Below are 92781 nucleotides of genomic sequence, written 5' to 3' on the forward strand. Positions count from 1 at the left end.
ATGTCTGAGAACACCCAGCAGCAGCCGGCAGGTACGGCCGCGGCCGAGAACGACGACATGACCATCGGCGACTGGCTGAGCCGGCAACAGGACTTCGACGCCGGCATGTTCGGCACGGAGGACGCCGGCGACGCGACGGGCCCGGACGGTCAGCCGTGGGACCACCAGCGGTACATGTCCACCCTGCACAAGGTGCAGCAGGAGGCCAAGACCGCGAAGGCCGAGCGTCAGACCGTGGTCGACGCGCTCGTGCAGGCGGGCATCATGCCGAAGCCCGCCGACAACACGCCGCCGACGGCGGCGCAGCTGCGGGACTACGCAGCGAAGGCGACGGCGCAGGCCCGCGAGGCGCAGGTCCAGCTCGCCGTCTTCACGAACGCCGGTTCCCACGGCGCGGACCCGGCGAAGGTCCTCGGCTGGGCGCCGTTCCTCGAGTCGGTCAAGGGTCTCGACCCCGCGGCCGCGGACTTCAAGGCCCAGGTGGCCGCGAAGATCGGCGAGCACACGACCGCTTCCCCCTGGCTGCGCGCCGACGGCGCGCCGGCCACGCAGGCGCCGGCCCCGGCGTCCGTGACGACCCCGGCACCAGGTGTGTCCGGCGGGCAGTTCACGGCTGGGCACAACCCGGCGCCGATCACCGAAGCCGAACTCGCGCGCATGTCCCAGGCCGAGGTCGCGAAGGCGTTCCACGAGGGGCGCCTGACCCACCTCATGGGTTAGTGGGCGGGCCGCCGCGGGGGCGGTCTGTCCAGGGGCGTGCGTGCCACCTGAACCCTAAGGCAGGCATTCATGGCTATCACTCGTTTCCGGCCGGAGATCTGGTCGGCGCTGCTCCTCGAGTCCTACAAGAAATCCCTCGTGTTCTCGAACCTGTGCAACCGCGACTACGAGGGCGAGGTCCAGGCCGCCGGCGACACCGTCCGGATCACCTCGATCTCCCGGCCGACGATCAACTCGTACGGCCGCAACCAGGACATCACCTACGAGGAGCTCACGGACGCGCAGCGCGTCCTGGTCGTCGACCAGGAGAAGTACTGGGCGTTCTCGATCGACGACGTCGACGCGTTCCAGGCCCGCGGCAACGTGGTCCCGCAGGCGATGGCCGAGGCCGCGTACGGCCTGGCCGACGTCGTCGACCAGTACGTCGCGTCGCTGTACACGCAGGTCAACGCCGCGAACGCCCTCGGCACCACGGCGATCACGAACGGCGACCTCGCCTACACCATGATCCGCAAGCTCAAGCTCAAGCTCGACGAGGCGAACGTGCCGACCACCGGCCGGTGGATCGTCCTCCCGAACTGGGTGCACTCGCTCCTGCTGGAGAACCCGAAGTTCGTCGACCTGACCGGCAACACGCAGAGCGACGCGCTGCTGAACGGGCTCGTCGGCCGGGTGCTGGGCTTCACGGTCTACACCAGCAACAACGCGCCGCTCGTCACGGGCGACGACTACGCGGTCATGGCCGGCACGAACGCCGCGATCACCATGGCCGAGCAGCTCACGAAGACCGAGGCGATGCGGTCGGAGCGCCGGTTCGGCGACCTCGTCCGCGGCCTGCTGATCTACGGGGCGAAGGTCATCCGCCCCGAGGGTCTCGCGACCTGCATCGCCTCGCAGTCCTGACCCGGTTCGGGTCGCTCGAGCAGCACCACTGACGCCACCCCACGGGGTGGCTTTTTTCATGCCCGCAGGCCGGACCGCCACCCACCTGCGGGTGCGCGGCCGGCCTGTCCGGGCCCGAACCGGACAGGAAAGGGGGCACGAGCATGGCTCGTACTCCGATCACCGTGCAGGCGATGCCCGTCAACTCGGCCATCGCCTCCCCGGCGGGCACCACCATCGACCCGACCAACCAGCACGTCATCGCGGCCGCGAAGCCGGAGAAGCTGCTGCTTCGGGTCACGAACACCAACGGCACCCAGCGGACGATCACGCTCAAGGCGGGCGCGTACCCGCCGGCGTGGGCCGCCGGGCAGGGCGACCTGGCCTGCGTCGTCGCCGCGACCACCGGCGTCGCGGTCCTCGGCCCGTTCGAGTCGGGCCGGTTCCTGCAGAAGGACGGCTCGCTCCTGATCGACTGCGAGGCGTCCATGGCGGGCGTCATCCAGGCGTTCGAACTCGCGCGGGGCTGACGTGGGTACCGCGCAGACGCCGCAGACGATGTGGCTGCGCGGTGAGAACGGCCTGGTGCTCGAGCACGCGCTCCCGCTGTCGGAGCCGCTCGCGGAACGGTTGCTCAAGGGCTACCTGACCCGCGTTGCGGACGCTGACGGGAGTCCGTACGTCGAGCCTGCCCCCGAGGCTGCGGTCTCGGGGGCGGCCGATCCCACCGCCCCGCCGGCGGACATCGCCGGAACATCGCCGGAAACCCCGGAAACCCCGGAAATCGCTGGAACGCCCGCGGACGCCGCGGACGGTTCTGGAATTTCTGGGAACGTCACGGAACGGCCGACAGCGCCGGCCCGGCCGACCCGCCGCGACCGCAAGGCCGTCTGGGTCGGGTACGTCGTCCGGCACGTCACCAAGGTCGACGGCACCGCCTGGCCGGCTGAGGAGGCCGACGGGATGTCGATCCCGGCCCTCGAAGCCGAGCTCGACCGCTGGGCGGCCGCGACCGGCGTCGAGTTCGTGGCGGCCGGCTGATGGCCGGTGTCGCCGTCCAGGTGGCGGTGACCGAAACCCCGGTGAAGACCCTCAGCACGGCTGCCGGGACCCGCCGGAACGTCGCGGTGCGGGTCCTCGGGGCCACGGACAAGAACGTGTACATCTCCAGCGCCGCGAACGTGTCCGCGACCAGCGGGTTCGCGATCAAGGCCGGTGATGCGCCGCTGGTGATCAGCCTCGGCGAGAACGAGTCGCTGTACGGCATCTGCGCGACGGGCGAGACCGCCACGGTCTGCGTCCTGCCGCTCTAGACCCCAGCCGGGTGCGGGCGCGAGGTGGGACGCCCCGCGCCCGGCTGGCCACCCACCCGTGTTTTCGAGGAGACGCGTTGCCCAGCCCTCAGACCACATCCGACGCTGCCGCGATGGCCGCGGTCGTCGACGACTACATCGCCGGCCTCTACGCCGAGGTGAGCACCACGGCGCCCGCCCCTCGGGAGCCGCTGACATTCGCCGCGCTCGTGCGGGTCGCCAGGGACGTGATCGACGCCCAGGAGGTCGCCGGAGGCGCCTCGAGGGAGTGGATCAGCCTCGGGCTGTGGCTCACCGCGGACGAGACCGAGCTGCTCCGGGGTGCGTGCACGCACCCGGCCGAGGCCTCGCCCGGCCACCCCGGCCAGCACGCTGACCGGCTGTTCGGCGTCGACATCCACCCGGCGGGCTGCGACGCCTGCAGCACGATCACGCCCGCGTTCCTGCTGCCCGGCTGCAGCTGCACCGACGACTGCAGGTCGCCGCGGTGCGGCGCGCCGGCGCGGGCGGCCGAGACCGAACGTGTCTGGCGGGCGATGCGGATGCAGCTGCGGTCGCAGTACGCCGGGCCCGCCTTCTGGGCGCTGCCGCCCAGCGAACCGCGTGACGCGTTTCGCGTCACGCACACCGGGGCCTGACCGGCTCCGCATAGACCACCGGCCCGGGTGGGCGAGCACCCGGGCCGGTCACACCCTGCTGTTCTGTGAGGAGCCGCCATGACGGTCCGCCTGCCCTCGAACGTCCGCTCCGCCGCCGCGGACGCGGTGCTGAACCTGATCAACGCCGGGTCCGGGCCGGGGACGATCGAGCTGCGGACCGGTGCCCAGCCGGCGGCCGCCGCCGACGCCGCCACCGGGACGCTGCTGGCGACGTTCACCCTGAACGACCCAGCGTTCGGCGCCGCGGCGGCCGGGGTCGGGACGCTGTCGACGTCGCCGGCGGTGTCGACGACCGGGGTCGCGGCCGGGACCGCCGGCTGGTTCCGGGTCAAGGACTCCAACGGCGCCACGGTCCTCGACGGGTCGGTGTCGGCGTCCGGCGGCGGCGGCGACCTGGTCCTCAACACCACGACGATCAGCGTCGGGCTGACCGTGAACGCCATTGGCGGCACCATCACGATGCCTGGCTGACCCGGGTGACGACGTACTGGACCGACGCCGATTTCGCCGGCGCCGGGGAGTTCCTCGAGCCGCAGGTGTCGGTGTGCACGGAGTACGACCTGGCGTCGGGCACGATCAGCCGGGGCCGGTGGCCGTTCCCGGTCGTCGCGCCGTCGGTCACGCCGCAGTTCCGGCTCTACGACGCCTCGGGGGCGCAGATCGCCGCCCGCGGCTTCGACACGTCCACGCTGGACGTCTACAACTGGGCGACCCTGACCGCGCCGGTCGCGGTGTCGGGGCTGGTCCGGGCGACGGTGACGACGACCCGGTACCCGGCGGTCCTCGGGTTCTTCGGCGGCGGCGCGGTCACCCGCGGCGGGATCAAGGCGGTCCGGGGGCTGTTCACCAGCGGCGATGCGCTGCCGACGACGCCGTCGACGGCCGGGTTCCTCGTCGACATCGACTACACCCCGGACGCCGCCGCCCCGCCCGTCGAGGCGACGATCGCGGCCGCGCTGCCCGGCCTCGCCGCGGCCCTCGCGGCGCAGGCGGTCGTCGGGGTAACGGCGGCCGGGGTGCTGCCGCTGCTGACCGCCGCCCTGAACGGGTCGGGCGCCGCGGCGGCGCAACTCGACGCGATGCTGCCCGGCCTGGCCGGGGCGCTGTCGACGGAGGCGATCGCCGGCGGGCTCCTCGCCGCGACCCTGCCGGGCCTGACCGGCTCGGTGGCGGCGGCCGCGGCCGCCGCCGCGGTGTTCGGCGGCACGCTGCCCCAGCTCGGCGCGGCGGTGTCCGCGGACGCGGCCGCGGCCGCGGTCCTGGCGGCGCAGTTCCCGCGGCTCGCGGCCGCGCTCACGAACGTAGCCCGCGTGTATCCGCTGCCGGCGGTGGCGCTCGTGGCGTCGCTGGCCGGGGTGTCGACGCTGACCGCGGCCGCGGTTCCGGCGTCGACGCTGACCGCGTCCACCACCCAGACGAGGGGAGCCTGACCGTGCCCGAGGTCGGTGAATTCACCATCCCGCGGCTGCTCGTGACCCCGTTCGACGGGACGACAGCCGCGACGCTGCAGGTGTTCGACGGCGCCGACGTGGCCACCCCGTGGCCGGTGACGAAGGTCGGCGAGTCGGCGGCCGGGCAGGAGTGGCTCGGCGACGACCCGCTCGAGTTCACCGCCGGCGGGCTGTGGCACCTGCGGTGGCAGGTGACCGGGACCGGCATGGGCCGGCAGACGTCGAAGGTCGCGGTGGCCCCCGATCCGCTGATGGCCCGGCCGGCGTGGGCGACCACGACCGACCTCGCCGACTGGACCGGGGCGGCGCCACCTTTGGATGCGCGGCGGATGCTGCAGCACGCCACCCGCAAGATCCGGTCGGTGGTCATGACGGCGTTCTACGACGTCGACGAGCTCGGCGAGCCGACCGACGCGAAGGTCAAGGCGACGCTGCGGGACGCGGTCTGTGACCTGGTCCAGTGGTACGTGAAGGCCGGCGACGAGCACGGCGCCCGGTCGCTGTACACGTCGGTGTCGATCGGCGGGGTGAGCCTCTCGAGGGGCGCCCGCCCGAACGGCTCCACGGACGTCCCGCCGGTGCCGGCCTCGACGTACGACGTGCTGCGGGTCGGTGGGCTCCTCGACGACCAGCCGGTGTCGTGGTGACCGCCGAGACGCCGCCGGCGCCGGGCCCGCACCGGGTCAGGTCGTACCTCGGCTCCCCCGGGCTGCTGCTGCTCAACCACGTGTCGGTGATGCTCCGCGAGGCGTACGACGTGGTGCCGTACCTGGTCGGGTCGTCGACGCTCACCCGCGCCTGGCGCGACGTCGACGTGCGGATCATGGTCCCCGACCTGCGGTTCGAGCAGATGTTCCCCGGTCTCCGCGACCCGCTGCACAGGAATCCGCTGTGGTCGCTGCACTGCGGGTCGGTGTCGCTGTGGATGCGCGACGCCACCGGCCTGCCGGTCGACTTCCAGGTGCAGCCGGTCAGCTACGCGAATGCGCTCTTCGGCAGCAAGCCCCGGATTCCGCTCGGCATCTACCCCATCGAGCAGCCCCGGGAGGGCTCATGAGGACATACGAACGCCGCGACGGGCAGGGGAAGCTCCTGGAGCGGTCCGCGAACCTGACCCCCGGCCACCCGTACGACGAGCAGCTGTACGCGCTCGTGGCCGCGCGGGAGGACGCCGGGGAGATCGCCGGGTGGTGGCTCGCCGCCGACGACGGCGATGACGGCCTCGGCGGCGCCGAGCAGTTCGTCACGCTCGAGGATCTGCTGTCCGGCCGCGCCCAGCTCCCGGCTCTGCCGGGCGACGAGGAGCGCGTCGACGCCCCCGACGCCGGCGGCGACCAGGTCGCGGCGGCCGCGGAGGAGAAGCCCAAGGCCCGTGCCCACCGGGCGAAGTCCACCAGCACGCCGGCGGCGACGCCGGCGGGACAGGAGTAAGCCGATGGCACGCTCAACGCGCACCGCGCTGCAGGCGTCGTGGCTCGACGCCGTCGAGATCGACGCCGCCTCCGGCAGCGTGCCGGGCACCGGCGCCGGGAACGGCATCGACTGGGTCAACTCCGGTCGTGAGGTCGCGATCGTGGTCAACACGAGCGGCGCGCCGATCACGGTCACGGAGGTGATCGGGACGACGGTTGCCGGGGCGGTCCCCGCGGCGCCGACGAAGTCGGTCGCGGCCACCACCGGCATCAGCGTGCTCGGCCCGTACCCGCCCGGCCAGTACAACGACGCGAACGGCAAGATGGCGCTCGACTTCTCGGCCAGCGCGAGCGTCAAGGTCGTGCTCGTCGACGTGCCCCGGGTCGCCTGACGTGGCGTTCCCGTTCGAGCTGGTCCTCGAGGCGCTCGGCGGTTCCCACACGGTGGCGATCGCCGAGCTCGCCGGCCGGGGCCCGCGCGGGAATGTGTTCGCGGCGCCGGTCGACGCCGTCGGGGTCATGGTCGACAAGCGGCAGCTGGTCCGGGGCCCCAACAACGAGAAGATCACCTCGACGCGGTCGTTCTACGGCCCGCCGGGCACGCCCGGGAAGGTCGGCGCGGAGGTCACCTACGCCGGCGTGACGTCGACGGTGGTCGGGCGCACGGACCATGACGGCGGCGGCGCCGAGACCCCGGATCATGTGGAGCTCAACCTCGCCTGAGGTGATGTGAGCCGCCCCCCGGCGACGTCGTCGGGCCCGTACCTGGTCCGAGTGGGCGCCCACCTGTCGCAGGTTGCGGCGCGGGTTGACTCCCCGCCCTGACGTGTTGCCGGCCGGGCGGGAAGGCAGCTACTGCACCCCGTGATTGCCCGGTTTGCCCGATGCTCTCGGGGTTGTCATCCCCCTACCCTCCCGGTCTGCCTCCCACGGTAGCCGTTCCGCTCCCTCGAGCCCCGCCCGGACCAGGGCGGGGCTCTTTTGCTGCCCGGAGGCGCCTGTGGCCACCGATTACAAGCTCACCTGGCATGAGGGCCGGGCCTACGCGATGGTCGACGAGGCCGGCGAGGCGGGGCTGCGGGACGCGCTCGAGTACCTGCTGAAGGTTTCCCGGCCGCTGGTGCCGCTCGACACCCGCCCCGGCCGTGACCAGGTCGTGCTGATGAACACCGGCCGGGTCGTCATCGACCCGGAGCACGGCGTCGGTGGGGTCGTGTACGGCGACGAGTCCACAAAGGACTACGCGAAGCGGCAGCACGAGGACCTGACGTTCCGGCATGCGCCGGGCCGGCAGGCGAAGTTCCTCGAGGCGCCGTTCGAGGCGAACAAGACGCTGATGCTGGCCATCATCGCGGCGCACTACCGGCGGCGGTTCCGGTGACGCTGACGGAGGAGTTCTGCCGGCTCCTCGACGCGGTCGGGCTGGGCCGGTACGCCGAGCACGACGCCGACACCAGCGGCGACATCTACCCCATGGTGCTGCCGGCGACGCCGGACGAGTGCCTCGCGGTCACGTTCTCGGCCGGCCGGGAGTCCGATTCGGTCCTGCCGTTCGACGAGCCGCGGCTGCAGGTCCGGGTGCGCGGCCCGCGCAACGACGTGTACGCGCCCGAGGACCGGGCCGCGGCCATCTACAGCCGGCTCCACGGGCTGGGCGGGATTCGGCTGCCCGGCGGGACCCGGCTGGTCGGGCTGTACGGCTCCCAGGGCGGCGGGTTCCCGATGGGCCAGGACGCCGACGGCCGCATGGAGTTCGTGATCAATTTCCGCGCGGACGTCCGCCGCGCGACCTTCCATCGCATGTGAGAGGCGGCGTCTGCCCATGAGCCAGACCACGGTTCCGGCGCGCGAAATGATCTTCCAGGTGCAGGCCGGCGACGCCGTCACCTGGTTGTCGCTGACCGGCATGAACAACTTCAACCTCAGCCCCGGCGAGAACGAGGAGGTGGAGGACACCACCACCTTCGACTCCGACGGCGCGTACGAGGAGGTCGTCATGCAGCGCGGCGCCAGCGTCGCCTGCCAGGGCTTCAAGATGGAGGACGACACCACCGGTGTCCAGGACGTCGGGCAGGCCCGCATCGAGGAGCTCGCGTCGAAGACCGGGGGCGCGTCGCGGGGCAAGGTCCGGTTCCGGCACATCCGCCACTCGCAGTGGAAGGTGTGGACGGCGACGTTCCGCCTCGGCGACCAGGGCGGCGGGAACAACAACAACAACACCTGGTCGTGCACGGTCCGCCGGGTCGGCAAGACCCAGCTGGTGGCGGCCCCGTAATGAGCAACCGATCCCACCGCCGCGCCGCCGCGCGCCAAGCTGCCCGCACCGCCGCCGGCGGCGCAACGTCCACTGCCGTCGACGAGCGGCCGGACCCGCTCACCCTCGGCGAGCGTGACTCCCGCGACCGCGCCCGTGAACAGATGGCCGAGCTGCTGACCTCGCCCGGGTTCGTCGACAGCGACGAGGACCCGGACGGGGTCACGTTCGACTTCGACAAGCACTGGGAGGCGAAGCGCAAGGAGCAGAAACGGCGCCGGGTCCGGATCTACGGCAAGGTGTACGACCTGCCGAAGTCCCTGCCCGCCAAGGTGATGTTCTTGTCGCAGCGCAAAGAGTTCCGGGACAAGCGCCGGAAGATCACCGCCGAGGAAGGGTTCGGCACGATCCGGGAAATGCTCGACCTGTCGCTGCGCCCGGGCGCGGTCGACCAGATGCTCGAGGACGGCATCGAGATGGACGAGCTGCCCGACGTCCTCGCGTTCGTGATGGGGCACTTCGACAACCTCGGCCGGCAGCTGACCGGTGAGGCGCCCGGCGGCGGCGGTGCTGACCCGGGGGAAGCGCGAGGCGGGCACAGGCCCGCCAGCTCTGGGAGCTGATCCTCCGCCACTACACGCTGCTCAACACCGACTGGCTGCAGGCGTACGGGGTCGAGCTCGACGACGAGCTCGCCGACGGGATCCCGCTGTGGCAGTTCCTCGAGCGCCTCGACGGGCTGCACCCGGACCACTCGGTGTGGCGGCTCGCGTGTGAGCAGACCCGCAAGGCGCCGAAGGTGGCGACCGGCGACGCGGCGATGGCCGCGATCGACCTGATGTGACGGCAAGCCGCCCCCCGCTGGTCGAGGGGGCGGCCGCCGCACGCTGCCCAGCCGGCGCCTCGCTGTGCGCGTACACCAGCGCGCTGTCGAAGGTCGCCATGACGTGGCCCGTGCTGATCCCCGTGGATCACACCGGCCGGGCGTGGCCACTGTATCCGCCCCCTGGGAGGCCGCCGAGATGATGACCGTCGGCGAGCTGCTCGCCTATCTCAAGCTGGACGACAACCCGTTCAAGCGGGCCCTGGCCACGGCCCGGGCACGGTTCAACGCGTGGGGTGCCGCGACGGCGCAGGACGCCGACCGGCACGGCCAGAACGCCGGGAAGATCTACGGCCGCGGGTTCTTCTTCGCCTCCGACGGCAGCCTCCGGAACAAGAAGGGGCAGTTCGTCGGCGCCGAGGAAGCCGCCCGGATCGCTGGTGAGCGGGCCGGGCGCGGGTTCGGCCGGCGGATGCTCGACCTGCTCGGCGACGGGCTGCGCGGCATCGGGTCGCTGTTCTCGATGGCGTTCTCCAAGGCCTCCGGCGCGCTCGACGGGATGAGCTTCGACGCGGCCGGCCTCGCGTCGTTCCTGATGAAGGCGGTCGCGTTCGCGACGCTGCTCGGCCCGGCCCTGTACCTGGCCGGTGGCCTGGCGGGGTCGCTGCCGGCGCTGCTGTCCGGGGCCGGGTTCGCGTTCGGCGCGGTGATGCTCGGCATGAAGGGCGTCACTGACGCCTTCAAGAAAAACTCGGGCGCCGGGGCCAAGGTCGCGGACACCGCCCACCAGATCGCGATGGCGCAACGGCAGGTCACCAGGGCCAACAAGGACCTGCAGGCCGCGACGGAGGGCATCAACCAGGCCCGCCGGGACGAGATCAAGCACATCCGGGACCTGAACCTCCAGCTGCAGCGGTCGGCGCTCAACGAGGAGGACGCGGCGTCGTCCGTCGCGGAGGCCCGCGACGAGCTGGCCCGGGCCCGGCTGGGCGGCGACCCGAACGAGATCGCCCGCGCGGACCGGAACCTGCGGTCGGCGCAGCTCACGCTCGAGGAGACGAAAAACGCTCACTCCGACCTCAAGGAGGAGAAGGAGGAGAGCGACCGCGTCGGCGTCGAAGGCTCCGACCGGGTCCGGGAGGCGATCGACCGGCAGGCGCAGGCGGTCGACGCCCTGGCCGACGCGCAGTACGCCCTGGCGCAGGCGCAGCAGGCCGGATCGGGTGGCGGCGCCGCCGGCGAGGTGACGAAGCTCGCGAAGTCCGCGCAGGACTTCGTCGACAAGGTCAAGTCGCTGGGCAAGGCGTGGGGCGACCTGCGGCTCGACGTGCAGCAGCACCTGTTCGAGGGCATCGGCGACGCCGTCGTGAAGCTCGCGGACGCCTGGGAGGGCCCGGCCCGTAAGCAGCTGACGTCGATGGCGGACACGATCAACGGGATCGTGAAGACGTTCACGAACACGGCGTCGAAACCGAAGTTCATCGACGACATGAACGTCGGTCTGGACGCGACCCGCGGGTTCATCGACAAGATCGGAAACGCGCTCGCCGGGCCGTTCATGAACATGTGGGCGCGGCTGTCGAAAGCGGCGAAGCCGTTCATCGACATGCTCGGCGACAAACTTTCCGGCTGGATCGAGGATTTCGCCGGGTGGATCGACTCCGTTGCCGAGAACGGGAAACTCGACGCGTTCTTTCAGGAGGCGACGGACTCCGTCTCGGCGCTGTTCGACATCGTCGAGATCCTGATCAAGATTTTCGGGGACCTGTTCGACATCATTTTCGGCGGGCAGCTGGAGAAGCGGAACAAGGACGAGGACCCGCTCGTCGCGGTCCGCCGGAACCTGGAGAAGCTCGAGGAGTGGCTGTCCGACCCGAAGAACCAGGAATCACTCAAAGCGTTCTTCGACGGGCTGCGGGCTTTCCTGCAATGGCTGTTCACCGACGGCGTGCAGAAGATCCAGGGCTTTTTCGGGATCATGCAGTGGCTGGTCGACAAGTTCACCGGCTGGAAAAACGACCTGTCGGACTTCAAGAACGACGTGAAAAGCAAACTCGACCAGGTCGGTGGGTTCTTCGAAGGTCTCCGTGCCCGGCTCAGCGCGACGCAGAACCTGTTCTCGTGGCTGCCGGGCACGTTCAAGGACGCGTTGAACCAGGTCATCGGCCTGTGGAACCGGCTGTCGTTCAACCTGCCGGCGGTCGACTTCATGGGCGCGCACTTCGGTGGCGGGTCGGTCGGCATGCCGAAGCTGCCGATGCTCGCCGCCGGCGCGATGGTCGGCCGGCGCAACGGCGGCACCCTCGCCGTCATCGGTGAGGGCCGCGAAGACGAGATGGTCGCCCCGGTGTCGACGGCGCAGGGCATGATCCGCCAGGCCGTCCGCGACGAGCTCGCCGCGGCCGACTTCGGCGGCGGCGGCGACGTCGTGTTCGCCGTCGACGGCGAGGTGATCGAGCGGCGGGCGCTGCGGGCGCTGCGCCGCAACGCCGCGAAGGTCGCCGCGGCCGCGAAGGCCGGCGACCGGAACCGCCGGTTCGCCGGCGGCGCCGCGGCCGCGCTCGCCTAACCAATCCCCTGCTCGGAGGTGGGCCCGTGGCCACGATGTATCTCGGGCGCCCCGGCGCGCTCAAGGCGATGCTGTCGCCGCGGCGCGGTGTCGCCGCGGTGATCGCCCGGCAGGGGAAGGTGCGGGAGACCCTCGCCGGCGGCCGCGCCGCGGACTACAGCCCGACGCTGCTGCGCTCGTGGGACCTGACGTGGCGGGCGCTGTCCCACGACGACCAGGCAACCCTGATCGCGTTCTACGGCGGGCACAACGGGTTCGGGCCGTGGGCGTTCATCGACGGCGCCGAGCGGAATCTCCTGACCCGCAACCAGTCCGCGGCGACCAGCGTGTTCAACGACACGAGCGGGTTCACGATCGCCGCCGGGGCCGGGGAGACCCTGACGAGCTCGGCCGGGACGCTCGAGCGGGGACCGCGGGCGCTGCAGTGGACGCTGCCGGCGTCGGTCACGTCGGGGGTGCTGTCCCTCGACGGGCCGAACAGCGACTGGGCCGGGATCCCGTGCGTGCCCGGCCGGACGTACCGGCTGCAGGCGCGGGTGCGGGGCGGCGGCACCGACGGGGTCGCCGACGTCGCCGCGCAGCTGCGGTGGCTGTCCGCGGCCGGGACGCAGGTGCAGCTCGACGCCGGCACCGCGGTGACGACGTCGACGAGCGGACACACCGACGTGGTGATGCCGGCGACGACGTGCCCGGCCGGCGGGGTGTACCTGCAGCCGCGGTTCGCGGTGTCCGCCGGCACCGTCTCCGGCGCCTGCACGTTGTGGCTGGAGCAGTTCCAGGTGTCGATGCCGACCGTGCTCGACGCGGGCACGGTGTGGGTGCCGGGGCTGGGCGTGCCGCGGGTGTCGATGCCGTCCATGGACCACGAGCTGCCGTGGGTCAACTACCACAACACCGGGCTTGGCCTCGTGGAGGTGTGATGCGGTCCGTACCTGCTGACCTGGCCGCCGCGATCGAAGCCAGGGAGCGGTACGTCCGCCCCCTCGTGACGGTCGACTGGGACAACGACGGCGGCAACCTGATCGACTCGTCCGACACCTTCGACGGGCGCACCGTCAGCAGCAGCTGGGGGACGTCGTCGACCGGGTTCCCGTGGACGTCGAGCGGGATCGGGACGGTCGCCGCGTCGGATTTCGCGGTCGCGGCCGGCGCCGGGACGCACTCGGTGGCCCTGGCCAGCGAGTTCCGGTACTCGAGGATCCTGCTAACCGACCTGCTCATGGCCGACCAGGACATCACCGCCGAGTGGTCGTGCCCGGCCGCGGTCGGCGGCGACCTGGAGCCCGCCGGGCTGCTGCTGCGGCAGCAGGACGCGTCGAACTACGTGAACATGCGGACCGTCGTCAGTGTCGACGGCCGGGTCTACGTGTACGCGTCGCGGCTGCTGGCGGGTGTCGAGACGCCGCTGGTGGCCACGGGACTGCCGGTGCCCGGCGGGACGTACAACGCCGGCGTGCACTGGCTGTCGCAGGCCCAGGCGCTCGGGCCGGTGTTCCGGATGCGGGTGTGGCGGTCCGACCAGCCGCGGCCGGCGGTGTGGCACCTGCAGGTCGTCGACCGGACGTGGGCGTCGGGGGCGTGGGGGGTGCGGTCCGGCCGGTCGGCCGGGAACACGAACACGAGCCCGGTGCTGTTCACGTATCACCGGATTGACGTGGCGACGAGCCGCTACGACGACGTGTCGGACAAGGTCGCTGAGGCCCGGGTCGAGCGGTCGGTGACCGGGCAGCTGCCGGACGAGTGCATGGTCGTCGAGGGGATCTCCGCGGCGACCGCGACGATCGACCTGGTCCGCGGCGCCACCGACGATGAGGAGCTCGACAACGTCGGGTACTTCTCGCGGTTCAACCCGGGTTCGCCGCTGGCCGGGAAAGAGCGTGCTGGGCGGCTCGTCGACATCAGCCTCGGGTTCCTGACCGACAGCGGCTGGCAGTACGTGCCGCGGGTGACGGACGGGGTGATGCAGAGCCTGCCCGTCGACGTCGCGGACCGCACGGCGAAGGCGACCATCGTCGACGGCCGGGACCGGCTGCGGACGCTGGTGAAGCTTCCCGGCGTGGTCGTGAACCGCACCGACTGGACGAGCTCGATGAAGGGCGGCCTGGAGGCGTCCTGGGTGGCCGCGTACGCCGCGTTCCAGTGCGGCCTGTACCTGGCGCCACCCCCGCAGACGGAGCTCGGGCAGGTGCGGTACTACGCGCCGCAGTACGGGTCGTCGACGGCGTTCGTCGGCCGCGCGTACCAGCTCGCCGCGATGGCGCAGCTGAACCAGCGGGAGATCTGCACCTACACCCGCGACGCGCCGTTCTTCATGGCCGCGGACCCGACGACCGAGACCGACGGGCTGTGGTCGTCGATCGGGTACCTGGCCGAGCCGGCGCCGGGGATGGCCGGGTGGAACTCCGACGGCCGGGCGAAGGTCCGCACCCACCTGTGGGTGAAGATCACCGGGTCGGAGCCCGGCGGGGAAGCGCTGAACGTGCGGGTCGGGAACGGCACCGGCGTCTGCGAGATCATCTTTCAGGTCCTGACGACCGGGCAGCTCGTCGTGAACGTCGCGAACCACCAGTTCGGCGGCGGTGCGATGCGCACCGTGAACGGCCCGACGATCTCCACCGGCGTGTGGACGCTGGTCGGGGTCCACGTCGACGACGCAGCCGGCCGGGCCGCGTTCCAGATCGGCGGGACGACCAGCGTGGTGACGTTCACGGCGACGCCGGCGATCGCCACGACGACCGCGGAGCGGGCCGCGCAGGTCGCCGTGTCGTCGTACGCGAAGTTCGCCGAGCTCGTTGTCCACTCCGGGGTCCCCGAGGGGGCGCCGTGGCCGGCGACGACGTTCACCGCCGACTATGAGCTCGACCGGCTCGGGAACCGGGACCTGGCCGGGATCTACCCGCCGGACAAGCCGCAGCAGGCGTGGGACCTGCTGCAGGACCTCGCCGGCGCCGAACGCGGCCTGGTCTGGATCGACTACGACGGCAAGCTGCGGATCTGGTCACGGGCCCGGCTGAACGCCGCCTCGTCGCTGACGGTGCAGCGGACCCTGACGACGCACGACCACCTGTGGGCGCTGGGCTACGACGACTCGCGGGCCATGGTCCGCAACGTGATCACGGTCCCGTACACGCAGCTGGAGCAGTCGACGGGGTTGTGGTCGCTGACCGGCGGCGCGTTCCGGGTCGACCCCGGCTCGACCACGACGTGGCAGCTGGCGTTCGAGGAGCCGGCCGCGGACGCGCTGATCTTCCTGGCCGGGTCGTGGGCGCAGAACACCGACGGGTCGGGGGCGTCGGGGTTTTTCGACTCCCGCAGCCCGGACCCGGTGCAGGAGATCTACGCGACCCTGACGATGACGTCGGCGACGTCGGCGACGGTGGTCGTCAAGGCCGGGCAGGTCGGGTTCCCGGTGTACCTCGTCGACACCGCCGGCGTTCCGGACTGCCGGGTCGTCGGCCTGTCGGTGAAACAGGCGGACAGCCGGCTGGAGTACGAGGCCCGCTCCCCCGACTCGATCGCCGCCTACAACGGCGAGCTGCCGCTGCAGGTCGGCGACAACCCGTGGTCGCAGACCCTGAACTGGGCGAAGGGCGTCGGGCACCAGCTGCTGGCGCTGCTGTCGACACCGCAGGTGGTGTTCACGGCGATTTCCGCGCCGCTCGACCCGCGCCTCGAGCCGTACGACCGGGTCAAGGTCAAGGACAAGGCGGGGTTGCGGCTGGAGGCGGAGCTGCTCCTCGAGGGCCTGGGCGACGTCCTGGTGCCGGGGGCGGCGGACATGGACGTCGTCGGCCGGCAGGCCCGGCAGCAGTGGAAGCTCGGCGCCTCCGGGGCCGGGACCACGGTCGGGAACACGATCCTGGGGGGTGCGCCGGAATGAAGCCGTACACGGCGCCGACCCTGTCGGACACGTCGCCGGTGAAGAAGGCGGACATCGAGCCGGGGATGCGGGTCCTTGAGCAGCACGACGCCGGCGCCCGGGTGAAGCTGTACCGGGTCTCGCAGACCTCGGACCTGACGACGTCGACGACGCCGACGCTCCTCGGCGGGATGGCCCTGGACCTGGTCACCAGGGGCAAGAACGCGCTGCTGTGGGTGTCGGCGGTTGTCGACTTCAACGGCGCGCCGTCGGGGTCGAACTTTTTCAACGCCCGGGCGCAGCTGCGGGTCGACGGCAGCCAGTTCGGCGCCGAGTGCCTGTTCCAGTTCTCGAAGTCGGACCGGTCGACGGTGCAGCGGACGTGGCTGGTGCCGCTCACGTTCTCCCCGACCCAGGTCACGCTTGAGCTCTGGGCGTACCGGGACAACGCGTCGGGGGCGTTCGCGGCGGTCCAGGCGCAGAACACCGGCATGACCGTGCTCGCTGTGGACATGCCATGAGCGGGCCGTTCATCGCGCCGTACCTCGTCGACGGCGACCCGGTCTCCGCCGAGGTGGTCCAGGAGTTCCTCGCCGGCGTGGCCGCGCTCGACGCCGCCGCCCGGATGACGGTGCTGACGTCGGCCGGGACCGGGTCGCCGGCGGTGACCTCGAGCTCGGTGGTGGTGACGAACACGCCGATCACCTTCACCACGGTCGGTGGGAACGCGTTCGCGCTGGTCATCTCCGTGTTCGACCTGACCAACTCGGTGGCCGCGTCCACGGACTTTGTCGGGTCGGTGTTCGTCGACGGGATCGAGCAGACATTCGCGCGGGCGGTCAAGAACTGCAACGTCGCGGACCACTGCAACCTGTGCCAGGTGTACCCGGTGGTCCTCGGCGCCGGCGCGCACACGGTCGACCTGCGGGTGATGAAGACGTCGGGCAACGGCACGCTGTCCATCGCGGCCGCGAACTGCACGCTGACGATGCTGGTGGTGGACCTGCCATGAGCACTCCATACACGGCGCCGTCGCCAGCGTTGCGGACCGGCATCGACTACCTGCCGGCGGCGTTGCTGCAGCCGGCCCTTGACGCGCTGGCGTGGCGGGACAACAAGAACGTGCTGCGGGTGCTGCAGCAGCACGGCACGTCGAATTTGACGGTGACGACGTCGGCGCAGGACCTGCCCGGCGCGACGCTGACGTTCACGCCGGCCCGGTCGGGTGCGATCGCGCTGGTCGTCACCGTGTTCGCGTTCAGCCCGTCCGCGGCCGTGTCGCTCGACGCGTCCGGGTTCCTGGTCGTCGACGGCGTCGCCCAGGCCCGGGCCGCGGTGCGGGGCATGAACGCGGTGCAGAACCAGCCGGCGACGCAGGCACACCGGGTGGTGCTCTCCGCGGCCTCGCACACGCTGAAGCTGCAGGCGTCGCGGTCGGCGGCGACCGGGACGGTGACCTTGACCGCGGCCGATTCGTACCTGGCCGTGTTCCTGATCGACAACAACTAACGGGGGACAGCCATGGCATGGAGGGCTGCACGGTCTCTGCTGGTGCTGCAGCAGCAGCTGCAGGCGGGGGCGCCCAGGGCGCGGCCGCCGGGGACCGGCGCCGACGAGTGGGGGCTGATCGGCGACGCGGCGCACGACCCGACGTCGGACCACACGCCGCACGACTTCTCGGGGCTGGGCAAGGCGGTGGTGACCGCCGCGGACTTCCCGAACCGGCCCGACCTCGGCCTCGACGCGCACCTGGTGCTCGACGACATCCGCCGGGCCCGGGACCCGCGCGCGAAGTACGGCATCAGCAACGGGGAGATCTTCTCCAACCACGCGGTGACCGAGGGCGGGAAGACGTACCCGGCGTGGACGTGGCGGCCGTACCGGCCGAAGAACGGCGACCGGCATTTCACCCACGGGCACCTGTCCGTCGTCGGCGACGCGCGCGCTGACGGCACCCAGGCATGGCCCACGATCGGCGCGCCCGGGGGCGTTGCCGCGGACACGGAAGAGGACGACGACATGGGCGCTTCGTTCGGACCGATCGACATCCAGCCCGAGGGCATCATCACCTCGCTGACGATCCCGCCGGTGCAGGCCGGGGCGGCCGACCCGCGGCGGGCGTGGCTGAACTTCTGCAACGACACCGGGAAGGCGTACGGGCTGCGGGTCTGGTACACGACCGGGGACGAGCATTTCGCGGCGTTCCCCGGCTGCGACGGCGGGCAGCTGGTGCTGCGGTCGGGGCAGCGGTGGTCGCAGGAGATCCCGGCCGGCGCGTCCGGGCTGTCGATCCTGCGGCAGGCGGTCGACGAGCACGGCAAGGCGGTGGCGACGTCGGCGGAGCTCCACGCGTACGCGGGGCACCTCACGTTCGCGATCGAGCGGGGTCCGGTCGGGCGCTGAGGCGTGCGCGTGCAGGCGCATCGGATAGTGCCGGTGCGCCTGCACGCGCTGCTAATCAGCGTGCTAATCAACGGTTCGTCACTGGCAGTCGACAGTGTGTCGGTGCTGGTCGCGGCCGCCGGCGGTGGTGGTGGCGGTGCTGGTGGCGGGTGGCCGGGTGGCCGGCGGAGCCGCTCGAGGGAGTGGACACCGGTCCCGGCCTGCCAACTTCCTTAACAGTTCCTGAAGTTCGTTGGTGATCGTCGCCCGGCAGTGTGTGATGATCGGCGGGCGCGTGATCCACAAACGGGAATGTTTGCGTCGCGACAAAAGTGCGACGGAGCGTCACACGGGCGCTTTCGCGGTATCCATGGGCGAGAATGCGCAGCTCACGCCGGGGGTATGACGGAAAGTACGATACCCACCTATCGGCGGTACCACGTCGGTAAATCGGCCGGTGTCTCGCGCCTCCCCTTGCGGACTACTGTCCGCGCCAACATCGTTTTGTGAGGCGGTTTCTTTCGGACGCCAACGAATCGATGTTTGAGACTTTTTCCCGCGTACGTCGCTGCCCGCCGCCGGGGGCCGCGAGTGCGCGGACCGTCACCGAAGGGGGTACGCCGTCTGCGACGACGGCGGTGTGGGTAGCGCGGGGCAAACGCACATCACTCCACACCAGCCGGCGCCGACGGCGACCGCAGCGACCCGCGCGAACGGGCAGGCTGCGATCGGGGGGGCCAGGCGCCCGCGTCGCGAAACGCGGGCGCCTGGTTGACGGGCCCTCGACAGACCCGATGATCAGGTGGCACAGGGCGCCGGCGCTGCTCGGCGCACCCCATTGCGCAGGACCAGGCGGCGGACGCCGCTGGTTTGCCGGGTACCATACCGGCCCCTCTCAGGCGGGGCGATACCGCGGTGTGCCAACCTTCCTCAGCTCCCGCCGGCGGCGTTGACGGGCGTTGACCAGGCCCGATGTCCACGCCCGGAAATGGTGCTGGTCAGCGGCATTTCTCCGGCCCATTCCGCGCACATGTCGTGCACGTTTCCTGCATGCGCCCGTAATCCTCTCGTAATACACGGCACGCCCCCGGACGGTCACCCTTTCAGGGTCGGCCGTCCGGGGGCGTTTTCCGGCATTTCCGGGCCGTGCTAGCCGCGACCTGCGGCGTTGCTCAGACCGCGTATTCGTTCTCGCCGCCGTTGCCGACCTCCAGCCACAGCGGGCCGTGGCCGGCGTCGACGGCGTCCGGGTCGACGTGGACGAACAGCCCGTCGGCGCGGCGGCGGATCGTCACGGTGATGCCGTGGACGGTGACCGAGACCTGCTCGCTGCGGTCGTCGGTGCCGGGCTCCGGCGGCAGCACCAGCAGGTGCAGGGCGGCGAGGAGCTGCACCGCGGCGCCGGCGGCGATGCCGGTCGCGCCGGCGGCGGCCGCGGCCGCGAACCGTGCGTGCAGCGGGCCGATGACCGGCTCGTCGACGGGCTCGGCGGCCGGGGTCACTGCGGCTCCTCGAATCCGCAGATCTGGCAGCCGAGGACCGGGATCGGCTCGACGGCGACCAGGGCGCGGTACAGCACCGACCGCTGCCAGGCCTTGGTCGTGTCCCACGCCTCGGTGGTGGCCATGAACTCGGCGCGGACCCGCTCGTACTCGGCGTTCCACTCGTCCCACGTCTGGGTGCGGGCGGCGATCTCGGCCGGGGCGGGGTGGGCGGGGCAGGTGTCGGGCGTCGGCCTGGCCGGCGCGTCCGGTGGGGTGGTCGGCACGGGGTCGGGCTCGCGCCGCGCCTGCGCGTACTCCTCGACGGTGAAGGGGCGCCCGAGGGCGTCGCGGCGGGCGCGGATCTGATGGGCGATCGCGGCGGCGGCGTCGAACAGCTGGTCGGCGTTGGGCATGGGAGCCTCCATGTGGATGCCGCGCCGCCCCGGGAGTTGGCACCAGGGCGGCGCGGCGGCTTGAGGGGTCAGCGGCGGGTCGTGACGGCCGTGTAGGTGCGGATGAGCGCGAGGAGGTCCTCCATCGTGTACAGCTGCTCGACGCCGCGGCTGGTGGTGGGCCGGTCGGTGAGGTCGTCGGTGTTGAACGCGATCTCGGTGTAGCTGAGCGGGCCGTAGCCGCCGTCGGTGCCGTCGAGGCGGTACCAGTCGCCGCCCTCGGGCGCGCGGCCGACGCGGTCGGCGCGCTGGTAGACGGCGTCGCCGATGACGACGTACGCGCCGTCGGCGGGCGGCTCGCCCCACATCGGGGCGGTGGCCTCGGCGCGCAGGAAGCCGACCAGGTCGCTGACGATGACGGCGAGCTCGGCGGGGATGTCGGCGGGGACGGGCGCGGCGGCGGCGTGGGCGGTGATCGCGAGCTGCATGGGTGGTGCCCTTCTGGCGAGGTGAGAGGCAGGAGGGGGCCGGACCGGCCGCGAGGGAAGACGCGGCCGGTCCCGGCGGGGTGGGTTGACCTGCTAGAACGGGATCTCGATCTCGGCGCCGTTGACGGCGGCGACGAGGTCCCACGCGTCGACGCGAGCCGCGAGCGGGCGGCGCGGCTGGGTGCGCTGGCCGGGGGCGACGTTCCGGCGAGCGCACTCCGCGCGGTACTCGGCCCAGCCCTCGGGCCGGACGGTGGCGCTCACGATCTCCCGCGCGACCTTGACCCCGGCGCCCCACACGGGCTCGACCCACTTCCGCTCGGCGCGGGCCATGCCGAGGATCGTCGTCACGCTGGCGTCGGTGCGGCGGGTGACCGTGCCGGTCGCGCTGTTCGCGGCCGCGTGGAGGGCCTTGAACATCGCGTTGTTCATCGCGTAGCGCATTGATGTGCCTTTCGGAGGAGGAGTGCCGGCCGGGCTCCAACCCCCGACCAACACGATCACTCTATCGCGATCGCCTCTACCGTGCAACAAATTCGCTCATGGAATCTGAGAATCTGTTGCTGTACAGCATTTATAGAGCTGTTACATGCAAGATCCAGAGAAGTTGTTGCATGGTAGTCGCGACTCGGATAGTGTGTTCCATGTCAGGGCGGCACGGGCGGGGGTTGGAGCTCGCACGGGCCGCCGGAACCCTCCGAAAGGACCCTGGAATGCAGATGACCAAGGCCGAACGCGACGAGCGTCACGCGCTGCGCGTCGAGGCCGTGGATGCCGCACGCGGGTACCGCTACCCGAAAGACGTCCTCCGGGCGTACGTGTGGGCCATCCAGAAGAACCAGATCGACGACGCCGCCACCACGGCGGAGGAGTGGGCGTCGATCGCCGGTCACTACGTCGGCGAGCTGGGCATCCTCCACATCGCCGACAAGCAGATGATCCAGCGACTGGCGCTGGTGATCATCAAGGGCACCACCGACCCCGACGGCGTCACCCGCAACTGGGCGTGGCCCGGACCGGTGGTGTCGTTCCTGCCGCAGGACATCGACGTCGAGACGGTGTTCCGCCTCGCCGACATGCTCCGCCGCATCGGGGTGCCGAGCGCCGAACTGCTGCTGCGCCACCTGCACCGCTAGGCGTTACACCGCAAGACGGCCGGTCGGCCGGGGTGGGATGGAGCACCCCGGCCGACCGGCCCTTTCGTCGTTCCAGGGGCGGGCAACGCGGGCAATGCGTGGCCCGCGTTCCACATCGGACAGTCGGCGCGCGCCGGCGGCCGCGCAGCGCGCCGGCCCGGCACCGGCCCCGCCCCCTCGGAGCCGAGAACTTGATGCACCATGAGCGCTCATGTTGCATGGTAGTCGTGATTGGTCTAGAGTGATCGTTGTAGGGCGAACGCCACCGCCCCACTTCCTAAAGGAGCACCTTCGTGACCAACCTGCGGAACGTTTCGCCGATCATGCGGACGGCGCTGCTGCACGCGAACCCCCTGGGCGGCAAGCTCGATCCCGGCACCAACGGCTCGACCGCCTCGGCGCTCGTCCGCCTCGGCCTCGCCCACCGGATCGGCAGCGGCGACTACGACCTCTCCTCGGAGGGGTTCGTGGTCCGGGCGCGGCTCGTCGCGATCCTCGTCGGTGACGCGTTCGCCGAGAACATCCGCCGCTCAGCCCCCGGCACGGTCGACATCCACGGGAACCGCATCCGGCCCGACGCCGAGGGGTTCCTCTTCGTCGTCAACCGCAGCGGCCTCCCGACGAGGATCACGACCTGCTGCTACGCCACGATCACGCCCAAGCCCGAAGGCTTGGCCTGCCGGGCCTGCTTCAACGACGTTGCCGAGGCTCTCGGCGACGCTCCCGTGGTTGGCAGCTTCGACGGGGTGTTCGAGGCGCACCAGGACGCTGACAACGGCCCCGTGTACGCGTGGCGGCACGCCGCCTGCGGCATCACCTCCACCGAGCTGTACGGCGATTTCTGCCACCTGCAGGACCTCGCCGCCGACGAGCACGCCGAGCACGTGAAGACCTGCACCGCCGCCGTGCGGCCCACCGAGGGCTCCTGCAGCATCTGCAGGGCGGACGGGCAGGTCGTGGCCGAGGACGGCACCGTCCCGTCCGGCGACCAGCACATGCTCGCCGTGACGGTCGGCGCGAACGGGCTGGTGCTCATGTGCGCGTCGGGCCACGGCTGCGCGCAGGACGGCGGGCACCCCACGTACACGGGCGTCGTCACGCTCCTGCAGCAGCACGCCCGGATGGTGTTCCTGCACGTCTCCGCCTACAACCAGCGCGACAACGTGTTCGTGATCGTCACCATCCCGAACCGGCAGTCGCTCGCGGCGATCTGGGCTCCGGGGTTCGGCGGGTTCGGCGAGCAGCCCACCGACGGCTGGTCGGTGTGGTGCGGCGAGGAGCCGGACGCCGACACCGCGCCGGTGCACCTGCCCGCCGACGCGAAACCCGCCGACATCGTCGCGGCCGCCCTCGCGAAGCTCGACGCGTTGGGGCCCGCGTTCCACTGACCGGTGATCACGGCCCGCCCCGTGCGGGCGGGCCGTGATCCGCCGCGTTCATCACGGACCCGGGCTCTGACCTGGGGATCCACTTCTCCGGCGGCGCATTTCCGCAGGTCGGATCCTCGCGACACGCCGAAAAAATACAAACGCGCCACGTTGTTGCACGGCCATTGCAACCGCAATAAGGTGAGCCGGACCTCGATCCGCCCGGGAGGGGACAGAATGAGCACTTCGCTAGTGGAGGAAAGGCCCATGGCCCGCGCGCCTGGCGACGAGCCGAGCGAGCAGAAACCGAGCAAGCCGATCATGTCGCTCGAGGAGTTCTTCGGCGACGACACGGCGGTCAGCCTGGTGGAAGCCGCGAAAATCACCGACCGGTACGGCCAGCCGATGTGGTCGTACGCCGGCGTGCGCCGGTTCAACTTCCGGGGCGAGGCGTACCGGGCGAAACGCGCGGCCGCGCTCGCCGCCGGCAAGACGCCGCCGGCCAAGACGCACATGGACGGCCCGGACCCGATCGAGCCGCACCCGAACGTTTTCGTCATAACCGTCGGCATGTGGCGGAAGTGGGCCCTCGAGACGGAGCGGCTGACCGCCGACGGCAAGAAGCAGCAGCACCCGAACACGGGCGGGGCCAAGCTCGGCGACAGCCGCGCGCACCGCAAGAACGCGGTGGCGATGCAGGCGAGCCTGCCGAAGTTCGCGGGGTTCTACCTCGGGCAGCTCGCCCTGGGCCAGTCTCCGGGCGACGCCGTCCGGGCCGCGGCCGAGCACATGGGCATCAGCGAGCCGTCCGGGAACCGGTGGCGGCGCGCGGCACGCCAGCAGGGTCTGATCCCGATGGACTCGGACCAGGAAGGAAGCACCGAAACGTAGGCAAAAAGAAGCCGCCTACCAGATTCCCGGCCGGGGGAGGATTTTGGAGTCGCCCCGGGCCGACAGGTAGACGGCTGTTTCCTCCGAAAGGACAACAGGGAATGCAAGCACACCCCATGCCTCTCGCTGGGGAGAGTAGCAGCAGTTCCCCGCCTCCAGCCAGCGCAACGTGGCCGAAACCGCGTTGGGCTCGCGAAATCCTGCCCGCGAACGTGGTCCACACGGACCGGGCGCGGTGGGTCGCGGAGCGGCGCAAGGGCATCGGCGCGTCCGATGTCGCTGCGGTGCTCGGGCTGACGAGGTGGGAGTCGGAGTTCGGGTTGTGGTTGACGAAGACCGGCCGCCGGCCGGACATGGTCGACACGTACCCGATGGAGCGGGGCCGGCGCCTGGAGGCGGCGGTCGCGCAATGGTTCGCCGACGAGACGGGCCTGGCGCTGTGCGCCACCGGCACGTGGGCCCTCGAGGACGCACCGCACCTGCGGTGCAACCCTGACCGGTTCACGTCCGACGGCGGCGGCCTGGAGGTCAAAACCGCAGGTGAGGACTGGTCCGGTCAGTGGGACGGAGGGTTCCCGGCGTTGCACGCGCAGGCGCAGGCCCTCTACTCGCTCGCTATCACCGGGCTGCCGCACTGGTACGTCGCGGCCCTGACCGACGAGGCGTTCCGCTGGTGGAAGCTCAGCGCGACCGGCCAGCTGGCCGACCCGCGGTGGTGCCAGCTCGTGCCCGGCGGGGACGCGGTTGACGTCATGACCTGGATCATCCAGAACGTCGACGCCTGGTGGCACGACTGTGTCCTCGGCGACCAGGTCCCGGACGTCGACGGGTCCGACGCGACCCGTACCGCGCTGCACGAGGCGTACCCGGACGTGCTGCGGCCGAGCGTGGTCGTGCCGGGCGCGGCGAAGCTGCAGGCGATCCGGCTGCAGCTCAAGTCCGTGATGAAACGCGCCGAAAAGCACCTGCTGTTCGTCGAGAACGTCCTCAAGGCCGGCCTCGAGGACGCCGACACCGCGGTCGACGAGGTCGACGGCGAGTTGCGCAGCATCATCCGCCGGCCGGTCTACCAGGCAGGTACCCCCCAGCAGTTCCGCCGATTTGTCGAGGTGAAAGCCTGATGAGCACCGCTACCGTCGCCCAGCCTGCCGCCCAGAACGACGACCCGTGGGCGGGGATGGAGACCGCCGAGCCGCCCGCCGATCAGGCGCGCCGCCGCCCGGCCGTGCCGGCGCAGCGCCGCGAGGAGCGGCCCAAGTTCCAGCTGCGGCTCGTCCAGCCGACCGGGCTCGTGTCGTGGCCGCTGCTGGCCGTCTCCGGCGACGAGTACTCCGGCAAGAGCACCCAGGCGGCGAAGCTGTCGGCGTCGCCGCTCATCGGCCACACCTACTGGCTGCCGATCGGCGACGACCCGCACCCGCACGCCGCGGTGCCGGGCGCCCGCTACCAGATCGCCGCGCACGACGGCACCTGGCCGGACATCATGAACACCGCCCAGGCGCTCGCCGACCTCGCCGACCGGCACCACGCCGCCGGGCACCTGCCCACGCTGATCGTGGTCGACTCGGGGTCGGAGGAGTGGAAGATGCTCTCCGAGTGGGCCGACAAGCGGGCCCGCAACTCTGTGGCCAACCGCGACAGGCTGCAGCGTGACCCCGACGCCGAGGTCGAGATCGGCCGGATGTACTGGAACGACGCCAACAAGCGGCACCGGCGGCTGATGCGGATCCTCAAGCAGTCCAGGGCGATCGTGGTCGTGACGACCCGCGGGAAGTGGGTCTCGGACACCAACCCGGCAACCGGCCAGCCGAAGGCCGGCGCGCCGCGGGTGTGGACGCACGAGGGGCAGAAGGACCTCGGGTTCGAGTCGCAGGCGTACGTGCGCCTCGAGCGGGCCGGGTACCCGACGATTCTCGGGGTGCGGCTGCCGGTCGGCGGGATCGTGCCCGGCGCTTCCGGTGAGGAGGGGCAGCCGTTCATCTTCGACGGCCGCAAGCGGGGCAAGCGGCCCGCGCTGCCGGCCGAGGCGTTCTCCCTGGAGTGGCTGATCTTCAAGCTGATGCGGTTCGACCACACCAAGGCTCAGGTGCTGCGCACGTACGACCCGGTCCTCGACACCGACGACCAGGACCACGAAGACGTCGACGGACCGGCTACGGTAGCGGTCCCGGATGGTGCGAGCGAAGCGCCGGGCCGGGTCCCCCCGAGCGTGGTTCAGCCGACGGAAGGGGCGGCAGCGTGAGCGTGAGAACTGAAGACCCGGACCAGCTCGCCGACATGGCTCGGAAGCTCGTCACCGCGGCCGCCGCCCTGAGCGAGGCCCGCGAAGCCATGTCCGAGGCCGGTTTCGCGGTCGATGGGCACCCCGACGAGGTGCTCGCGGAGACGGCTTCGGCGTTGCGGGGCGCGGCGATGCGCGCCGCCATGGCGATCCCGGGTTCTCGCGCCACCGAGCTGCTGAACGAGTTCACGCCGCGCCGTGACGGCGTCTGGCGTGAGCTCACGTCCACGGACACCACTCGCCCGCGACAAGAGCCCTGACGTCGTGCGCGTCCGCCTGGGTGCCGCCGCTGCTGCCGACCGGTTCGTCCGGTCGGCGGGTGGCGTGCGCCCGGGCGGCCGCGCCGCCATCGACGGCTCGCCGCGCGGGCTTACGATCATGATCCTCTTGCTCGAGCCGAAGCCTGGAAACACTTCGGCCCCTCACCAAACCGCCGGGAAAGGTGAGGGGCCGACTGTGCGCCAGTGTGTGTTCGAGCGTGCGTTTGGGGTTGGAGGTGAAGTCCCCTTCACGGGCCTGGCCTGGTACGACGGGCCCGCTACTTGATCATTTTCGCCAGCAGTGACAACCGATCCACTTCACCCAACCCCCGCATCTCGTACTAGCGCGGGGCAACAGACAGCATAGCCGATGCGGTGGGGCGCCGCACCGGTAGAAAGTGCTGCCTGCCTGCCTTTTTACGCGTGAAATACGGGCATGCCGGGGTGGAATAGGACTCCATATGACAAACGCGGCAGGGAATGTCGCGTGTGTCACAGGCCGTCGTTTCCGCGTGCCTGTGCACCTGCTCCTGTCCCCCCACCACTCCGACCTCGACATCGCGCTCTGGGCCCTCATCGACGTGCTCGGCTCGAGGGAGCGGACCGGCGTGGCCGGCGCGCCCGTCACGATGCGCTGCAAGCGCATGGCGGCCCGGCTCGACGTGTCCCTCGCCGGGATCAGCAAGAGCCTCGGCCGGCTCACCCGGCCGCACACCAGCGACAAGATGACCGTCCCTGACGCGCCGGCCTGGGTCACCTCGAGGGCGCGCGGCGCGAAGCGCAGCGGTCTGCGCTGGGCCGTCCACGGCGTCCCGTACGTCGAGGTGCCGGAGGCGTCCCTCGGCAGCGACGAGGCGGGCCCGCTCGTCTCCCACGGCGCGTGGCGGCTCTACGCCCTGTACCTGCACAAGCGGCACGCCGCGTACGGCACCGTGAAGCTCTCCGGCGCCGAACTCGGCCAGCTGCTCGGCGTCCGCCCAGCCACCATCACCAAGCGCCGCAACGAGCTCGTCGCCGCCGGCCTGGTCGCCGTCGCCGAACGCGCCGGGCACGCACCCGTCGTCTCGCCCGTCGTCGCGGTCACCGCAGCCGGGCTCGACGACGCCGTTCGCACGCTGACCGTCGCCTGTGGACAGACTGTGGACAGATCTGTGGACAGTCGCCTGTGGACACTGAAGACACTCGATGGCACCTGTGCTCTTGCGGACATGTCACCCCCTGCTCCTGAGGGCATGTCAGGGTCTGCTCCTGCGGGCATGTCCATAGGGGATCCGCCCTATCAGGATCCGAACGATAAGACCCCTCCGCGTGCGCGTGCTTTCGCGCCTCCGGCGCACGCACACGCGGCAAACCAGGCGCCGCCGCCGCCTGCCCGCGACTCCGACGGCCGCCTGCTGACCGTGACTCCGCTGGGCATCCTCCCGGAGTGGTGCGGCCGCTGCAGCGACTCCCGCAAGCGCCTGGCCTGGGACGACACCACCGGCCGCATCCTCGATGCGCCCTGCCCGGCGTGCAACCCCGGCCGGCCCCGCGTCTGGCTCGGCAACGCGCTGGGCTACGCCTACGACGCGCCGCGGTGGGCGTCATGAGCGCCGTACACGGAACCGTGGACGGCCACCCCCGGCCGGCCCGCGGCGACGCCGAGGCGGCCGCCGCCCGGATCATCGCCCGCCGCCGGCGCATGCGCGACCCGCACCTCGAGCGGCTCCCCGAAGACCTCCTCGGCGTGCTCGAGCACGTCTGCCGGTACCGGCACCTGGATCCGTGGATCCCGCCGGGAACCACCCCTGAGCAGGTCCGGAGCATGGTCCGCGAGGCCCTCGCCGACGACTTCCGCGACGCGTGGGCGATCGCCGACTACCTCGACGCCGCCGTCGACAGCGCCCGCCTGGCCCTGCTCGACATGATCACCGACGCCGGGAACCTCCGCCTCGCCGAGATCGCCCCGGTCGTCGGCGTCACCACCAAACAGGGCGTCTCCGAGCTGCGATTCCGGCTCCAAGCCGCCGTCGACGGGCTGCCCCGCGACCGGCACTCGGCCAGCGTGGCCAGGCAGGCCGTCAGCGACCACGCCGCAGGCCTGCGCAACCGCGCCGACCTGCTCGCCGCGTTCGCCCGCGAGCTGCTGCAGCACCGCACCACGCTCCTCAAGGCCGTCGCCGGCGGGCCCGACAGCGACGTCGACGGGCTGCGGTACGACCTCGACAACCTCGCCGACCAGGTCGCCCGCATCCGCGCCGGCCGCCCCGCCCCCGAGTCCCTGCCGATCGTGCTGCGGCTCGCCCTCGAGGCGCTCGACGACCTCGCGCCCGGCTGGGCCGACACCGACCCGGGCCTCGCGGCCGCCGTCGACGTCACCCGCCCGTACCTCGCTGGCGGCGGTACCCGATGACGGATCCCCGGATCCCGCGCCAGCGGGCCCGCCGCGGCGGCCCCATCCACCGGTGCCTGACCTGCTACGACCGGCGCGCCGTCGTCTTCCTGCCGCAGCTGGGCACCGAGAAGCGGCTGAAATTCGACGCCACCCCACGCCAGCCCAAGACCGTCCCGGCCGGCCGCGCGTACGTCCTCGTCATGCAGCCGGGCCGGACCGCGCACGCCGACCAGCTCGGCGACCGCGAGCTCGCCGCGGGCGAACTGGTGCTGCAGCTGCACGAGTGCCCGAGGGACGGCCGCTGATGGGCGTCCTGTCCCCGCCGCTGCACTGCCCCGACTGCCGCACCCTGGTGCAGCACGCCGACACCGGCGGCCGGCCGATCGTCGTCGAGCCCGGCCAGGATCCGCACGGCGACGTCGTCATCGGCCGGCAGAACGGCCGGCTCCGTGCCCGCCATGTCCAGCCCGGCGAGACGATCCCCCGCACACAGGCCCGGCTCGTTGAGCACCGCTGCGAGGACGCGGCCCGGGCGGCCCCGCCGCCGCGGCGCCTCGAGGCCGTCGCGCCGCAGCCGGAGCGGACGCTTCACGGCACCAAGCCGACCCAGGCAATGGTGAAGACGCTCGCGGGGATGCTCGATCAGGGCTTCCAGCTGGAGCCCCCGGCCGTGCTGGCGATCGCCGCGCTCGTCGAGCGTGGGCTCACCGTCGAGGCGCTCGGCACCGAATCCACCTGCCACGGCGGGTGCGGACGCACCGTCACACACCCTCCGAATACCCGACCGTTCTGCGACGAGTGCGGAGCGAGCCCGGCCGGTCGGCGGAGCGCACGCCGACGAGCGGCGTGATTGGGTCGGCCAGAACGATCATCGGAAAGGGGCAACCGTGACGATCGCCAGCACCTTGTACGACCCGTCCGTGCGCAGCGTTCCGCGACGGCCGTTCGCCGCCGGCGCCGGTCCCGTCCATCTCGACGGCCCGACCCGCGTCATGGCTACGGCCGCGGTGTTCGGCCGGAGGAGACCCCCGGCACCAGGCGTACCGGCGAAGCCGCTCGAGGGAGTGGAGCGGGTCGCCCGCGCGCTCGCCGGCGCCGGCGAGACGCTCTCGGACCGGGTACGGTCGACGGCCCGGCGCCGGTTCGCCGTCCGGGAGGCGCTGCGCCGCCGGGCGATCGCCGCGTACGCCGCCGGGTTCGTCCTCCTCGGCCTCGGGCTCCTCGCCCTGGCCGACGTCCTCGGCCTCGACGACGCCGCTGGCGGCTACGGCGACACCATGCTGCTGCTGGCGTCCCTGCCGGCGTTCGCCGCCGGCCGCCGGTTCCAGCGGCTGCCCGACCGGCCCGCCCAGCACGCTGCCGACACGCCCTCGAGCGTGTAACGACCCGCTACCGTGAGGCGGCCGGGCGCCGGCCCGCGCCCGCCTCACCCCTGGAGGAGCTCGCCATGGTCCGCCGCGGCTTCCAGCTCGTCACCGTTGCCGGGGTCGCCGGCGTCGGCGCGCTCGTGCTGGGCCCGGTCGGCGCGGTGGCGCTCCTTCCCGTCGGTGTCGCCGTCGTCGCCGCTCTCGGCCCCTGGTCGTGGATCGGCTGCGACTCCCCCGGCTGCGGCCGGGTGTTCTCCTCCGTCGGCCCGGTCCGGGTGACCCGCCGGTACGCGCTCGAGCGCGGCTGGACCAGCACCGGCCGCGGCGACGACCGGTGCACCACCCATTCACCCCGCGGGGCGATTGCGGGGTGACCGTGGCGTGGTGTCGGCTCTATCCCGGGCCGGCGTCACAGCCTTGTCCGTTATGTCCATTCCTGCATGCAAGCATGCATGCAGAAACAGACACATAGGCGCGACACGCCCGCCACGTCGTTGTGTGCGCAGGCCAAGCCGCGTACTGTGACGCCCTGTCACACCCTTGCGCGGTTGGAGGCGCTCGGGCGTGCATCCTCCTCCGAAAGGCCGACTGTGGACCGCACAGCGGAACAACCTGCCACCCTGCCCACCATCTACCGAGCCGCCGGGCTTCTCAGCGCCGCAGCAGACCTGATCGCCGCACGCGGTGCACACACGCCGTGCATCACGATCGGCAGCCGCGGACAATGCCCACCCGCACGCGGGCCACTCTGCGTGCGATGCGCCGTGCTCGCTGCCCGCCTCGCCGACACGGCGACCTGCAGCCACCTCGGCCTGCCCGGCGTCCCCGAAGCCGACATGTCCGCAGCCATGACCGCAGCCTGGCACCTCGCCGAGCACGCCGGTGCGCTCGACCACGAGCAGCACGGCCAGCCCGCCGCCGAGGAAGCCGCCGAGCTGCTACGCCTGGCCGCACGCGCCGCGTACTGCGTGGCGTTACGCCCGCTCATCACCCAGCTGCAGCAGCAGCCGGACAGAGCGGCGTCCTGAGTTCCCTATGTCCACCCGACCCGACGACCAAGAAAGGAGCAGCCCTCCGTGGCATATCGCCTGCTACCCGCCAACAACAAAGGCGGCGTAGGTCGAACGACGACCGCCGTAGGCATCACCTGGGCAGTCGCAGAGACCGGTCGCAGGGTCCTGTACGTCGAAATGGACCCACAAGGCGACGGTGACCGCCGCCTGGGCGTCACCGCCGAAACGAAAGCCCAGCTCCTCGCCGCAGGGAACCCCGGCATCGCCGGGGTCCTCGACCCGCAGAACAAGGGCGACAACGCCGTCGGCCTCGCGGACATCATCGTGCCCTGCGGCTGGGACGACCCGACAGCCCAGTTCATCGACATCGTCCCGTCACTGACACAGCAGGACCTGGAACTCCGCGGCATGGAATCACACGTGCCCGGCGCGGTGACCCGCCTCAAACGGGCCCTGCGCAGGTTCGACGACTCCAAGTACCACATGGTGATCATCAACACGGGCTCGTCCGGCGGTCACCTCTACCAGATGGCGCTCACCGCCACAGACTGGGTTGTCCTGGTGGTCATCCCCGACGTCGACGGCATCAAGGGCGCGATGCGCGTCGTCAGCTACATCGCCGGCGACGCCAACGAGGAACTGCCCGAACGCGCAGACCCGGTGAAGTTCGTCGGCTGGACCGTCAACAACTCCGACGGCTCCGGCGACCACCGCGCCTACGGCAACGAGAACGACGACGAGCCGCTGACCAGCTTCATCGACCCCTTCACCCGGCAACCCATACCCCAGTGGCTCACCATGCGGCACCGGCCGGCGTGGGGCTCCGCGATGTCGGCCGCGCTCCCGCCGTCGCAGATCGTCCACGCCCAGACCCGGGCCACCGTGATGAAGATCTACCGGGCGCATGCGGCCGAGCTCGTGAAGGCGGGGATCTGATGCCACCGATCAAGCGCAGGCCCGTCGTCGACGACGAGATGATCAAGGCGCCGCCGCCGCCGCCGAACACGCCCCAGCGGCGCGACGACGACGACGAACCCAGCACCGCGGCCGAACCGGCCCCGGCCTCGGCGCCGGCCCCGCCCGCCCCGCCAGTGGTGCAGCAGCCATCCGTGGAAGCTGCTGCCCCACCGGTCCGGGCCACCATCGCACGCCGGTCGCCGACCATCCGCCAACCCGACGAGGACGACGGCCGGCGAATGATCGAAGACCCGCTCGCCACGATGCTGGGCGGCGGGATCGACCCGGAGCTCGACCTCGGCAACCTCTCCACCAGGGTGCCCCGCTACGTCCTCGACGCGCTCGACGCGTTCGTCCGGATCAACCGGCGGACCCGGCAGCAGAACGTCGTCAGCGACGCCCTGCGCGGCATCCTCCCCCCGGCGCTGCTCGACCGCGCCTACCTCGAGCGATACGGCCGTGAACGGCCCCGACCCTCAGGAGACAGTTCGCGATGATCTCCAGCCCGGCCAGCGCAATCGGCGGCATCACCGAACTCGACGCCGACCTGCAGAAGACCGTGAAGCGCACCTCGTACATGCGGCAGCTGTTCTACTTCGTCGTGCTGCTCGTTGCGCTGGCCGGGCAGGTGTCCGGCGCCATCGAAGCGCTCGGCATCCCCTTGATCTGGGCAATCCCCGCCGTCGGCGCGCTCGAGCTGGGCGGCATCGTCGTGCTCGCCAACGCCGACGTCCGCCGGCGGCTCGGCGAGAAAGCGACCGCCTCCCGCATCCTGTCCGCCGCGATCGCCGCGTTCGCCGTGGCGTTCAACTGGATGGCGCACGACAACAAGCTCCTCGCCGGGTTCTTCGCCGGCATGTCCGCGCTCGGCTACCTCGTGTGGCTGATGCACACCGAGAACCAGCGCCGCGACCGGCTCCGCGCCAAAGGCGACCTGCCCCCGACCACCCCCGCGTATGAGATGGTCGGGCACTGGGCCCGGCACCCGTGGCTGACGCTCCGCGCGAAGAACCTCGCGAAGATGGACGAGGCGCTCGGCCTGTACGGCTCGATTGCCGCCGCCCGCGCCGAGAAACGCAAGGAGCAACGGACCGCCGCGATCGCGAAGGTCCTGCACCGCAAGATCCGTTCCGCCGTCGACCCGGCCACCGCCGACATCGCCGTAGCCGTCTACGACCTCGACGAGGTCGCGGTCCGCCTCGCCGACGGAGCCGACTACGACGGCCTCACCGGCCTGATCGCCGCGGACCTCGCCCCGGCCCGCCTCGCCGGGGCGGCCGCCGACCGCCCCACGGTGAACGCCGAGGCGACCGTAGGCCGCCCCACCCCGCCGGCTGAGGCGAACCCGGATCGCCCCACCCCGGCGATTGAGGCGATCGCGGGTCGCCCCACCCCAGCGGTTGAGGCGAACCCGGATCGCCCCGCCCCGGTGGAGCGGCACTGGTCGCGGCCGGCCGAGGGCGTTTCCCAGGGACGGCAGGCCGTCGGCCCGCCACCACCGGTACCGCCGAACCCGCCGGCCCAGCTCTGGTACGAGACGCCGCCGCCTCCGCTGCCGGAGAACCCGCCGACCCCGCCGTGGCACGAGCCGCCCCACAATCCGCAGGTCAGCAGCGAGGCGACGGCGCCCAACGAGCCGATCGTCCGGCCCTTCGACGACCGGGACGCTGCCGCGTTCCGAGCGCGGGTCGGCCGGATCACGCACCCGCGCCGGCACCTCGAGGTCGTCCACGACCACGGCGACCCGTTCAGTGAGGCGACCCCCGTTCGCCCCACCCAGCAGGTTGAGGCGACCGAGGATCGCCCCAGCGTGGACCCTGAGGCGACCGAGGATCGCCTCTCCGTCCCCGAACCGGCCGTCGACGACCTGCCGCCGGAGCCCCAGCCGGACGTTGAGCCCGACGTTGAGCCGGACGTTGAGCCGGACGTTGAGCCGGACCTGGACACGCCGCTGCACGCCGCGATCCGGGCCTGGCAGGTGGAGAACAGCGGCGCCGTCACCCCGTACCGGGTCAAGACGCTGATGCAGATCCTCGGCCAGCCGGTGAACACGCGCCGCGCTGAGGCGATCGCCGCGAGCTACCGCCGTCCGGGCGACACCGCCGAATGGCCGCTCGTGCAGCAGAACCCGCCGCCGCCGAAATCCCCGCGGCGCCACGACGACGACGAAGACGAAGAAAGCGCCCGCCGGGGCGCCTGACCTGCACAAACAACTGCATAAGCCGCCAGGGGGCGGCCCGTTGGCCTGAGAAACCTGTTCCGCCCCCTGGCTTCTCCCTCCCGAAGGAAGGAACACCCATCATGGCTGATGGCCGCGCCGACCCACGGGTCGACCCGGTTTCGCCTCAGGTGACCGCCCGCGTGCAGCGTCACGCGTCACTGGCCACCGTCCTGCGCTGGCGCGCCGGCCAAGCCCTCGACGCCGCCGTGCAGCTCGCCGTGTGGCTGCTGGGCCCCGTCACCCTGTGGCGGGCGTTCTGCGCCGTGCTGCGAGGCTTCGGCGAGATGGTGGCCAGCCTCTGGCGGTACGGCCGGGGCGACGACCTCGCGCACCTCCGCGACCAGCACCCGCTCGTCTACGAGGCCCGCCGCCGCGGCCGCCGCGTCAAGGTCTGGCTGTCGCTGATCATCATCTGCGGCCTGTTCATCCTGCTGCAGCTGAAGTGGCCGTGGCTGCGCTGGGCGGTGCCCGCCGGCCTCGGCGTCGTGCTGTTCGGGGTCGGGGCACGGGAGCGGCAGATCCTCGGCGACCCGCCCCGGGTGGCCGCGACCATCACCACCTCGGAGGCCGGCGTCCTCGAGGCGGTGGCCACCGCGCTGAAGGTCCGCGACGTCGACGACCTGGAGCTGCGCACGCCCGTGCAGCGCGACGGTGACGGCTGGGTGTGCCGCATCCTGCTCCCCGCCGGGCTCTCCGCCCAGCAGCTCATCGCGCCGGCGGCCCGCCGCGCGCTCGCCTCAGCCCTCGGCGTCTCCTACGGCCAGGTGTGGCCGGCCGGTGTCGACGCCAACGAGCGGCTCGCTGACCTGCGGGTTCTCGACAAGCCGCTGTACACCGGCGGGCCCGTCCGGCACCCGCTCGGCGCCCGCCCGCGTGCGGCGTCGGCGTGGGCGCCGATCGCGCTCGGCCAGGACCCGCACGGCCGCGGCGTCGAGCTCGTCGGCCGCGCGACCGCGGTGTTCCTCGGCGGGCTGCAGCAGGTCGGGAAGTCCACGGCGATCGCCGGGTTCGTGCTGCCGCACCTGCTCGACGTGACCGCGAAGGTCGTCGTGATCGACGGGAAGGGCCCCCGCGGGCTCAACTCCCAGGCGTACCAGCACCTGTGTGAGCGCGTCGGGTACCGCGCTGACCTGCAGACCATCCACAGCGCGTTGCAGTGGGTCCTCGACGAGTGCGAGCGGCGGATGGTCCGCCTCGGCGAACTCGGCGTCGACCGCGTCGACGAGGACCTGGCCGCCGTCCACCCGGACCTCGGCGCGGTCCTGCTCGTCATCGACGAGCTGCGGCTGGTGTACCGGGACCTGCCCGAGGCGATGCGCCGCGACGTCGAGCGGCTCCTGTCCGGCATCCTCGCGCTCGCCCCGACCGCCGGGGTGCTCCTCGTCGGGGCGACCCACTACCCGGACGCCGACGTCCTGCCGAACAGCCTCAAGGCCCTGTTCCCGGTGCGGATGGCGCTGCGGTGCGCGGACATGTACCACTCCGAGGCGGTCCTCGGGGCGGGCGCGCGCGGGCGTGGGGCGAGAGCCGAGGAGCTCCCGGCGGACATGCCCGGCGCCGCGGTCATGGTCGGTGCCGGCGACGGCCCGATCAGCTTCCGGTTCCACCAGGTCGACCGGGCCGACCTCGAGCGCGCGGCCGCGCTCGCCGTGCAGCTGCGGGCTGAGGCGGGCACCCTGCCCCGGCGAGGCGACCGGGTCGCCTCAGCCCCGCCCCTGCTGGCCGAGGCCCTCGCGGCGTTCGCCGGCGCGGACGCGCTGCGGACGCAGGACCTCCTCGCCGCGCTGCAGGTCGCGGACCCGGGCCGGGCCGGGTGGGACGCGACGAGGCTGTCGGCCGAGCTGCGTCCGTACGGCATCCGGCCGGTGCAGCTGGGCCGGGCACACGCCGGCGAGGGCGAGAGCAACCCCCGGGGGTACCGGCGGGCCGCGGTCGAGGCGGCGCTACAGACGCTGCTACAGCCCCGCTAGAGCCCCGCCCGGGGCCGCTTGGTGGCAGCACCCGCCCCCGCTACTGCAGCGGGGCGTAGCGGGCTGCTGAGCGGGTTCTGAGCTGCGGTGCAGCGGTTGCAGCGGGGTTCGGTGCGGGTGTGGGCGGAGCCGCCTCGAGGCCGTGGAAACGCGGTCTGCGGGAGGCCTTCGCCGGGGGTGCCCGCTACGAGATCAACGATCACCAGCGCGGATGTTCCGGCCGGGGCCGGACGGCCGAAATGGAGCCGAGATGCAAGATCCACACGACACGCAAGATCACCATCCCCAAGATCGGCCGGTCGCGCGCGCGGACGGCCTCGAGCGGCGCAGCCGGCCGCCGGCGGCGGCGACCCGCCGCGCGGCCGCCACGTGCGGGGCGGGCCGCGGTCGCCTCACCCTCCCCCGGCGGGGCGAACTCGTCCGTGCGCGCGGGAGCGGGGCGATGGGGGAGCGCCTCATCCCCCGAAAGTCGATCTTGAAAGGCGGGGCCCGGCCCAAAACGATCGTGAGCGGGGCGACCGAGTCTCGCCCCACTCCGCCCCACGGGGCGACCCCGGCTCGCCCCACCCCGCCCCGTGAGGCGACGCCGTGATCGCCTCACTCGTCCACGTCGCCACCCTGGCCCTGTACGCCGTCATCGGCCTGGCCGTCATCGCCGCCCTCGGCATCGCCGCCCGCCTCGCCGCCCCGGTCGTCGTGCACGCCCTGGTCCCGCTCCTGCGGGCGGTCGTCTGGCCGTGGATCGTCCGCCCCGTCCTGCTCCTCACGGTCCTGCTCGCCGTGCGCTACGCCGCCGGCGCGACCTTCTGGCCGTGGGACCGGCTGAGCTGGACCGCGTTCACCACCGCCCCGGCGCGGCCGCGGCGCACCCGCCGCGGCCTCGTGCGCTGGCGTGACTGGGCCGGGTGGGAGCGCGCGACCGTCCGCCTCGCCGCCCCGGCTGCCGCGGCCGCAGCGACGCGCTGGCCTGTCGACGCCGCTGGGCTCGCCGCGGCCGCCGGCGTCCTGCTGATCGCGTGGGCGGTCCGGCAGCGGTACATCGCGCGGCAGCCGCTGCCGGCGGACATGCCGCCCCGCGTGGTGCCGTCCAGGGCCGGCCCGCCACGGCGGCCGCGGACCGGGCCGCCGCTGCACCTCACCGCCGGGGCCGCGCCCGTCGTCGACGCCGAGCTCGTCGACGAACCGTCGAGGGTGGCCCGGTGAGCGCGCGCGTGTGTCCGTTCCTGCATGCAAGCGTGCATGCAGAATCAGACACCAGGGCACGAATCGTCGCTATGCTCCCGGCATGTCAGAAGATGTCCAGAAAGCGAAATGTGCACATGCGGTGTGACTACCCACAGAACGCCCTATGGATCAATTCGACTAGCGGACGCAACAACGTGCACCGCCATGCGACGCTTTTCGACCGAACGGTCAAGATTGTTGATCGGCGGCAATCAAACGGTTGCATCGCGAAACATTCTCTCGCAATGTATTTGGCACGCGGATCTGCTCCACGGGGAGACGAGTTCGCAGGTGGGGGCGCCTGCGGACAAGTCGGGCATACGCCGCAACCACAGGGAATGACCACCACAACCGCCGTGACCACCACCAGCACCACCACCAGCACCCCCGCGTGCCCGGGAACGCCATGACGGCGCCCGACGACCACACCGGGGGATTTTGCCGTGCCCGCGCCGTCGACGTGACCACCACCCCGCGACCCCGGCACCGCACGGTCGTATTCCGGCACTCCGCACCCGGCGACCGCGTCACCCGCGCCGCGCTCCGCGCCGCGGCGATCGCCGAGCTCCAGCGCCGCAACCGCGGCGGGACCTGGCTTGTCCACGACCTGGACTGGCTCGAGGACCCCCACACCACCAACCCGGCAGATCAGTGAGGAACCCGCGCATGAGCACCACCACCAACCCGCCTGCGCCCGTCCCGGCGCCGACACCCCCGCCCGTACCCACAGCGCCGCGCTCAGCCCGGCACGCCGCGATCGCGTCACGGGCAGCCCTAGCCGGTGTCGCGATCGTCGTCGTCCTCGCCGGATACGGCGTCGGCCCCTACACCGGAACCGTCCTGCTCACCATCGCCGTCGCGCTCGCCGCCGCCCTCACCTACAGCGGCCGCCGACCACGCCGCCCCCACGGCGCACACCGAGCACCCAGCCGGCACAGGGGCTGACCCCGAGCACACGGAAAGGAGCGGATCCCTTTGAGCGAGCGCGAACGCCACCGCGCGAAGCATCGGGCCCTGCACCAGGACGACCCGGGCGACGCCACCCAGGAAATGCGCCGCCCGGCCGAGATCGTGGAGTTCCTCGCGGTCGAGACCCAGAAACGCGGCTGGAACCACCGCGCCCTCGCCAGGGGCATGAAGGTGTCCATCGACACCATCCGGGCCTGGTTCAACGGCCGCCGGCAACCCGGCATCGACAAGGTCGAGAAGCTCTTCGAGCTGACCGGGATCACCTTCGCGGACTACGTCGACAAACACCGCCGGCCCACCACCCAGGAAGAGACCACACAGCAGTGAGGCCACCCCGCATGACCACCACACCCATCCCGCACGCGGAGCGCTGCAGCACCGGCCGCGCCCGCAACGAGATCGTCCCCGGCGCCGACATCCGCGACCTGTCCCTGCCCAGGGGCCGCCGCGTCCTCGTCACCTTCGACGACCAGGTCGGCGGCCGCGTCGTCGTCTCCGAGACGGTCGCGATCGGCGCCACCCTCGACAGCCCCGGCGCGCCGACCCTCGCCCTCACCACCACCGGCGACGTCAAGGAGACCGCCCGGGCCCTGCTGTGCCGGGCCATGGCCGCCGAGCTCGTCGACGCCCTGCAGCGCTGGCTCGCCGACCCCGTCCCGCCGGCGCAGGCCTGCGACGCGTCCCGCGACAACAGCGGCCACCTGCACCTGCAGCTCGCCGCGACGCTCCGCGCGATCGCCGAGCACGACCACGCCTACGACGAGCGGTACCCGCTCGTCTGGCGCGCCCTGGCCCTCGCGGCCGCCATCGGCATGCCCTGCGGCGTCTCCTACGACCCCGACCAGCCCGAATGCCCGGTCGTCATGATCGAGCTACCGACCGGGCAGGTCGGATGGCACGTGCCGCAGCACGGGACCGCGTACGACGGGCACACCACCGGCCAGAAGTTCGCCCGCCTCGACCAGTACCACGCCGCCGTCAGCACCGGCCGGTACGGCAACCTCGTCCCCGCCCGGGCCGACGCCCCGCTGTTACCCGCGGCGGCCTGATGCGTCTCCTCGAGCTGTTCCGCAAGCCCACGCCGGCCGAGCCGCCGGCGTGGGCGGACCCCCCGGCCACGATCCTCGCCGCCGTCACCAGCGGCCTGACCGCCACCGCCGACGCCGACCCGGCGCTGCACCTCGCCCCGGGGGAGCGCGCCGCCCTCACCGTCATGATCCGCGCCGCACTCGCCACCTCGTGGCGCGTCGACGACCTCACGAGCATGCTGTCCGGCTGGGCGAACGTCCCCGGCCGGACCGTCTTCGAGCAGCTGCAGCACCAGCTGCACACCATCGCGCCCGGCGTCGTCATGACCTGCCCGCGCGTCCTCACGCACACCTGGCGCGCCACCGCCGGCGCCGCCCCGGGCCCATGCCCGCACTGCGACGGAGGTTCGCTGTGACCACCCCGACGTTCGACCCGGCCACCGGCCGGCGCCACCTCACCGCCACCGAAACCGCGATCGCCGCGGCCGCCGCCGTCGTCACCTTCCTGATGATCATCCCGACCGGGCTACCGGCGCCGGCCCGGCTTGTCGGCGCCGTGCTCGCCGCGGCGTTCTGGCTCGGCTTCACCGCCCGCATCACCGGCGCCGAGATCATCGTCAAGCTGCCGAAGCCCGACACAGGCGCCCGCCTGCTCACCGACGCCGGCGTCCTGCACCCCGTGCGGCTCGTGTGCGCGACGCCCTGGTGCGCGATGCCGTTCGTCCTCGACCTCACCGACCAGCACGTCGGCGCCGTCTGCTGCGAGCACATGGCGCAGTACGTCGGCTCCCGCGCCGAGATCAGCTCCCTGACCCGCGACGCCGGCGACGAGACGGCCACGCTCGTCCTGCAGTGGCCCGGCAGACCGAACGGCCGGACCAAGATGTCGGCCGTCTACCGGGCCAGCCTCACCGACATCGAAGCCCCGACGGCGGCGGCGTGACCGCGCCCGTCGCGATCCCGCGCCCGGTCGACGTCGCCGACGTCGACCGGGCCGCGCGCCTGGTGGTGGTGCCGCTCGAGCGGTTCCCGCACAACGTGCTCCCGCAGGACTGGTGCACCGTCGTCGCCGGCGACACCGCGGCCCGCGCGCGCGTGCAAGGCGTCGACAAGACCCGCAAGCTCGTCTACCTGCAGATCGACCCGGCGGGTCTTCAGCCGGTCGCCGCCGCCGCCGCGGCCGCGGCCGCCTCGCGGGCCCGGGCCGACGCGTAGTCCTGCAGCCAGCCGACGAACTGCCAGTGCAGGGCGCCGGCCGGCTGGCGGGGCAGATCCCGGCACGCCTGCTCGAGCAGCTGCAGCAGCGCCATGTACAGCGACTCGAGCGCCTCGTCGTACTGGGCCAGCAGCCGGCCCTGCGCGGGCCGGCACGGCCACGGCTGGGAGCACCAGAAACAGACCCAGGTGCGGTCGGGCGCCGGCGGATGGTGCGCGTTCGGGTCGTTGACCTGCGGGACGGACGGCGCGGGCCGGGCGTGCCGGCCGCCGTGCCTGATCTCGTTCCTGCCCCGCTGGTTGTGGGTGCTCGTCGCCGTCACCGCATCGCCGCTCTTATGAAGGCGATGGTGCGGTCCCGGTCGGCTTTCCGCCGCGTGATCGCGGCGGCCTGCTTGGCGAGCGCCCCGCGCAGCGCCTTCTCGGTGGCGCCGAACACTTTCGGGACCGTGACCCCGAAGATCGTTTTCCGGAACTCGGCGTAGAACCCGACCCGCGTGCGGCTGCCCGACCAGTACCAGGCGTCCGACCAGACGATCGACCAGTCGGGGAAGTCCCGCTCGACCCGCTCGCATATCGCGAGCATGCCCCGCGGCCAGTCGAGCCGGTCGGACAGGATCTGCCGGTTCTTCCATGCCAGCTCAAGGCCCTGCGGCGGCGCACTGCGAGGCTGCGGGCTGGACGAGACGAGCGTGAGGTGCGGGTTCCGGCGGTTTGCGCTGCTCATCGGGCTGTGGCCTTCCGCGTGATCAACTCGGGCGGAAAAGGGGTTGGCGGGGCGGTCCGGGCCGCCCAGGCAGCTCGTTCCGCCCCGCCGCGCCGGCCCCCGGTGGTGGAGGCGTGTGACTCGGTCCGGGGGCCGTTAGGCGGCGCACGCCAGGAGAGGCCGTATCCATAGGGCGTGCGCCTGCTTTGGGCCCGGCCGGCCCCGCGTGGCGCTTACGGGACCGGCCGGTCGGCACGGAGCGCGCTCCGTGCCGTCTAGCTGCCGCCGCCGGGATTCCGGCGTTGCCCGTAGGCGGCCGTCAGGTATTGGGTCTGCCACGCGATGAGGTCGAAACCGAGCCGGCCGTCAGGGGAGGGGGGAGCCTCCCACCGCGGCACGCCCCGGGGCCGTACGACGTCCTCGTGCGGCCACCAGCCGTCGGTGTCCTCTTCTTCGGCTCGGGCGAAAGCAGGAACCTCGGCGGGGCGGTGAGGACTGCGCCGCCACCACCAGTGCTTATCGGCCATGTTCCACCTCCGACAGGACACGACTGGAACCTGTACGGCAGCGGCATAATCGCCGCTCAACGCCGGTCGCTCATCCCACAAGCGATCGACCGACATCGCTGCTGTCTCTTGCTGACCCAGAGACAGCCGCCGTTGGGTGCCAGCATCGCCTACCCTACGTACATCACGCAATGTCGAGAGCGGGATTCTCGAAAAATTCCTTCTCTGTCTCGCCGTCTCGCCAAACTGCGGTAACAAATGAGACCGTTATACGGTTCACGCTGAGACGGTGGGAGGGTACAAACGTGGTCGTAGGAGCGGGCGAGACGAACGGCGGGTCAACGGTGCTGCGTCGACAACTCGGCCGGCACCTCGCGAGAGAACGCGACCGGGCCGGGATGAGCCTCGAGCAGGCCGGAAAGCTCCTGGAGATGTCCCGGGCCAAGCTCAGCCGCGTGGAACGCGGCGAGGTCCAGCTGCGCACATTCGAGGTCACGGCGATGTGCCAGATCTACGGCACCTCGCCCGAGCTCACGGCGGAACTCGCCGGCCTCGCGCCGCTCACCAGGGCGCGCGGCTGGTGGCACCCCAACCGCAAGGCAGTACCCCCGCTGTTCGACCTGTACCTCGGCATGGAAGCGGCGGCCGCCACCCTGCGGAACTTCGAGGCGGGCTTCGTTCCCGGCCTGCTGCAGACCCGCGCCTACGCCGAGGCGGTCATTCGCAGCGGCGCGCCGCTCCTCGACGACGAGCAGGTCGGCCAGCGCGTCGACCTGCGCATCGAGCGCCAGCGCATCCTCGGCCGCGCCAACCCGCCCCGCCTCGACGTCATCATCGACGAGGCCGTGCTGCGGCGGCCGGTTCCCGACCCCGCCGGCATGGCCGAGCAGCTCGACCAGCTCCTCGAAGGCGCCCGCCCGGCCGCCGCCGTCGTCCGTGTTCTGCCGTTCACCGCCGCGCCGACCATGGCGTCGATGACGACGGCGTTCGTGATCGTCGGCTTTCCCGACGCGGGCCCTCGCGAGCCCGAGCCGGCCACCGTCTACAGCGAGCAGCTCACCGGCGCGCTGTACCTCGAGGAGGAAAAGGAGGTCGCTGCCCATGAGGAGGCCTGGAAGGAACTGGAGGCCAAGGCCATGAACCCACAAGATTCATCCGCGCTGATAGAAAAGATCGCTCAGGAGTACCGACATGCAACCTAACCAGCCCAAACCCCGGTGGCAGGTGAGTACCCGGACCGGCGCGAACGGCAACTGTGTTGAAGCGGCCCTGAACCTGCCCAGCGTCGTCCTGGTCCGGGACAGCAAGAACCGCACCGGGCCGCACATCACATTCGACCGCACCGCCTGGTCCGCGTTCATCGGGGCCGTTCACGACGGCACGTTCGACCAGTAGACCGACACGACGAAGCCCCCGGCGCCTCGTACTCGCCGGGGGCTTCCCCGTGCCTGACCCTCCCCGCCGGGGCCCGCATACCGCAACGGGCGGCCTGTCTTCGCGGACAGCCGCCCGTGCGTGCGTATCGCTACGCGGCGCCGGCACCGCCTCCGGGATACTCCCCATCCCTCGAACGCGGCCAGCTACGCCAGACGATACCCCTGCCCGCCACCAGGCGAAACCCTGGATTCGATCACACGTTCGAGTGGCTTCCCGCGGCGGCCGCGGCCGCGGTCTCCGCCGGCCGGCACCGCCCGCACTTCCCGGCCGTGACCGCCTGGTCGTCGCCGGCGACCGCGACCCGCACCCGGAAACCCGCCGGCGCACCCAGCTCCGCCGCCAGGGCGGCCGCGAGCGGCCGCCTCGACGTCACCAGGAACACGTGCCCGCACCAGCGGTTGTACACCGCGTACCGGGCCGGGCCGTGCGTCTCCCCGGCCTCGGGGACGTCGAACGGCTTCCCGCCCCACAGCCGCAGTTTCACGCCGGCGCCGCGGCGAGCAGCTCGGTACCGGCGGTCTGCTCCTCGCTGGCGACGATCAGGCGGCCCTCCCGGGCGTCGAGCCAGTCCTCCAGCACCTGCGTGACCGCCTCGCGGCCCTGCGGCGACGACACCGCGACCGGCGACGCGAGGACCACTGCCGACCGGTCGGGCAGCACGACCTGCACCCGCCAGGATCGGTCGATGTCGACCACCCTGACCACCTGCACGACGTCCATGTTCACCCACTCGTGCCCGGCCTTGTCGATCGGCTGCAGCGCGCCCGGCCGCATGCTCGTCTTGTTGTCCAGGAACGGATCCGGCTGATCGCTCATGTGTGCCCCCGTGGCTGACGATGGCCGGGTTCGCACCGGCCGATGATCGTCAATCATGCCCGCGGCCGCCTGCCGGCGCGGACCCCGGAAACGCCGGCGGGGCGAGGTATGCCGCCCCTCGCCCCGCCCTTGAGCTCGCAGCCGCAACCACCACCGTTCACCGCGGGGGATCGACATTGCCCCCGCGGATCCCGGTCGCACCGCCCCGGGCTTGTCGAAGGCCCTCGTTGGTGCAGGTGTTGCGTCGTGGCGGCCTGTACCCCGGGCCTGGGCACCGGACAGGTACAGCGCTGCCGACTTGCAGGTTTCGGTTCGCGAACCACCGCCCCCCGTGCTGCAGCTGGGGGACTCTGCCGACCACCCTGCCCGGCCCGCCCGGCCGGGCGCCAGCACCCGTCACCCGATCGGGTGACACCCGGGTTCCACTCCCTCGAGGGAGCGGAACGCTCAGCCGTCCAGCGGCTCGACGGACGCGACCCGGCCCGGCTGCTGCTGGGTGTACGCGGCGCACGGCCGGCACATCCGGGACCTGGCCGTCGCCGTCACCGCCTCGGCGAACACGACCACGACCTCAGGCACCCGCCGGCACTGCACCTGGGCGCCGGACCCGGGCCGGCCGTGGGTCATCACGCACACGTCCTCACAGCCACCGCTCACCGCCTGACCGTACGCCCGCCCGGGCGCCTACACGACGGTGATCGCGTCCAGGCCCTCACGCCGGTACGGGCCGGGGTCGGTCGTTACCACGTAGCGGGCCACGCCGTACGCCGCGGCGACCGCCGCGACCGCCCGCCCCGCCGACCCGAACAGCGCGATCGCCGGCGCGGTCTCCCGCCAGTCGTCGGCGCCGAACGACGACACCCGCCCGGATCGGTGGCTGACCAGCACGTCGAGGAGCCGCAGCCCGTCCGGGGTCGCCCGCCGCAGCCGTTCCGCCGGCGGCGGCGTCAGCTCCGCGGCCGCCTCGAGCAGCACCAGGTTCGGGATGAGGAATTGCGCCTGCTCGTCGACGAGCTCCACGATCAGGGCGCCGACGTTGACGCTGCCGGCCGCGTAGGCCAGGACCGCCCCGGTGTCGAGGACGACCCGGAACGTCACGCGGCGCGCAGCCGCTCGAGGAACGCGTCGCCGGCCTGCCGCACCTGGGCGGGGGTCCGCTCCGCGTCGAGCTGGTCGAGCTGGACCCGGATACGCGCCCGGGCGGCCGCGGTGACCGTGACGCCCCGCTCGTCGACGACGTCGGGGGTGGTGGGCCAGTGAGGCTCTGCCATGCCGGAAGGATACGCCCGCCCTGGCCTGCCCGCATACGCCCGGACGGCCCCCGAGCATGCCTACTCGGGGGCCGTCCATGACTCGTGCACGCGGCGCAACGGTTCCCCGGGCTCTACCCGCCCGGGATGGCCAGACCCTACCGGCCGCCAGCGGCGGCCGCGACGGGTGTCACCCGGCCGGGGTCGCGTACGCGCACAGCGCCCGCTCGAGCGGCAGGCTCGTCCACCGCCCGGTGTAGTCGGTGAGCGGCGGGTTCTCGTCGTACCCGGCCGGCGGCTCCCACACCGCCGGCGCGGCCGCCCCGTCCGTGCGCGGGAACTCCCGCAGCACCGCGGCCGCGACGTCGTGCGGCAGCGCCATGAGGCAGAGGCCGTCGAGGTCGTGGGCGCCGTCGATGACCCGGCCCGGGCCCTCGTACGCCGCCCAGTACCAGCCCCGGTCTTCCCGCCACATGACCACCACATAGACGCCGTCCTGCTCGGTGTCGTCGCCGAGCTGGACCTGCAGGCCGCGCGGCTCGTCGCCGTCCTCCCGGACGTTGCACACCGTCCAGCCCGCCGACGTGATCGCCGCGGCGACCGCCCGCGCGTACAGCCGCGGCGCGGTGTGGAACCGCACCCCGGCCGCCTGGTGGAGCGCGGCCGCGGCGTCCTCGTTCCGGCCGCGCTCGTCTCTGGTCAGCCAGGCCGTGAACACCTCGTCCATCTGTTCGCCGGGCCCGGCCGGGCGGTCCGGCCACATGCGGTCGACGGTCCAGCCCCAGTAGCCGACCTCATCCGCGACGAGCCGCTGGAACGCCGGCCAGTCCTGGGCCTGGGTGACGTCCCGCCGCCGCGGCGGGTTGCGGCGTGGGAACTCGTCGTCGTCGGGGAGCTCGAACACCCACTCCCGGCCGTGCCGGGACCACGTCATCGTCGCGATCGCCCGCCGGGGCGGCTCCTGCACCGCGTCGCCAGCCGCGGCCCGTGCCGCGCGCATCTCCCGCAGCACCTCGGTGTACGGGCGGCCGGTCTGCCCGGCCACGATGCGGGCGTCGAGCTTCTCGCGGGCGTTGTGCTTCACCATGTCGGCTCCTGCCGTGAGGCTGCCACGCCCAGCCCCACGATGGTCGACACGCGCGTGTGGGGAGGGTGCGTGCACGCGAGTCGGTGACCCTTGTCCTCGAGCGCCCGGCGGCGGGCGGCGTGGTCGCGCTGGCCGGGCTCGGAGGCGGGCAGACGTGCTCTGCCGGGGCTCATCGTAGGCCCCACCAGCCACAACAAAACAGGTTGCACATCTTAAAGGGGTTTGCTAAGCTGAACCTGTTCCTGAGAGGGGACGAACCCCCACAAGAGGGGAGGTGATTTGACAAATGAACATAGCCGAGGCGATGGAAGCGATCGCCCAGGAAGCTGAGCAGCAAGGTTTCCTGGTCCGGCAGCTCAAGAGCGGAACGTGGCACTTCCGGCTCGGGCACGACAACTACATCGTGACCCCCCGCAAGGCCAACGACCTGCTCACGGTCCTGTCGATCCTGACCGCTTCCGGTCTCGACTGGAGCAAGTACGAGGAACCCGGAGCGCACTACCGGCGCGACGACGGGAACCCCGCCGACTAGCCCCAGTCGCCGGACCCCGCAGCCAGCGGGGTCCGGCCCTCGGCCGAATCGCCACCCCCAACGCCCCAACCGACAGGAGGACAACCCGTGCAGCACCAGAAGGACTGGCACGTCCGGGTGGACTACCGGGGCACCCCGGCACCCGACCAGCTGTTCGCACTCGCCGCCCACCCCGACCGCGTGTTCTCCGTGAACTCCACCGACGGCATCGTCAGGATCACCTACCACGTCCGCGCCGCCGAGAGCGCGATCCACGCAATGATGATCTTCACGAACACCATCGGCAGCGGCATCCTCGGCGACCTGATCGGCGACGGCGTCCTCGACCCCGCGCACCGCATCCTCATCGTCGACCCCGACGACGACCACCAGCCCGACCCCGGCGCGCTGATCGGCGCCGCCGAGTTCGCGCGACGCCTCAACCTCACCGTGACCCGCCTCAACGCGCTACGCGACGAGGAGTTCCATTTCCCCAGGTCGATCCAGGTCCCCGGCCTCGGCGCCGCCTACCGCGCCGGGGACGTCACCGAGTACATCGCCACGCGGCTGCCCGGCAACCCTGGCGGCCGCCCCCGCGCCAACGACGAGCAGCGCCTGCGGGACGCGATCGCCGCCGTCGTCGAGCACGGCGACCCCGCCGCACGGTGGGCCGACCAGTTCGACGATGCGCTCGACACCCCCGGCCGCCTGCGCGGCAAGGCCTACCTGCTGCACCTGATGACCCCCGCCGAGCGGGACCGCGTCGCGGCCGCCCTCGACGCGTCCGCCGCCGAGGACTTCCGCGGCACCCTCGACCGCGCCGCCGAGATGCTCGGCGCCGACGAACCCGGCAGGCTCCGCGTCGGCGACCGCGTCCGGATCATCGGTACCCAAACCGATGGCCGCATCGTCCAGCTCGATCCGGGCGCTTCCATCGCCAAGGTGCAGTGGCTTGGCGTCGACGAGCCGACCAACGCGCCCGTCATTTCCCTGCGCCGCGTCCCCTGACACCCGCTACGCTGCACCGCGAGGCCCCGGGAGGTATTGCTGCTCTCCCGGGGCTTCGCCACGTCTCAGCCCCCGGCGACCGCCCGCTGCTGCAGCCGGTACTCCGCCTGCACCGCGTCGCCGGCCAGGCCGTCGACGAGCTGCTCCCGCGTCGGCACCCACAGGCCATGCGTTCGCGCCCACGCCGCGACCCCGTCCGCCGGCGTGGCGCCGTCGAGCAGGTCCCCGAGCTCCGTCAGGCCGGCCGCCGCCAGCGCCTGCGGCCCCCACGCGTCGCAGATCCCGTCGGCGACCTTCTCCAGGTCGGCGAACATCGTCGCCCAGGCGCCGTCCACGCCGCCCCGGTGGCCATTGGCGAGGTACCACAGCACCTCGCAGACCAGCCGCTGCAGCGGCTGCAGCCCGTCGAGGATCTGGTAGTCGCGGACCATGCCGGCGCGTTCGGTGCGCCACCACCGTGCGCACGGCCCGCACATCAGCCCCGGCGTCGGCGGCTCGCCCGCGACGATCGTGTACATCGGCAGGTGCAGGCACACGACGGGTGCCGGGGCGAGCGGCTCACCGAACGACACGACGTCGACGGTCGCGCCGCGGTGCCGCTTGTGCGGGCAGGTGCAGATCATGGGCCAACGCTCCGATGCGTGGTGGGGGAGTGGCGCGAGCTCCGCTCGAGCGCCACGGGCGAGCCGAACGGTACCGCTGATGCGGCGGCGCCGCGCCCCCCACGCCACGGGAGTAAACGACGTCGTTATTGACAGGGTAAACGACGTCGTTTATTCTAGGTAAGCGACATCGTTTACCAGAGGAGCTGAGATGAGCAAGCCGTCCCCCGCCACCATCGCCGCCCACCAGGCCGCGATCGCCGACCTCACCGCCGCCGCCACCACCACCGACCTCGCCGCGCAGATCGCCACCTGGTACGACCTGCGCGACCCCAACCACCCCGGCGTCGCCCCCGGCGTCAGCGCCGACGCCCCCGACGGGAAGTACTTCAACGGCTTCCACTTCTTCACCAAGGCCGGCGCCGAGCTCGCCGCCAGCGAGATCCGCCAGCTGCCCATGGCCACGATCGAGCTGTGGACCGAGCTCGACGTCGAGCGCCGCGTCGACGCCGACCGGCGCCGTCTCCTCGCCGACGACGACGCGGACCGCCGCGGGGGCCGGCCCGCCGTCGGCCGCCCCGTCGCCGTCCGCCTCCCCAACTGGTACATCGACGCGCTCGACCGCGAGGCCGAGGACGAGGGCACGACCCGACCGGAGTACATGCGGACCCTGATCACCGAGGCCCGCGCCGCCCGTGCCGCCCGCAACGCCAGGAGGACCCAGTGACCGCGATGATCCCGTTCGTCAAGGCGTACCTCGCCGCCGCCACCCAGCTGCGCACCCACCCGATCGCGGGCCGCTGGGCCCGCCTCGCCCAGACCATCCCCACCCTGACCCCGCAGGAAGCCGCCGACTGGGCCGCCCTCGGCTTCCTGCCCGAGGAGGCCGAGGCGCAGATCCGCTCCGGCATCACCGCGGCCGCGTACGCCGAACTCGAGGACCACGCCGAGCAGCAGGCCGGCGGCCCCGAAGCGCTCGCCGCCCTGCGGATCGCGGAGTTCCTCGCCGCCGTCGGCGTCCTCGGCCCCGACGACGTCGTCACCATCACGGACCCGATCGACCCCGGCAACGAGATCGTCATCCTCGGCGACGCCGGCGACGACCCCCGCTAGACAGGCCACCCGGAAGGGCACCCCATGGAAGAGGTCATCGCGTACCTCGTGATCAACGTGAACGCGCCGAAACCGCCGGTCTACCTCGGCCCCGACCTCGGGCTCGCCAGCAGCGAGCTTGCCTCCGTCGAGCGTGAGGAGCGCGGCGAGACGTTCCGGCTCCTGGAGATCACCAAGGTCCGCACCGGCAGCGACGGCCGCACCGTCATCCGGTCGCGGGTCATCACCGTCGCCGGCGACGATTCCCGCTAGCCTCGGCCCGCGCGCGGAGCTCCGCCGCCGTCACCCGCGGCGCCGGCACCGGCCGCCCGCGCAGCGGATCGTTCGCCTCCACCAGCTCGCGCACCACGTCCGCGACAAACACCTGATCAGCCACGCGCCACACCTTTCCGTGGGGACACTGCAGGAGCGCCCCACGGCTTGGACGCACGGTCAAGCTACCAGCGGCCCGCGCCGCTCACACCAGGTCCCGCTCACGAGCGGGCAGCAGCGCCATCCACGCCGCGCACCGGTCGATCGCCGCCGGCTCGCCGTCGACGGCCGCCAGGTGCTCGCCCGCGACAGCGTGCCCGGCCGCCGCCCGCCAGCACGCGGCCGCGGCCGCGACATCGCCGGCGGCCCACTTCCGATGCCCCAGCTGGTGGTACAGCAACCCGTCCGCCACCCGCCGCAGCTCCGCGGCCGCCGCGACGTCGCACTCGCCGAGCCCGGCCAGCAGCGACCGCCGCCCGGCCGGCACCGCCCGCACCGCCGCCCAGTCGACCCGCTCCCACACCAGCAGCCCGAGCACGTCACCGCGCCGGTACAGCGGCACCGTTCCGGCACCCCGCCGCCTCGACTGCATCGGGTTGTCGACCATCCGCGCCGGGCGCAGCCACCGCAGCTGCACCAGCTGCTCGACGTCCGAGCGGCGCACGCCCAGCACCGACACCACCTCGTCGGTCGTGTGCAGCTGCCCGCTCACCGCCGCCTGCGCGAGCGCCTCGAGGTCAGCGAACCGCGCCAGCGCCCACCCGGCGTACAGCCGGTTGCCCTTGTAGCTGCCGCCACGCGGCAGGTACCCCAGCCGCGACAGCTCGAGGACCGTGTGCGCGTCGACGTCGACGCCCAGCCGCGCGGCGAGCTCGTCGGCCGACCGGGACGCGCCGAGCGCCCCCATGTCCACGTCCCGGCCCAGCGCATCGCGCCGCGCGGCCAGGTCCCGGACCGCGGCTGGTGACCAGCGCGGCCCGAGCGCCGCCGGCCGCGTCACGTCCGGGCCCGGCACCAGCTGTAGCCGGCGAGCGTCGTCGAACCGGTCCGGGGCCCAGCCCAGCGCTGCGGCGACCTGCGCGGCGGTGCACGCGGTCCGGGGAAGTCGAAGTCGGGTCAGCGTGCCCATGCCGGGCAAGGTATCAGCGGCGGCGCCACCGGGGCGGGACGAGCTCGCGGCGCGCCCAGGCGGCCACCGCGGCCGGCGGCCAGTACGGCGCGTCGGCGAACGCGTGGAACACCGCTCGGTGGATGTGCCAGAACGCGCGGAGCCACCGGACGATGTTCGCGACCGACTCGGCCAAGATCAGCCGTACCAAGATCAACACCCCTTCACGTCGATGCCTACGGAGAGGGTGCCCGACGGGCCGGAATGGAGTAGATCCACATCGCTGCAGGTCATCTGCGCGGGGACCTGTCTTGATAAGGTGGCTTATGCCGACGGGTCCTCAGGGCCACGATCAAGAGCGGATGAGCGCGCCGAGACGAGAGGGGTCGCCATGATCAACAGCGCTGAGGGGGGATCGGCCGACCCGCGCGACCTCACCGCGCCGCTCGCCGACGTACGGCCGGCGCTCCTGCGCCCGCCCGGCGAGGTGGAGCACGCTTACACGGACGCCGCCGGCGCCGCCGCGGTGCTCGCCGTACAGCGGTGGGTGGAGACGAACCGCCGGACGCTCGAGCGCATCGCGCCGGCCGACCGCGACGCGCTGCTCGTCCGCGCCGCCGTGGCGTACGTGATCGGCACCCGCGCCGTCGAGCCCGTCCTGCCGAACGACACCCTCGGCGACTCGCTCGAGATGCCCGACCCGTACGCCCACGACCTGCAGCGCGCCCTGCGCGCCGCGATGGAGCGCCGGTACCCGCCGAACGGGCCGCTCGAGCTGCTCACGCGAGACTGAGGAGACACCATGATCGACACCGACGATGCCGCGGGCGTCGACCTCAACCTGCACCGGCCGCACGAGTGGATCGGTGGCCCGTGGAACGGCCGACGGACCTACGAACCGCGGGCGTTCGTGATCGGGCACCAGTGCATGCCCGGCGGCGACGGGCAGGGCCCCACCGTGTGGGCCCGCGCCGACGCCTGGGCCGGCCGGGAGCGGTACGCCCCGCGTCTGCCCGGCTGCTGCGACGACCTGGTCGTGATGGAGTGGCGCAACGCCACCGAAGCCGAGGTGCAACACGCCATCGCAGACCGCGACGCGTGGTACGCCGACAAGTGGGACGCCTGAGTGCCCCGGCACCACTACGGGCGCCGCGGCGACGACGACGTCGTCGACGGCGAGCTCGTCGACGAGCACGCCGGCAAGGCGCTGACGCTGTCGGACCGGCTCGCCGTCCTGGCCGTGCCCGGCGCCGAGCCCGTCGACCCCGACGACTTGGTCTCCGCCGACACCGACGACATGCTCCGCGAGGGCGTGCCGCAGAACACCATCGACGCGTACAACCGGCAGTGGAAGCGGTTCGTGCTGTGGTGCGGCCGCGACGACGTCAACCGCAAGCACATGCCGGCCACGTCGGCGACGGTGCGGGAGTACATCAACGCGCACTGGACGTGGACCCGCAGCGACGGTGTCACCCTGGCCGGCCGGTACGGCAGGCCGTACGCGCCGAGCACGCTCGAGCAGGCCTTGGCCGTGATCAGCATGGTCCACCAGTGGCACGGGCTGGCGTCGCCGACCCGGCACCGGTCGGTGTCCAAGCAACTGCGGGCCTACCGGAAACGGTGGAAGCGCGCCGGGTACATGCCGGACAAGGCGGCCGCGCTCACCATCGACGAGCTGGCCGCGATGGTCCGCTCCGAGGACGTGCGCACCCTCGCCGGGCTGCGCAACGCCGTGATGATGCGGGTGCACATCGACATCGGCTGCCGTGGCGCCGAGCTGTGCGACCTGCTGCTCGAGCACGTAACGTTCCTGACCCAGGAGCGGGTGATCCTGCACATCGCCATGTCGAAGGCGGACCAGGACGCCGAGGGCCGAGACGTGCCGCTCGAGGCCGACGACGAGTTCGCGCCGGACATCTGCCCGGTCAAGCTGCTCCGCGCGTGGATCGGCGAGCTCCGCGCGCACGGGATGACCCGCGGGCCGCTGTTCCGGCAGGTGTACGCCGCGGCGACCGCCCGCAAGGACTGGGACACCGCGCACGTCCGTGCCGGCACGATGCGGAAGCTGAAGATGACCCGGGGCGCCTACGAGAAGGTGTTCCTCCGCGCGGCCGCGGCCGCCGGCGTGATGGCCGACCCGGAGACGGGCAAGCCGCGCCGGGTCACGACGCACACGCCGCGGGCGTCGTTCATCACGAACGCCGTCGACGCCGACATGCAGATCGCGGAGATCGCGGCGATCACCGGGCACAGCCTCGCGTCGCCGGTCATCCACGGCTACTACCGGTCCGGCAGGAAGTTCGGCGACCGGAACCCCGCCGTGCGGATCCGCAGAGCACACCGGCGTACACCGGCTGGTGCTGCTGCGTGATGACCGCACTCGTGCCCTCCCCTGCTGGCGTTCCCGGCAACGCGTGCGCAGAGGCCCCGGCCGCCTGGCGGGGCGGACGGTGCACGACGGGTCGAGCGTGCGGCGGGCCGGTACCAGCGGCGGGCCACGAATTTGTCACTGCGCGCCGATCATCGTACGCGCGTACGAGCGGATCTTGCCAAGAGCCGCACGAATAAAGATCCAGACACGCACAACTCCCGATCCCCGGACCTGAAAGGGACGCACGTGACAGAGGCAGATACGACCAGGGTGCGTGACCTGGTCGACCAGGCAATCCGGGCGGCGGTACCGCCCGACCAGGCGGCCGATCGGTGGTCCAAGCTGGCGCCGGCGGCCGGGCTCGCCGGCGCGCTCGCCGTGGTGGAGGCGGCCCAGCGGCAGGCGTATCAGTACGTGCTCAAGCTCCGCGGCGAGGGAACGTCGTGGGAGCAGGCCGCAGACCTGCTCGGGATCGGATGGTCCGACGACTACGTCCGGCGTGAACGGGCCTATGAACTGGTCCTCGGGCCCGACCCGGACGGCGACCGCCCGCGCTACAACCGCAACGTGTACTGGCACTGCGGCGGCCCGGTCGGCTGCGGCAAATACATCACGGACCACGGCCCCTACGACGGCAACCCGGCGGACACCGAGGCCGGCCACGCCCACGGGTGCGGCCGGCACGCGAACGAGGTCGCGGCGTACCACCGTGCCAGCGAGCTGCGGGAGGAACAGGACCGGGTCGCGGACGAGGCGATGGAGCGGCTCAAGCTCGAGGAGGACCGGTTCGGTGTGGAGACCGCCGCGCGGGCCCGGTGGGTCGTCAGCCACGGCGGGCAGTACCAGGGCTGGTCGACGTCGGAGACCCTCGCCGTCGCGCTCGTCCTCGCCGACGACAAGCAGCTCGCCGTGCAGGGCTGGAGCCGGGAGGAAGCGACCCGGCGGGTCTTCCAGGGGACGCGCCCGCCGGCGGACGGTCCCGCATCGTGGCTGGCGAGAGTCCGCGCCGCAGCGACTGGGGAGATGACCGCGTGAACCCCGGCCCGTCGACCCTGATCAACCCTGCCGCGACCGCCGCCGTCCTGGCCGAGGTCGCCGCCGAACGCGCCGCCCAGGACGCCCGTTGGGGCCAGCAGGACCACGTGCTCGGCATCGGCCCGGACCGGCAGACCGCCGAGCGCACGTTCGCCGAGCTCGCCGCGACCTGGAAGCGGCGGTGCCAGCTGGTGGCCCGGGACGGGGCGCCGGAGTGGGCGTTCATCGCGCTCGAGGAGGTCGGCGAGTTCCTGGAGTGCACCGACCCGGCCCGGGCCCGCGCCGAAGCGCTGCAGGCGGCCGCGGTGTTCACCGCGATCGTCGAGGCGATCGACCGGCAGGTCGCCGGCGGCGTGCTCGTCGCCCAGGCCGACGAGCGGCTGTACCTTGACGATCGCACGTAGCGTCTGCCCACCTCTGAAAGGCGCCGCCGCATGACCACCGACATCCGGCATTGGGTCGTCGTCTACACCGACGGCACCCGTAGCCACGGTCGCGGTGCGATCGGCGTCGAGGACCACCAGGGGCGGCGGCGGCTGCGGATGGTCAACGTCCGCCCGGGCAGCGGCCGCATCGACCAGTGGGTGACGACCTGCTACCTCGACCACGTCCGTGACTGGGGTGTCGTGGCCGGGCCCGAGACCGTGGAGGTCCTCCGCGACGAGCTCGGCCACCGCCTGCACATCGTCGGCGTCGACGACGAGCCGCGGCCGCCGGCGGAGCCGCTCGAGGGAGCGGAACCGTCGCCGGCGGAACCGGCCCCGGCCGGGGTCGCCCTTCTCGGGCCGCCGAGCTCGGGCGAGCAGTTCATCCGGGCGTTCGTGGCCCGCACCAACCAGGTGAGACGGCGGATGGAGCCGGGCGGGATCCCGGACGACGGCACCGGCGGTGACGCCCGGGTATGGGCGCGGGAGATGGCCGACCGGGACCTCGCCGGCGCGGTCAGCGCCCGTCAGGCGACGTGGGCGCAGCACGTCGACGCGGCCGCGGCCCGGGTCCTCGCCGCGACCGACGCCGACGAGCTGTACGACGCGCAGGTCGACATGGCCGCGCTGATGCTGTTGTGGGCCGGCGTGGTGCGACGCCCCCGGTCGGCCGGGGGTGGTGTCGATGCCGATCGTGCTGCGTGAGTTCCGGATCCGGTGCTGCAGCGGCGATGCGGCGCTGCAGCTGGCCGCGTCCCTGCAGGCTGAGGGGGTGCAGGCCGTCGACGTCGCCGGCGACGTCGTGTCGGTGCCCATGCTTGACCCGGTCGCCGTGATCGCGATCGCGGAGCGGGCGTTCCAGTCGGGGTGGGCGCACGACCCTGACGCGGCCGCGGCGATCGCGCTGCTCGACGACCGGACCAACCACGTGCTCATCGAGGAGGCCACCGTGCCCGAGACACGAACGCTGCTGCAGCTGCCGCCGCCCGACCCGTACACCGGGCCGGGCGGGTGCCCGGCCTGCGGCGGGGCCAGGATCACCGGTGCCATCGCCCGGATCGACCTGCCGCCGGTGCAAGGTACCAGGGAGCCGGACCCGCCGTCGGTCCTCGCCGTCGACGAGTGGTGCCCGGCCTGCGGCGGCTGCGGCCGCGACGCCGACCATGCCGGCTGCACCCCGCAGGACCACGCGGACTGGGCACCCGACGACGACGAGGACGACGAGGCGCCGCAGGTGTGCATGTCGTGCCACGGCCGGCAATGGTTCACCATCCAGGCGTGGCCGGAGGGCGGCGACGAGGTTGCGCTGCTGCGGGTGCCGTGCGGCTGCGCGAACAACCTGCTGCAGAAGGTCGAGCACACCGGGGTGTGACGCAACGTCCCACTGTGCCGGAGCGTCACATCCGCCTACGGTGATGATCGCCAGGCCACCGGTTCAGCACATTCCCCCCGCACGAACTGGTGGCCAGGCACCGACGCGAAAGTCGAGCCGATCGGCTGATCATCCGGTGCGGTTCACCACCCCACCGGGGTTCGTACACTCGTACGTACGGGGGAACCGCGGGGGGACGAGCGGCCGCCCACCCGACGCGCCACGGACGCGCCGGGCGGGAGGCCGCTCGTAGCACAAACGGCGCTGGTACCGCCGCCTCGAGGAGACAGCCCCGCCAGACCACACAGCGCGGGGGCGCCTCATGAAGCACGCAATGATCTACAGGGTGACCGGCGACGTTGTCGCACCGCTCGTCACGCGCGAGCTCGACGGGTTCGCCAAGATTGCGACCGTCGTCGACGACCACAAGGCGCTGCACGTCGCCGCCGCCCGGACCGACGGCAGCCGCCGCGACATCACCGTCGCGCCCGGCTTCTGGACCGCGGTCGACGTGTGGGACCAGCAGGCCGCCGACCACGCCGTGGTGCCGATCTCGGCGCTCGACGACGCGCTCGCCGCACTTGAGGCCGCCGCCGCCGACCCGCGGGAGCCGGACCGGTACCGCGCCGCCTACACCGCGTCGATCGCGAAGATCCGCGCCGCCATCGACAACGCTCGGCCGTCGCAGACCCAGGACAAGCCGGCCGGGGACGCCGAGTCGGTGCCGGCGTGACCGCGGCCGCGGACCACCGCGAGCAGGCCGACCCGCTCTGGTACCGGTACCTGCGGGAGTCGCGGCACGACGACAGCATCGACGCGCTCAGGTACGCGCTCAGCGCCCTGAGCCGGCCGCCCCGGCCCGCGCCGGCGCCGGTGCCGGTACCGCGGTGGCGGACGGCGCTGCAGGCGCTGGTCGGCGGGCCGCGCCGGGCCCGCGCGGTGCTGCAGCTGCTCGTCGCCACGTGGTGGCAGGCCCTGGCCGTGGCCATGGCGGTGCTGACGTTCGGGCAGGCCGCGGGCATGCTCACCGGCGGCGACGCGTTCTACCGCTCGCCGGCGTACCACCTGCTGCGGATGGTGCCCGGCGGGATGCGCACCTACGGCGCGCTGCTGCTCGCCCTCGCCGTCGCCGCGGCGATCGGCTACGGGCAGACCCGGGCCGGGTCCGGGCGGCTGCTGCGGGTGACCCTGTCCCTGATCGCCGGCTGGTACGTGCTGTGGCTGCTCGCCCTGGCCGGCACGTGGGCCGTCGACCTCGTCGTCTACTCCTGGAACGGGCTGCTCCTCAACGGCCTGGCGGCGTTCGTGGCGGTGCTCGTCGCGGCCGCCGTGCCACCGGACCGGGGGTAAGCGTGGCGCCGGTCCTGGGTCAGGAGCCGGCCGCGCCCACGGTGCCGATGTGGTGGCAGATCGCCGGCCCCGTCGTGATCGCCGTCGTGTCGCTGCTCGGCGCCGTGTACGCCGCCCGGATGACGTGGCGGGCCGCGACGGACGCGAACCGGTCGGCGAACGTCCGGGTCGAGCACGAGCGTGACGCGGCGCTCGACGCCCGCGTCGACGCCGCGGTGATGGCCGCCTGGGCGCGGATCGACGTGCTCACCGTGGCCGTGCACCGCTGGGAGAGCGACTACGCCGCGCTGCAGGAGCGGCACCTGCGGCTGCGGCTGGCCGTGCTTGAGCACGGCCTGGACCCCGACGAGCTGGTGCCGCCAGCGAACGGACCTCCGCCGCCGCGGTGACGCGTACGGCGCCGGCTCGCCCCGGCGCCTCGAGGCCGCCCCTGCACACCCATCCCACCTGCTGAGGAGCCCACCATGAAGAAGCTGACCAGCCGCCGTTTCGCCGCGGGCCTGCTCGCCGGCGCCACCGCCGCCGCGATCGCCGCCGTCCTGGGCGTGCTCACCGCGTGCGGGACGACGCCGACGAAGACCGACGCCCCGGAGCCGAGCCCGAGCAACATCCTTGACGGCACCAACACCCAGGTCATCCGGCTGCCCGACGGTTTCCGGAACATCGCGTTCACCTGCTACGGCTCCAACGGCGTGTACGTCACGTCCCGGGGCGTGTTCGAGATCGGGTCCGAGAACGCCATCCCGCTCGCGTCCGGGGTGTTCGTGGTGCCGGGCGACGTGCACTGCCCCGCCGCTCCTGCGCGGTAGAATGGATCTTGCGTGTCACCCGGCGTCTCGCCGCGAGCGGGTGCCCTCACCTCCCGTGAAAGGGGCACCGCATGTCCACTGTGGACCCGACCAATCCGCCCTCCGGCCAGGAGATGCCGTTCCTGCGCGCCGCGATCGTCACCGTGGCGGGCGACCTGATCGCCAGCGGCGGTGTGTTCGGCCTGCCGCTCACCGCCGACCGGACCAACGCCCTGCTGACGCTGGTCAACTCGGTGTCGGCGCTGGTCTTCCTGGTGCTGACCGTCCGCGCGCACCGGCGGGTCACGCCGCTGTCGAACCCGCAGACCGTGATCGACGGGGTCGCGGTGCCGCTCGTGCCCGCGTTCCTGCCGGGCTCGCCGACGGGCCCGATCGACGGCGCGGGGGCGTCCTCGGTCGGCTGACCTCGAGTAGCACAGCAAACGCCCCGCAGGCGGTCGCCTGCGGGGCGTTTCAGCTGTTGAGGGGCTAGCAACAAAACCGGGCCCCCGTGCAGTTGAAGATCAACCATAGCGGGGTGGTGGCCGGTGCGGCTCGGCCCCCCGGATCCTGCCGGGGGGCCGTTCGCCTCGTGTCGGGTCAGCCGATCGCCGCCGCGTACGCCGCCTCCACGGCGTGGGCGTACATCTCGGCCGCCTCCAGCGACGGCGCCCGGAAGGTCACCGACCGCTTGCCCTCGGTCTGTCGCATGTAGACGCCCTCGGGGATCGTGATCCCGTCGATCGTGATCTGCTCGGCGACCACGTACACCGTGACCGCGAGCCCCCAGTCGGCGTCGCCGCCCGCCGTGTGGTCGCGGCCGGAGGTCTGCAGCACCTCGGCCTGCTCGTCGGTGAGCGGCTCGTGCCGCAGGTTGTACTTGATCTCGTCGAGGCGGGTCCGCTCGTCCGCCGACGCCGCCCACTCGGTCTGCACCTTGTGCTGCTCGCGGCGGCTGACCTCGATGCGGGCCTTGGCCATCGTCATGCCGCCCTCGTGCAGGTCGACGATCTCGTCCCACATCCGCTCGGCGTTGGCCATGCCGGGGACGAGTCCGGCGCGGCGCATCTCGACCGTGCGGGCGGGGCCGCGCAGGCGGGCGATGCGGGTCGGGTCGGTGGGCTGCGTCATCTCGGTGCCTCCGGTGGTCGTTCGTTCGGTGTGCCCCCACACTATCAGGATCACGATTACCGTGCAACAGTACCGCTCAGTTGATTTGGGTGACTGGTCGCGGCACGGCACCGACCGCACCCCGGACACCGGTGAACAACCCGCCCACCAGCACAAACCGGCCGCCCGGGCCGGAACGGTCAAGGCCTCGCCGCCGCGGCGTTCTCTGACCAGAACGCTGACCATCCGACCGTTCCGCTCACGGCTGTCACAGACGGAGCGGCCCGCACCCACGAGGGGTACGGGCCGCTCCTACGCCTGTCGCCTGTCACACCGTTCGCGGGCGCCACCTTCCACCGGCTGACTGTTGCTGACCCGCCGACGGTACCGCCCCCGAGACGGCCCCGGCGGCCGCCGAGCAGCCGATGCGCCCCTGCGGGCACGTCACGCCGCGCGGGCCACACCCCCGGCCGTCCCGGCGAGCTGGGCACGGCCGCGGTCGTTCGGCGTGTAGTGCCGCACCACCGGCTTGTCCGTGCGCTCCTGCAGCGCCTCAACGTCGACGAGCCCGGCACCCTCCCACACCGTCAGGATCTGCCGCACCCTCGCCGCCGCCACCCCGCACCGCGCCGCGATCGCGCCGACCGTCGCCTGCTCCCCCGGCCGCAGCCGGCACAACGCGGCCGCGACCCGCGCCTCCGTTGCGGTGAGCCCATCCTGGCCATCCATCGCATTCGACACGCTGATCGTCCTCCCGTATGCGGCCGCCCCGTTGTGGATCTCGGCGCTACCCTGGACGCCACTAGTGGTGCGCGGGGCAGCAAACCACGACCGATGACTCAAGGGTGCGCGGACGCTCGACTGACCGCACACCCTCGTTTGCCGCGTCCCCGCGTCCGAACATATGTACGGGGACGGGGTCGAGTGATGACGGTCGAACTGGTGCTCGAGCGGCGCACCCCCCACCGGAACCTGTTGCCGCGACGGCACCCCAGGATCGATCCGCAGCTCAAGTGGCTGATGGTCCGGTTCCCGTCCACAGTGGAGTGGACCCGACTCGGCGCCGACCGGTGGCAGGGACTCGACCACGACCGCACCCTCTACCGGTGGGTGCGGTTCGACCCCGGCACCGGCCGCATCGCCCACACGCACGGCGACCGGGAACTCCTCGACGGGCTGCCGCCGTCGCCGGCGTCCCCGGCCGTGTTCGCGATGTTCCGCCTCGGCCGCGAGCTCGACGCCGCGGCCGCCGCCGACACGCCCGCCGACGCCGCCGCCCAGGCCCTCACCACCGAGGTCGCCGGGTACACGTGCGACCCCGCCCGGGGCCGCACATGAGGTACACCGATGACGACGCGCCGGACCCCGCCGACCTGGTCCTCGACGCGACCCTCGCCCTCCACCGCCTCGAGCTGCTCTGGCCGCAGCTCGCCGCCGCGACCGTCCCGAACCGGGAACGCCGCCGCGGCGCCGGCCCGCGCTCGACGCTGCAACGCGCGTCCGCGCTGCGCGAGTTCATCCGCGACCGCCGCGCGGCGTTCCTGGCAACCCAGGCCCGCCGCTCCCCCGGCGGCCCGAAACCCGCGGCCGCGAACGTCACCGCCGTGTCCGTGCGCCGCGACGTCGCCGACGCCCTGGCCCGCCTCGCCGACCGGATGTGGACCGCCACCGCCGGCCGCGACCACGAGTGGCCCGTCTTCGACACCACCCAGGTCCGCCTCGCCGACCTGTGCCGCGCCTGCGACGGCACCGGCTACCGCGCCCGCCCGCCCGGCTGGTGGCCGGCGACGCGGGAGTGGCCGCCGCGGCCGCGCGACCTCATCGGCCCGGTGCAGCTGCCCGCCTGCCGGCGCTGCCACGACGGCGTCATCACCTGGACCGCGACGATCTCCGCCAGCGACCAGCTGGTGTACGCGTCGATCTCCGCGATCCGGATGTTCCTGCCCGAGTGCACCACCCTCGACCAGGTCCGGCCCGTCCTGCGCGTGCTCGAGCGGGCCGAGACCGCCGTCCGCGCCGCGACCGGCGCCGGCGACGACCGCCGCATCCTGCCCGCCCCGTGCCCCGTCTGCGACAGCCGCGGCACCCTGTACGCCGACGTCACCGCCGTCGACCGGCGCGCGTGGGTGATCCGCTGCTCCGCGCCCGGCTGCGAGTGCACCGGCCGCGGCTGCCCGTGCGGCCGCCCGAACCGGCTCCCCGGCCGCCGGCACCTGTGGCCGGCCGCCGAGTGGCACCGCCCCGGCGGCCTTGCCGAGCTCCTCGGCGTCGACCTGCCCGACGTCGTCGACGCCGACGGCCTGCCCGTTCCCCCCGTCGTCGCCGGGCCCCTCTGCCCCGGCGACGACGACGGCCTGTGCGAGCACGACACGTGCTCGTACCTCCACCGCCAGGGCGTGATGTACGCCCCGGCCCCACCCCCCGAGGAGACCCACGATGCGCACCACCCAGACGGACGCCCGGACGGACGCCGAGACGGTCACCCACAAGAAACTGTTCGTGTCCCAGCAGGAGTTCGCGCTGCTGGAGCGCGGTGAACTGTCGTTCCTGTTCCGGCCGAACCACGAATGGATCCAGCCCGGCGACCTGCTGGAGATCCGGCAGCTGGGCTCGACCCTGTTCAACGACCCGCCCGGGCGGGCCCTCTACCGCGTCGCCGGGACGATCGTGTCCGGGCAGCTGACCGCCCCGTCGCTGTTCGCGGTGTTCCGTTCGAAGGTCGTCACCGTCGACCTCGGGGACCGCGCGGCCGTGTCGCTGAAGCCGGCGCCCGGCCACAACTACCCGGGCATGGACGCCCCCGACAACATCGCCGAGCCGATCCGGACCACCCAGGCCCCGGCCACGGCCCCGGCCGACGACGACGAGACGGGCAGCGAGACGACCGCCGACCTCGGCAAACTCGCGGCCACCGACACCGACACCGACACCGACGACGCCGGCGCCGGCGAGCGGGTGCTGGAGCCCGCCGCGGCGTGACCGGCGTGATCGTCGCCGGCCTCGAGGAGAGCCCCGGCGGCCCCGCAGCGCGGGTGCAGATCGAGGCCAGCCTGCCGCACCACCAGGTCCTCGTGTTCTACGGCTGCGCGTACGTGTTCTCGAGGTGGGACGGCGCCCTGCCCGTCTACACCTACACCGACGAGCCCCCGGCGGACCAGCAGCCGTACGTGGTGCCCGTCAACGACAACCCCGACAACCCCGACGACGAGTACGAGGGCGACGAGGAGCCCGACCGGCCGGTCGAGCTCGCCACCGTCAACCCGCAATACCTGTAACCCCCCATATTGGACAGTCCACACAGGAAAGGGGCATTTCCACGTGGACGAGACACAAACCGCCGACCACCCTCCGACCTCCCAGGCGCCCGCCGGGGGTGCCCGTGCCTGAGTTCGCGCTGATCGGCGCCCAGGCCGCCGACCCGACGACCGTCTACACCACCGTCACCGCATGCCCGACGTGCAAGGCCAGGCCCGGCGCCCTGTGCACCGTCGACGGCCAGGTCCGCCCAGCCGGCGGCCTCGACCTGCGGTACGCCGTCCACCTCGAACGGCCCCCGGTCTACGTCCCGATCCTCGACACCGACCGGGGCGTCCCCACCCTCGACGGCCGCAGCCCGGCCGCCGTGGCGCTCGCCCTGCAGCACCGCGTCCGGCACGGCGGCCTCGGCTGCATCGTGCCGGGATGCATCGGTGACGCCCTGATCGCGGTTGCCGTCGAAGCGCCCGCCCGGCTGGCCCGGGTCGACCGCCTGCCGGGTGACGTCATCGACCTGTGCACCAGCCACGCCGGGGACCTGTACGGCGCCGCCGCCGACCCGACCGGCGACATCGCCGTGTGGCTCCTCACCGACCAGCTCGACGCCGGCGCCCCGATCGACTGGGCCGCCGTCCTCGGCTCGAACGTCGACCAGGCCGGAACCGTCGACGTGGGAGCGGGCGCATGACCAGCGACATCGCGTCGATCGTCCTGTCCGACGTGACCGCCATCCTCGACAGCGAACCGCCGCGGCGAGCCACGCTCACCATCACCCGCGACGTCGTCGCCGAGCCGGCCGCCCGGACCGTCGTCGACCCGCGCTGGGTGTACGTCGACCAGGCCGGGCACTTCCACGCGGCGGCCGCCGACGGTACCGTCCCGACCCTGGTGTGGCACGAGACCCGCACCTACGACCGGTTCGCGTACCTCCTCGACACGCCACACACCTACCCGCTCGAGTTCGTGGTCACGGGCGGGCACTGGCGGTGCGCGGTCTGCGCCGAGCAGATCAGCCCCGAGACCGCCGCGCACACCGACACCGCCGGGTGGCGGGCCTGGTCGGTGCTCCTGCAGGGCGTCAACCTCGCCGACGGCGGCCGCCACACGGTCAGAGTCACCACCCCGTCCGGCCAGGAAGTGTTCGGCGTCGCCCGGGCCGTCCCGACCGGCCAGCACCGCGGCACGGTGCCGATGGCGATGCTCGTCGGTGAGGGCGTCCTCGCCGCCCGGCCCGCTCCCGCCCGGCAGCTGCAGCCGGCCGGCCGATGGTGACCCGCCGGCTGCGGCGCTGGGTGGCCACCGGGCTGTGGGTGGTCGCGGCCGCCGCGCTCGTCGCCGGCGCCGCCCTGCCGCGCATGGGACTCATCGCCGCCGGGGACCTCCTCGTCGTCGTCGCCGCCCTGTGCGAGCCCGGCGGCACGAACCCGCCCCGGGACGCGTCGTGACGGCCGGGCCCGGCGCACCGCCGTACGACGACGACAGCGGCATGGCGCAGCTGGGCCTGGCGCTCGTCGGGGAAGTCGTCGACCTCGGCGGGAACCTGCGCCGCGAACGCGTCTCCGCCGAGCTCGACGGCGGCGCGTGGGAGGTGTGGGTCTACAAGATGCGCCGCGGCGGCATCCCGACCCTGCACCCGGCCCGGTTCGCGGTCATCGCCGTGCCCGCCGCCGAGGTCGACACCCTCGACGGTGAGGCCCTGGCCGCGTACGACCGGTCGATGCGGGCCATCGTGCTGCTCGAGCTGGAGTTCTACGACCTGCAGCACGGCCTGCAGGAGTCCGCATGATCGTCTACGTCGAGCTGGGCCGTGACCCGCTCCGCCCGCGCGGCCTGGTCGCCGAGCACGTCACCAGCGCCAGCCTCGGCGTGCTGCGCCGCATCCGCGCGACCCAGCCCGACGCGCTCGTCACGTTCACCCACGCCCGGCCGCACCTGGTCGCCGTGCCGCTGGGCCGGTGCCAGGTCCGCGCCGGCGACATCCGCAACGTCCGGCCCGCCATGACCGGCTGAACAGCACCACCCAGCACCACCCAGCACCACCAGCACGAGCACGGGGGGAACACCATGCACCGTCTTTACCGCCCAGCCCATCGGACCGGCCTCGCGGCGGTGGTCGCCGTCGTGGCGATCGCCGCCGCGGCGGCCGCGTTCGTCGTCCCGCCGCCCACGCTGCCGTGGCCCGCCTCCTGGCCGGCCCGCGAGACCGCCCCGGCCCGGGCCGGTACCCCATGAACGCCGGCGCCGCGATCGCGGTGCAGGACGCACCACCGGACGTCGACCCGCTGTACGTCGCCGACGTCGTCGACGAGCACGGCACCACCCGCCGCGTCGAGTACATGACCGCCGTGCAGGTCGCGGGGCGGCTGCCCGACGTCACCGCCGCCCGGCTGCGGACCTGGTGCGACCCGCGCCGGCCCGCCGGGCAGCTGCTCCGCGCCGTCACCGTCGCCGAGCTCGCCGCGGAGGTCTTCGGCCTCGAGGTCGCCGGCGACGAACCCGCCCGGGTCGCCGGCCCCAACGGGCCCGCGAACCTGTACCGGTACCACGAGGTCACCGCCGCCGAGATCGCCACCCGCCGGGCCGGCCGCGGCCGCCGCCGCACCGGCCAGTACGCCGCCGGCGTCATCGACCTGGTCCCCGCCGTCCGCCGCCGGCCCGCCCTCGGCGAACGCGTCCTCGCCGTCGCCGGCGGCGGCCCCGTCGACACCGGCGGCGTGTGCTCAAGATCCGACAGAACGTGCGACGCCCCGTACCAAGATCCGCAATACTCGATGTTCCGATGCCAGCTCCCAGCGCACGCGCCGGGCACCCCGCACGAGGCCAGGTACGACACCCGCCTGGTCCTGTGGGCCGACGCATGATGAGCGACCACCAGCTGTACCCGCTGATGCTCGCCTTCGCCGCGCTGCTGCTGCTCATCGGCTGCTGCCGGGACGACGACGACTGGGAGCCCCGCCCGTGACCCTGCTCGCCCTGCTCGGGATGGCGTCGCACGTCCTCATCGGATGGGACGTGCGACGCCTGGCCCGCCTGAAAGCCGCCGGCGTCCCCACCATGGGCCGCCCCGGCGGAACCGTGTTCATCGCCGTCTGCGCCGCGCTCTGCACCGGCCTGGTCGCGCTCATCCTGTACCAGGACGCCACCTGGGCCGAACAGGAAGCGGCACCGACCGGGTACGGGCTGTTCGGGACCCTCGCCCCGCTCGACCTGCAGAACCACGTCCAGCTGCAGCGCCTCTACGCCGGGATCGACGCCGACGACCCGCCGTCCAGCGAGGAACAGGCGACCCGCTGCCTCCGGCAGGTCGTCGACTACAACCTCCTCGCCGACCTGCAGGGCCCGCCCGCCGGCTACCCGCTCCACGTCGGCGACACCCCCACCACCGACTGCGTCTGACCCTCCGGCGTACGCGACCACGCCCCCGCTACGCTGAGACGGCCTGGGATGCGGCCTCCACCCCGTGCGCTCTCCAAGGCGCGCGGCAGCACGACGAAGCTCACGTGTCACGAGGGCCCGCGCCCCGGAGATCCCGGGGGCGGGCCCTCAACGCGTCGTCAGCCCGCCGCCGCGGCCCGTTCCGCTCCCTCGAGCGCCATCTGCCGCTGCGCCCAGCCGCGCGCTGCCGCCCGCACCTCAGCCGGCACCTGCTGCAGCGGCTCCTGCAGGCACGTGTCGGCCGGGTCGACCGGCGCATGCACGTACTCGTACCGCTCGACCGCCGCGACCAGGCCGAGGACCCAATCGGGTTGATCCGTGCCCAGCATGGTCCCCGCTACCTGCCCGTGCCCACGTGCCGGTACACCCACGCGATGTGCTCCTCGTCCTCGGTCACGTCGAGCCGCGGGTGCGGCCCACGCTCGTAGATGTGCCACCGGTGCGGCGGCCCGTCGACGATCACCTCCCTAGCTGGGAGGACCACCGGCTCGCCGAGCTCGTCGCCGACCGTCACCGCGTCGGTCGGCGCCCACCAGTACGGCCGGTTCACGAACGGGTCGGTGTGCACCCAGATCCGCTGTGCCGGGACGGCCCCGCCCGTGACCGGCTCGTCGCGGGCCTGCCCGTCCAGCGGGCCGCCGGCGAACACGACCGGGGCGGTGCCGTCCGCCCCGGACGCCAGCACCAGGCACGTGTACGCCCGCACCGCCCGGGCGAGCCGGTCCTCCAGGTCCACCCGGACGAACTCGAGCGGGTCCGCGACGTCGTCGACGACCTGGGCCAGGCTGAGCCCGGTCCGCCGGTCGGTGACGGTCACCTGCAGCAGCATCTGCCCGGGCAGGCGGCGGCGGGTCGCGGTCCAGACGAAGTCGTCCGGGGTCACTCGCGGCCGCCGGCCGGCTGCAGCTCGAACATCGGCCGGCGGGCGGCCGGGTCGATCCGGATCGGCATCCCCATGAGCGTGCTCGTCCCGCCCAAGCCCAGCGCGTTGACCATCACGTTCCGGGCGGCGCCGGCGTCGTCCAGCACCTGCGCGTCGGTGGTGTAGTCGACAGCGCTGACGACGGGCATCGGCACCCACCGCTGGTCGGCGTACCGGGCGGCGAGCGCGTCGTGGGACTCCCGGCACATCACCCACCCGACGCCGATCCACCCGTGCAGGTGCGCCTGAGCGAGGCGCCGGTAATCGGCGACCAGGTCCTCGAGCGCGGGCACGTAGTAGTCGGTGGCGGGCGCCCACCCGCCGGACACCAGGTGCCGGGCCAGCTCTCCACCTGCGTCGCGGGTCATGCCGTAGTGGGCGGCGGACCGGCGCAGCGCCGCCTCGAGCGACCGGCCCGTCCCGCGCCGCCAACCTGAGTCGGGGCTGGCGTCGACCTCGTTTACATTGGACACCGGGCTCACCCGACCTCGGCGAACGCCGCAGCGACCCGCTCGTCGCGGTCCGGGGCGAACACGTCGTACACCGTGACGCCGGCGCCGAACGTCGTCTCGGCGAGGTTGTCGGGGGTGAGCTGCGCCCACGGCCGCTGCGCGCGCAGCCCGGCCATGCCCTGCGCCCACTGCTCCGCGTCCGGGAGCAGGTACCAGCCGTCGCGGGTTTCCTCCTCGTACCACTGGAGCCGCTCGTCGCGGTCCGGGTGCGTCCGCAGCCAGTCGTCGCGGTCGGGTGCGTCGAGCCACGGCGGTGCCCAGCCGTCGGGCATCGGCGACGGCGACCAGGCGGCCATCTCCGCGTTCGGGAACCGGCCGGTGACGGTGTACGAGGTGACGACCGGCTCGTCGTCCCGCGCGCGGAGCAGCTGCAGGACGTCGCCCCAGCCGAGGTCGACGTCCTCGACCGGCCCGTGGCCACGGGGCTGGATCCGCAGGCTGCGGCGGTAGATGCCCGCGGTGAGGGCGTCGTCGATGATGCCGGCGAGCCATGCTCGGTCGGGCCCGTCGACCCACGCGTGCTGCTCACCCCATCCGCCGAGCTTCGCGGCGAGCCGCAGCGGGTCCGGGCCGGTGACGAGCGCCGTGTTCAGTTCGAGGTTCGCGGTCTTCAGCCAGTGCCCGGCGATCTGCAGGGTGAGGCCGTGGACGCGCAGGACGAGCGCGAGGCTGGACACGAGCCGGCGGCGGGCGGTGTCCGTGCCGTGTTCGCCGGCGGCCGCCTCGAGGTCGCGGAACACATAGCCGGTGCCGCCGTTCGCCTCGGGCGGGGCCAGGGCCAGCAGCGCCCTTGCCCGCTGCACTGCGGTGCCGGTGCGGTCAAGTCCCCACGCGTCGGTGCCGGGCTGCTCGCCGACGTCCCGCAGGTGGTGGAACTCGGCGCCGGCGAGGGCCGCCTGTCCGGTCGGGGTGTGGAACAGCAGCTGGCTCATGCGGCGGCCGCCGGCGTGCAGAGGCGGATGTCCCACCAGGCGTTGCCGTACTGGCGGGCGGTGAGGGTCCGTGCGGGCGGCAGCGGCGCTGTCCACGGCACGATCGGCGTCTGGGTGTACACGGTGGCCGGCGGGACCTCCTGCTCGATCATCTCCAGGAACGGCAGGTCCCACCACGTCTCGGTGGTGAGCCAGTCGACGTCGGGCAGCTCCATGTGGTGCTTGGCGGCGAACGCGCGGTCGGCGTCGGTCCAGCCCCGGTCCTGCAGGAGCCGGTCCCGGTGGAGGCCGTAGCGGGTGCCGCCGGGCCAGTCCCCGACCGGGGGCAGGGTGCCGTGGGCGGTCATGCGCCGGCCGAGGCCGTGGCGGACGTACGTCACGGTCATGGGGTTAGAACGCCCCGTCGGCGACCTGCAGCACGGTGAGACCGCGCTGCCGCCACATCTTGACGACCTTGTCGCGGTCGTCGAGGACCCACCGCACGTGGGCCTTCGGCTCGACGTGCTGCAGGTAGAGCTCGCCCTTGACGAGCTCGTCGGGGCGGAAGTCGCCGTGGGTGCGCATGTACAGCTCGTCGCCGTAGGCCCAGTCGGCGCCGGCGAACAGGTGCAGCCACCCGGCGGTCGCCTCGCGGCAGGCGTCGCTGCGGCCGGACATCCAGGTGACGTAGTCGACGGCGCCGCGTAGCCGCTGCACGACGTCGATGATCGGGTCGATGGGTGCGTCTTCGCCGACGCGGTGCCAGTCGAACGGGGCGCGGCGGCCGGGTTCGCCCTTGTGCATGTTGGCGACGGTGCCGTCGACGTCGACGAGCATGGTGGTCAGCCCTGGTTCTGCCATCGTCTGGTGCCCTCCCCGTGGTGGTGGACGATCGCCGCGAAACGTGTGCATCATGGGTTTCGGACGCCGTCTACAGCGCCACAAGTCTGCCTCGGGCTTGCGGCGTTTTTTTGTGCCTGGGGGCCGGGTTGGGCCAACCCACAAGACGCGCCAACTTTCCGGACACCGCCGTGTGGCCGGAAACCACCGGCAGCATCGATTGACGCCAATGCGAGGGGTGTTGTGGGGAAACGCTACGTCGAGTACATGCGGCTCCCGTCCATCCGGCCGGCGGAGACGAACCCGAAGGAACACCACGGTGACGGCATCCGCGCGTCGCTGGTCGAGCACGGCCTGGCCGAGTCGCCGCTCCTCGACGAGCGCACCGGCCGGCTGATTGCTGGGCACGGCCGGATCGACCAGCTCCGCGACCTCGCGGCCGCCGGCGGTACCCCACCCGACGACGTCCACGTCGACGTCGACGGGGTGTGGCTGGTGCCGGTGCAGCGCGGGTGGGCGTCGAAGTCCGCCGCGCACGCCAAGGCGTACCTGGCCGCGTCGAATCAGCTCACCATCGCCGGCGGCTGGGACCTCGACGCCCTGGGCGTGATGCTCCTCGACGTCGACGAGGCGGGGCTGCTCGACGCGTCCGGGTTCGACCGGTCCGAGCTCGACGCGATCCTCCACGTCGACGACGAGCCCGGCGACGGCCTCGGCGACGGCGACGGCCCGGATGAGGGTGCGGCCGCGTTCGGGGTGATCGTCGTCGTCGGGTCCGAGCCAGCGCAGGACGCCCTGCTGCGCAAGCTGCAGGGCCAGGGCCACCACGCGCGGACGCTCGCCGCGGCCCGCGTCAAGTACGACCGCGACGACGGCTGAACGCCGGGTGTTCACCCACGACGACCGTCACCAGCCGATCCCCCGGTGCGGGTCGACCCGGCTGGTGTTCCTCGAGCCCGACCAGGAGACCCCGTTGACCTGCCTGCACAAGAACTTCCACGTCGACGCCGCGATGGCCCGGATCACCGAGGCGCCCGGCGACGACACCGCGAACGCGTTCAACATCGACGTGCGGGTGAACTGCGCGGACTGCGGGGAGCCGTTCCGGTGGATCGGCCTGCCCTGCGGGTACTCGCCGGCGCAGCCGATGGTGTCCGTCAACGGCCTGGAGCTCCGCGCGCCGATGGCGCCGCAGTCCGCGCCGGACGGCTTCGGCCAGGGCGGGCCCGGGTTCCGCGTCGACGTGCTGGTGCCCGACCCGGCATGAGCAAGGGATACCGCGACCTCGGCTCCTGGTTCGACGAGATCCTCGCGGCCGCCGAGTACGACGAGCGGCGGATCACCATCAACGGGCCCGGCTGGGGCTGGCCCGGCGAGCCCGAGGTCCTCGACTTCGTTGAGGACGGCGACGAGCGGTGGGTGTGGTCGTGGCCGCGGGGCAACGGCAAGACCGCCGCCGGCGAGCGTGCCCGGGCCGCGTGCGCCCGCAAGGCGGTGTCGCTCGAGGACGTGGAACAGGGCCGCGCCCGGATCGTCACGACGGCTGGGGACAACCCGAACCTGCTGTGGGGCGACGGGCACGTGCCGACCGTCCGGTTCCGCCGGCGGCCACTGTGGTGACCCCCGAGGAGCAGGCGGTCCTCGACGCGTGCGCCGCGGTGTTCGCTCCGGAGGACGGGGCGTGGTTCGGGGCGAAGGTGACCGCCGAACGCCAGTCCCCGCTGATGATGCGGGCTGTCGCCGGCGCGCTGCGCGACGACCCGCACAACCTTCCGCGCGCGGCGTGCGGCGTCCTGGCCGACGCCATCGACGCGCTCGCCGCCGTCCGTGAACAGGAGAAACGGTGACCGCACACGCGCACACGCAGCCTGACTACTACCGCCGGCGGGTCGACGTCTACGCGTACCGGCGCCTCACGATCGACGGTGAGAGCGTGCTGGAGGTGCCGCAGCCGCCCGCAGACGTGATCTGGGAGCGGCGGCCCGAGGCGTCCCTCGTCGCGGCGGACGTGCGGCCGCTGCTGTCCCTCGACGACGACATGGCCCGGGCGGTCCTCGACGCGCTCGCCGGGCACTTCGGCGGGGTGCAGGGGGTGCGGAACCTCCGCGCCGACTACGACGCCGAGCGGAAGCGCGTCGACCAGCTCATCGAGCACCTGGGCGTGGCCGCCGTGGCCGGCCGGCTCCGGTGAGGCCCGGCAAGCTGCTGCCCGAGCCGCTGCGGATGGCGCGGCCCGACCCGCCGCAGCCGCGGATGCCCCGCCTCAAGGCGGGTCCGTCCAGCTGGGGCGAGGCGGCCGAGGACGCGACGTCGGGCGAGCTGATCCGGCGGGCGTTGTGGGCGGCGGCGCAGGAAGAGGTGCGGCTGCTGCAGGCCGCGTACGACTTGGCGGTCGCGGACGGCGTTGACGTCGGTGACCTTGTCATCGTGATGCCGTTGCGTGGGCCGCGCTATCTGGCGCTGCGCAGCGACCCGATGACCCCGCTGGTGAGCGGCTGACGCAGCCGGCGGGTTTGTGAGGGTGCGGGTACCGGGCGGGGACGTTGATTGGCCGCCGTGGGTGTGCCGTGGGAAGCGGGAGATCCGCCTGGTGCTCGCACCCCGAGACGAGCGAAGCCCCCGGCGGTTGCCGGGGGCTTCGTGGTCATTGCTCGGGCCAGTTGTCGAGGGGGAGGCCTTTCTCGACGGCCGCGGCCCGGACCTCGGTGATGAGCGTGTGCCGGGTGGCCCGGACGTGGGTGCCGGGTGGGGCGTTGTGGCTGCGGTGGATGAGCTGCCCGGTGCCGTCTTCGTGGTCGAGGACGATCCAGCTGCCGGTGAGGTCGGGGAAGAGCACGATCTCCCGCATCTTGGTGCTCCCTGTGGAGTTGTGGGGTGTTCCGCTCCACACACTCTATCACGAATACCGTGCAACACAAGCGCTCATAAGATAGTGCACGGGCAGGGCAAACCGGACATCTTCGACACCGGCGGATGGCCCGAAATCTTCGTACACTTGTGCGAACCGGTGCATCGTGCCGGTCGCGTCTCGCCGCGCGTGGTATCCGCCGCGCCCGGGAGGCCGCCCGTGCACGACCTTGTCCACACCACCCAGACCACCCAGACCCTGCCCACCACCGGATCGATCTGCACCGGCTACGGGGGCCTGGACCTCGCCGCCGAACGCGTTCTCGGCCCGGCCCGCCACCTGTGGCTCGCCGAGGTCGACCCGCACGTCTCCGAGCTCCTCACCGAGCGGTTCCCCGGCGTCCCGAACCTCGGCGACATCCGCACCGTCGACTGGCACCAGGTGCCCACCGTCGACCGGCTCACCGCCGGGTTCCCGTGCCAGGCCGTCTCCGCCGCCGGCAAGCAGCTGGTGGAGGACGACCCGCGCTGGCTCTGGCCCGCCGTGCTCCGCGCCATCCTGGTGCTGATGCCGGCCACGATCGTGCTGGAGAACGTCGCGAACATCGTGTCCATCCGCCGCGGCGACGTCCTGGCCCACATCCTCGACGGCCTCCGCGCGGCCGGGTACGACGCCCGCTGGACCGTCCTCGGCGCCTGCGCGGTCGGCTCCTGCCACCACCGGCACCGCTGGTTCCTCGTCGCGCGCCGCGCCCTCGAGGGCCCGCCCGGCCCGGCCCGCCGGGTCGGCGCGAAAGCGCTGTGCGGCGCCCCGCGCGGCGGCGGCCGCTGGCTGCTGCCGACCCCGGTCGCCCGCGACTGGAAGACCGGCGACAACATCACCCGCGACTACCCCGACGGCCGCCCACGGTCGGAGCGGACGTGGACGCTGCCGCACGTCGCCGAGAACCTGCCTGTGCCGGTCGAGCTCGCGCCGGCGCGGATCATCGACCCGGCACCGGTCGTGCGCCGGGTGCGGATCGGCCAGGCCGCGCACGCCGCGCCGGTCCAGCTCGGTGGCGCCGCGGCCGCGCCGGCGCCGGTCGAGCCGCCGGCGAAGGTGCTCCCGACCCCGACGGCGATGGACGCGCACGGCGCCACGGTCCGGGACCGCACCGACGGGTTCGTGCAGCTGCGGGACGTGGTCACGCTGCTGCCGACGCCGACGGTCGCGGACTCCCGCAACAGCCGGAACGCGACCTGCGGCCGCAGGGACCCTGCGGGCGCGCACGCCGGGGAGACGCTCTGCGACGTCGTCCACGCCGGGAAGATCACCGAGCCGCCGGCACGGTTGCTGCCGACGCCGGCGGCGTCGATGCCGAACGACGGCGAGGACCTGGCGAGCTGGACGGCGCGGACCGAGCAGGTTGCGGAGTACTCGCGGCCGGTGTCGCCGCCGCTGGGCATCGCGGTACGGATGCTGCCGACGCCGCTCGCTGCGGACGCCGGGCAGGGTGAGCGGGGGTCGACGGCCGGGTTCGGGCTGCGGGACGTGTCCCGCGACCTGGCGCGGATGCTGCCGACGCCGACCGCGACGGACGGCAACAGCGGCGCGATCGTGGTCGACGGTGTCGCCCAGGCGCTGCGGGACGCGGTGCGGATGCTGCCGACGCCGCGCGCGTCGGACGGCCGGAACGGGTCGCCGTACCAGGCGGGCTCCGGCGGGGACCTGATGCTGCCCTCGGCGGTCGTGCACCTGCAGGACGCCTATGCCGGGCAGTGGGGGCCGTACGCGGACGCGGTCGCGTTGTGGGCGGTGCTGTCGGGGGTGGCTCCGCCGTCGCCGGTCGCGCCGAACAAGGTCGGGAACCTGCGGCTGTCGCCGGCGTTGCCGGAGTGGATGCACGGCCTGGCCGCCGGGTGGGTCACGGACCTGCTGACCCGGGTCCCGGCGCTGCGGGCGCTGGGTAACGGGGTGGCGCCGCCGCAGGGTGCGGCGGGGATCGCGTTGTGCCTGTCTGATTTCTGAGTGTCCGGGCCGGTCACGGCCCTGCTGGTGCGCGAGCGGTGCACGCTGCCGATGTCGGCGGTGGCGTGATTCCCCGCTGCTCTGCGCCTGGTGGGGCCGGGCCGGTTCCGGCGCGGCTGCTGTCCCTGCCCCGGGACGGCGCCGCACCCCTGGAGTCCCTTGGAGCCGCACGGAGAAAACGCGACCGTTGCCGCAGGTCGGGGCGGGTTCGCACGGCACCACCCGGTTGGGGGTGGATGAGTAGCGGGTTCGACTCCCGCCAAGGGAACATGTGATGAGCGCCACTGTTGCACGGACGTCGAGAGCGTATGCGTGGCCGTTGACCTGCTGTTTCAGGGGTTGCGGTCACGTTGCGCTGTCGCTGCCGTTACTTATGAGCGCTAGTGTTGCACGGTAGTCGTGATAGAGTTTGGGCATGGACATCGAGCTCACCCCCGCCGTCACGAACGCCCTCCTCACCGAGGCCGACCGCGTGTTCGGCGCCCTCGCCCCCTTCGCCGACCAGCACGGCCCCAGCAGCCACCAGTACAGCGACGCCATCGACGCGTACGCCGAGCTGATGCACGCGCTGCTCGGCAAGCCGCGCCCCGCCGTCCTCGGCTGGGCGCTGTCGCAGGTCGCCTCCGGCAACGTCCCCGACGACGCCGAGTCCCCCACCGCCTGGATCCTCAACGCCGTGCGCGACCACCGCGCCGCCCGCCCGAACCGCCCCGACGAGTGCTGCTGCGCGGGCCAGACGTGGCACCCGCGCGGCGCCACGAACTGCTACCGCAAGGCGGGAAGCTGACGAGCGGCCCGGCACAGCGAAGGCCCGCCCCCGGAAACGGGTGCGGGCCTTCGCGTGTCTGCCGCTCTCTACCGGTCTCTACCGCCGCAGCCGTGCGTGGACCGGGGTGATCCCGTGGACGCGGGCGGCCGCCTCCAGAGCGCGCGGCGCGGGCCGCAGCCGGGGCGAGCCTGCCGGGATCGGCCACGGAATCGGCGGGGTGAACGGCACCGGGTCGCTGACCTGCCAGTGCCACCAGACGCTGCCGGACGGCGAGACGCCCCCGGCGGCCCACTGCGACCCGGAGACGGTCACGGCGCCGCGCCAGCGGACCGCGCCGGCCAGGCGCTGCCCGTCGCCGACGAGGAGCCATTCGAGGTGTTCGGTCCGCGGCCGCCACGAGTGGGAGTCGACGTCGCGGCCGCCGGCGACGAGCTCGGCGGCGAGCGCCGGCGGGACGGTCCACAGCCACAGCCACGAGTCGCCGGCGCCCTGGGCGCGGGCGGGCTCCTCGAACAGCGCGGGCTGCAGGAGCGGCCGTGCCGGGGCGTGCAGGCGGCGTGAGCGCATACCCACTGTGTAGCGCAGAAACGCCGCCGCCTCGACCCCGTTGTGGGGGCCGAGGCGGCGGCGTGCTGGGCGGGTCAGATCAGGTCGGTGTCCCGGCCGGGGCAGCCGTTGTGCGCGGCGTGCGGGAGCGTGTCGGTGCAGCCGGTCTCGTCGCTGATGGTGGTGAACACGATCCCGAAGCAGTCCGCGAGGCGGGCCATGAGCTCGGGGGTCCACGCGGGGCCGGGGGTGCCCTCCCAGCGGTCGGCGTTGCCGTACTCCAGGACGTTGAACGCGGCGTCCGCCACGGCGGCCTTCTGGGTGGTGGTGAACTGGTTCCAGAGGCTCTGCGCGTTGGTGTCCATGGGGTTCCTCCAGGTCGGGGGGCTGGCGTCTCGCTCTGAAGGGAACTCTATCAGAGTCACGACAACTATGCAACACAAAGATGCACGGTTGTCGTGACCTGCCTAGATGAGTTTCTGCGCGGCGCCGGCGATCCCGCGCTCGGTCTTCACGATCGCGCGCAGCCACGTGGGACTGCCCCACAGCTCGGCGTGGTCGAGCCTGCCGTCGGTACGCCGCCACCGCTTCACGGTGACGCAGCCGATCTGCTGGTCGGGCTCGTCCTTGATCAGGCCCGTCTTATCCAGGGGCTGCGGCACGGCTACTCGCCACCCTGGGGCCCGGCCTCGGCGCACGGCCACGGCATGCCGTCCTCGGCGCACACCGCGCCGTCCGCCGACGTCGAGCGGGTGTGCCGGGGCGGGGTGCAGCCGTCGTGGCGGGAGCCGTCGTCGCCGGTCTCGCAGTCCGGGTCGCCGACGGGGCACGGGTCGGGGTCGATGCCGGGGCACTTGCCGTGCTCGGCGTGCGGCTCGTCGTCGCCGCAGAGGTCGTCGGGGCTGGTGAAGACGAGGGGGAAGCAGTCCGAGAGGCGTTCGGCGGTGTCGGAGCTCCACGGGGCGCCGGGGCTGCCTTCGTAGCGGTCGGGCCAGCCGTACTCCAGGACGTTGAACGCGGCGTCCGCGATCGCGATCTTCACCTCGTCGGTGACGAGGTCCCACTGCTGCTGCGCTTTGGAAACCAACGGGGTTCCTTCCCTGGTCAGGGGGCTGACTTGCGTGTCGTTCGGACCCGAACATTACCGGAGTCACGACAGCTATGCAACAGCATAGCTCAAGGCTGTCATGATTGGGTGTGGAGCGCGTAGGTAGCCGCAGGCCAGGCGCCTCGCGGCGCGCGTCGGCCACCGCACGACGGCCAGGCGCCGGCCGTGTCGAGCGAAAGACCGGTCGCCGATGTCCGCATCGCGTGAGCAGCGCACCAGCACCGCCGAACGCCGCGCCAAGGCCCTGAAACTCCGCACCGCCGGCGTCCCCCTCGACGAGATCGCGACCCGCCTCGGCTACTCCAGCCCGGCGGCCGTCTCCAAAGACCTGACCCGCGCCATGAAATACGCGGTCACGGAGGCCAACGGCGCCGCGAAAGAGCGCCTCGCGCAGGAGCTGCGCCGCCTCGACCTGCTCCAGGCCGGGCACTGGCCCGCCGCCCTCGGCGGGTCCACGAAGTCCGCCGCGATCGTCCTCGGCGTCATCGACCGACGCATCAAGCTCCTGCAGCTCGACCGCATCCAGGCCGACAGCGCCAACGCCCGGTCCGTCCTCGGCGAGCTCGCCCGCGGCCTGGCCCTCGCCGCGTCGCTGCTGCCCGAGACCGGCGACGACGCGAACCGCCCCGACCTGCAGGACTGGGACGACGGCACCGGCGACGACGAGGACGACGACGCCGGCGGCACCGATGGGCCTTGACCTCGACCGGGTGTGCAAAACCCTGTCCCCGATCCAGATCCGCTCGATCGTCCACTCCACCCGGCGGATCAACATCTGGACCGGCGCCATCCGCAGCGGCAAGACCGTGGCGTCCCTGCTGCGCTGGCTGATCTTCCTGGCCTCCGACGAGTGCCCCAAGGGCCGCATCGTCATGGTCGGCCAGACCCGCGACACCGTCGCCCGCAACGTCTTCTCCGTGCTGCAGGACCCCGAGATCTTCGGGGCGATCGCCGACGAGGTCCACTACACGCCGGGCGCCGCCACCGCGAAGATCCTCGGCCGGACCATCGACATCATCGGCGCCGCGGACATCCGCGCGGAGCGGCGGCTGCGTGGTCTCACCGCGGCGGCCGCGTACGTCGACGAGGCGACCCTGCTCGGCCAGGAGTTCTGGACGCAGCTGCTCGGCCGCATGTCGAAGCGCGGCGCGAAGCTGTTCGCGACGACGAACCCCGACGCGCCCGGGCACTGGCTGCGGAAGGACTTCCTGCTCCGCGCCGGCGAGCTGGACCTGGCGTTCTGGCACTTCACCCTCGACGACAACCCGTCGCTGACCCGCGAGTACAAGGACTCGATTAAGGCCGAGTTCGTCGGGTTGTGGTTCCGCCGGTGGATTCTCGGTCACTGGGTGGCGGCCGAGGGCGCGATCTTCGACATGTTCGACGAGCGCCGGCACGTCATCCCGGACGAGAAGATCCCGCCGATCTCCCGGTGGTTGTGCGCGGGCATCGACTACGGCACCACGAACCCGTTCGTGGGGCTGCTGCTCGGGCTGGGCAACGACAACAAGCTGTACGTGACGTCGGAGTACTCCTACGACGCGCGGCAGGCGCACCGGTCGAAGTCCGACGCCGACTACCTCGCCGACGTGCACACGTGGCTGCAGAACGCCCCGCACCCCGGCACCTACCCGCTACCGGGCGCCGCCGGCGGCGACGTGGACGCGCGCCGCGGCGTGCACCCCGAGTACATCGTCATCGACCCGTCCGCCGCGTCCTTCGTGACGTCGGTGATGTCCGACAGCCCGTACACGCCGATGCCGGCCCGTAACGCCGTGCTGCCCGGCATCCGCGCCGTCGCGACCCTGCTGGGCCGGCGGAAGCTCAAGATCGCCCGCTCGTGCAAGCGGCTGATCGAGGAGCTCCCCGGCTACTCGTGGGACGACGAGGCCGCCCTCCTGGGCGAGGACAAGCCGATCAAGACCGACGACCACGCCTGTGACGCGCTGCGCTACGCGGTGCTCACCACCGAATCGCTGTGGCGTCAGCACATCCGCATCGAGCTGCCCAAGGCGAAGGCCGGGCGCACCTAAGGGGAGGCGTCCGTGACGCTGCCGGTGGGCAAGACCGTGGACGCAGCCGCCCTCGCGACGCCGGAGCCGGCGCCGTCGACCGGGCCGGCCGCGTCGCGGGGCACCTACAACCGGGGGTTGCCGCCCGGCGGGAACACGCCGTGGCCACCACCCGAACGCAAACACGCGATGGAGCGGTTCCTGATCTGGCGGGCCTGGTACCGCGGCGACCCGGAGGAGATCGCCGCGACCTACGGCGGCGGCGGGTCCGCGCAGCTGTCCGAGCGCCGGTTCACGCTGCCCGGCAACCACCCGGCGCAGTACCGCGGCGGTGTCGTCGGCGCGGTCGCCCGGGCCTGGTGGGGCAAGCCGATCCCGCAGTCGGACTACCCCAGCAAGATGCACATCCCGGCGCCCGAGGACCTGGCGGTCGTCTCGTCGCAGCTGCTGTTCTCCGAGCCCCCGCAGATCAAGTGGGAGGACGAGAAGACCGCGAAACGCATGTCCGAGGTCCTGAACCGGTCGAAGTTCCACGCGAAGCTGCTGCAGGGCGGCGAGGTCCAGGCCGCGTACGGCGGCGTCTACATGGTGATCACGTGGGACGACGAGCTCGCCGGCCACCCGTGGATCCGGCCCGTGCTCGCCGACGCGGCGGTGCCGGAGTTCGCGTGGGACATCCTCACCGCGGTGACGTTCGCCGACTGTGTGCAGGAGGAGGACGCCGGGCAGACCGTGTGGCGGCACCTCGAACGGCACGAACGCGGCCGGATCCTCCACGGCCTGTACAAGGGGTCGAAAGAGACCCTCGGGCAGCAGCTGCCCCTGACCGCGCACCCGAAGACGGCCCGACTGCAGCCGCAGATCGAGACGGTCAAGGACCGGCTGACGGTCGCGTACATCCCGAATCTGCTCCCGAACCGCCTCGACCCCGGCTCGGTGGAGGGCCGCTCCGACTTCTCCCCGGGCATGATCACGCTGTTCGACGCGCTCGACCAGACGTACACGTCGCTGATGAACGACCTGGAGCTCGGCGAGGCGAAGCTGGTCGTGCCCCGCTCGTACCTGAAGTCGAACGGGCCCGGGCAGGGCATGCGGTACGACCACTCGCAGCGGATTTTCCTGCTGCTGGACATGCTCGACTCCCCGGAACGGCCGGCGACGATCGAGCAGGTCCAGTTCACGATCCGGGTGGCCGAGCACCTGCAGCTGGCCGGGGACATCCACGACCAGATCGTCCGGGCCGCCGGCTACGCCAAGCAGGGCGTGATGGGCGACGAGTCGAACACGCAGGCGACCGCGACCGAGGTCAACGTCCGCAACACCAAGTCGGACTCGACCCGCGACGCGAAAGCCCTGTACTGGGCCGAGATGGCGACGCTACTGGAAACCCTGGCGTTGCTCGACGGGAAGCTGTTCGGGTCGGGGATCACCGCTGAGCGGCCGGACGTGACGTTCAACGAGGAGCAGCAGACCGACCCGCTCGTCCTGGGCCAGGTCGTGCAGGCGCTGTACGCGTCGGAGTCGGCGTCGATCGAGACCCGGGTCCGGATGGCGCACCCGTCGTGGCCGAAAGACCAGATCGACGCCGAAGTCGAGAAGGTCACGAAAGAGTTCGGCACGACCATGGACAAGCAGAAGCCGCCGCCGGGCATGGGCCCGATCGGCGCGCCGGCCGGGAACCCGGGCACGAACCCGATGGGCACCCCGCGGCCGCGACCCAACCCGCAGCCAGGCACCCCCGGCGGGCGGCCGCCTGGACAGCGGCCACCAGCCCCGGGGGGAAGCAAGTGACGACGATCGTCGGAGCCGCTCGAGGCGGCATCGTGCACATGGCCGCGGACTCCTGCACCAACGTGTACGACGTGCCGCTGCCGGGCGCCGCCACGAAGATCATCCGCCGGCACCTCGGCGACCGGGAGGAGATGCTGCTCGGCGTCACGGGCAGCGCCGGCCTGGCGCAGGTCCTCGCCGACCCGGTCCTGTTCCGCACGTACCGCGTCGACGAGCTCACCGTCGACGACGAGCTCGACTCGGTCGACCGGGTCGCGTTCACGATCGCGCGGAAGGTTACCGCCGCGGCGGTCGACGCGAAGCTCCTCGAGGACGGCCGGATGGACAGCAACGTCCTGCTCGGCTGGCGGGGCCGGCTGTGGACGATCGCGCACATGTGCGCCATCCCGCATCCGGACGGCATCGCCGCGCTCGGCTCCGGGCACGGGTTCGCGTTCGGCGCTGTCGACGCGCTCCTCGGCACGGGCGTCGACGCCGAGGACGCCGTCGCGCGGGCGTGCCTGATCGCGATCGAGCGGGACCGGTACAGCGCCGGCCCGATCCAGGTCGAGTCGCTCGTCCCGGCCGACGCGGCCGCCGCTTAGGACATGAGCGCACGCCCGGCCTGAAGCCGCGACAGAGCCCTCCCCGCGCATCCCTATGCCCAACCGCGACCCCTTGTCCGCCCTGAGGCGGAACCGGTTGACGGAGAACAAACGCAGGGACAGCGGTCCACCGCGACACGCCACTCAGGCCGGGCGTGGCCCGCACACCGTACCCCGGCCGCTACCGGCTGGGGACTCAACCGTCACGAGGGGTAGACATGGACTTTTCGTCCGCCTTGGTCGCCGTGAAGAACGGCGCCAAGATCACCCGAACCGGCTGGAACGGTGCCGGTCAGTACGTTGTATTCCAGGCCGGCTACCCCGACGGGATCGCGATCAACGCGAACACCGCCGCGGCGACCGGCCTCGCGGAGGGCACCGTCTGCTCCTTCCGCCCCTATCTGATGTTCTGCACCGCAGACGGTCAGTTCGTGCCGTGGGTCGCGTCGCAGACCGACCTCCTCGCCGACGACTGGGAAGCGCACGAGCTCAGCCCGGCGCGCGGGATCCCCGGATCCACTCCCTCGAGCGGCGCCGCCCGCAGCGTCGCCATGCACGTCCTCGGGCCCGGCGGCATCGCCTCGCAGGTCCTCGGCTCCGGCTCGGTCAATGTGCTCGGCGGACGCCGCGGCGGGCCCGACGCCGGCGACGTCGCGCTCGCGGCCGCCATCCGCAGCGCGGCCACCGTGCGCCGGGGCATGCGCGCGTGAGCGACCCGCGGTTCAACTGGGCGATTTTCGTCGTGCTCCGCCCGGCGCCGGACCTGCCGGCGGGGTTCCTGCCGGAGAAGCTCGACGGCCAGTGGTTCAACCTCGTCGACCTGGTCTACGAGGCGTACCGCGACCCGGACGGGCCGAGCGACACCGAGGGCGTGCAGTTCGGGCCGGCCGGTGCGCGGGCGTACCCGACGGGCCGCTACGAGACCCGCGACGACGGCGCCGAGGCCGAGGTGTACGAGGTCCGCGCGCTGTGAGCCTCTCCTCCCACCAGCGGCCGCACCGTGGCGCGACGGACGTGTGGCTGACCCCGCCCGAGCTCCTGCAGCGGCTGGGCCGGTTCGACCTCGACCCGTGCGCCGCGCCCGAGCCGCGGCCGTGGCCGACCGCCGCCCGGCACTACGTGGAGGCCGACGACGGCCTCACCGCCCCCTGGTGGGGCCTGGTGTGGCTGAACCCGCCGTACGGCGACCAGGCCGCCCTGTGGCTGGCCCGGCTCGCCGACCACGACGCCGGCGGTGTCGCCCTGGTCCCCGCCCGCACCGAGACCGGCTGGTTCCGGGAGCAGGTGTGGGCGAAGGCCGCCGCGGTGCTGTTCCTGCACCGGCGGCCGCATTTTCACCACCCCGACGGCCGGCGGGCGCGGTTCAACTCCGGCGCCCCGATGTGCCTGGTCGCGTACGGATCTCGGGCCGTGTACCGGCTCGCGGACAGCGGCCTGGAGGGCGCGCTCGCCCGCGGCTGGCTGTTCACGGCCTGATCACGAAATATCCGACTTTTTTCCAGCCCCGGCCCGGTCAGGGTTCGGGGCTGCGCTGCGCTGGAGGCACCGCATGACCACACCCGCGACCGCGAACCCCACAGGAGCGTGCGCTCCGGCGACGCTGCCGGCCCTCTGCGACCTCGTCCACTACCGCGGCAAGCAAGGGCTGTGCACCCCGCGCGCGGCGATCGTCGTCGCCACCGTCGACAGCCTCGACCCGCGCGGAGTCGAGTCCGGCGCGGTACCCGCCCTCGACAGCGCCGAGCACGTGCACCTGTGGGTGTTCGGCCCGGGCTCGGCGGGGTTCGCCGAGTTCAACACGCCCCGCGGTGAGGCGCCCGACGGTGAGGCGCCCACCGCCTCCACGATCCCGCCCGGCACCTGGTGCCGGCCGCCGTCCCACCACCTGAAGGAGCCCCCCATGCAGAAGCCGTCCGCCGGCCGGATCGTCCTGTTCGCCGTCGACCCGCGCATGAACGGCGGTGTCGACCACGCGCCGGCCGTGATCACGCAGGTGTGGAACGACAACCTCATCAACCTGCAGGTGTTCCCGAACGCGAACGACACCCGCTCGCAGCTGCGCACATCGGTGCCGCTGCACGAGACCCGGGAAGACGCCGAGGCCGTGCAGTCGACCGGGCTGCCGTACGCCGCCTGGTGGCCGCCGCGCGTCTGACCGTCCCCGCCCCTGATCCGGTACGACCTCGAGGCGGTGGCCCGTGGCCAGCAAGAAACGCGTACGCCCCTCGAAGGCCAACGGCCAGTGGAACGAGGCGCTGCACCCCCGAAACGAAAAAGGCCAGTTCACGAAGTCGTTCGCGAAGAAACTCACCGCGGAGGACATCGACCGGACCCGGCACACCATCAAGGGCCTGCAGCCGCGGGAGTTCCCGGACGGCCACCGCGCCGCCGGGTACCTCGCCGGGCTGCCGCAGGCACCCCGCACCCCCGGCGTCGAGCGGTACCTGGCGCCGGACGGGTGGCGGGACACCCACGCCGCGCTGCGCGCCGGCGAGATCCCCGACGGCCTCGACGACCTCGACGCGGCGTTGCGGCCGCTGCCCGACGACCTGGTCGTCACCCGGCAGGTGCCCGCGGACGCGTTCGGCCGGATCTCCGACCTCGGGCAGCTCGAGGGGCTGAAGCTCCACGACGCCGCGCCGATCGCCGCCAGCCTCCACAGCGACGCGGGCCCGGCCAAGGGGATGATCTCGATGCGGATCGCGGTCCCGGCCGGGACGCGGGCGATCGTCGACCCGCAGGGCCGCGGCGTGACCCTCGACCGTGACCTCGACCTGGCGATCACCCGCGCGAAACGCAACCAGGCCGGCGGGTGGGACGTGTCCGCGGTCGCGATCGGCCAACGTGAAGACGTCTCGGGTATGCGGCCGCGGGAGCTGCCCGACGACCTGTCGACGATGGCGGACGACGACCTCGTCGACGCCATCGGCTGGCTCGCGCCGCAGGGCCGCGACGACGACATCGTCCGCGTCGCTGACGAGCTCGACCGCCGCGAGGCGGCCGCGGCCCGGCACTACACGCTGCTGCAGGACCCGGAGCACATGTCGGGCGACGAGCTCGACACCGCGTTCGCGGACGCCTCAGCCGTGGGTGACGAGCTGGCGATCGGCGCCCTGTACGAGGAGTACGAGCGGCGGGAGCGCCTCGAGGCGGAAGCGCTGGTGAAGGCGTCCGCGCCGCCGGAGGCGCCGGCGATGGTCGGGCAGTCGTTCACGGCGTGGCTGGACCTGGCCGGGTCCCCGATCCCCGGGCACGGGGCGTCGACGCCGGAGACGCGGGAGCGGGCGCAGCGGGCGATCCGCCGCACCTACAACCTTCCCGACGACGCCAGCCTCGCGGACGTGTCCGCGGCGACGGTCGCGGACCAGCGATCGCATGAGGAACGCACCGGCTGGCATCTGGCGTGGTACCGGAAGCTCGCCGCCGCTGACGGCGTCTCCCCGGACGACCGGGCGAACTACGGCCCGCCCGACGACCCGGACGGTGTCGCGCTCTACCACGACAACCAGCAGGCGAAGGCGAAGGCCCGGGCGCACCAGGCGGCGCAGGCGGCGAAGGCCGAGACCCGCGCCGCGAAGGTCGCGGTGGGCCCGGCCGGGCCGGCGCTCGTCCGGAACCCGATCGGTGAGCTCGGCGAGCTGCAGTCGATCGCCGACAGCTACGCCCGCACGGGCGCGGTCGGCCGGGGCCCGCACGCCGACATGGTCCGCGAGTCGCACCGCATCGGTGACCGGCTCGGCGAGGCCCGCCGGCGGATGTACGGCCTCGACCCCGGCGCGCACCACCGCGAGCTGGAGAAGGCGATCAAGGCGGACCGGCGGCATCCGCACGAGCGGGCCGCGGACACCCTCGGCTGGTACCGGCTCCTGGCCGACGCTGACGGCGTCGAGCCCGGCACCCGGGAGGCGGGGCCGGTCGACGTGCCCGGCGAGTTCGTCCGGCCGGGTGTCGTCCCCTCGAGGCTGCCGAAACCCGACGAGCTGCAGGCGGCGATCCGGGAGGTTGCCGTCGACGACCAGCGGGCCGGGAACCCGGCGACCGGGGAGCGGTTCGCGATCGCGTCCAGGCGCACGATGGGCCTGCCCGACGACGCCACCCAGGCGGAGTACTCGGCGGCGTACCGCCACGACCCCCGCAGCCGCAAGCAGCTGGCCGCGGAGTGGCTCGCGCACTTCCGGCAGGTCGGCGAGGAGCACGGCGTCGACCGCAGCGATCCGTTCCGGTTCGGGCCGCAGGAACGCACCCCGAAGACCAAGGGGGCGTGGGCGGAGACGAGCCCGGTGCAGCAGCAGCGGATGGACGAGCTCGTCGCCCGCGGCTGGTCGTTCGCGGACGCCTACGCCGAGGTCCACAACCTCGACCCGGCCGACATCAAGGCGGCGCGGGCGCGGGGTGCCGTCGACCGGCACGCCGGCGAGACGACCGACGCCGCGGTGAAGCGGCAGTACGGCGAGCACGTCGACCTGCAGTACATCGTGGCCGAGCGGGCGATCCGCGGGCACATGCTGTCCAAGGCCGGCCAGGCCGCCGGCGTCGACCCGAAGAGCCTGTTCTCCGGCCCGGCGAACCGGTTCCACAAGTACGCGTCGGAGGAGCTGCAACGCTGGTTCCAGGACCAGGGCGGCCGGATGACGTACACGCAGTTCAAGGCTCAGGTGCTGGGCCGGCAGCGGGACATCGAAGCGGCGAAGCGGTCGAAGCTGGCCGGGAACGGAAGGGACTTCGGATGAGCACACCCACCGGCGACGAGCCGACCGTGCCGCAGCGGGTCATCGACGCGGTGCGCCGCATCGGCGCGCACGCGGCCGCCCGGGGCAGGCCCATCTCGTCGTGCCCGTACGACCCGGAAGGCGACGCCCGGCAGCGGGTCCTCGCGCACGCGTTCGTGACCGGCCACCAGCAGCGGCGCCCGCCCGAGCACGTCGACTTCACCCCGGACGCCGCCGCCGGCGAGCTGGAGGGCTGAGCGATGCCGTGGACGGGTGTGTGGAGCGGACCGGGCCCTGCCGTGCCTGCCCCGAAGGTCGGCCGGCCACACCGGGACCGGGCCAAGATCAAGGCCGCGCGGCGAGCCGCCCGGCAGCGTAGATAGCAGCTACCCCGCTCGCCCCGGGGGCTGAACCAAGCCGCCACCAGCGCCATCCGACCCACGGTCGGGTGGCGCTTTCTGGTCTCCGGGAGAGCCGATGACCCGCAGGAAGTCCGCCGAGCACAAGGTCAAGAACGCGCAGTTCGAGCTGCTGCACCCCCGCGACAAGGCGGGCCGGTTCACGAAGTCCGGGACCCGGCGGATGTCCGCCGACGACGCCCGCCGCACCCGCGACGTCGTCCACGGCTTCAAGGGCCAAAAGTTCGCGTCCCGCGACGAGGGCCACTCGGCGCTGCGGGAAGAGGTGTGGCACGGCCGGCGCGGCCTGCACGCCTACCTCGCGGACTGGCGCACGATCAACGACCGGCTCCGCCGCGGGGAGGACCACGGGAACGTCGCCACGATCGACGCCGACATGCGCCCGCTGAAGCGGGATTACGTGCTGTCGCGGCAGGTCCCGGCCGGGCAGTTCGGCCGGGACGATGTCGACCTGGCCCACCTCGAGGGCCTGAAGATGCGCGACGCCGCCTACGCGCCGACGAACGCGCTCGGCGGGCAGCCGCCGCAGGCCGGCATGGTCAACATGACGATCGCCGCCCCCGCGGGCACACACGCGATGGTCGACGAGGTGTCCGGCGAGGTCCTCCTGGCCCGGAACACGAGCCTCGCCGTCACGAAGGTGACCCGGAACGACGCCGGCGGCTGGGACGTCCACGCCGTGGTCGTGCCCGGCGACGACAACCGGGCGTCGGCGCCCGTCCCCCCGTCGGGGACCGGCCGGTTCGACGCCCCCGAGGCGCAGGCCCGCGATCAGGCCCGCCGGGAAGCGGCGACGTCGGCGTTCGACGAGTCGAACGCGATCCTCGCCGACCTCGGCGCGGGCCGCGACATCTCCGGCCGGAAGGCCAACGACGTGAACCGGCTCGTCGCCGCCGGCTATGTGGCCCGCGACGCCCAGGGCCGGCACTCCCTGACCGACGAGGGCCGCCGCTCGGCGGCCGCCGGCGCCCCGGCCGCCGCGGCGAGCGACCAGCTCGACGTGCGGTCGGTCGACCAGGGGCACCTCGACAACGTCGCCGGGATGGCCGTGAACCGGCAGCTGCCGCCGCCGATGCGCCTCGACACGTACGAGACGCTGTCGACCGACGACATCAGCGCGCTGAACCTCGAGCAGCGCAGGGCCGTCCTCGACGACCTGGCGTTCATGCTCAACACCCGCCCGGAGCGCGCCGCGCGTGTCGCAGCGCTGCGGGAGCGGTTCGCGCAGGCCGCGAACGGTGGCGACGCGGCCGCCGGCCGTGCCGTCCTGGACCGGCTCACGGACAAGCAGCTGGAGACCCTCGCCCGGGACCACATCCCGAACGGGGCGCTGCTCCCGACCTCGGAGATCAAGAACCGGGCGCTCGTCGATCCCGAGCTCATGGACGCCGCCCGGGCCATCCCGGACAGCGAGATCCGGCCGAAGACCGCCGCGGTGCAGGCCATGGCGCCGGTGCAGTGGAGCTACGGCAGCGGCAAGACCACGGGGAAGCTGCCGAAGGGGCAGCGGGCCGCGATCGACGCGGCGATCGGCGAGTACGCGACGCACACCGGGGTCGACGGCGCCGACGGCGCTCACCTGGCCGAACCGCCGGTGAACGCCGCGCTGCGCGGGTCGATCCCGCTCAACGACGCACACCGGGCGCAGGCTGAAGCGCTCGACGCGGCGCTCGAGGTGTCGCCGCTGCAGGGCCCGGTCACCGCGTACCGGGGGCTGCTCGACAGCCGGTTCCTCGGCGGTGACGGGTCGCTGGTCGGGAAGAAGTGGACCGACCCGGCGTTCGTGTCCGCGACCGCGTCCGAGGCTTCCGGGGAGACGTACACGGGTGCGCCCGGCCAGGGGCTGCTGATGCAGATGCAGCTGCCGGCGGGGTTCAAGGCCGTCGCGATCCGCGACGACGAGCACGGCCTGGACGACGAGGGCGAGCTGGTGCTGCCGCGCGGGTCGACGTTCACGGTCACCGCGGACCACGGGGTTGTCGACGGGTTCCACCGCGTCGACGTCCGCGTCGACGCGCCGGAGCGGCCGCCGGCGATCCAGGCGCCGGGGGTGCCGCAGTCGCGGGTCGCGCAGGACGCGGCTGCGGCGGTGGAGGCCCGGGCCGCAGCCGCGCGGCAGGCGAAGGCCGAGCACCAGATCGGCCTGTTCGACGTCGCGGCCGCGAAGGGCGACGTGCACGAGGACCAGGGCACGTTCCTGGATCTCGCCGGGAGCTGGAACGACCACGACAGCGCCCCGGCCGCCGCGGCGGCGGAGCGGATGCCGGAAGGACGTGCAGCGGCCGCCCCGCCGGCCCCAACGGGCGGCGGCGGGCGTGGTGGCGAGGACGAGGAGCAGGGCGGGGCGTTCGCGGCGATGGCCGGGGCGTGGGGCACGGGCAACGCCGGCGCGACCCCGGGCGACCGGGTGCCGGACGCGCCCGAGCTCGCCGCGGCGGCGCCGACGGTGCCGGTTACCCGGGCCGAGGTGCCGGTCGTCGGGACCGACCCGGGCGTGGCCCGGGCCATCTCCGGCGAATCGCTCATGTATCCGAAGCGGCTCGCGAAGCTGCCGAAGGTCGCCCGCGACGGCTACCCGCACGACGCGTCGGGGATGCCGTTCGGCGGGATCGGCCCGGACGGGACGGTCACCACCCCGGACGGCAAGACGATCGGGAAGGTCGTCGACCAGGCCGAAACCGGCCGGCGCTCCGCCGGGTGGGTGCGGGTGAAGACCGACGTCGAGCCGGCGATGCGGATCGCCGGGTCGGAGCCGGGCGGGCGGAGCATCTCGGTGTACCGGCCGGACGGGCTGAGCAAGCTCGAGGGCGACGTCATGGACAAGCCCGGCCAGGGCGTGGCGATCCAGCAGGGCAACTCCGAGACCCGGGATCGGATCAGCAAGGCGAGGGCCGCGGCCGACGAGCACGGCGGTGAGCCCGTCGAAGCGCGGGCGCTGCACGCCGGCGACGACGTGCTGGCCCCGGCCGCGAACGGCTACAGCTCCCCGTCCAAGGTCAAGTCGGTCCACCGGTCCGGGGTCGTGACCTTCACCAACGGTGAGCGGGTCTCGCCGTCGGTGCCGGTCGTGCGGCTGCCGTCAGCGGCGGCGGAGAAGCGGGCCCGGTACAACGACCTGCAGGGGCAGGTGTCGGCGTACGGGGCGAGTTTCAGCGGCAACGACCACGTGAAGCTCAACGCCTACGAGCGGCTCACCGACGACGAGTGGGCCGGCCTGAACGACATCGACCAGGCGAACGCCCTCGGGAACCTGCAGAAGATCGCCAACAACGGGCGGGACACCGAAGCTGGCCGGCGGGCGCAGGGCCTTCTGGCCCGGTTCGGAGGCGACGCCAACCCGGCGGTGGCGAAGCCGACCTCGAGGTCGGCCACGCCGGCCCGGGCAGCGGCGCCGGCGGCGCCGGCGTCGATGTGGCCGAGTGACGAGGACGCTTCCCGCAGCGCGTCCCGGGCGGCGGACCTGCCGGCGGGCGGGCCGCGGGCGGCGGAGATCGCGTCGGCTGGTGCCGCGCTGAACAGCGGTGGCCGGCTCAATCTCGACGACCCGGCGCAGCTGCGGCTCCACGAGGCGATCCGGGTGTGGACGACGCAGGATGCGCAGTCCGGGGAGCTCGGCGGCCTCGACCAGCTCCGGTCGGAGGTCCGCAGCGCGTTCCAGGGGAAGGGGAAGCCGACCAGCCACGGCGCGATCCTCGCCGCGGCGACGGCGACCGCACCGCCGGACGCGCCGGAGCTGTTCCGGGGCGTGAACGGCGTCGACCCGGCGAAGATTCCCGACGTCGGCGGCACCTACGCGTTGCGGCAGTTCATCGGGAAGCGGGACGTGGGCCCGTCGGTGTCGTCGTTCACGACCGACCAGGCGACCGCCCGGTCGTTCGCGGGGCCGCTGTCGCGGGACGGGGTGTCGCTGGACATCAAGGTCCGTGCCGGGGCGCGGGGGCTGCGGATCGAGCAGGAGGCCGGGCAGCGGTTCGAGCGGCAGCAGGAATGGCTGTCGTCGGGGAACTTCCGGGTCGTCGGCCGATCCGAGAGGATGGAGCAGAAGCCGTTCCCGCACCGGGTGGTGTCCCTCGAGTTGGAACAGATCGGCAACGGCCCCGCTCCCGCCGGCGGACGTAGGCGGGTGCCGGCGGCCGCCAAGGAGCAGCTGATCCGCCGTGAGGGGGCGCTGGAGGCCCTCGCCGGTGGGCCCGAGCAGCCGGCGCCGCAACGCGACCGGATGGACGCGCTGATCAACCACGGCCTCGGGGCTGGGGTCGGGCCGGGTAAGCCGGTCCCGAAGAACCCGGTGCAGGGGCCGAGCGCGGAGCTCGCGCGGGGGATGAGCGACGAGCAGCTCGTCGCGGCCCGCGGTGAGGTGAACTCCGTCGACCGGCAGGTCATCGACCGGGAGATCAGCCGCCGGAAGTCGGCGGCCCGGCGGAAGGCCGCGGCGGAGGCCGCGGAAGCCGAGTCCAGGGCCCGGTTCAAGCGGGCGCACGACGCGATCCTGAACTCGGGGCACCAGGGCGTGCAGCCGGTCCAGGCGCACGAGACGCCACCGGACCATCAGCTGGACCGGCAGGCGGAGGGCACGCTGCGGAACATGGCGAGGAGCGCGCCGGGGTCCCCGCTGGCCACCGCCGCGAACGCGGCGCTGGTCCGGCGCGGGCTGCGGCCGGAGGACGGGACGACGCCACAGCCGATGGAACGCACAGCGACGGCCACGCCGGACGTGACGCGGTCTGGCCCGGTCGCGAGTCGGCAGCAGACCCCAGCCCCAGCCCCAGCGCCGGCGCCGGGCAAGCGCCTGACGAAGGCGCAGCAGCGGGCAGAGTTCGACGCGCAGCTCACCCGCGACCATGCGGCGATCCTCCGCGGTGGCCACGACGTCAAGCCGATCCAGGCACACGAGACGCCACCGGACCACGAGATGGACCGGCAGGCGGAGGGCACGCTGCGGAACATGGCGAAGTCAGCGCCGGGGTCGCCGATGGCCACCGCCGCAAACGCGGCGCTGATGCGGCGCGGGCTGCGGCCCGAGGGCGAGACGACGTCGCAGGCGATGGAGCGTCTCGCGAAGGGCACCGCAAAACCCGACTTCACGCATTCCGAGCTGGTCTCCAACCAGCCGGACGTGACGCCGGCGCGGAGGACCGAGTCCGACGCCCAGGTCGGCAAGGTGGTGTCCGGTCGGGGCGCGTGGAACGAGCTCCTGGCGATGCCGGCGAAGGATCTCGCCGGCAAGGGCGGCGCCACCCGGGCCGAGACGGCGGAGGAACGCGCCGCTGTCGAGGCCAGGACGCGGGCGGTCACCGAGGCGAGCACGGGTGCGGCGCAGGCGTCGCGGGCCCGGTCGAACGCGGCGCTCGTCGCCGGCCAGCAGCAGCACAGCGAGGCTGCGGAGCTGGCCGGGAACCAGGCCCGCCGGGACGCGGAGGACGAGCTGCGGTTCGCGGAGGCGCACTACGAGCGGGCCCGGCAGCAGCACGGGGTCGGGTCTCCGCAGGAGCAGGCCGCCGCCCGGCGGCTGCAGGCGGCGGAGGACGCCGACGCTGATCCGGACCTCGAGGACAAGGCCGCGGCCGCGTACGACGCAGCGGACCGGGCCGACGCCGCGAGGCTGCAGGACCTCAACCAGCACCGGGAACCGGAGGTGCGGCACTCGCCGGCGCAGACGAAGGCGATCGCGATGGCCGGCACCGAACGGACGTTGCCCAGCCGGCCGCCGGAGGAGCGGATCGCAGCCTATGGCGGGATGACGCAGGCCGAGTTCGATGCGCTGCCGGAGTCGACGAAGACCCGGATCCGGGAGGACCTCGACCAGATGCAGTACCACCGGGCGTCGGGTCGTGACTCGATGGGTGCCCGGTACTCGGGGGCCGCGCCGTACGCGGGGCGGGCCAAGGCGATGCTGCAGAAGCTGGACTCGGGGCGGCTCGGGGCGCAGGCGCCGGCGGCGCCGACACCGCCGTCGAGGCGGACAGCGGCCGCGAACTGGGATGCGGTGCGGGCTGCGACGTCCCTCGCGGACGCCCGGAATCAGCTGGACGGGCTGACGATCAAGCAGTTGCTGGAGATCGCCGAGCACGGCCAGGTCGGGTTCTCGCCGTCGTGGAAGAAGTCGAAGCTCCGCGATCACATCGTGGAAATGGGCGCCGGGCGGCGGCTCGACGCGGAAGCGATCGCACGCCGCCGCGGCTGACCCGAAACCGCATGATCAACCCCTGAACGGGGCCCCGGCTTGGGGCCCCGTTTGTGTTTCCCACCAACAAATTCCCGGTCCGGGCAGGTCCCGGTCCACGCACGCCCACGGAGGGCCAGCG

General features: G+C 72.8%; 126 protein-coding genes. 98 read left to right on the top strand and 28 right to left on the bottom strand.

What is annotated here, in order from left to right; all coding sequences use genetic code 11:
• The 24 genes from ACQPZ4_RS51140 (at position 1) to ACQPZ4_RS51255 (ending at position 18345) form a co-directional block, all read left to right on the top strand.
• On the top strand, positions 1-720 hold the full coding sequence (locus ACQPZ4_RS51140; protein ID WP_433067411.1) for a hypothetical protein: 720 nt from the start codon (positions 1-3) through the stop codon (positions 718-720).
• Positions 721-789: 69 nt separating this feature from the next.
• Complete coding sequence (locus ACQPZ4_RS51145) at positions 790-1623, top strand: P22 coat protein - protein 5 domain protein (protein ID WP_433067414.1); 834 nt, start codon at positions 790-792, stop codon at positions 1621-1623.
• Positions 1624-1766: 143 nt separating this feature from the next.
• Positions 1767-2132, top strand: a complete 366-nt coding sequence (locus ACQPZ4_RS51150; protein WP_433067417.1) for a hypothetical protein — start codon at positions 1767-1769, stop codon at positions 2130-2132.
• Between the two features lies 1 nt (position 2133).
• Positions 2134-2643 carry a hypothetical protein gene (locus ACQPZ4_RS51155; RefSeq protein WP_433067419.1) on the top strand — a complete coding sequence of 170 codons (510 nt, stop codon included), beginning with the start codon at positions 2134-2136 and terminating at the stop codon, positions 2641-2643.
• A complete protein-coding gene (locus ACQPZ4_RS51160; RefSeq protein ID WP_433067422.1) occupies positions 2643-2915 on the top strand; it encodes a hypothetical protein in 273 nt (90 codons plus the stop codon). The genes ACQPZ4_RS51155 and ACQPZ4_RS51160 overlap by 1 nt, the downstream gene beginning before the upstream one ends.
• Before the next feature lie 113 nt (positions 2916-3028).
• Complete coding sequence (locus ACQPZ4_RS51165; RefSeq protein ID WP_433067425.1) at positions 3029-3553, top strand: hypothetical protein; 525 nt, start codon at positions 3029-3031, stop codon at positions 3551-3553.
• A gap of 78 nt (positions 3554-3631) precedes the next feature.
• Positions 3632-4045, top strand: coding sequence for a hypothetical protein (locus ACQPZ4_RS51170; RefSeq protein WP_433067428.1), 414 nt, complete (start codon positions 3632-3634; stop codon positions 4043-4045).
• Between the two features lie 5 nt (positions 4046-4050).
• Positions 4051-5004 (top strand): hypothetical protein, encoded by a 954-nt coding sequence (locus tag ACQPZ4_RS51175; RefSeq protein WP_433067431.1) that lies wholly within the window; start codon positions 4051-4053, stop codon positions 5002-5004.
• A gap of 2 nt (positions 5005-5006) precedes the next feature.
• The gene (locus ACQPZ4_RS51180; protein WP_433067433.1) at positions 5007-5672 is read left to right on the top strand and encodes a hypothetical protein; all 666 of its coding nucleotides are present in this window, start codon (positions 5007-5009) and stop codon (positions 5670-5672) included.
• A complete protein-coding gene (locus ACQPZ4_RS51185; protein ID WP_433067436.1) occupies positions 5669-6082 on the top strand; it encodes a hypothetical protein in 414 nt (137 codons plus the stop codon). The genes ACQPZ4_RS51180 and ACQPZ4_RS51185 overlap by 4 nt, the downstream gene beginning before the upstream one ends.
• Positions 6079-6456 (top strand): hypothetical protein, encoded by a 378-nt coding sequence (locus tag ACQPZ4_RS51190; RefSeq protein ID WP_433067439.1) that lies wholly within the window; start codon positions 6079-6081, stop codon positions 6454-6456. The genes ACQPZ4_RS51185 and ACQPZ4_RS51190 overlap by 4 nt, the downstream gene beginning before the upstream one ends.
• 4 nt (positions 6457-6460) lie before the next feature.
• The gene (locus ACQPZ4_RS51195; protein WP_433067441.1) at positions 6461-6829 is read left to right on the top strand and encodes a hypothetical protein; all 369 of its coding nucleotides are present in this window, start codon (positions 6461-6463) and stop codon (positions 6827-6829) included.
• 1 nt (position 6830) lies between these two features.
• Complete coding sequence (locus ACQPZ4_RS51200) at positions 6831-7160, top strand: hypothetical protein (RefSeq protein ID WP_433067444.1); 330 nt, start codon at positions 6831-6833, stop codon at positions 7158-7160.
• A gap of 277 nt (positions 7161-7437) precedes the next feature.
• On the top strand, positions 7438-7818 hold the full coding sequence (locus tag ACQPZ4_RS51205) for a hypothetical protein (RefSeq protein WP_433067447.1): 381 nt from the start codon (positions 7438-7440) through the stop codon (positions 7816-7818).
• Positions 7815-8243: a minor capsid protein gene (locus ACQPZ4_RS51210; protein ID WP_433067449.1), complete on the top strand. Its 429-nt coding sequence runs from the start codon at positions 7815-7817 to the stop codon at positions 8241-8243. The genes ACQPZ4_RS51205 and ACQPZ4_RS51210 overlap by 4 nt, the downstream gene beginning before the upstream one ends.
• Before the next feature lie 16 nt (positions 8244-8259).
• Positions 8260-8712, top strand: coding sequence for a phage tail tube protein (locus tag ACQPZ4_RS51215; RefSeq protein WP_433067452.1), 453 nt, complete (start codon positions 8260-8262; stop codon positions 8710-8712).
• The gene (locus ACQPZ4_RS51220) at positions 8712-9314 is read left to right on the top strand and encodes a hypothetical protein (RefSeq protein ID WP_433067454.1); all 603 of its coding nucleotides are present in this window, start codon (positions 8712-8714) and stop codon (positions 9312-9314) included. Before ACQPZ4_RS51215 ends, ACQPZ4_RS51220 begins: the two co-directional genes overlap by 1 nt.
• Positions 9315-9677: 363 nt before the next feature.
• Positions 9678-12083, top strand: coding sequence for a hypothetical protein (locus ACQPZ4_RS51225; RefSeq protein ID WP_433067457.1), 2406 nt, complete (start codon positions 9678-9680; stop codon positions 12081-12083).
• 26 nt (positions 12084-12109) lie between these two features.
• Positions 12110-13003 (top strand): hypothetical protein, encoded by an 894-nt coding sequence (locus ACQPZ4_RS51230; RefSeq protein WP_433067459.1) that lies wholly within the window; start codon positions 12110-12112, stop codon positions 13001-13003.
• Positions 13003-15963 (top strand): hypothetical protein, encoded by a 2961-nt coding sequence (locus tag ACQPZ4_RS51235; RefSeq protein ID WP_433067462.1) that lies wholly within the window; start codon positions 13003-13005, stop codon positions 15961-15963. Before ACQPZ4_RS51230 ends, ACQPZ4_RS51235 begins: the two co-directional genes overlap by 1 nt.
• Positions 15960-16463: a hypothetical protein gene (locus tag ACQPZ4_RS51240; RefSeq protein ID WP_433067465.1), complete on the top strand. Its 504-nt coding sequence runs from the start codon at positions 15960-15962 to the stop codon at positions 16461-16463. Before ACQPZ4_RS51235 ends, ACQPZ4_RS51240 begins: the two co-directional genes overlap by 4 nt.
• Positions 16460-16954, top strand: coding sequence for a hypothetical protein (locus tag ACQPZ4_RS51245; protein ID WP_433067467.1), 495 nt, complete (start codon positions 16460-16462; stop codon positions 16952-16954). Before ACQPZ4_RS51240 ends, ACQPZ4_RS51245 begins: the two co-directional genes overlap by 4 nt.
• Entirely contained in the window at positions 16951-17451 is a 501-nt protein-coding gene (locus tag ACQPZ4_RS51250; protein ID WP_433067470.1) for a hypothetical protein, read from the top strand. Before ACQPZ4_RS51245 ends, ACQPZ4_RS51250 begins: the two co-directional genes overlap by 4 nt.
• 42 nt (positions 17452-17493) lie before the next feature.
• Positions 17494-18345 (top strand): hypothetical protein, encoded by an 852-nt coding sequence (locus tag ACQPZ4_RS51255; protein WP_433067472.1) that lies wholly within the window; start codon positions 17494-17496, stop codon positions 18343-18345.
• A gap of 1151 nt (positions 18346-19496) precedes the next feature.
• Here ACQPZ4_RS51255 and ACQPZ4_RS51260 read toward each other — a convergent pair.
• The 4 genes from ACQPZ4_RS51260 to ACQPZ4_RS51275 form a co-directional block, all read right to left on the bottom strand.
• Positions 19497-19826, bottom strand: coding sequence for a hypothetical protein (locus ACQPZ4_RS51260; protein ID WP_433067475.1), 330 nt, complete (start codon positions 19824-19826; stop codon positions 19497-19499).
• Positions 19823-20221 carry a hypothetical protein gene (locus ACQPZ4_RS51265; RefSeq protein ID WP_433067478.1) on the bottom strand — a complete coding sequence of 133 codons (399 nt, stop codon included), beginning with the start codon at positions 20219-20221 and terminating at the stop codon, positions 19823-19825. The genes ACQPZ4_RS51260 and ACQPZ4_RS51265 overlap by 4 nt, the downstream gene beginning before the upstream one ends.
• Positions 20222-20289: 68 nt before the next feature.
• Positions 20290-20688, bottom strand: coding sequence for a hypothetical protein (locus tag ACQPZ4_RS51270; RefSeq protein ID WP_433067480.1), 399 nt, complete (start codon positions 20686-20688; stop codon positions 20290-20292).
• Between the two features lie 93 nt (positions 20689-20781).
• On the bottom strand, positions 20782-21132 hold the full coding sequence (locus ACQPZ4_RS51275) for a hypothetical protein (protein ID WP_433067483.1): 351 nt from the start codon (positions 21130-21132) through the stop codon (positions 20782-20784).
• A gap of 269 nt (positions 21133-21401) precedes the next feature.
• On the opposite strand from ACQPZ4_RS51275, the gene ACQPZ4_RS51280 reads away from it, so the two are divergent.
• The 24 genes from ACQPZ4_RS51280 (at position 21402) to ACQPZ4_RS51395 (ending at position 40961) form a co-directional block, all read left to right on the top strand.
• A complete protein-coding gene (locus ACQPZ4_RS51280) occupies positions 21402-21824 on the top strand; it encodes a hypothetical protein (protein ID WP_433067486.1) in 423 nt (140 codons plus the stop codon).
• A 293-nt stretch (positions 21825-22117) separates the two neighbouring features.
• Entirely contained in the window at positions 22118-23212 is a 1095-nt protein-coding gene (locus ACQPZ4_RS51285) for a hypothetical protein (RefSeq protein WP_433067489.1), read from the top strand.
• 246 nt (positions 23213-23458) lie between these two features.
• Positions 23459-24082, top strand: coding sequence for a hypothetical protein (locus ACQPZ4_RS51290; protein WP_433067492.1), 624 nt, complete (start codon positions 23459-23461; stop codon positions 24080-24082).
• Between the two features lie 212 nt (positions 24083-24294).
• The gene (locus ACQPZ4_RS51295; RefSeq protein ID WP_433067494.1) at positions 24295-25203 is read left to right on the top strand and encodes a YqaJ viral recombinase family protein; all 909 of its coding nucleotides are present in this window, start codon (positions 24295-24297) and stop codon (positions 25201-25203) included.
• The gene (locus tag ACQPZ4_RS51300; RefSeq protein WP_433067497.1) at positions 25203-26324 is read left to right on the top strand and encodes an AAA family ATPase; all 1122 of its coding nucleotides are present in this window, start codon (positions 25203-25205) and stop codon (positions 26322-26324) included. Before ACQPZ4_RS51295 ends, ACQPZ4_RS51300 begins: the two co-directional genes overlap by 1 nt.
• Complete coding sequence (locus ACQPZ4_RS51305) at positions 26321-26623, top strand: hypothetical protein (RefSeq protein ID WP_433067500.1); 303 nt, start codon at positions 26321-26323, stop codon at positions 26621-26623. The genes ACQPZ4_RS51300 and ACQPZ4_RS51305 overlap by 4 nt, the downstream gene beginning before the upstream one ends.
• A gap of 512 nt (positions 26624-27135) precedes the next feature.
• A complete protein-coding gene (locus ACQPZ4_RS51310; protein WP_433067503.1) occupies positions 27136-28212 on the top strand; it encodes a hypothetical protein in 1077 nt (358 codons plus the stop codon).
• Positions 28209-29015, top strand: coding sequence for a hypothetical protein (locus ACQPZ4_RS51315; RefSeq protein ID WP_433067506.1), 807 nt, complete (start codon positions 28209-28211; stop codon positions 29013-29015). The genes ACQPZ4_RS51310 and ACQPZ4_RS51315 overlap by 4 nt, the downstream gene beginning before the upstream one ends.
• Positions 29012-29302 (top strand): hypothetical protein, encoded by a 291-nt coding sequence (locus ACQPZ4_RS51320; RefSeq protein ID WP_433067508.1) that lies wholly within the window; start codon positions 29012-29014, stop codon positions 29300-29302. The genes ACQPZ4_RS51315 and ACQPZ4_RS51320 overlap by 4 nt, the downstream gene beginning before the upstream one ends.
• On the top strand, positions 29302-29847 hold the full coding sequence (locus ACQPZ4_RS51325; protein ID WP_433067511.1) for a hypothetical protein: 546 nt from the start codon (positions 29302-29304) through the stop codon (positions 29845-29847). The genes ACQPZ4_RS51320 and ACQPZ4_RS51325 overlap by 1 nt, the downstream gene beginning before the upstream one ends.
• A gap of 37 nt (positions 29848-29884) precedes the next feature.
• On the top strand, positions 29885-30379 hold the full coding sequence (locus tag ACQPZ4_RS51330; protein WP_433067514.1) for a hypothetical protein: 495 nt from the start codon (positions 29885-29887) through the stop codon (positions 30377-30379).
• A gap of 65 nt (positions 30380-30444) precedes the next feature.
• Entirely contained in the window at positions 30445-30738 is a 294-nt protein-coding gene (locus ACQPZ4_RS51335; RefSeq protein WP_433067517.1) for a hypothetical protein, read from the top strand.
• 390 nt (positions 30739-31128) lie between these two features.
• Positions 31129-31392: a hypothetical protein gene (locus ACQPZ4_RS51340; RefSeq protein ID WP_433067519.1), complete on the top strand. Its 264-nt coding sequence runs from the start codon at positions 31129-31131 to the stop codon at positions 31390-31392.
• 48 nt (positions 31393-31440) lie between these two features.
• Positions 31441-32313, top strand: coding sequence for a ParA family protein (locus ACQPZ4_RS51345; protein ID WP_433067521.1), 873 nt, complete (start codon positions 31441-31443; stop codon positions 32311-32313).
• Positions 32313-32831, top strand: a complete 519-nt coding sequence (locus ACQPZ4_RS51350) for a hypothetical protein (protein WP_433067523.1) — start codon at positions 32313-32315, stop codon at positions 32829-32831. Before ACQPZ4_RS51345 ends, ACQPZ4_RS51350 begins: the two co-directional genes overlap by 1 nt.
• A complete protein-coding gene (locus ACQPZ4_RS51355; protein WP_433067526.1) occupies positions 32828-34534 on the top strand; it encodes a hypothetical protein in 1707 nt (568 codons plus the stop codon). The genes ACQPZ4_RS51350 and ACQPZ4_RS51355 overlap by 4 nt, the downstream gene beginning before the upstream one ends.
• Before the next feature lie 101 nt (positions 34535-34635).
• Positions 34636-36525 carry an FtsK/SpoIIIE domain-containing protein gene (locus tag ACQPZ4_RS51360; RefSeq protein ID WP_433067528.1) on the top strand — a complete coding sequence of 630 codons (1890 nt, stop codon included), beginning with the start codon at positions 34636-34638 and terminating at the stop codon, positions 36523-36525.
• Positions 36526-37113: 588 nt separating this feature from the next.
• Positions 37114-37728 carry a hypothetical protein gene (locus tag ACQPZ4_RS51365; RefSeq protein ID WP_433067531.1) on the top strand — a complete coding sequence of 205 codons (615 nt, stop codon included), beginning with the start codon at positions 37114-37116 and terminating at the stop codon, positions 37726-37728.
• A 412-nt stretch (positions 37729-38140) separates the two neighbouring features.
• The gene (locus ACQPZ4_RS51370) at positions 38141-38404 is read left to right on the top strand and encodes a hypothetical protein (protein WP_433067533.1); all 264 of its coding nucleotides are present in this window, start codon (positions 38141-38143) and stop codon (positions 38402-38404) included.
• Positions 38405-38724: 320 nt separating this feature from the next.
• On the top strand, positions 38725-39045 hold the full coding sequence (locus ACQPZ4_RS51375; protein ID WP_433067536.1) for a helix-turn-helix domain-containing protein: 321 nt from the start codon (positions 38725-38727) through the stop codon (positions 39043-39045).
• A gap of 11 nt (positions 39046-39056) precedes the next feature.
• On the top strand, positions 39057-39767 hold the full coding sequence (locus ACQPZ4_RS51380) for a hypothetical protein (RefSeq protein WP_433067539.1): 711 nt from the start codon (positions 39057-39059) through the stop codon (positions 39765-39767).
• Positions 39767-40162: a hypothetical protein gene (locus ACQPZ4_RS51385; RefSeq protein WP_433067542.1), complete on the top strand. Its 396-nt coding sequence runs from the start codon at positions 39767-39769 to the stop codon at positions 40160-40162. The genes ACQPZ4_RS51380 and ACQPZ4_RS51385 overlap by 1 nt, the downstream gene beginning before the upstream one ends.
• Complete coding sequence (locus ACQPZ4_RS51390; protein ID WP_433067545.1) at positions 40159-40689, top strand: hypothetical protein; 531 nt, start codon at positions 40159-40161, stop codon at positions 40687-40689. The genes ACQPZ4_RS51385 and ACQPZ4_RS51390 overlap by 4 nt, the downstream gene beginning before the upstream one ends.
• Positions 40686-40961, top strand: a complete 276-nt coding sequence (locus ACQPZ4_RS51395) for a hypothetical protein (protein WP_433067548.1) — start codon at positions 40686-40688, stop codon at positions 40959-40961. Before ACQPZ4_RS51390 ends, ACQPZ4_RS51395 begins: the two co-directional genes overlap by 4 nt.
• On the opposite strand, the gene ACQPZ4_RS51400 is transcribed toward ACQPZ4_RS51395, so the two are convergent.
• Both ACQPZ4_RS51400 and ACQPZ4_RS51405 read right to left on the bottom strand, forming a co-directional pair.
• Positions 40901-41284: a hypothetical protein gene (locus ACQPZ4_RS51400; RefSeq protein WP_433067550.1), complete on the bottom strand. Its 384-nt coding sequence runs from the start codon at positions 41282-41284 to the stop codon at positions 40901-40903. The two genes, ACQPZ4_RS51395 and ACQPZ4_RS51400, sit on opposite strands and share 61 nt — an antisense overlap.
• Positions 41281-41688: a hypothetical protein gene (locus ACQPZ4_RS51405; RefSeq protein ID WP_433067553.1), complete on the bottom strand. Its 408-nt coding sequence runs from the start codon at positions 41686-41688 to the stop codon at positions 41281-41283. The genes ACQPZ4_RS51400 and ACQPZ4_RS51405 overlap by 4 nt, the downstream gene beginning before the upstream one ends.
• Positions 41689-42478: 790 nt before the next feature.
• Here ACQPZ4_RS51405 and ACQPZ4_RS51410 point away from each other — a divergent pair.
• Together ACQPZ4_RS51410 and ACQPZ4_RS51415 are read left to right on the top strand one after the other, a co-directional pair.
• Positions 42479-43375, top strand: a complete 897-nt coding sequence (locus ACQPZ4_RS51410; protein ID WP_433067555.1) for a helix-turn-helix domain-containing protein — start codon at positions 42479-42481, stop codon at positions 43373-43375.
• Positions 43365-43568 carry a DUF397 domain-containing protein gene (locus ACQPZ4_RS51415; protein WP_433067558.1) on the top strand — a complete coding sequence of 68 codons (204 nt, stop codon included), beginning with the start codon at positions 43365-43367 and terminating at the stop codon, positions 43566-43568. Before ACQPZ4_RS51410 ends, ACQPZ4_RS51415 begins: the two co-directional genes overlap by 11 nt.
• A gap of 235 nt (positions 43569-43803) precedes the next feature.
• On the opposite strand, the gene ACQPZ4_RS51420 is transcribed toward ACQPZ4_RS51415, so the two are convergent.
• The 6 genes from ACQPZ4_RS51420 to ACQPZ4_RS51445 form a co-directional block, all read right to left on the bottom strand.
• Positions 43804-44094, bottom strand: a complete 291-nt coding sequence (locus tag ACQPZ4_RS51420; protein ID WP_433067561.1) for a hypothetical protein — start codon at positions 44092-44094, stop codon at positions 43804-43806.
• The gene (locus ACQPZ4_RS51425; protein ID WP_433067563.1) at positions 44091-44426 is read right to left on the bottom strand and encodes a hypothetical protein; all 336 of its coding nucleotides are present in this window, start codon (positions 44424-44426) and stop codon (positions 44091-44093) included. Before ACQPZ4_RS51425 ends, ACQPZ4_RS51420 begins: the two co-directional genes overlap by 4 nt.
• 447 nt (positions 44427-44873) lie before the next feature.
• Positions 44874-45083, bottom strand: coding sequence for a hypothetical protein (locus ACQPZ4_RS51430; protein ID WP_433067566.1), 210 nt, complete (start codon positions 45081-45083; stop codon positions 44874-44876).
• Positions 45084-45110: 27 nt separating this feature from the next.
• On the bottom strand, positions 45111-45524 hold the full coding sequence (locus ACQPZ4_RS51435; RefSeq protein ID WP_433067569.1) for a hypothetical protein: 414 nt from the start codon (positions 45522-45524) through the stop codon (positions 45111-45113).
• A complete protein-coding gene (locus ACQPZ4_RS51440) occupies positions 45521-45697 on the bottom strand; it encodes a hypothetical protein (RefSeq protein ID WP_433067571.1) in 177 nt (58 codons plus the stop codon). Before ACQPZ4_RS51440 ends, ACQPZ4_RS51435 begins: the two co-directional genes overlap by 4 nt.
• Positions 45698-45866: 169 nt before the next feature.
• The gene (locus ACQPZ4_RS51445) at positions 45867-46763 is read right to left on the bottom strand and encodes a DUF6292 family protein (protein ID WP_433067574.1); all 897 of its coding nucleotides are present in this window, start codon (positions 46761-46763) and stop codon (positions 45867-45869) included.
• Positions 46764-47049: 286 nt separating this feature from the next.
• Here ACQPZ4_RS51445 and ACQPZ4_RS51450 point away from each other — a divergent pair, with 286 nt between their 5' ends.
• Together ACQPZ4_RS51450 and ACQPZ4_RS51455 are read left to right on the top strand one after the other, a co-directional pair.
• A complete protein-coding gene (locus ACQPZ4_RS51450) occupies positions 47050-47295 on the top strand; it encodes a hypothetical protein (RefSeq protein ID WP_433067238.1) in 246 nt (81 codons plus the stop codon).
• An 87-nt stretch (positions 47296-47382) separates the two neighbouring features.
• Positions 47383-48282, top strand: a complete 900-nt coding sequence (locus ACQPZ4_RS51455) for a hypothetical protein (RefSeq protein ID WP_433067240.1) — start codon at positions 47383-47385, stop codon at positions 48280-48282.
• Positions 48283-48347: 65 nt separating this feature from the next.
• Here ACQPZ4_RS51455 and ACQPZ4_RS51460 read toward each other — a convergent pair whose 3' ends face one another.
• Positions 48348-48905, bottom strand: coding sequence for a hypothetical protein (locus ACQPZ4_RS51460; protein WP_433067243.1), 558 nt, complete (start codon positions 48903-48905; stop codon positions 48348-48350).
• A 190-nt stretch (positions 48906-49095) separates the two neighbouring features.
• Between ACQPZ4_RS51460 and ACQPZ4_RS51465 the strand changes: the two genes are divergently transcribed.
• Genes ACQPZ4_RS51465 through ACQPZ4_RS51475 form a run of 3 tightly spaced genes read left to right on the top strand, consistent with a single transcriptional unit; the run spans position 49096 to position 50249 of the window.
• Positions 49096-49611: a hypothetical protein gene (locus tag ACQPZ4_RS51465; protein ID WP_433067246.1), complete on the top strand. Its 516-nt coding sequence runs from the start codon at positions 49096-49098 to the stop codon at positions 49609-49611.
• Positions 49608-49997 carry a hypothetical protein gene (locus ACQPZ4_RS51470; protein ID WP_433067249.1) on the top strand — a complete coding sequence of 130 codons (390 nt, stop codon included), beginning with the start codon at positions 49608-49610 and terminating at the stop codon, positions 49995-49997. Before ACQPZ4_RS51465 ends, ACQPZ4_RS51470 begins: the two co-directional genes overlap by 4 nt.
• Before the next feature lie 24 nt (positions 49998-50021).
• On the top strand, positions 50022-50249 hold the full coding sequence (locus ACQPZ4_RS51475; RefSeq protein WP_433067252.1) for a hypothetical protein: 228 nt from the start codon (positions 50022-50024) through the stop codon (positions 50247-50249).
• A gap of 205 nt (positions 50250-50454) precedes the next feature.
• Here the strand turns inward: ACQPZ4_RS51475 and ACQPZ4_RS51480 are convergent, their stop codons facing one another.
• Entirely contained in the window at positions 50455-51378 is a 924-nt protein-coding gene (locus ACQPZ4_RS51480; protein WP_433067255.1) for a hypothetical protein, read from the bottom strand.
• A 13-nt stretch (positions 51379-51391) separates the two neighbouring features.
• Positions 51392-51568 (bottom strand): hypothetical protein, encoded by a 177-nt coding sequence (locus ACQPZ4_RS51485; RefSeq protein ID WP_433067258.1) that lies wholly within the window; start codon positions 51566-51568, stop codon positions 51392-51394.
• Positions 51569-51748: 180 nt separating this feature from the next.
• On the opposite strand from ACQPZ4_RS51485, the gene ACQPZ4_RS51490 reads away from it, so the two are divergent.
• From ACQPZ4_RS51490 to ACQPZ4_RS51545, 12 genes are all read left to right on the top strand, one after another.
• A complete protein-coding gene (locus ACQPZ4_RS51490; RefSeq protein WP_433067261.1) occupies positions 51749-52150 on the top strand; it encodes a hypothetical protein in 402 nt (133 codons plus the stop codon).
• A gap of 9 nt (positions 52151-52159) precedes the next feature.
• On the top strand, positions 52160-52483 hold the full coding sequence (locus ACQPZ4_RS51495) for a hypothetical protein (protein WP_433067264.1): 324 nt from the start codon (positions 52160-52162) through the stop codon (positions 52481-52483).
• A complete protein-coding gene (locus tag ACQPZ4_RS51500) occupies positions 52484-53728 on the top strand; it encodes a tyrosine-type recombinase/integrase (protein WP_433067266.1) in 1245 nt (414 codons plus the stop codon).
• Positions 53729-53974: 246 nt separating this feature from the next.
• Entirely contained in the window at positions 53975-54763 is a 789-nt protein-coding gene (locus ACQPZ4_RS51505) for a hypothetical protein (RefSeq protein ID WP_433067269.1), read from the top strand.
• A complete protein-coding gene (locus tag ACQPZ4_RS51510) occupies positions 54760-55167 on the top strand; it encodes a hypothetical protein (RefSeq protein ID WP_433067272.1) in 408 nt (135 codons plus the stop codon). The genes ACQPZ4_RS51505 and ACQPZ4_RS51510 overlap by 4 nt, the downstream gene beginning before the upstream one ends.
• 30 nt (positions 55168-55197) lie before the next feature.
• Complete coding sequence (locus tag ACQPZ4_RS51515; protein ID WP_433067274.1) at positions 55198-55893, top strand: hypothetical protein; 696 nt, start codon at positions 55198-55200, stop codon at positions 55891-55893.
• The gene (locus tag ACQPZ4_RS51520) at positions 55874-56560 is read left to right on the top strand and encodes a hypothetical protein (RefSeq protein ID WP_433067275.1); all 687 of its coding nucleotides are present in this window, start codon (positions 55874-55876) and stop codon (positions 56558-56560) included. The genes ACQPZ4_RS51515 and ACQPZ4_RS51520 overlap by 20 nt, the downstream gene beginning before the upstream one ends.
• A 334-nt stretch (positions 56561-56894) precedes the next feature.
• Positions 56895-57293, top strand: a complete 399-nt coding sequence (locus ACQPZ4_RS51525; protein ID WP_433067278.1) for a hypothetical protein — start codon at positions 56895-56897, stop codon at positions 57291-57293.
• The gene (locus ACQPZ4_RS51530) at positions 57290-57910 is read left to right on the top strand and encodes a hypothetical protein (RefSeq protein WP_433067280.1); all 621 of its coding nucleotides are present in this window, start codon (positions 57290-57292) and stop codon (positions 57908-57910) included. Before ACQPZ4_RS51525 ends, ACQPZ4_RS51530 begins: the two co-directional genes overlap by 4 nt.
• Before the next feature lie 2 nt (positions 57911-57912).
• The gene (locus ACQPZ4_RS51535) at positions 57913-58299 is read left to right on the top strand and encodes a hypothetical protein (protein ID WP_433067283.1); all 387 of its coding nucleotides are present in this window, start codon (positions 57913-57915) and stop codon (positions 58297-58299) included.
• Positions 58300-58374: 75 nt separating this feature from the next.
• Positions 58375-58719 (top strand): hypothetical protein, encoded by a 345-nt coding sequence (locus tag ACQPZ4_RS51540; protein WP_433067285.1) that lies wholly within the window; start codon positions 58375-58377, stop codon positions 58717-58719.
• A 71-nt stretch (positions 58720-58790) separates the two neighbouring features.
• Positions 58791-59123: a hypothetical protein gene (locus tag ACQPZ4_RS51545; protein WP_433067288.1), complete on the top strand. Its 333-nt coding sequence runs from the start codon at positions 58791-58793 to the stop codon at positions 59121-59123.
• Between the two features lie 175 nt (positions 59124-59298).
• Here ACQPZ4_RS51545 and ACQPZ4_RS51550 read toward each other — a convergent pair whose 3' ends face one another.
• Positions 59299-59829 (bottom strand): hypothetical protein, encoded by a 531-nt coding sequence (locus ACQPZ4_RS51550; RefSeq protein WP_433067291.1) that lies wholly within the window; start codon positions 59827-59829, stop codon positions 59299-59301.
• 423 nt (positions 59830-60252) lie between these two features.
• Positions 60253-60537 (bottom strand): MarR family transcriptional regulator, encoded by a 285-nt coding sequence (locus ACQPZ4_RS51555; RefSeq protein ID WP_433067294.1) that lies wholly within the window; start codon positions 60535-60537, stop codon positions 60253-60255.
• 198 nt (positions 60538-60735) lie between these two features.
• Between ACQPZ4_RS51555 and ACQPZ4_RS51560 the strand changes: the two genes are divergently transcribed.
• The 12 genes from ACQPZ4_RS51560 to ACQPZ4_RS51615 all read left to right on the top strand — a co-directional run bounded on the left by ACQPZ4_RS51560 (position 60736) and on the right by ACQPZ4_RS51615 (position 66459).
• Positions 60736-61146, top strand: coding sequence for a hypothetical protein (locus ACQPZ4_RS51560; RefSeq protein WP_433067296.1), 411 nt, complete (start codon positions 60736-60738; stop codon positions 61144-61146).
• The gene (locus ACQPZ4_RS51565) at positions 61143-62345 is read left to right on the top strand and encodes a hypothetical protein (RefSeq protein WP_433067299.1); all 1203 of its coding nucleotides are present in this window, start codon (positions 61143-61145) and stop codon (positions 62343-62345) included. The genes ACQPZ4_RS51560 and ACQPZ4_RS51565 overlap by 4 nt, the downstream gene beginning before the upstream one ends.
• Positions 62308-62787, top strand: coding sequence for a hypothetical protein (locus ACQPZ4_RS51570; protein ID WP_433067302.1), 480 nt, complete (start codon positions 62308-62310; stop codon positions 62785-62787). Before ACQPZ4_RS51565 ends, ACQPZ4_RS51570 begins: the two co-directional genes overlap by 38 nt.
• Positions 62784-63083, top strand: coding sequence for a hypothetical protein (locus ACQPZ4_RS51575; RefSeq protein ID WP_433067304.1), 300 nt, complete (start codon positions 62784-62786; stop codon positions 63081-63083). The genes ACQPZ4_RS51570 and ACQPZ4_RS51575 overlap by 4 nt, the downstream gene beginning before the upstream one ends.
• A 104-nt stretch (positions 63084-63187) precedes the next feature.
• Complete coding sequence (locus ACQPZ4_RS51580; protein WP_433067306.1) at positions 63188-63751, top strand: hypothetical protein; 564 nt, start codon at positions 63188-63190, stop codon at positions 63749-63751.
• On the top strand, positions 63748-64335 hold the full coding sequence (locus tag ACQPZ4_RS51585) for a hypothetical protein (protein WP_433067309.1): 588 nt from the start codon (positions 63748-63750) through the stop codon (positions 64333-64335). The genes ACQPZ4_RS51580 and ACQPZ4_RS51585 overlap by 4 nt, the downstream gene beginning before the upstream one ends.
• Positions 64329-64508, top strand: a complete 180-nt coding sequence (locus ACQPZ4_RS51590; RefSeq protein WP_433067312.1) for a hypothetical protein — start codon at positions 64329-64331, stop codon at positions 64506-64508. The genes ACQPZ4_RS51585 and ACQPZ4_RS51590 overlap by 7 nt, the downstream gene beginning before the upstream one ends.
• Positions 64505-64849, top strand: coding sequence for a hypothetical protein (locus tag ACQPZ4_RS51595; RefSeq protein WP_433067315.1), 345 nt, complete (start codon positions 64505-64507; stop codon positions 64847-64849). Before ACQPZ4_RS51590 ends, ACQPZ4_RS51595 begins: the two co-directional genes overlap by 4 nt.
• The gene (locus tag ACQPZ4_RS51600; protein WP_433067318.1) at positions 64846-65073 is read left to right on the top strand and encodes a hypothetical protein; all 228 of its coding nucleotides are present in this window, start codon (positions 64846-64848) and stop codon (positions 65071-65073) included. Before ACQPZ4_RS51595 ends, ACQPZ4_RS51600 begins: the two co-directional genes overlap by 4 nt.
• 54 nt (positions 65074-65127) lie before the next feature.
• Entirely contained in the window at positions 65128-65295 is a 168-nt protein-coding gene (locus tag ACQPZ4_RS51605) for a hypothetical protein (RefSeq protein WP_433067321.1), read from the top strand.
• Positions 65292-65924, top strand: coding sequence for a hypothetical protein (locus ACQPZ4_RS51610; RefSeq protein ID WP_433067324.1), 633 nt, complete (start codon positions 65292-65294; stop codon positions 65922-65924). Before ACQPZ4_RS51605 ends, ACQPZ4_RS51610 begins: the two co-directional genes overlap by 4 nt.
• Before the next feature lie 97 nt (positions 65925-66021).
• Positions 66022-66459, top strand: coding sequence for a hypothetical protein (locus ACQPZ4_RS51615; RefSeq protein ID WP_433067327.1), 438 nt, complete (start codon positions 66022-66024; stop codon positions 66457-66459).
• A 158-nt stretch (positions 66460-66617) separates the two neighbouring features.
• Here the strand turns inward: ACQPZ4_RS51615 and ACQPZ4_RS51620 are convergent, their stop codons facing one another.
• Genes ACQPZ4_RS51620 through ACQPZ4_RS51645 form a run of 6 tightly spaced genes read right to left on the bottom strand, consistent with a single transcriptional unit; the run spans position 66618 to position 69704 of the window.
• The gene (locus ACQPZ4_RS51620; protein ID WP_433067330.1) at positions 66618-66827 is read right to left on the bottom strand and encodes a hypothetical protein; all 210 of its coding nucleotides are present in this window, start codon (positions 66825-66827) and stop codon (positions 66618-66620) included.
• Between the two features lie 8 nt (positions 66828-66835).
• Positions 66836-67381 (bottom strand): hypothetical protein, encoded by a 546-nt coding sequence (locus ACQPZ4_RS51625; RefSeq protein ID WP_433067333.1) that lies wholly within the window; start codon positions 67379-67381, stop codon positions 66836-66838.
• Complete coding sequence (locus tag ACQPZ4_RS51630) at positions 67378-67893, bottom strand: hypothetical protein (RefSeq protein ID WP_433067336.1); 516 nt, start codon at positions 67891-67893, stop codon at positions 67378-67380. Before ACQPZ4_RS51630 ends, ACQPZ4_RS51625 begins: the two co-directional genes overlap by 4 nt.
• 5 nt (positions 67894-67898) lie before the next feature.
• The gene (locus ACQPZ4_RS51635; protein WP_433067338.1) at positions 67899-68864 is read right to left on the bottom strand and encodes a hypothetical protein; all 966 of its coding nucleotides are present in this window, start codon (positions 68862-68864) and stop codon (positions 67899-67901) included.
• Positions 68861-69250, bottom strand: coding sequence for a hypothetical protein (locus ACQPZ4_RS51640; protein ID WP_433067341.1), 390 nt, complete (start codon positions 69248-69250; stop codon positions 68861-68863). Before ACQPZ4_RS51640 ends, ACQPZ4_RS51635 begins: the two co-directional genes overlap by 4 nt.
• Before the next feature lie 4 nt (positions 69251-69254).
• Positions 69255-69704, bottom strand: a complete 450-nt coding sequence (locus ACQPZ4_RS51645) for a hypothetical protein (RefSeq protein ID WP_433067343.1) — start codon at positions 69702-69704, stop codon at positions 69255-69257.
• Positions 69705-69950: 246 nt separating this feature from the next.
• On the opposite strand from ACQPZ4_RS51645, the gene ACQPZ4_RS51650 reads away from it, so the two are divergent.
• Genes ACQPZ4_RS51650 through ACQPZ4_RS51675 form a run of 6 tightly spaced genes read left to right on the top strand, consistent with a single transcriptional unit; the run spans position 69951 to position 72182 of the window.
• The gene (locus ACQPZ4_RS51650; RefSeq protein WP_433067346.1) at positions 69951-70562 is read left to right on the top strand and encodes a hypothetical protein; all 612 of its coding nucleotides are present in this window, start codon (positions 69951-69953) and stop codon (positions 70560-70562) included.
• Between the two features lie 7 nt (positions 70563-70569).
• Complete coding sequence (locus ACQPZ4_RS51655) at positions 70570-70950, top strand: hypothetical protein (RefSeq protein WP_433067349.1); 381 nt, start codon at positions 70570-70572, stop codon at positions 70948-70950.
• Positions 70947-71303, top strand: coding sequence for a hypothetical protein (locus ACQPZ4_RS51660; RefSeq protein WP_433067352.1), 357 nt, complete (start codon positions 70947-70949; stop codon positions 71301-71303). The genes ACQPZ4_RS51655 and ACQPZ4_RS51660 overlap by 4 nt, the downstream gene beginning before the upstream one ends.
• Positions 71297-71530 carry a hypothetical protein gene (locus ACQPZ4_RS51665; protein ID WP_433067355.1) on the top strand — a complete coding sequence of 78 codons (234 nt, stop codon included), beginning with the start codon at positions 71297-71299 and terminating at the stop codon, positions 71528-71530. Before ACQPZ4_RS51660 ends, ACQPZ4_RS51665 begins: the two co-directional genes overlap by 7 nt.
• A complete protein-coding gene (locus ACQPZ4_RS51670; RefSeq protein ID WP_433067358.1) occupies positions 71527-71874 on the top strand; it encodes a hypothetical protein in 348 nt (115 codons plus the stop codon). The genes ACQPZ4_RS51665 and ACQPZ4_RS51670 overlap by 4 nt, the downstream gene beginning before the upstream one ends.
• On the top strand, positions 71871-72182 hold the full coding sequence (locus tag ACQPZ4_RS51675; protein ID WP_433067360.1) for a hypothetical protein: 312 nt from the start codon (positions 71871-71873) through the stop codon (positions 72180-72182). The genes ACQPZ4_RS51670 and ACQPZ4_RS51675 overlap by 4 nt, the downstream gene beginning before the upstream one ends.
• 145 nt (positions 72183-72327) lie before the next feature.
• Here ACQPZ4_RS51675 and ACQPZ4_RS51680 read toward each other — a convergent pair whose 3' ends face one another.
• Positions 72328-72531 (bottom strand): hypothetical protein, encoded by a 204-nt coding sequence (locus ACQPZ4_RS51680; protein ID WP_433067363.1) that lies wholly within the window; start codon positions 72529-72531, stop codon positions 72328-72330.
• A 219-nt stretch (positions 72532-72750) separates the two neighbouring features.
• On the opposite strand from ACQPZ4_RS51680, the gene ACQPZ4_RS51685 reads away from it, so the two are divergent.
• A complete protein-coding gene (locus tag ACQPZ4_RS51685; RefSeq protein WP_433067365.1) occupies positions 72751-74538 on the top strand; it encodes a DNA cytosine methyltransferase in 1788 nt (595 codons plus the stop codon).
• 415 nt (positions 74539-74953) lie between these two features.
• A complete protein-coding gene (locus tag ACQPZ4_RS51690; protein WP_433067368.1) occupies positions 74954-75325 on the top strand; it encodes a hypothetical protein in 372 nt (123 codons plus the stop codon).
• Between the two features lie 78 nt (positions 75326-75403).
• On the opposite strand, the gene ACQPZ4_RS51695 is transcribed toward ACQPZ4_RS51690, so the two are convergent.
• The 4 genes from ACQPZ4_RS51695 to ACQPZ4_RS51710 all read right to left on the bottom strand — a co-directional run bounded on the left by ACQPZ4_RS51695 (position 75404) and on the right by ACQPZ4_RS51710 (position 76940).
• Positions 75404-75874, bottom strand: a complete 471-nt coding sequence (locus ACQPZ4_RS51695) for a hypothetical protein (RefSeq protein ID WP_433067371.1) — start codon at positions 75872-75874, stop codon at positions 75404-75406.
• A gap of 74 nt (positions 75875-75948) precedes the next feature.
• On the bottom strand, positions 75949-76218 hold the full coding sequence (locus ACQPZ4_RS51700) for a hypothetical protein (protein ID WP_433067374.1): 270 nt from the start codon (positions 76216-76218) through the stop codon (positions 75949-75951).
• 102 nt (positions 76219-76320) lie between these two features.
• Complete coding sequence (locus ACQPZ4_RS51705; RefSeq protein ID WP_433067376.1) at positions 76321-76515, bottom strand: hypothetical protein; 195 nt, start codon at positions 76513-76515, stop codon at positions 76321-76323.
• Positions 76516-76517: 2 nt separating this feature from the next.
• On the bottom strand, positions 76518-76940 hold the full coding sequence (locus ACQPZ4_RS51710; RefSeq protein ID WP_433067379.1) for a hypothetical protein: 423 nt from the start codon (positions 76938-76940) through the stop codon (positions 76518-76520).
• 211 nt (positions 76941-77151) lie between these two features.
• On the opposite strand from ACQPZ4_RS51710, the gene ACQPZ4_RS51715 reads away from it, so the two are divergent.
• The 11 genes from ACQPZ4_RS51715 to ACQPZ4_RS51765 all read left to right on the top strand — a co-directional run bounded on the left by ACQPZ4_RS51715 (position 77152) and on the right by ACQPZ4_RS51765 (position 92660).
• Positions 77152-77661 carry a hypothetical protein gene (locus ACQPZ4_RS51715; protein ID WP_433067382.1) on the top strand — a complete coding sequence of 170 codons (510 nt, stop codon included), beginning with the start codon at positions 77152-77154 and terminating at the stop codon, positions 77659-77661.
• Positions 77651-78994, top strand: a complete 1344-nt coding sequence (locus tag ACQPZ4_RS51720) for a PBSX family phage terminase large subunit (protein ID WP_433067385.1) — start codon at positions 77651-77653, stop codon at positions 78992-78994. Before ACQPZ4_RS51715 ends, ACQPZ4_RS51720 begins: the two co-directional genes overlap by 11 nt.
• A gap of 12 nt (positions 78995-79006) precedes the next feature.
• Positions 79007-80764: a phage portal protein gene (locus ACQPZ4_RS51725; protein WP_433067388.1), complete on the top strand. Its 1758-nt coding sequence runs from the start codon at positions 79007-79009 to the stop codon at positions 80762-80764.
• Positions 80761-81348, top strand: coding sequence for a hypothetical protein (locus ACQPZ4_RS51730; protein ID WP_433067391.1), 588 nt, complete (start codon positions 80761-80763; stop codon positions 81346-81348). The genes ACQPZ4_RS51725 and ACQPZ4_RS51730 overlap by 4 nt, the downstream gene beginning before the upstream one ends.
• A gap of 218 nt (positions 81349-81566) precedes the next feature.
• Positions 81567-82058 (top strand): DUF2829 domain-containing protein, encoded by a 492-nt coding sequence (locus ACQPZ4_RS51735; RefSeq protein ID WP_433067394.1) that lies wholly within the window; start codon positions 81567-81569, stop codon positions 82056-82058.
• Positions 82055-82321 carry a hypothetical protein gene (locus ACQPZ4_RS51740; RefSeq protein WP_433067397.1) on the top strand — a complete coding sequence of 89 codons (267 nt, stop codon included), beginning with the start codon at positions 82055-82057 and terminating at the stop codon, positions 82319-82321. Before ACQPZ4_RS51735 ends, ACQPZ4_RS51740 begins: the two co-directional genes overlap by 4 nt.
• Positions 82318-82824: a DNA N-6-adenine-methyltransferase gene (locus ACQPZ4_RS51745; RefSeq protein ID WP_433067399.1), complete on the top strand. Its 507-nt coding sequence runs from the start codon at positions 82318-82320 to the stop codon at positions 82822-82824. Before ACQPZ4_RS51740 ends, ACQPZ4_RS51745 begins: the two co-directional genes overlap by 4 nt.
• A gap of 73 nt (positions 82825-82897) precedes the next feature.
• Positions 82898-83503: a hypothetical protein gene (locus tag ACQPZ4_RS51750; RefSeq protein WP_433067402.1), complete on the top strand. Its 606-nt coding sequence runs from the start codon at positions 82898-82900 to the stop codon at positions 83501-83503.
• Positions 83504-83546: 43 nt separating this feature from the next.
• The gene (locus ACQPZ4_RS51755; RefSeq protein WP_433067404.1) at positions 83547-86078 is read left to right on the top strand and encodes a hypothetical protein; all 2532 of its coding nucleotides are present in this window, start codon (positions 83547-83549) and stop codon (positions 86076-86078) included.
• Entirely contained in the window at positions 86075-86314 is a 240-nt protein-coding gene (locus ACQPZ4_RS51760; RefSeq protein WP_433067406.1) for a hypothetical protein, read from the top strand. The genes ACQPZ4_RS51755 and ACQPZ4_RS51760 overlap by 4 nt, the downstream gene beginning before the upstream one ends.
• 220 nt (positions 86315-86534) lie before the next feature.
• A complete protein-coding gene (locus ACQPZ4_RS51765) occupies positions 86535-92660 on the top strand; it encodes an ADP-ribosyltransferase (protein ID WP_433067409.1) in 6126 nt (2041 codons plus the stop codon).
• Positions 92661-92781: the final 121 nt, after the last annotated feature.

Origin of the sequence: Dactylosporangium sp. CS-033363, assembly GCF_050942475.1 — a bacterium.
In the GTDB taxonomy this organism is placed as follows: domain Bacteria; phylum Actinomycetota; class Actinomycetes; order Mycobacteriales; family Micromonosporaceae; genus Dactylosporangium.

Coding starts and splice junctions, on each gene's coding strand:
- ACQPZ4_RS51140 (WP_433067411.1), top strand. CDS start 1: ATGTCTGAGAACACCCAGCAGCAGCCGGCAGGTACGGCCGCGGCCGAG.
- ACQPZ4_RS51145 (WP_433067414.1), top strand. CDS start 790: ATGGCTATCACTCGTTTCCGGCCGGAGATCTGGTCGGCGCTGCTCCTC.
- ACQPZ4_RS51150 (WP_433067417.1), top strand. CDS start 1,767: ATGGCTCGTACTCCGATCACCGTGCAGGCGATGCCCGTCAACTCGGCC.
- ACQPZ4_RS51160 (WP_433067422.1), top strand. CDS start 2,643: ATGGCCGGTGTCGCCGTCCAGGTGGCGGTGACCGAAACCCCGGTGAAG.
- ACQPZ4_RS51165 (WP_433067425.1), top strand. CDS start 3,029: ATGGCCGCGGTCGTCGACGACTACATCGCCGGCCTCTACGCCGAGGTG.
- ACQPZ4_RS51170 (WP_433067428.1), top strand. CDS start 3,632: ATGACGGTCCGCCTGCCCTCGAACGTCCGCTCCGCCGCCGCGGACGCG.
- ACQPZ4_RS51190 (WP_433067439.1), top strand. CDS start 6,079: ATGAGGACATACGAACGCCGCGACGGGCAGGGGAAGCTCCTGGAGCGG.
- ACQPZ4_RS51195 (WP_433067441.1), top strand. CDS start 6,461: ATGGCACGCTCAACGCGCACCGCGCTGCAGGCGTCGTGGCTCGACGCC.
- ACQPZ4_RS51215 (WP_433067452.1), top strand. CDS start 8,260: ATGAGCCAGACCACGGTTCCGGCGCGCGAAATGATCTTCCAGGTGCAG.
- ACQPZ4_RS51220 (WP_433067454.1), top strand. CDS start 8,712: ATGAGCAACCGATCCCACCGCCGCGCCGCCGCGCGCCAAGCTGCCCGC.
- ACQPZ4_RS51235 (WP_433067462.1), top strand. CDS start 13,003: ATGCGGTCCGTACCTGCTGACCTGGCCGCCGCGATCGAAGCCAGGGAG.
- ACQPZ4_RS51240 (WP_433067465.1), top strand. CDS start 15,960: ATGAAGCCGTACACGGCGCCGACCCTGTCGGACACGTCGCCGGTGAAG.
- ACQPZ4_RS51245 (WP_433067467.1), top strand. CDS start 16,460: ATGAGCGGGCCGTTCATCGCGCCGTACCTCGTCGACGGCGACCCGGTC.
- ACQPZ4_RS51250 (WP_433067470.1), top strand. CDS start 16,951: ATGAGCACTCCATACACGGCGCCGTCGCCAGCGTTGCGGACCGGCATC.
- ACQPZ4_RS51265 (WP_433067478.1), bottom strand. CDS start 20,221: ATGCCCAACGCCGACCAGCTGTTCGACGCCGCCGCCGCGATCGCCCAT.
- ACQPZ4_RS51270 (WP_433067480.1), bottom strand. CDS start 20,688: ATGCAGCTCGCGATCACCGCCCACGCCGCCGCCGCGCCCGTCCCCGCC.
- ACQPZ4_RS51275 (WP_433067483.1), bottom strand. CDS start 21,132: ATGCGCTACGCGATGAACAACGCGATGTTCAAGGCCCTCCACGCGGCC.
- ACQPZ4_RS51280 (WP_433067486.1), top strand. CDS start 21,402: ATGCAGATGACCAAGGCCGAACGCGACGAGCGTCACGCGCTGCGCGTC.
- ACQPZ4_RS51290 (WP_433067492.1), top strand. CDS start 23,459: ATGGCCCGCGCGCCTGGCGACGAGCCGAGCGAGCAGAAACCGAGCAAG.
- ACQPZ4_RS51300 (WP_433067497.1), top strand. CDS start 25,203: ATGAGCACCGCTACCGTCGCCCAGCCTGCCGCCCAGAACGACGACCCG.
- ACQPZ4_RS51315 (WP_433067506.1), top strand. CDS start 28,209: ATGAGCGCCGTACACGGAACCGTGGACGGCCACCCCCGGCCGGCCCGC.
- ACQPZ4_RS51320 (WP_433067508.1), top strand. CDS start 29,012: ATGACGGATCCCCGGATCCCGCGCCAGCGGGCCCGCCGCGGCGGCCCC.
- ACQPZ4_RS51325 (WP_433067511.1), top strand. CDS start 29,302: ATGGGCGTCCTGTCCCCGCCGCTGCACTGCCCCGACTGCCGCACCCTG.
- ACQPZ4_RS51335 (WP_433067517.1), top strand. CDS start 30,445: ATGGTCCGCCGCGGCTTCCAGCTCGTCACCGTTGCCGGGGTCGCCGGC.
- ACQPZ4_RS51350 (WP_433067523.1), top strand. CDS start 32,313: ATGCCACCGATCAAGCGCAGGCCCGTCGTCGACGACGAGATGATCAAG.
- ACQPZ4_RS51355 (WP_433067526.1), top strand. CDS start 32,828: ATGATCTCCAGCCCGGCCAGCGCAATCGGCGGCATCACCGAACTCGAC.
- ACQPZ4_RS51360 (WP_433067528.1), top strand. CDS start 34,636: ATGGCTGATGGCCGCGCCGACCCACGGGTCGACCCGGTTTCGCCTCAG.
- ACQPZ4_RS51380 (WP_433067539.1), top strand. CDS start 39,057: ATGACCACCACACCCATCCCGCACGCGGAGCGCTGCAGCACCGGCCGC.
- ACQPZ4_RS51385 (WP_433067542.1), top strand. CDS start 39,767: ATGCGTCTCCTCGAGCTGTTCCGCAAGCCCACGCCGGCCGAGCCGCCG.
- ACQPZ4_RS51405 (WP_433067553.1), bottom strand. CDS start 41,688: ATGAGCAGCGCAAACCGCCGGAACCCGCACCTCACGCTCGTCTCGTCC.
- ACQPZ4_RS51415 (WP_433067558.1), top strand. CDS start 43,365: ATGCAACCTAACCAGCCCAAACCCCGGTGGCAGGTGAGTACCCGGACC.
- ACQPZ4_RS51425 (WP_433067563.1), bottom strand. CDS start 44,426: ATGAGCGATCAGCCGGATCCGTTCCTGGACAACAAGACGAGCATGCGG.
- ACQPZ4_RS51440 (WP_433067571.1), bottom strand. CDS start 45,697: ATGGCAGAGCCTCACTGGCCCACCACCCCCGACGTCGTCGACGAGCGG.
- ACQPZ4_RS51445 (WP_433067574.1), bottom strand. CDS start 46,763: ATGGTGAAGCACAACGCCCGCGAGAAGCTCGACGCCCGCATCGTGGCC.
- ACQPZ4_RS51450 (WP_433067238.1), top strand. CDS start 47,050: ATGAACATAGCCGAGGCGATGGAAGCGATCGCCCAGGAAGCTGAGCAG.
- ACQPZ4_RS51460 (WP_433067243.1), bottom strand. CDS start 48,905: ATGATCTGCACCTGCCCGCACAAGCGGCACCGCGGCGCGACCGTCGAC.
- ACQPZ4_RS51465 (WP_433067246.1), top strand. CDS start 49,096: ATGAGCAAGCCGTCCCCCGCCACCATCGCCGCCCACCAGGCCGCGATC.
- ACQPZ4_RS51475 (WP_433067252.1), top strand. CDS start 50,022: ATGGAAGAGGTCATCGCGTACCTCGTGATCAACGTGAACGCGCCGAAA.
- ACQPZ4_RS51480 (WP_433067255.1), bottom strand. CDS start 51,378: ATGGGCACGCTGACCCGACTTCGACTTCCCCGGACCGCGTGCACCGCC.
- ACQPZ4_RS51490 (WP_433067261.1), top strand. CDS start 51,749: ATGATCAACAGCGCTGAGGGGGGATCGGCCGACCCGCGCGACCTCACC.
- ACQPZ4_RS51495 (WP_433067264.1), top strand. CDS start 52,160: ATGATCGACACCGACGATGCCGCGGGCGTCGACCTCAACCTGCACCGG.
- ACQPZ4_RS51515 (WP_433067274.1), top strand. CDS start 55,198: ATGACCACCGACATCCGGCATTGGGTCGTCGTCTACACCGACGGCACC.
- ACQPZ4_RS51520 (WP_433067275.1), top strand. CDS start 55,874: ATGCCGATCGTGCTGCGTGAGTTCCGGATCCGGTGCTGCAGCGGCGAT.
- ACQPZ4_RS51525 (WP_433067278.1), top strand. CDS start 56,895: ATGATCTACAGGGTGACCGGCGACGTTGTCGCACCGCTCGTCACGCGC.
- ACQPZ4_RS51540 (WP_433067285.1), top strand. CDS start 58,375: ATGAAGAAGCTGACCAGCCGCCGTTTCGCCGCGGGCCTGCTCGCCGGC.
- ACQPZ4_RS51545 (WP_433067288.1), top strand. CDS start 58,791: ATGTCCACTGTGGACCCGACCAATCCGCCCTCCGGCCAGGAGATGCCG.
- ACQPZ4_RS51550 (WP_433067291.1), bottom strand. CDS start 59,829: ATGACGCAGCCCACCGACCCGACCCGCATCGCCCGCCTGCGCGGCCCC.
- ACQPZ4_RS51555 (WP_433067294.1), bottom strand. CDS start 60,537: ATGGATGGCCAGGATGGGCTCACCGCAACGGAGGCGCGGGTCGCGGCC.
- ACQPZ4_RS51560 (WP_433067296.1), top strand. CDS start 60,736: ATGACGGTCGAACTGGTGCTCGAGCGGCGCACCCCCCACCGGAACCTG.
- ACQPZ4_RS51565 (WP_433067299.1), top strand. CDS start 61,143: ATGAGGTACACCGATGACGACGCGCCGGACCCCGCCGACCTGGTCCTC.
- ACQPZ4_RS51585 (WP_433067309.1), top strand. CDS start 63,748: ATGACCAGCGACATCGCGTCGATCGTCCTGTCCGACGTGACCGCCATC.
- ACQPZ4_RS51590 (WP_433067312.1), top strand. CDS start 64,329: ATGGTGACCCGCCGGCTGCGGCGCTGGGTGGCCACCGGGCTGTGGGTG.
- ACQPZ4_RS51600 (WP_433067318.1), top strand. CDS start 64,846: ATGATCGTCTACGTCGAGCTGGGCCGTGACCCGCTCCGCCCGCGCGGC.
- ACQPZ4_RS51605 (WP_433067321.1), top strand. CDS start 65,128: ATGCACCGTCTTTACCGCCCAGCCCATCGGACCGGCCTCGCGGCGGTG.
- ACQPZ4_RS51610 (WP_433067324.1), top strand. CDS start 65,292: ATGAACGCCGGCGCCGCGATCGCGGTGCAGGACGCACCACCGGACGTC.
- ACQPZ4_RS51620 (WP_433067330.1), bottom strand. CDS start 66,827: ATGCTGGGCACGGATCAACCCGATTGGGTCCTCGGCCTGGTCGCGGCG.
- ACQPZ4_RS51635 (WP_433067338.1), bottom strand. CDS start 68,864: ATGAGCCAGCTGCTGTTCCACACCCCGACCGGACAGGCGGCCCTCGCC.
- ACQPZ4_RS51640 (WP_433067341.1), bottom strand. CDS start 69,250: ATGACCGTGACGTACGTCCGCCACGGCCTCGGCCGGCGCATGACCGCC.
- ACQPZ4_RS51645 (WP_433067343.1), bottom strand. CDS start 69,704: ATGGCAGAACCAGGGCTGACCACCATGCTCGTCGACGTCGACGGCACC.
- ACQPZ4_RS51650 (WP_433067346.1), top strand. CDS start 69,951: ATGCGGCTCCCGTCCATCCGGCCGGCGGAGACGAACCCGAAGGAACAC.
- ACQPZ4_RS51660 (WP_433067352.1), top strand. CDS start 70,947: ATGAGCAAGGGATACCGCGACCTCGGCTCCTGGTTCGACGAGATCCTC.
- ACQPZ4_RS51680 (WP_433067363.1), bottom strand. CDS start 72,531: ATGCGGGAGATCGTGCTCTTCCCCGACCTCACCGGCAGCTGGATCGTC.
- ACQPZ4_RS51690 (WP_433067368.1), top strand. CDS start 74,954: ATGGACATCGAGCTCACCCCCGCCGTCACGAACGCCCTCCTCACCGAG.
- ACQPZ4_RS51695 (WP_433067371.1), bottom strand. CDS start 75,874: ATGCGCTCACGCCGCCTGCACGCCCCGGCACGGCCGCTCCTGCAGCCC.
- ACQPZ4_RS51700 (WP_433067374.1), bottom strand. CDS start 76,218: ATGGACACCAACGCGCAGAGCCTCTGGAACCAGTTCACCACCACCCAG.
- ACQPZ4_RS51715 (WP_433067382.1), top strand. CDS start 77,152: ATGTCCGCATCGCGTGAGCAGCGCACCAGCACCGCCGAACGCCGCGCC.
- ACQPZ4_RS51720 (WP_433067385.1), top strand. CDS start 77,651: ATGGGCCTTGACCTCGACCGGGTGTGCAAAACCCTGTCCCCGATCCAG.
- ACQPZ4_RS51735 (WP_433067394.1), top strand. CDS start 81,567: ATGGACTTTTCGTCCGCCTTGGTCGCCGTGAAGAACGGCGCCAAGATC.
- ACQPZ4_RS51750 (WP_433067402.1), top strand. CDS start 82,898: ATGACCACACCCGCGACCGCGAACCCCACAGGAGCGTGCGCTCCGGCG.
- ACQPZ4_RS51760 (WP_433067406.1), top strand. CDS start 86,075: ATGAGCACACCCACCGGCGACGAGCCGACCGTGCCGCAGCGGGTCATC.
- ACQPZ4_RS51765 (WP_433067409.1), top strand. CDS start 86,535: ATGACCCGCAGGAAGTCCGCCGAGCACAAGGTCAAGAACGCGCAGTTC.